Source organism: Nocardioides aquiterrae, assembly GCF_039526625.1.
Classification (GTDB): Bacteria; Actinomycetota; Actinomycetes; order Propionibacteriales; family Nocardioidaceae; genus Nocardioides; species Nocardioides aquiterrae.
In genome coordinates, this window is record NZ_BAAAJE010000007.1 from 54,709 (window position 1) to 166,734 (window position 112,026).

Consider the following 112,026-nt stretch of genomic DNA (forward strand, 5'->3'; position numbering starts at 1 on the left):
GAGATCCGCGACGCGGCACACCACGAGGACGCCCCCTGACGCGTTCGCCGTTATGGTGGCGTCGGCAGACGACCGGGGAGAGCAGACAGGCGAGCAGTGGCCGATGACTCGACGCGCCAGCAGGTGTGGCGCGTGTGGACGGTACCCAACCTGCTCAGCCTGCTCCGGCTGGCGGGGGTGCCGGTCTTCCTGTGGCTGGTGCTCGGCCCGGAGGCGGACGGCTGGGCGCTGGCGCTGCTGGCCGTCATGGGCGTCACCGACTTCCTCGACGGCTATCTCGCGCGGCGGTGGGGCCAGACCTCCGCGCTCGGCCAGATCCTGGACCCGGTGGCCGACCGGCTCTACATCCTCGCGGTCGTCGTCGGGCTCGCGCTGCGGGAGGTGATCCCGTGGTGGGTCGCGCTGTCGCTGCCGCTGCGCGACCTGCTGCTGTGGGGCCTGGTGCCGCTGCTCCGCACCCGCGGCTACAGCGCGCTGCCGGTCCACTTCCTCGGCAAGGCGGCGACCTTCAACCTGCTCTACGCGTTCCCGCTGCTGCTGCTCGGCGACGGCGACGGCACGGTCGCGACGCTGGCCAACGTGTTCGGATGGGCGTTCGCGATCTGGGGCATCGGGCTCTACTGGTGGGCCGGCGTCCTCTACGCCTGGCAGGTCCGCACGCTGCTCAGGACCACCGAACGGCGGACGGCGGGCACCGATGCCTGACGTCGAGGCCCCGCCGAACGACCGGGTGAACACCCCGCTGCTGACGCTGATCACCCAGCAGTCGCTGGACGAGGACTACCTGCACGTCGCGGAGCGGCGGGCGGCCGAGCCCGGCGCGAAGCCGCGCCCGCACCGGCTGGGGGTGGTGGTCGTCGCGGCGTTCGGGGTGCTCGTCACGGTCGCGGCGCTCCAGACCCAGCAGGGCGCGGACGTGCGCAGTGCGAGCCGCACCTCGCTGATCGAGCAGATCAACCAGGGCCGGGACAACCTCGCCGAGCTGCAGCGCCGGATCGTGCGGCAGCGTGAGCTCAACGTCGGACTGCAGTCCCAGCTGGACGCCGTCACCTCGCAGCAGCTGGCAGCGGAGAGCCGGGTGCAACGGCTCGCCACGTCGACCGGGTTCGAGGCGGTCACCGGGCCGGGCGTGAAGATCACCGTCGACGACAACCCGGACGGCACCCTGGTCCGCGACCGCGACCTGCGGCCGGCGGTGAACGGGCTCTGGGAGGCCGGCGCCGAGGCCATCGCGGTCAACGGCAACCGGCTCACCGCGCGCTCGGCGATCCGCAACTCCGGCATCGCGATCCGCGTCAACAACAGGTCCCTGTCCCCGCCGTACGTCATCACGGCCATCGGCAACAAGAACACCCTCCAGGCGGATCTCATGCAGACGACGAGCGGGCTGTGGTTCCGCAGCCTCGTCGAGCAGCTGGGGTTCCCGTGGAGCATGGACAATGTCGACCAGCTCACCCTGCAGGCCGCGCCGGCGCGCGTGGCCCGGCTGCGGTCGGCGGAGCAGGGAACCGCCGCGCAGAACCAGAACGAACACCGTAAGGAGGCGCCGGAGTGATCGCCGCGCTCGGACTGCTGGTCGGGGTCGTGCTGGGCGTCGTGTTCCAGCCGGACGTCCCCCTCGGCCTGGAGCCCTACCTGCCCATCGCCGTCGTCGCCGCCCTCGACGCGGTCTTCGGCGGGCTCCGCGCCTACCTGGACGGCATCTTCGACGACAAGGTCTTCGTGGTGTCGTTCGTGAGCAACGTCGTGATCGCCGCCGCGATCGTCTACCTCGGCGACCAGCTCGGCGTCGGCGGGCAGCTGTCGACCGGCGTCATCGTCGTCCTCGGCATCCGGATCTTCTCCAACGTCGCCGCCATCCGGAGGCACCTGTTCCATGCCTGACCACGTCCCCGAGAACCCGACCGGCCGCGACCGCCTCCGCGGCGCCCTGCTGCGCCCGACCCGCGGCCAGGTCGTCGTCGCGGTGCTGCTGGCGCTGCTCGGGTACGCCGCCGTCACCCAGGTGCGGTTCACCCAGGTCGACAACACCTACGCGGGCCTGCGCGAGCAGGACCTCATCGACGTGCTGACCGGTCTGGCCGGGACCACCCAGCGAGCGGAGTCGGAGATCGCCCGGCTGCAGCGCACCCGCGACGACCTGCAGTCGAGCACCGGCTCGCGCGAGGCGGCGCTGGCCCAGGCGCAGCAGCAGGCCGACAACCTGGCGATCCTGGCCGGGGTGGTCCCGGTCACCGGTCCGGGCATCCGGGTGACGGTCACCGAGGACACCGGGCAGGTGAGCGTCCAGAGCATGGTCGACACCATCCAGGAGCTGCGCACCGCCGGCGCCGAGGCGATCCAGGTCAACGGCCAGGTCCGGGTGGTCGCCGACACCGCGGTCGAGGACGCGGCGGGCGGGCTGCTCGTGGACGGCGAGCTGGTCACCTCGCCGTACGTCATCGACGCGATCGGCGACCCGCACACCCTGGCCGACTCCGGAATCGACTTCCCCGACGGCCCGCGGGACCTGTTCGCGGACGACGGCGCGTCGGTGACGGTCGACGAGCTGCAGTCGCTCGACATCGAGAGCGTCGCCAAGCCGGGGAAGCCGGGGTACGCGAGTCCCGCGCCGGGGCAGTAGCCTCCCGCACGGGGGTTTCGCCCCCATGGACCCCGACCAGCTGTCCCGAGGAGACGCCTTGTACCCCGACGACCTGAAGTACACCAGCGAGCACGAGTGGGTCCGCGAGCCCGGCGAGCAGGAGGGCTCGGTCCGCATCGGGATCACGCACTACGCCCAGGACGCGCTCGGCGACATCGTCTACGTCTCGCTGCCCGAGGTGGGCGAGACCGTCGGCGCCGGCACCACCTGCGGCGAGCTGGAGTCGACCAAGTCGGTCAGCGACGTCTACGCCCCGGTCTCCGGCGAGGTCGTGGCCCGCAACGACGCGCTCGACGCGACCCCCGAGCTGGTCAACAACGACCCGTACGGCGGTGGCTGGCTGTTCGAGGTCGTGCCGTCCGACCGGGCCGAGCTCGACGGCCTGATGGACGCGACGGCGTACGAGTCGTCGCTGGGGTCCTGATCCTGCCTTGATCGGCAGGCCCCGGCTGATAGGTTCGGGGCAACCATCAACCTCAACCCGGCGTTGAGGGTTTCGCCCGGAGGACTGATCCGATGCCGTTCTGCACCGCGTGTGGCAAGCAGAACCCCGACGACGCCCGCTTCTGCTCCCAGTGCGGCACCCGGCTGGTGACGCCGGAGCCGGCCGCTCCGCAGGCGCCGGAGGCGGGGAACGAGTCGACGGCGACGATCTCGATCGGCACCGGCGACAAGGTCGAGACCTCGGACCGGCAGCTCAACGCGGTCGACGCGGCCGCGGTCGACGCGCTCCCGGTCGGCCATGCCCTGCTGGTCGTGCAGCGCGGCCCGGGCTCGGGCAGCCGGTTCCTGCTCGACGCGGACGTTGTGACCGCGGGGCGGCACCCCGACAGCGAGATCTTCCTCGACGACGTGACCGTGTCGCGCCGGCACGCCGAGTTCCACCGCTCGGGCGACACCTTCACGGTGAGCGACGTCGGCAGCCTCAACGGGACCTACGTGAACCGCGACCGGATCGACCGGGTGCAGCTCACCGACGGCGACGAGGTCCAGATCGGCAAGTACCGCCTGGTGTTCTTCTCGGGGCACGCGGGCCGATGAGCGGCGCGGCCTCGGGCGCGGCGTCCTCCCGGGCGAGGATGAACATCGGGGAGGTGCTCGACCAGCTCCGTCCCGACTTCCCGGGCATCACCATCCCCAAGATCCGGTTCCTCGAGGACAAGGGGCTGATCAAGCCCGAGCGCACCCCGGCCGGCTACCGCAAGTTCTCCCACGAGGACGTCGACCGGCTGCGCTACGTGCTGCGGATGCAGCGCGACCACTACCTGCCGCTGCGGGTGATCGGCGAGCACCTCGACGCCATCGACCGCGGCCTCGAGCCGCCGCCGATCGACCCGGTCGTGCCGACCGTGCCGACGGTCGCGCTGGCCGCCGACGGGCTGCCCAGCGCCGAGTCGTTCCGCCGGCGCGACAACCTGCGGCTCTCCCGGCGCGAGCTGGTCAAGATCGCCGACATCTCCGACGAGCTGCTCGGCGAGCTGGAGCAGTTCGGGCTGATCGCCCCGTCCCGCGCCGGCCACTACGACACCGATGCGCTCGTGGTCGCCCAGACCGCCCGTGAGCTCGCCGACTTCGGCCTCGAGCCGCGGCACCTGCGCGCGTTCAAGACCGCCGCCGACCGCGAGGTCGGCCTGGTCGCCCAGGTGGTCGCACCCCAGAAGGCCGGCCGCGACACCGCCGCCAAGGCCCGCGCCGAGGAGACCGTCTCCGAGATCGCGGCCCTCTCCGTCCGGCTGCACGCGACGCTGGTGAAGATCGGGCTCCGGTCCGGCTGAGGGCGTGGCGGAGGTTTCCCCGGTCGACCGGGGAAACCGGAACTTGTCGGCCGAAGTTCCGGCCGACAAGTGCAGGCTTTCGCCGACAAGTCGGGTCCCGGCCGGGTCCCACGGGTCGGGAGTACTGTGGGGACGTGCGCGAAGTCGATGTCATGGGAGTCAGGGTCGAGATGCCCTCGAACCAGCCGATCGTGCTGCTGCGCGAGGTGACGGGGGAGCGCTACCTCCCCATCTGGATCGGGGCCGTCGAGGCGACCGCCATCGCGTTCGCCCAGCAGGGGGTGGTGCCGCCCCGGCCGCTCACGCACGACCTGATGAAGGACGTGCTCGACGCCACCGGCAACGAGCTCACCGAGGTGCGCATCACCGACGTGCGCGACGGGGTCTTCTTCGCGACCCTGGTGTTCGGCTCCGGGGCCGAGGTGAGCGCCCGGCCGTCGGACTCGATCGCGCTGGCGCTGCGCACCGGCTCCCGGATCGTCTGCGCGGAGGAGGTCCTCGACGAGGCCGGCCTCGCCGTTCCCGCCGAGCAGGAGGACGAGGTCGAGAAGTTCCGCGAGTTCCTCGACCAGGTCACGCCGGAGGACTTCGACGCTCCGACCGAGTGAGGTCAACCCTCACTCTCAAGTAGAGGTTGAGGGTTGACGACACGCCGACAGCGTCTTTGACGGTCGCGCGCCGGGGACCTACCTTGAAGTGTCTCCGTTGTAACTACTTCCCCGGTGTTACGCACAACGGATAGCCGTCGGAGGACCGCGTGAACGAGAACGAGCAGCACACCGAGAACGTCGAGGTCGCCGAGGCGACCGCGGCGGCGGAGGAGCAGGGCCTCCTGTTCACCGACGACGTGTCCCCGCTCCCCAGTGACACCGGCTACCGCGGGCCGACCGCGTGCAACGCCGCCGGCATCACCTACCGGCAGCTCGACTACTGGGCCCGCACCGGCCTGATCGAGCCGACCGTCCGCGGCGCCAAGGGCTCGGGCTCGCAGCGGCTGTACTCCTTCCAGGACATCCTGCTGCTCAAGGTCGTCAAGCGGCTGCTCGACGCCGGCATCTCCCTGCAGCAGATCCGCACCGCGGTCCAGCACCTGCGCGAGCGGGGCACCGACGACCTGACCCGCGTCACGCTGATGAGCGACGGCGTCTCGGTGTACGAGTGCACCAGCAACGACGAGATCATCGACCTGCTCCAGGGCGGCCAGGGCGTCTTCGGCATCGCCATCGGGGGCGTCTGGCAGGAGATCGAGGGCACGCTCGCCGAGCTGCCCAGCGAGCGCACCGCCGCCGACGACGAGGCGCCGGTCGCCGGCGACGAGCTCGCCGCGCGCCGCGCCGCGCGCAAGACCGGCTGACCGGTCCCGACACGCTGCGAGACCGAGGCCCGGGTTCTCCCGGGCCTCGGCTACATTTGAGGTGCTGACGATCCCGCGCGGGAGAGTCCCCGTCACGGGGACGCCGAAGGGGCAATTCCTCCCCGGAACCTCTCAGGCACCAGGACCGCACGGAGCAGGCAGCTCTGGAGGCGTGCCCCGTCCGACGAAGGGACGCGCCGACAGAGGGGGAGGCACCCGAACGACGACAGTCGACTCCGAGGAGCCCCCAGCATGGCCGACCATCCCACCCTCACCGAGCTGGACGGCGCGCTGCCGTTCGTCGAACGCCACCTCGGCGTCCGCGACGCCGACGTCGCGACCATGCTCGACCGTCTCGGGTTCGACTCGCTCGACGCGCTCATGGACGCGGCCGTCCCTCCGGGCATCCGCACGTCGACCCCGCTGGACCTGCCGACCGCGCTGAGCGAGGAGGCCGCCGCCCGCGAGCTGCGGCAGCTCGCCGGGCAGAACCGCCCCGGCGAGGCGATGATCGGCCTGGGTTACCACGGCACGATCACCCCGGCGGTCGTCCGCCGCAACGTGCTCGAGGACCCGAGCTGGTACACCGCGTACACGCCGTACCAGCCCGAGATCTCCCAGGGCCGGCTCGAGGCGCTGCTCAACTTCCAGACCGTCGTCGGCGACCTCACCGGCCTGCCCACCGCGAACGCGTCGCTGCTCGACGAGGGCACCGCCGCGGCCGAGGCGATGACGCTGGTGCGCCGGGCCAACAAGAAGGCGTCCGGCCCGTTCGTCGTGGACGCCGACGCGCTCCCGCAGACCATCGACGTGATCCGCACCCGGGCCGCGGCGATGGGGATCGAGGTCGTCGTCGCCGACCTCGCCGACGGGCTCCCGGACACTCTGCTGGACGACGGGGGGCTGTCCGGCGTGCTCGTGCAGTACCCCGGTGCCTCGGGGCGGGTCCTCGACCCGCGCGCGGTGATCGAGCAGGCGCACGAGCGCAACGCGCTCGCCGTGGTCGCCGCCGACCTGCTCGCGCTCACCCTGCTGGAGTCCCCGGGCGAGCTCGGCGCCGACGTTGCGATCGGCTCCAGCCAGCGCTTCGGCGTCCCGCTCTTCTACGGCGGCCCGCACGCGGGCTACATCGCCGTCGGCGCCGGCCTGGAGCGGCACCTGCCCGGTCGCCTGGTCGGCGTCTCCGTCGACGCCGAGGGCCGCCCGGCGTACCGCCTCGCGCTGCAGACCCGCGAGCAGCACATCCGCCGCGACAAGGCGACGTCCAACATCTGCACCGCGCAGGTCCTGCTCGCGGTCGTGGCGTCGATGTACGCCGTCTACCACGGCCCGGACGGGCTGCGCGCGATCGCGACCCGCACGCACCGGTACGCCGCGGTCCTCGCGGCGGCGCTGGCCGAGGCCGGCATCCCGGTCGTGCACGAGGAGTTCTTCGACACGCTGACCGTGCCCGTCCCCGGCCGCGCCGCCGACGTGGTCGCCGCCGCCCGGTCCCTGGGCGTGCAGCTCCGGCTCGTCGACGCCGACCACGTCGGCATCAGCACCTCGGAGACCACGACGCGGTCGACGATCTCCAGCGTGCTCAAGGCCTTCGGCGTCCCGGTGACCGACCTGGACGCGCTCGACGGGGCGACCGGCGACGCGCTGCCGGAGCCGCTGCGGCGCACCACGCCGTACCTCACGCACGAGGTGTTCTCGAGCCACCACAGCGAGACCGCGATGCTGCGCTACCTGCGGCGGCTGTCGGCGCGCGACTACGCGCTGGACCGCGGGATGATCCCGCTCGGCTCGTGCACGATGAAGCTCAACGCCACCACGGAGATGGAGCCGATCTCGCTGCCCGGCTTCGCCGACCTGCACCCGTTCGCGCCGGCCGAGGACGCGGCCGGCTACCGCCAGCTGGTCACCCAGCTCGAGGGCTGGCTGGCCGAGGTCACCGGCTACGACCACGTCTCCATCCAGCCGAACGCCGGGTCGCAGGGCGAGCTCGCGGGCCTGCTGGCGATCCGCGGCTACCACCGCGCGAACGGCCAGGGCGAGCGCGACGTCTGCCTGATCCCGTCGTCCGCGCACGGCACCAACGCCGCGTCCGCGGTGATGGCCGGCATGAAGGTCGTGGTCGTGAAGTCCGACGAGGGCGGCGAGATCGACCTCGACGACCTGCGCGCCCAGTGCGAGGCGCACGCGGACGACCTCGCCGCGATCATGGTGACCTATCCGTCGACGCACGGGGCGTACGAGGACACCATCACCGAGCTGTGCCGGATCGTGCACGAGTACGGCGGTCAGGTGTACGTCGACGGCGCCAACCTCAACGCGCTGCTGGGCTACGCCCGGCCCGGCGAGTTCGGCGGCGACGTCTCGCACCTGAACCTGCACAAGACCTTCTGCATCCCGCACGGCGGCGGCGGCCCGGGCGTCGGCCCGGTCGCGGTGCGCGCGCACCTGGCGCCGTACCTGCCCTCGCACGCGATGCACCCCGAGGCCGAGAAGCGTGCGGGCATCGGCCCGATCAGCGCTGCGCCGTACGGGTCGGCGGGCATCCTGCCGATCTCGTGGGCCTACATCCGGCTGATGGGGGCGGCCGGCCTCACCCGGGCGACCGCGGTCGCGGTGCTGTCGGCGAACTACATCGCCACCCGGCTCGGCGAGCACTACCCGGTGCTCTACCGCGGCCACGGCGGCCTGGTCGCGCACGAGTGCATCCTGGACCTGCGCGGGCTGACCAAGGAGACCGGCGTGACGGTCGACGACGTCGCCAAGCGGCTCATCGACTACGGCTTCCACGCGCCGACGATGTCGTTCCCGGTCGCGGGCACGCTGATGGTCGAGCCGACCGAGTCCGAGGACCTCGCCGAGATCGACCGGTTCGTCGCCGCGATGATCGCGATCAAGGGCGAGATCGACCGCGTGGCCGCGGGGGAGTGGACGCCGGAGGAGTCGCCGCTGCGTGGCGCCCCGCACGCCGCCCGCGCGCTGGCCGGGGAGTGGGACCGCGCGTACCCGCGCGAGCTCGGTGCGTTCCCGGGCGGCATCGACCCGGACAAGTACTGGCCCCCGGTCGCCCGGATCGACCAGGCGTACGGCGACCGGCACCTCGTGTGCGCGTGCCCGCCTCTGGAAGCATTCGCCGAGTGACTGTCTCGGACCACACGTCCCGCCGGCTCCTCGCCCGCCTCGCCCACGCCCAGAGCACCGGGAAGCTGCCGTCGGTGGTCGCCGGGCTGGTGCGCGACGGCGCGCCGGCCTGGTTCGGCTCGTACGGGTCGCCGGCGGTGCCCGGCCACGACCCGCTCGACGTGCAGTACCGGGTCGGGTCGATCACCAAGACCATGACCGCGGTGCTGGTGCTGCAGCTGGTGCGGGACGGGCGGATCGGCCTGGACGACCCGGCGTCGACGGTGCTCGGCGACGTCGGGTACGCCGACCGGACCGTCCGCACCCTGCTCGCGCACTCCTCGGGGATGCAGTCCGAGCCGTCGGGGTCGTGGTGGGAGCGGTCGGCCGGGCTGTCCTTCGGCGAGCTGGTGGCCGCGAACGACGGCAGCGGCGGCGTCTTCGGCGCGGGGGAGCGGTTCCACTACTCCAACCTGGGCTATGCGCTGCTCGGCGAGCTGGCCGCCCGGCTGCTCGGCACCACCTGGTGGGAGGCGGTCCGGCAGCGGGTCCTCGCCCCGCTCGGCATGACGCGCACGTCGTACCTCCCCGAGGGCGCGGCCGCGCAGGGCCGGTCCGTGCACCCGTACGACGGCACGCTGGTCGCGGAGCCCGCGACCGACACCGGGGCGATGGCCCCGGCCGGCCAGGTGTGGGCGACGATCGAGGACCTCGCGAGGTACGCCGTGTTCCTCGGGCAGGGTCACCCCGACGTGCTGTCGGTCGAGGAGCTGGACCGCGCGTACGCACCGCAGGCGGGCAGCCCCGAGGACGGCATGAGGTCGGCGCACGGGCTCGGGTTCCAGCTCTTCGCCGGGGGCTCCGGCTCGCTGGCCGGGCACACCGGCTCGATGCCCGGCTTCCTCGCGACGGTGCTGGTCGACCGCAAGCGGCGCACCGGCGGCGTGGTGCTCACCAACGCGACCACCGGCTACTCGCCGGCGGCGATCGTCATGGAGCTGCTCGCCGAGCTGGAGAGCAGCGAGCCGACGATCGCCGAGCCGTGGCTCCCGTCGTCCGGTGTCCCGGACGCGCTCGCCGGCGTGCCCGGCGTGTGGCACTGGGGCAACACCCCGGTGGTCTTCGCGATGGCGGGCGACGAGCTGGTCGGCTACCGCAACGGTGTCGAGGCCTACCGGTTCCGGGTCGTCGCGGACGGCCGGGTCGTCGGCCGCACCGGCTACCACGCGGGAGAGGAGATGCACGTCGTGCGCCGCGAGGACGGCTCGGTCCGCTACCTCGACGTGGCGACGTTCGTCTACACGCGCACGCCGTACGACCCCGACGCGCCGATCCCGGGCGGCCTGCCGGACTGATCAGACCTCGTCGCCGCCCGGAGGCGCGCCGGTGTCGCGCGCGGCGAGGCGCTCCAGGGCCTGTCGGTAGAAGGCGAGCCGTTGCTCGAGCAGCCGGCCGGTCACGCCGGTCGCGATCGAGTCGTCGCGCGCCCGAGCCAGGGTCGCGTCGATGTCGATGCGACCGTCCTGGCCCCGCACCGGCTCCAGACCGACGACGGTCTCGCCGGGAAGGGCTCCTCCGCCCGCGCGGAGCCTGCGGCCGGACAGCAGGCGAGGAAGGCGAACCAGATGCTTCACCGGGGAACCTCCCGCACGCTCGTCGCGGGTATCGATGATGCCGAATCGGGTGTCACGGATCCAGTGATCCCGGGGTTCCACGGGACTTGTGACCCTGTCCGCCGAGGGCCGCGGAGGGCGATGCTGGGACCGGTGATCCCGATGACGCACGCCGCGCACCACGCCGACTCGCCCGATCCGGTACGCCGGGCCTGGTGGAGCCTGCTGCTGTTCCTGGTGTCCTTCGTGGCGGCGTTCGTGGTCGGCGAGGGGCTCGTGACGCTCTACGGCTACGACTCGACCGACGCCGACGTGCCCGGGTGGGTCCTGCTGGCCGCCGGCCTCCCGGCCTGCCTGGTGTTCGCGGCACCGCTGCTGCTGACCTGGCGGCTCGCGCGCCGCGCCGGGCCGGCGGGACGAGCGCCGCTGCTGGTGGGGGCCGTCGTGGTCGGCGTCTTCCTCGCACAGAACCTGCTGGGTCTCCTCGCGCAGGTGGCGCTGGGATGACGGACGGCTACCTCGCGCGGCAGGTCGCCGCGCTGGACCGGGACGTCGAGGCGGTCCGCCGCCGGGAGCCCGAGGGCGTGCACCGGGCGCGGATCGACTGCCGGCGGCTGCGGGCCGTGGCCCCGCGCGGACCGCTCCGCGACGAGCTGCGCTGGCTCGGCGACCAGCTGAGCGCCGCCCGCGACCGGTACGTCGTCCACCAGCTGCTCGTGCGGATGGTCGTCGAAGAGCCGGCCGGCCTGGTGGACCCGAGCGTCGAGCGCCGGCTCGAGCGGACCTACGGCGGCACGCGGCCGTCGCCCGACGCCCTCGACTCGCCGCGGTTCGCCGCCCTGCGCGCGGAGCTGGCAGCGCTGGACCCGCAGCCACGGGTGACCCGCCGGCGGGTGCGCAATGAGCTGGACCGGGTGGTGCGGCGGCACCGGGCGGTCGCCGAGCGGCCGGGTGACGACCCCGCGATGCACGACCTGCGCAAGGCCGCGAAGCGGCTCCGGTACACCGCCGAGGCGTGGGAGCCGGACGGCGGCAAGGACGCCCGCCGGCTGGCCGCGGCCGCCAAGCGGCTGACCCAGCACCTCGGGGAGCGCCAGGACACCGTGGTCGTCCGGGCGCACCTGCTCCGCCTGGCCGAGGCGGCCGCCGCCGAGGGCGAGCCGGCCTTCACCTACGGGCGGCTGCACGCCCGCGAGCAGGCGCGCGCCGCGGCGCTGGACGAGGCGCTGCCCGCGGTGTGGGAGCGGTTCACTGGGCCTGCGACACGCTCGACATGTTGAAGTCGGGCACCCGCAGCGCGGGCATCGCGGTCCGGCTGAAGTAGTCGTCGCCCCACTCGCGGCTGAACGCCGGCACCGTGGCCGACGCGTGCGTGAACCGGTTCAGGATGTCGATCGGGCTCTCGTTGAACCGGAAGTTGTTCACGGCACCGGTGATCTCGCCGTTCTCGACCAGGTAGACGCCGTCGCGGGTCAGGCCGGTGAGCAGCAGGGTCTGCGGGTCGACCTCGCGGATGTACCAGAGGCAGGTGAGCAGCAGCCCGCGGTCGGTGCCCGCGACCAGGTCCTCGATCGAGCCGGAGCCACCGACGACCTCGAGCACCAGGTTGTCGATGCCGGGGGTCACCGGCTGCGACGTCATCGCGGCCGTGTGCCGGGTCTGGATCAGCGCGGTCAGCTCGCCGTCGCGGATCCAGTCGGTCCGCCCGAGGGGCAGGCCGTTGTCGAACACCGACTCCTCGTTGCTCGAGCTGGACGTGACCACGAACGGCAGGCACTCGAGTCCGGCGTACGCCGGGTCGGAGAGGAGGTCGACCCCCGCCTTCGCGATCGGCTCGCCGAGGCGCGTGCCACCGCCGCGCCGGCTGTAGACCGACTGCCCCTCCCACGCCACCCGGGCGCCCGCGTGCCAGTAGGCGTCGATCATCAGGTCCGCCACCGCCGTCGGCGGCAGGATCGTGTCGTACCGTCCGGCCGGCAGGTCCACGCGCCGTTTTGCCCACGCGAGCCGGCGGGCCAGCTCGTCGTCGATCGCGAGCGGGTCGACATCGGTGAAGTCGCGGGTCGCCGCCCCCACCCAGGCGCTGCGGGTGAGGTCCGCGGTCTTGCCGGTGCAGCCGACGTGGCCGGTCGGCTGCACGTGCCGCAGCCGCAGGCCGGTCGAGGAGCCGAGGTACGTCGTGGCCACCTCGTGGTTGACGAAGCCGTAGAGGACCCGGCCCGCGGCCCGGGCCCGCCCGAACGCCTCGCCCAGCGCGGGGGCGACGGCGTCGTACACGTGGATGTCGGTGGGCACCGCGGGCTCGTCCCAGTCAGGAGAGGTGCGGTCGCGAACCAGCTCGTTGGCGTCCTCGGCCGGATCGGCGGCGCGCGCGGCCGCGTCGGCCGCCTCGACCAGGGCGGCGACGCCGTCCGTCGTGGTCGCGCTGCCGGAGACCGAGGCCGTGGCGGAGCCGACGAACGAGATCACGCTGACGTCGAGGCCGGACATCACGCCGTTCGTGGTGAGCGTGTTGTTCGCCCACCGCAGGTTGGCGCTGGTGCGCTCGCGCACGACCACCATGCAGTCGTCGGCGGTCGAGGTGGCGAGGCCGTGCTCCACGAAGCGCTGGGGCCTCCGGGTCTGGTCGGTCATCAGTGGCCGCCCTCCTCGGTCGTGTTGAGGATGCGGACGTCGCGGAACAGCGAGGTCGGGCAGCCGTGGCTCACCGCGGCGACCTGGCCGGGCTGGGCCTTGCCGCAGTTGAAGGCGCCGCCGAGCAGCCAGGTGTCCGGGCCGCCGACCGCCTCCATCGAGTTCCAGAACTCCGTGGTGGTCGCCTGGTACGCCGCGTCGCGGACCTGGCCGACCAGCTCGCCGTCGCTGATCCGGAAGAACCGCTGCCCGGTGAACTGGAAGTTGAAGCGCTGCATGTCGATCGACCAGGACTTGTCGCCGACCACGTAGAGCCCGCGCTCGACGCGACCGATCAGCTCCGCGGTGGACGGCCCGTCCGGAGCGGGCTGGAGGGAGACGTTCGCCATCCGCTGGATGGGGATGTGGCCGGGGGAGTCGGCGTACGCGCAGCCGTTGGAGCGGCCATCGTTCAGCTCGGGCATCGCGGCGCCCATCACCCGGTCCAGCTGGTAGCCGACGAAGACGCCGTCGCGGACGATGTCCCACTGCTGGGTGGCCACGCCCTCGTCGTCGTACCCGACCGTGGCGAGGCCGTGCTCGACGATGCGGTCGCCGGTGACGTTCATGACCGGTGAGCCGTACTGCAGGGTGCCGAGCAGGTCCGGGGTCGCGAACGAGGTGCCGGCGTAGTTGGCCTCGTAGCCGAGCGCCCGGTCGAGCTCGGTCGCGTGCCCGATCGACTCGTGGATGGTCAGCCAGAGGTTCGACGGGTGGATCACCAGGTCGTACGTGCCGGGTTCCACGCTCGGCGCCTTCAGCTTCTCGGCGAGCAGCTCGGGGACCTGCTCGATCTCGGCGTCCCAGTCCCAGGAGTCCGGGCCGCCGTCGAGGTACTCCCAGCCGCGGCCGGCCGGCGGCGCGATGCTCGCCATCGAGTCGAACGCGTCGGCGCCGGCGCCCATCGCCTCGAACCCGGGGTGCAGCCGGACCCGCTGCTGGGTGGTCCGGGTGCCGGCGAGGTCGGCGTAGTACTTGCACTCGTGGACCTGGAGCAGGTGCGCGGACGCGTGGTCGACCGCCGCGCCGGTGCGCAGCCGCTCGGTCCAGTCGACGAGCAGCGCCGCCTTGTCACGCGTGGGCACCTCGAACGGGTCCTGGCGGTACGACGACACCCAGGTGACGTCGTCGTACACCGGCTCGGGTGCGATCTCGACGGGCGTGGTCGTCATCTCCGCCGCGACGCGGGCCACCGCGACCGCCGTCTCGGCCACCCGGACGGCCTCCTCGGCGGTGAGCACGACCCCGGAGGCGAAGCCCCAGGCGCCGCCGTGGATCACCCGGACCGCGAACCCGAGGTCCTCGCTGTCGCTCGCGCTCTGCAGGACGCCGTCGCGAGCGACGACGTTCTGGTAACGCACCCGCTCGAACCGGAAGTCGGCGTGCGTGGCACCGAGCTCGGCCGCGCGGGACAGGGCGGCGTCGCCGAGGCTGCGGTAGGGGAGCGCGGTGAACGTGGGATCCAGCGCCGGTCCACTCATGCCGCGAACCTACCCGACCGGGCGGGCAGGGCCGGAGGTCCTCGCCGGGCCACCGCCTTGGGCCCTACCCCCCACCGGGGGAACTGCCCAGCGTGGAGGTGCAGGCACGAGATGGGAGGAGCCGTCATGCCCACGATGAAGCAGGCCGCGTCGGAGTTCCTGGCGAACAGGCGGATCGCGGTGACCGGGGTCTCGCGGCACCCGAAGGGCCACGGCAGCAACGTCGTCTACCAGCGGCTGCGGGACCGGGGCTACGAGGTGTTCGCGGTCAACCCCCACGCCGACGAGGTCGAGGGAGACCGGTGCTACCACGACCTCCGGTCGGTGCCGGGCGGCGTCGACGCCGTGGTGATCGGCACCAGCCCGGAGCACGCAGAGGAGACCATGCACGAGTGCGCCGAGGCGGGGATCACGCAGGTCTGGATGCACCGCGGCCCCGGCGCGGGCAGCGTGTCGGCGGCGGCCGCGGCGTACGGGCGCGAGCACGGGATCACCGTGATCGACGGTGGGTGCCCGTGCATGTTCGACCCGACGGCGGACCTCGGGCACAAGGTGATGCGGCCGATGCTCACCCTGGGCCACCACGTTCCCCGGAAGGTGTGACCGGGCTGCCCCTTGACTAGGGTTCCCGGTCATGGGTGCACCCTCCTGGCTCGGCATCGGCGCGCAGCGCAGCGGCACGGCGTGGTTCACCGGCCTGCTCACCCAGCACCCCGAGGTGGACCTGGGCACCAACGGCAAGAAGGAGCAGCAGCTCCTGCACAAGGTGGCCGACGGCCGGGTCCCGGCCTCGACGTACCTCGACCTGTTCCCGGACGACGGAGTACGCCGCGGTGACTTCTCGCCGCAGTACCTGCGCCACCCGTCGGCCGGGGTCGTCGTGCCCCGGCTGGTGCCGGACGCGCCGATCCTGGTGCTGCTGCGCGACCCGGTGGAGCGGTACCGGTCGGCCATGCGGCTCGGCGTGACGCGCGGCCGGTCGCAGCCGTACCCGATCCCGATCAACCTGCAGACCTGGGCCGGCTGCTACGCCGACCAGCTCGACATGTGGGCGTCCTTCGTCGGGCGCGAGCGGCTCGTGGTGATGGTCTACGAGCGGGTGCGCGCGGACCCGCAGGGTGCCGTCGACGCGGTGTGGGCCCGGATGGGGCTGGACCCGGTGCCGCTCGCCGCGGTGGAGGCGCCGTCGCGCTCGAGCTCGGCGGACCAGGCGGAGTGGGACTGGCCCGAGGGCACCCGAGACGGCTTGCGTGTGCTCTACCGGCCGCAGGCCCGTCGGCTCGCACAGGACTGGGGGCTCGACGTCGACGCGTGGGAGTCGCTGCGCTGACATCGGGTACCCCGGCTGCATGGCTGATGACAACGGGGACCGGAAGAAGCTCGTCGACCTGCTGGAGGACGTCCCCATCGGGATGCTGACGACGTTCGGGCCGGACGGACCGCGCAGCGTGCCGATGGCGCGCCAGGAGGTCGAGCCGTCGGCCGAGCTGTGGTTCATCACGGTCAAGGACGCCGCACACACCCGGGCGATCGGCGCCGAGCCGCGGGTGTCGCTCACCTTCACGGCCCGCGACTCCTGGGTCGCGGTCTACGGCACGGCGGCGGTGGTCGACGACCGGGACAAGCTCGCCGAGCTCTGGAACACGTTCGCGGAGGCCTGGCTCCCCGGCGGGCCGGACGACCCGAACGCGACGCTCCTGCGGGTCGACGTCGAGCACGGCGAGTACTGGGACTCCCCGGGCGGCAAGGTCGCGTCGCTGCTCAGCTTCGCCAAGACCAAGCTGACCGGCGACACCTACGACGCCGACCACGGCTCGGTGGACGCCTAGCGCTCGGCTGTCGGCGGACCGACCCGACCGGCGCGCCCCGAGAGCGGGGCGCGCCCGGTCACCGCCTGCGGACCAGGACCTGAGCCGTGGTCCTGCGAGCGTTCCCCGCCTCGTCGGTCGCGGTCGCCTCGTAGGTCCAGGTGACCACGTCGGCCCTCACCCGCTCCCGGGACCGGGTGAGCCGGCAGGTCCGGACGTCGGACACCCGGTCGGTGCAGACGACCGCGAGGAGCGGGTGCCGGTCGACGATCCCGCTCGGCACGCCGTCGATGCGCACCTTGGGGCGGGTGCTGTCGACGTGCAGCCCGTCGACCCGCGCGCTCGCCGTCCCGCCGTCCGCGGCCCGGACGGTGCCCGTGACCACCCGGTCGCCGTCGCTGGCGTCGACCACCACCGGGTCGGGACACGGGTCGAGCAGGGCTCCCGTGGTCGCGGTGCACACGAAGCGCACGGTCACCGGCGTCCGGTACCAACCGGCCGCGTTGGCCGGGAGGGCGCTGGTGACGGTGGCGACGATCGTCGGGTCGTCGCGGACCACGTCCGCCGCGGCACCCCGGTAGTCGGCGCCGCCGTCGTACTCGGCGCTGACCCGGTGCCGGCCGCCGTTCGGGACCTGGTGGTCGAGGTCGGCGCGCGCGATGCCGCCGCCCGCCGAGACGAGCGGGGCGCTGCCGACGTCGACCCCGTCCACGGCGAACCGCACGTCGCCCTGCGGCGCGGGGAGCCCGGACCCGACCGGCAGCTCGGCGACCAGGCGGCCGCCGCGCACCGCGACGGTGAGCCGGCTGTCGAGCCGCTCGACCGTGATCTGCTGCGAGACCGGGTCGGCCGGGGCGTGGTCGTCGTCGCCGGCCTGCTGCGCCGTCACCGTGCACCCGCCGGCATGGGTGAAGGTCACCGACTGACCGACGAGCTCGCAGCTCCCGCCGGCGACCAGGACGATCCGGGCCGCGACGCCGCCCGTGACCTGCGGGGCGTAGATGCCGCCGATCCGCGCGGGGGTCGGCGGCGTGGAGGCGAAGGACAGGACCTGCGGCGTCCGTCGCACCCGGACGACCTGGAGCGCGGGCGGCGCCGGCTCGTGGTTCGCGTCGCCCGCTTGCGCGGCCGTGATGACGCAGGCGCCCGCGTGGAGGAGCGTCACCTGGCGACCGGATACGGTGCACTCCGACGAGGTCGTGAGCGTCACCGGCTGCCCGGACGCGCCCGCGTTCACCCCGACCGTGTAGGTGTCGCCGATCCGTGCCTCGGACGGCGGCATGCTGGTGAAGGTGACCTGCTGCAGACGTCGGCTCACCGGGAAGCTCTGGGTGACCTCCGCTGCCGGGAGCCGGTCACCGTCGCCGGCCTGGATGGCCGTGATCGTGCAGGTGCCGGCGGCCGTGAGCAGCACGGTCCGCCCGGACACCGAGCACACCTCCTGGTTGGCCGAGAACGCGACCGGCAGGTCGGAGGCGGTGCTCGTCGCCGACACGGCGTACCCCTCCCCGACGCGGGCCGAGGTGGGCGGTGCGCTCGTGAACGCGAGCGTCTGCGGGTCGCGCGCCACCTCGATCCGCTGGGCGGCATCCGTCGGGTAGTAGTCGTAGCTGCCCGCCGTCGAGGCGGTGAGCGTGCAGGTGCCGGCATGCTGGAACGTCACCGTGCCCTGGTCGAGCGTGCAGCCCCCGGACACCGCGAACGACGTCGTTTCGCCGCTCGTGGCGGTCGCGGCCGGGGTGTAGGTCCCGCCGATCCGCGGGTCCGAGGGTGGCGTGCTGCCGAACACGATCTGCGGGGTGCCCCGGAGCACGGTGATCACCTGGTCGCTGTCGGCCGGCTCGTACTGGTCGTTGCCCGCCTGCTCCGCGAAGACGAAGCACCGGCCCCGGGCGACGAAGGTGACGGTGGTGCCGTCCCAGCTGCAGCCCTCCCCGACCGCGTTCAGGAACACCGGGAGACCCGACGTGGCGGTGGCCGCGGGGACGTAGCTCGCGCCGACGTAGTCCGCCAGCCGGTACGGGAAGGGCGGGATCATCGTCGCGGGGCTCGTGGTGAACGCGACGCTCTGCGCCGTCCCGGTGACGGTCGCGGTCCAGCTGTCCGACCCGGGGGCGTACCGATCGTCGCCGGCCTGGCTGGCGGTCACGGTGCACTCGCCCCGCCGGGTGAAGGTCACCACGTCGTCGGCGACCGTGCAGGCGCCGGTGCTGGCGAGGGTCACCGGGTTCCCGGAGGCGCCGCCGGCGACCGTGGGCGTGAAGGTCTCCTCGACCAGAGGGAGGCTGGGGACTCCCGTGATGCGCACGTCCTGGCTGATCCTCTCCACGGTGATGACCAGGTCGTGGGTGGCGTCGGGGGAGCGGCCGTTCGACGCGGTCACCGTGAGGGGGTACGAGCCCGCCGTCCCGCTCGCCGGGGTGCCGGCGATGTCGGCGGTTCCGTCGCCCCGGTCCGTGAACGTCACGCCCGCGGGGAGCGAACCCTCGACCGAGAGCGTCGCCGCGGGGCCGGCGAGCGTGCGGAGCGTGACGCTGCCCGCGGTGCCGATGGTGAAGGCGGTGTCTCCGGCGAGGCCCGTGAAGGCCGGCGGCCCGTCGTACCCCGCGCGCAACGCCAGCGTCGAGCGCGGGCTGTCCGCGGTGTGGCCCGCGACCAGGGCGCTCAGCGACGTGCCGTCGCCGACGGAGGTCCCCGCGTCGGTGGCCCACCCGGCGAACGTCACGGGGGCCGGGGTCGGCGGGATCGGCACGGCGAGGTGCGCTGCTTCGACGGTGTCGGCGTAGACGAGGAGGTCGCCGTGCTCCGGGTCCGAGACGCCGAGGCTGTCGAACTCCAGCAGGTAGTGGTGGCCGGTCACGCTCGCCACGGACAGCGGCGTGGTCAGGGCCTCGGTCGCCGACCGCTCCACGCGTCCGGAGTTGCGGAGGGTGCCGGCGCCGTTGACGTCGCCGGCGACCCGGAGGGTGCCGGCGTTGTCGACCGTCACCCCGGCGGGGATGGTCAGCGCAGCGCCCGCGGGCACGACGACGGTGCCGGAGCTGGTGAGGCTGCCGAAGTCTCCCGGACCGTCCTGGCCCTTGCCGCCGCCGATGCTGGTGGCGGCCGAGCCGCGGGCGATGAGCACGCCGTCGCCACTGACGGCGACGGTACCGCCGGAGCCCCCGTCTCCCACGACCGAGTTGAACCAGAGCCCCCCTCGACCGCCGCCGACACCGGCAGCCCCCTGTCCGCCGGTCGCCTCGAGCGTCCCGCCGCTGACCGTGACGGCGCCGCCCGAGCCGCCGTTGATCCCGATGCCGCTGCCGGAGCCACCCCCCACGCCGGCGCCGCCCGAGCCGCCCTGCGCGACCACGCTGCCGCCCGTGATCGTCACCGTCGCCCCGTCGCCGCCGCGGCTCGTGGCGTCCTGGTAGATCGCGTCGCCGCCGCCGATGCCGGCGCCACTGACTCCGCCCTGCGCCACCACGGTGCCGCCGGTGACCGTGACGGTGCCGGCCGACTCGCGCCGATGGTGGGACTGGAAGCCGATCCCGATCCCGGCACCACGGTCGCCCCCGGTGGCCTCGACCCGGCCCCCGGAGACGATCACGGTCGCCCCCGGTTGGTAGATGCCGCCACCGATGCCGGCCGCGTCGTATCCACCGTGCGCCCGCACCGTGCCGCCGGCGATGGTGATCAGTCCGGGGGAGATCGGCGGGTTGCCGTAACCCCCGAGACCGGGGGAGCTGTCCCCGCCCCAGGTGTCGAGCACCCCCGCCGCGCCGGGGGAGCTGTCGGTCACGGTCAGCGGGTTCCCCACCGCCACCCCGATGCCGGCGTTGTAGGAGCCCGCTCCGTGCAGGGTCAGGGCGTGGCCGTTGAGGTCGAGGGTCACCCCGCCTCCGCCGGTCGCGAGGGAGGAGGACGCGGCGATGTCGGCAGCGAGCACCACCGTCCCACCGGCCGCGAACGCGGCGGCGAGCTCGTCGTACGTCGTGACCGTCGTGTCGGCCGCGTCCGCGCGGACGGGCGTCACGACGAGGGACGCGACGGCCAGCGCGAGCACGGTGAGCAGGCGCGGGCAGGACAGAGCTCGGGGCATGGAGCACCTCGTGGAGAGTAGGAGGCGCCCGGCCCACCCGTGAGTGGGCGATGATCCGACCGCCCGGACCGAGGCCGGCCCAGCGTAGGAATTCCGGACCCGGGTCGACGGGGAATCGCGGGAAGCCGTCCGATGGTCTGGACCGACGCCGGCGACGGCCTACCGGCGCACCGCGAGGGTCGAGCCGCGGCGGTCCTTGCGCACCACCAGCTGGGTGGGGATCCGGTCGCGCATCTCCGCGACGTGGCTGACCACGCCGACGACGCGGCCGCCGTCGCGCAGCGAGTCGAGGGTGTCCATCACGTCGTCCAGGGTGTCCGCGTCCAGCGACCCGAAGCCCTCGTCGACGAACAGCGTGTCGAGGTCGGCGCCGCCGGCCTCCTGGGTGACCACGTCGGCGAGGCCGAGCGCCAGCGCCAGCGAGACCACGAACGTCTCACCGCCGGACAGGGTCGCCGGGTCGCGGGACTCGCCGGACCAGTCGTCGCGCACCAGCAGGCTGAGGCCACCGCGGGTCTCGCCGGCGCCGCGGCGTCCGGTGTGCTCGAGGGAGTAGCGCTGGTCGCTCATGCCGGCGAGCCGGGCGTTGGCCGCGTCGACCACCTGCCCGAGCCGGTAGCCGAGGACGTACGCCGACAGCCGCATCTGCAGGCGGTTGTCGGCGGACTTGCCCTCGACGAAGGCGCACAGCCGGGTCGCGACCTCGAGCTCGTCGCGCAGCGGCGCCCAGGTCGCCAGCGCGGCCTCGAGCTCGCCGACGAGGGAGCCCAGGCGCTGGGCGAGCGCGGCCCAGCGGGACTCGCGAGCCCGGGCGTCGCCGAGCGCCCGGAGGGCCTCCTCGTGCCCGCCGGTGAGCGCCGCGAGGTCGGGGAGCACGGCCGCGGCGACCTCGTCGGCGCCGGGCTCGGCGAGCACCGCGGTGACCGCGGCGAGCCGCCGGTCGTGCTCGGCGATGCGGTGGGCGAGGTCGTCGTACTGCCACTGGTCGAGGGCCGCGGCGAGCGCGTCGTCCACCGAGCCGAAGCCCGCCTCCTCGGTCCCGGCGGCCAGCACCTGCTCGGCCGCCTCGAGGTCGTCGAGGGCGGCGATCGCCGCGCGGAGCCGGCGCTCGCGGTCCACGGCGGCTCCCAGCAGGTCGTCGTCGTAGTCCGCGAGGGCCTCGTCGAGCTCGGCCGCCTGGCCGGAGAGGTGGTCGAGGGTGGTGGCCACGGCGGTCATCTCGGTGGCGATCTCGGGCGGGGTCCGGTCGAGCCGCTCGGTCGCTGCGGCGAGGCTCGTGGCCAGGTCGCGGACCTCGTCCTTGCGCAGGAACTCGACCGCCGCGGCGTCGTCCGCGGCCTTCTGAGCGGCCTTCTCCGCCGCCGCGTCGGGCGCGTCGGCCGAGGCGACGGCCTTGTGGGGGTGGTCGCACGACCCGCACACGGGGCAGCTGCCGCCGACGACGAGCCCCGCGGCGATCTCGGCCGCCATGCCGTTCACGCGGAGCTCGCGCAGCTCGATGGCACGCTCGCGCAGGTCCAGGGTCAGTGCCCGGGCCGCCTCGTGGGCCCGCTCGGCCTCCGCGAGGCGGGTGGTGAGGGTCGCCACCTGCCGGCGGGCCACGGCCCGGGCCTCCTCGTCGGCGCGGACCAGCGCCTCCCGGCGCGCCCGCAGGCGGTGCAGCTCGGCGTGCAGCTCGCGGCGTCGGGCGACCTGCGGCTGGAGGGCGCGCAGGCCGGCCACCTCGTCGATCGTCGTCGCGAGGTGCTCGTGGAGCTCGTCGCGGTCGGTGCCGGTGACCGCGGCCCGGGCGGCCACCGCGACGCGGTGGAGCGGGACGACGTGCGCGGCCCGGCGGGCGGCGGCGAGCCGCTCGCGGGCCGCGTCGTGCTCCTCGGCCGCGGCCAGCAGCCGCTGGTGCTCGACGCCGGCGGCGTCGAGCCGGGCGCGCCGCTCGATGAGCGTGCGGGCCTCCGCGAGCAGGCCGCGGGCGGCGGCCTCCGCCGCAGCCGCCTCGGCGGCGTGGGCGGCCGTCTCGGTGGCGCGCTCGGCCGCGTGGTCGAGCAGGCCGCGAGCCCAGGCGCCGGTCCCGGCTTGGGGGGCGTCCGCGCCGGTCGCCTCGCTGACCCTGCTGACCAGGTCGGCCACGGTGGCCTCGGCGGCCTCCGACCGCTTGCGCAGCGCCAGCCGGTGGTCGCGCAGCCACTTCTCCACGCCCTCGAACCGGCCGGTCCGGAACAGCTGCTGCAGCAGGTGGTGGCGCTCCTCGGACCGGGCCCGCAGGAACGCCTGGAACCGGCCCTGCGGCAGCATCGCGACCTGGGTGAACTGGCCGACGTTCATGCCGACCAGCCGGGTGACGAGGTGACCGGTCTCGTCGAGTCGGGTGCTCAGCGTCGACCACTCGCCGTCGACGCGCTCGGCGATGGTGACCGACGCCTGCTCGGTGGTCGTCCCGGACCCGCGCTTCTTGGGCCGCTCCCACGAGGGCGACCGGACGATCCGGAACCGCCGGCCGGACAGCGTCGCCTCGAGCTCCACCCGGGGCCGGAGGCCGGGCGCGGCCTGGTCGGAGCGCAGCCGCTTGGCGGTGCTGCGGTCGCCGGGCACGTCGCCGTACAGGGCGAAGCAGACGGCGTCGAGGACGCTGGTCTTGCCGGCGCCGGTGGGACCGGACAGCAGGAACAGGCCGGCGTCGGAGAGGTGGTCGAAGTCCACCCGGACCGGGTCGGCGAACGGTCCGAAGGCGGTGATCTCGAGGTGGTGGAGTCTCACGTGCTCACCAGCACGTCGAAGTCCGGATCCTCGCAGCAGGCGTCGACGGCCGCCTGGAGCAGCGCGGCCTCGGCCCTGGTGGCGGGGGCGCCGCGCATGGCCTCGACGAAGTCCAGGGCGATCGCGTGGTCGGAGCGGCCGTGGGGAGCCCGGAGCGGGCCCCGGTCCGGGGTGCCGCCGACCGGCTCGAAGCCGATCACCAGCGTGTGGGGGAAGCGGCTGCGCAGCCGATCCATCGCCTGCACCGGGCGGACGGTGTCGGTGAGGATGGCCTGCACCCAGGCGTCCTCGTGCTCGGTCAGCGTCAGGTCGTGGAGCAGGTCGTCGAGGGTGCCCCGCAGCCGCGCGAGCCGCCGGGGGACCGGCGCCTCGACGAACTCCGCGCTCTCGACGCCACCGGCGCCCAGGTCGACCAGCCAGGAGCCCTTGAGGTGGGCCGCCTCGGAGAACGAGTAGGCCAGCGGGGACCCGGAGTAGCGGACCGTCTCGGTCAGGGTGTGCCTGCCGTGCAAGTGCCCGAGCGCGGCGTACTCGACGCCGTCGAAGACGCTGGTCGGCACGAGCGAGACGCCGCCGACGCTGATGTCCCGCTCGGAGTCGCTGGGCTGGGCGCCGGCGACGAAGGCGTGTGCGAGCACGACGCTGCGGGCGCGGCGGGTCGCGCGGTCGGCGTTCACCCTCCGCATCGCCTCGGTCAGGGCGGCCTCGTGCGAGCGCCCCGCGAGACCCCACGGCTCGCGCACCGCGTCCGGGTCGAGGTAGGGGATGCCGTAGACCGCGACCGGGCCGTGCTCGTCGTCGAGCAGCACCGGGGTGCCGACGGTGCCGGCGTCGGTGCGGATGAAGACGCCGGCCGCGTCGATCAGCCGCGAGCTGAACCCCAGCCGCTGGGCCGAGTCGTGGTTGCCGCTGGTGAGCACGACCGTGGCGCGGCTGGCGGCGAGCCGGGCCAGCGCCTCGTCGGCGAGGCGGACCGCGTCGACGTGGGGGAGCGCCCGGTCGTAGATGTCGCCCGCGACCACGACCAGGTCGACCCGCTCTGCGGCCACGACCTCGAGCAGGTGGTCGACGTACGCAGCCTGGTGCCCCAGCATGCCCTCGCGGTGGAACGACCGCCCGAGGTGCCAGTCGGAGGTGTGGAGGATGCGCACACCGCCACGCTAGGAGCAGCCGCCGACAGTCCCGGGCCGCCGCGCCGCGCGGCTGACGTACTGTGGGCCGGACGACACCGACGGGGGATCTCGGATGAAGACTTTCTCAGGCAGCGCACTCGTCGCGCCCCTGGCCCTGGCGGCCGGGCTGCTGTCGCTCGCCGGCCCGGCCGGCGCGGGCGCGCCGACGTGCCAGGGCCGGCCGGCCACGATCGTGGGCCACCCGGGCTCCGGGGACCTCGTCGGTACGCCGGGTGACGACGTCATCGTCACCCGCGGCGCCGGCGGGGTGCGCGCCAAGGCGGGTGACGACCGGGTCTGCGTCACGGGCGCCAGCAGCGACGGGCACGTCTACGTCGACGCCGGCCCGGGTGACGACCGCGTCGTCACGTCGACCCCGCGGTCGCAGCGGGTCAGCGCGAGCCTCGGCGAGGGTGACGACACGTTCCGCGGCGGGCCCGAGCCCGACGGCGTCCAGGGCGAGGGTCCGGTGGTGACCGGGGACGGGATCCCGGCGCCGGTCGAGGGCCTCGACCGGATCAGCACCGGAGGCGGCTCCGACAGCGTGCGCATCGGCCTGGCGGGCTCCACCAGCCACGACGAGGTCGACCTCGGTGCGGGCGACGACCTGCTCCAGGTCGACGGGCTGCTGGCACCCGACGTCCGTCCCCGGGGCCGGGCCGGCACCGACACGCTGTGGCCGATGCCGGACCAGGACGGGCACGCCTGGTCGTTCGACAACGTGACCGAGACCGCCCTGATGGACGGCGCCGTGCAGAGCCGGTGGCAGGCGTTCGAGCACTTCGTCCTGACCTGGCTGAAACCGTCCTCGGTGGACTTCACTGGTGGCCCCGCTGGCGAGGAGGTGACCGCCCCGTCGCAGCTGACCGGCGCGGCGATGGGCGCCGGCGACGACCGGTTGTACGTCGGCCTGCCCGACGACCACGTCGTCGAGGCCAGGGGCGGCTCCGGGCACGACCTGTTCTTCGCGCGCGCCGACGCCGCCGTGACGGTGGACCTACCCGCCGGCGCCGCCTGGGACGAGACCGGAGCGGCGATCGCCCCCGACGCGCTGCTGCGGGCGTTCGAGGACGCCGGCGGGCTGGCCAACCAGGTGCGCCTGGTGGGAGACGACGGCGACAACCTCCTCGACGCGGCCGGCTGCGACGTCGGCGCGACCGGTGGCGCGGGCGACGACCGGCTGCGCTCGTCGTGGGTCTACGACACGTTCGCGTGCAACCGGACCGACGCGACCGCGTCGTTCGCGGGCGGCCACGGTGACGACGTGCTGCTCGGGGGCGGCGGTCCGGACCGGCTGCTGGGCGGCCCGGGCCACGACCGGGCCGTGGGCAAGCACGGACGCGACCTCTGCCGCGCCGAGGTGCGGCGCACCTGCGAGCGGCGCTAGGCGTACCGCACGCAGCGCGAGGCCGAGGTGAAGCCGTAGAGGGCCAACCCGGCGTCGGTGGCGAGCCGCACCGACAGCGAGGTGGGCGCGCCGACGGCGGCGAGTGAGCCGATGCCGGCGGCCACCGCCTTCTGCACCAGCTCGAAGCCCGCCCGGCCGCTCACCACGAGGCAGGCCTCGGCGGAGGAGGCGCCGGCGAGCACCCGCGCGCCGGTGACCTTGTCGACCGCGTTGTGCCGGCCGACGTCCTCGCGGACGACGAGCAGGTCGCCGGCGGCCGTCGCCAGCCCGGCCGCGTGCACGCCGCCCGTGCGGGCGAACACCGCCTGCCCGGCCCGCAGCGCGTCGGGCAGCGACCGGACGACGTCCGGTGCCGGCAGCGGACCGGACCAGCGGGGACCGCGGGGTGTGGCCAGCGCCTCGTCGACGGTGTCCTTGCCGCACACGCCGCACGCCGAGGACCCCGAGCCCGCGTGCCGGTGCCCGGGGTCGCGCAGGGGCGGCGCCGCGAGCGTGACCGTCACGACGTTCAGCTCCTGGTCGGGCGTGAGCGCCTCGTCGGTGCAGTACGCCACTCCGTGCACCGACGCCGGGTCCGCGACGCCCTCGTGCACCAGCCACCCGGCCGCGAGCTCGAAGTCGTGGCCCGGCGTCCGCATCGTCACCCACACCCGCCGCGGGGGCGCACCGGGCCAGGCCAGCCGCACCTCGAGCGGCTCCTCGGTCGCCAGCCGGTCCTCGCGCCGGCGCTCGCCGGCGGCCGCGTGCTCGTGCACCCGCGCCCGGACCGTGGGTCCGGGACGACGCGCGCGGTCCAGAGTCATGAGGTCGGGTACGCCGCCCGGACCGCCAGCAGCCGGGCCAGGTCGTCGGCGCAGTCGGCGAGCCGGCGCCGCACCGACAGGTCCAGCACCGGGTCCGCCGCCAGCGCGCGGGCGCGCTCGAGGGTCGACTCGCTGATCGAGGTCGACGGGAAGAAGAAGTCCGTCGCGTCGGCCAGCACCCACCCGCTGCGCACCTGCACGGTCGCGGGGAGCTCCTCGAAGTAGCGGTCGACGTACGGCGCCGTCAGCTCCTCCTGCCCGCCGCGCCACATGCCCAGGCCCGCGGCCTCGAGCTCGTAGTTGGGCACGTCGAGGCGGCCGGTGAAGACGTCCCACGCGTGCGCCTTCGCCTCCGGCGTCGGGAGCGACACGATCGCGCGCATGTGCTCGACCCGCGAGACCGCGGTCGGCTCCACGGCGAGCGCGGCGTCGAGCTCCGCTCGGTCGGTGGCGCCGAGCGCGGCGAGCCGGACCAGGATCCGCCAGCGCAGGTCGAGGTCCAGCTCGATGCCCTCGGGGGTGGCGTCCAGCCAGCCGCGCAGCACCTCCGACGACGTCGCGGTGGAGATCGCCATCCGAAGGCCCGACAGCTGGTGCTCCGAGCCCGCCGGGAGACTGCCGACCTTGTCGAGCGCCGCGGCGTGCACCCGCTCCAGCGAGCCGGCGGGCGCGAGGGGAAGCACGTCGCTGAGCAGCCAGGAGCCCAGGCGCCGCTTGGTGTCCTCGGTTGACTCGACCGGGGGGCTGGCGACGACGAGGTCGACGACGTCGGCGGGGGAGACCGCGGCGTTGTGGAACCCGCTGCGCACGCCGTTCCAGATGCCGGCGCGCACGCCGTCGTCCTCGACGGCGGGGAGCAGGGTCTTGAGCTCGGCGAGCGTGCGAGCGTCGGGCAGGACCACGGCCCAGCTGTCCTCGTACGGGTCGAGCACGACGGCGTCGGAGGCCGCGTCGAACGGCGTCTCCGCGCCGGTGATCGTCACCGGCTCGGTGCGCCACTTGCCGTCGCTCGCCAGCGCGACGCGGAACGTGTGCTTCCGGTCGGCCGGGTGCTCCGCCGGCGGCGTACGGCGGATCAGGCCGGCCTCCCGGTCGAGCTCGATCGTGTCCGGCCCGGCCGTGCGCAGCCAGTTGGTGGTGAAGTCCGAGAGGTCGCCGGCACCGGCCCGCTCCCACGAGTCGAACAGGTCGTGCATGGACGCGTTGCCGAACCGGTGTCGGGTGAAGTGGTCGATCGCGCCGGCGAAGAACACGTCGTCGCCGAGCGCGGCGTTGAGCTGCTTCAGGACGCTGGACCCCTTGGCGTAGGAGATGCCGTCGAAGTCCTGGAGCGCGGCGCTCGCGTCGACCGCGCCGTTGCCGGCCACGGGGTGCGTCGTCGGCCGCTGGTCGGCGTACAGGCCCCACTGCCGGCGCGCGTAGGCGTTCTCCACCCACATGTCGTCGTACTCGGTGACGTCGGCGGTCACCCGGTTGCCCATGTACTCGGCGAAGGACTCGTTGAGCCAGAGGTCGTCCCACCACTTCGGGGTAACGATGTTGCCGAACCACTGGTGCGCCATCTCGTGCGCGACCGTCGACGCACGCTGGATCCGCATGCCGCGCGTGACCCGGCTGGTGAACACCAGCGGGTCCCGGAAGGTCACGCAGCCCGGGTTCTCCATCGCGCCGGCGTTGAACTCGGGCACGAACGCCTGGTGGTAGGCCCCGAAGGGGTAGCGGATCCCGAACAGCCGGTGGAACTCGTCGAAGCACTGCCGGGTGATCGTGAACAGCTCGTCGGCGTCCGCGTCGAGCGCCGACGCGATGCTGGCGCGGGCGGACAGGCCGAGCGGGATGCCGTCGTGCTCGTCCCGGATCACGTGGTACGGCCCCGCCACCAGCGTCACGAAGTACGTCGACAGCGGCTGCGTCGTCTCGAGCTCCCAGCGGCCCGGCTCGGGGTTGGTCGCGGGCGCGTTGCCGACCACCGTCCAGTCGGCCGGTGCGGTGACGTGGAACGTGTACGGCGCCTTGAGGTCGGGCTGGTCGAAGCAGGCGTACACGGTCGGCGCCGCGTCCATGAAGTTCATCCCGTAGACGTACTGCTTGCCGTCGGCGGGATCCGTGCTGCGGTGCAGCCCCTCGCCGTCGTTGCGGAACGGCATCACGGCGTCGACGACGAGCTCGTTCGCCCCCGCCTCGGTCTCCAGCGGCAGCCGGCCGCGCTCCAGCAGGTCGGGGTCGATCCGCCGGCCGTTGAGGCGGATCTCGTTGACGCGGAGCGGCTTGAGGTCGGCGAACGTCGGGCCGCCCCGGCTCTCGAAACGGACGGTGGTGACGGAGCGGAACGTGGTCTCGTCGCTCGCGAGGTCGAGCGCGACGTCGTACTCGTCCACGGACAAGAGCTCGAACCGGGCGACGGCCTCGGTGTGCTGCAGGCTCTGGTAGGGGCTGGTCACCTCGTCACCCTATGCCGGGCGGTCTCGCCAATACCCCGCGCGGACCCCTCGGAGGACCTAGCATCCTCGACGGGGCGCGACGTCCGCTGCTCCCGTGGATCTCGGGAGGGGACCCCATGTCACGCAGCACCCGGCGCACCCGCGCCCTCGTCTCGCTCACCGCCGTCGCCGGGCTCGGCCTGGCCGGCGCCGCGGTCGGTTCCGCCCCGGCCCAGTCCGCCGCGCCCGCCGGCGACTGCGCCGTCGCGTTCCCGGTCGGCGACCTCGCCGCGGGCGACGCGGTCACCGGCCTCACCGTCACCCGCGGCACCACTCCCGAGGGCTTCACCGGCGAGGTCCTCGGCGTCCTCGACGACGGCATCGGTCCGGACGTCGACATGATCATGGTCCGGCTGACCTCGCCCGAGATCGACCGCGTCGGCATCTGGCAGGGCATGTCCGGCTCGCCGGTGTACGCCGCCGACGGTCGCCTCATCGGCGCGGTGAGCTACGGGCTGGCCATGGGCACGTCTCCGGTCGCCGGCGTGACGCCGTTCGCGGTCATGGACGACCACCTGGCCGACCCGCCCGCGAAGGTCGCCGTCGACCGTGCCGCCGCCCGCCGGATCGCCCGGGGCGGCGACGTCTCCGTTGCGCGCGCCGCCGGCGGGTTCGCCCAGCTGCCGATGCCGCTCGGCGTCGCCGGCGTCGGCGCCGCCCGCATCGCCGCGGCAGCCGACCGGGCCGGGGACCGCACCTGGGTCCCGCGCTCGGCGTACGCCGTGGGCCGCGCGGGCGCGGCGGACGCGACCGCCGACGACATCGTGGCCGGCGGCAACCTGGCCGCCTCCATGTCGTACGGCGACGTGACGATGGCCGGCGTCGGCACCGCCACCTCCGTGTGCGGCGACCGCGTGGTGGGCTTCGGCCACCCGCTCGACTACCAGGGCAGCACCTCGATGGCGCTGCACCCGGCCGACGCGATCTACATCCAGGAGGACCTGGTCGCGGGCTTCAAGGTGGCGAACCTCGGCGCCCCGGTCGGCACGATCACCGACGACCGGCTCGCCGGCATCACCGGCACCGTCGGGGTGCTGCCGGACACCCGGGACATCACCTCGACGCTCACGTACGACGGACGCTCGCGCACCGGCGTCTCGCACGTCTCCCTGGGCACGCCGGACGCGCTGGCCTCGGCCTCGTTCTACGAGCTGATCGCCAACCACCAGGCCGTCGTCGACGGTCCGGTGCGGGGCACCGAGGACCTCGCCTGGACGATCACCGGCACGGCGGACGGCCAGCCGTTCGAGCTGACCTCCGACGACCTCTACACCTCGGCCAGCGACCTGACCTGGCAGCTCGGCTTCGCGCTGGGCGACACGGTCTACGCGATCGCCCGCATCCCCGGCGTGACCATCGACGCGGTCACCACCAACGGCGACCTCGGCGACACCGCGTCGCCGTACCGGGTCGCGAAGGTCGAGACCCGGGTGGCCGGGCAGTGGATGGAGGTCTCCCGGCGCACGGGTGTGCCCGCGCGCTCCGGCGGCGTGCTCCCCGTCCGGGTGACGCTCCAGCACGATGACCAGGCGACGGTGGTCCGGACCACGCTCGACGTGCCGACGCTGAAGAAGCGCGGCCGGCCGATGTTCCTGCAGGTCGCCGGCGGCTCGCGCGTCGGCGGCGGCCGGATGCCCCGCACGATCGACGGCATCGCCACGTGGCTCGAGCAGCGCGTGCGCAACGACGAGCTCCTGGTGTCGCTCACCCGGCGGCCGCAGTTCGGCGGCGCCGGTGCGTACGACACCATCATCGTGGCCGGGCGCCGGGCCGCCGGCGACGGCACGGTCCAGCAGGTGTTCGGGCCGTACGGCGCCGTCGTGCGCGGCAACGTCGTCGCCCCGGTCTTCGGCGGCTGAGCCCGGGTCTACGCTGGCGACGTGGAGGAGGGCAACCAGCAGCTCCTCGCCCTGATCCGCGAGTCCGTGATCGGCGAGGACCACGTGATGGAGACGCCGTACGGCCGTCGCCGCGTGACGTACGCCGACTACACCGCCTCGGGCCGTGCGCTGACGTTCATCGAGGACTTCATCCGCGACCAGGTGCTGCCGAGCTACGCCAACACCCACACCGAGTCCAGCGGGACCGGGCTGCAGACCACGCGGCTGCGTGAGGACGCCCGGGAGATCATCCGGGCCGCGGTGGACGGCGACGACGACACCGTCGTGCTGTTCGCCGGGTCCGGGTGCACCGGCGCGATCGCGAAGCTCATCGGCGTGCTCGGGCTGCGCATCCCCTCGGTGCTCGACGACCGGTACGCGCTGTTGGAGCACATCCCGACGGCCGATCGGCCGGTGGTGTTCCTCGGACCCTACGAGCACCACTCGAACGAGCTCCCGTGGCGGGAGTCGATCGCGGACGTCGTGACGATCCGGCAGGACGCCGACGGCGGGGTCGACCAGGAGGACCTGCGCGAGCAGCTCGAGAAGTACGCCGACCGGGCGGTGAAGATCGGCTCGTTCTCCGCCGCGTCGAACGTGACCGGCATCGTGTCCGACACGGCCGGGATCGCCGAGCTCCTCCACGAGCACGGTGCGCTGAGCTTCTGGGACTTCGCCGCGGCGGCGCCGTACGTCGACATCACGATGCGGGCGGTCCCGGGCCGGCCGCTGTCGTACAAGGACGCGGTGTTCATCTCGCCGCACAAGTTCATCGGCGGGCCCTCGACGCCGGGTGTGCTGGTGGCCCGGCGGGAGCTGTTCGTGAACCGCGTGCCCGACGTGCCCGGCGGCGGGACGGTGGCGTACGTCAACGACGACGACCACCGCTACCTCACCGACCCGACCCACCGCGAGGAGGGCGGGACGCCCGCGATCATCGAGTCGATCCGGGCCGGCCTGGTCTTCCAGCTCAAGGCGGCGGTCGGCACCGACACGATCCGTGAGCAGGAGGAGCGGCACCTGCGCCGGGCCGTCGCGGCCTGGCGTGAGGAGCCCGCGATCGAGCTGCTGGGCAACCTCGACGCCGAGCGGCTCTCGATCGTCTCGTTCGTGCTGCGCTCGCCCTCGGGGCGCTACCTGCACCACAACTACGTCGTGGCGCTGCTCAACGACCTGTTCGGCATCCAGTCGCGGGGCGGGTGCTCGTGCGCGGGGCCCTACGGGCACCGGCTGCTCGGCATCGACATCGAGCGGTCCCACGAGTTCGAGCGGGAGATCACCGGCGGCTGCGAGGGCATCAAGCCCGGGTGGGTGCGGGTGAACTTCAACTACTTCGTCTCCGACGCGGTCGTCGAGTACCTGATCGAGGCGGTCCGGCTGGTCGCCCGCGAGGGCTGGCGGCTGCTCGGCGACTACCGGTTCGATCCGGGCACCGGGCTGTGGCGGCACCGCGACGGCGTGGTGACGCCGCCGCTGAGCCTGCACGACGTGTCGTACGCCGGCGGCCGGGTCTCGATGCCGGCCAACGACGCGACCGGAGGAGAGGAGCTGCTCGCCGAGCACCTCCGCGACGGCGCGGCGATCCTGGCCGGGGCCGCGGGGCCCGACCTCCAGTCACACCCCGGCAACGTCAGCGCCGACTTCGAGCACCTCCGGTGGTTTGACCTCCCCGCATCGTGCTTGCACGGAGATCAGTAGCCAGGTCTCTCTCGCGCCCGCGACCGACGAAGGAGGTCGCGACGGCGCGTATCGAGACAGCAGGTGACGTCGGCGATGGCGCTCGACTTGCTGGGTCGTGTGCCCCACAACGCGCTATAGCGCGTTCTCAGGCACACGACCCGACGACCGAGCGACCGCGAGCCGGGAACCGACCGCAACCACCCATCCTCCGCCCCCGCTCGCTGCCTACCGGTCGCAACCCCAGGCTGCGGTGAGGGGATGCCGGTCAAGAGCACCGCCCCCGCCGTACGAGGTCTCGACAAGCTCGACCAACGGTGACCCGGGCAGCGCCGACGACCACCGAGCCGACGACCGGCTCAGCCCCGCTTGACCCAGCCCGAGCCGTTCTGCTCGTCCGGCGCGAAGTCGGTGTCGCTGGCGCGCTCGGTGAGCACGGCGTACCGCACCGCGCGGTAGTCGCCGTCGTCGAGGCAGGCCGCCGGCATGACCAGCCGCACCGTCGGCTCGTCGGCGCTCCAGCGCACGCGGAACCCGCGGCACGGGACCCGCTCGGCGTGCTCACCGACGCGACGGTCGGTGAACGCGCCGTCGAGGACCAGGTTGCGGGTGTGGCCGGTCGGGTCGTACTCGCTCACCAGTCGCACCCCGCGCGCGTGCCGCGGGTCGACGCTGACGATGAGGTCGCCACGTACGGTCGGACGAACTCGACGTTCACCACCACCTGGTGGCCGAGGTTGCGCAGCGTCGCGCCGGTGATGTCGAGGCCGCGGCCGGAGGCGTCCCCAGCCGGGTCGTCGACCGTCAGGTGCGCGGCCGACGCCGGCGCCGCGGAGAGCACGATCGCGGTGAGCGCCACGGCGCCCGAGAGGAGTCGCTTCACGGGGGGAGTGTCGCACGTCACCCCGCGTAACCGCCCTCGGCGCGCTCTCGTTCTCCCCGCATGAGGTTCCGCGTCCTGATCACGGCCGTCGCCGCCGCCCTTGCGCTGGTCCCGCCGGCGAGCGCCGAGGAGACCCGAGGGGCGCTCGAGCGCCGCTCCGACGACGTCCGCCGGGTGGTGTTCGTCGGCAACAACTGGGCCGGCACCGCCGACGTGCTCGACCCGGAGACCTTCGACCGGCTCGGGCGGATCAACGTGGTGCCCGACTACGACGAGCGGATGCAGGAGATCACGACGAACGCCTACCGGCTCGCGTACTTCCTCGCGATCCGCCAGCTGATCGGCGAAGGCCACGACCAGCTGGTCGACGACATGTACTCCTCCCGGGACGGCCGGCTGCTGGTCGTCTCGCGGCCGTCGTTCGCCGACGTCGTGGCCATCGACCTGGCGACGCAGCGGATCAGGTGGCGCTTCCCGGTCTCCGGGGTGCGGTCCGACCACATGGCGCTGTCGCCGAACGGCCGCCGGGTCGTGGTCAGCGCGTCGACCGGGAACGTCGTGCACGTGCTCCGGGTGAAGGACGGGACCGAGGTCGGGCAGTTCCCGTCGGGCGGGTCGCCGCACGAGAGCGTCTTCATCGACGGCGGCCGCAAGATCCTGCACGCCAGCATCGGCATGGTCTACAGCCCGCTCGACCAGCCCGAGGCCGACGACACCAAGCAGGAGCGCGTCTTCGAGCTGGTCGACGCCCGGACGCTGAAGGTGCTCCGGAGGTACGACCTGCGCAAGGCGCTCGACGACCGCGGCCTGGACCGGATGTCGACGTCGGTGCGCCCGATGACGCTGTCGCCCGACGAACGGACCGTGTACTTCCAGGTGTCGTTCTTCCACGGGTTCCTCGGCATGGACCTGCGGACCGGGAAGATCGTCAAGGTGGTGCGGCTGCCGAACCTGGTGCCGGACATGCCCCGTGAGCAGTACCTGCTCGACTCCGCGCACCACGGCATCGCGATGAACCCCGCCGGGACCAAGATCTGCGTCGCCGGGACCATGGACGACTACGCGACCGTGGTGTCCACGTCGAGCTGGAAGCGCGGGAAGCTGTTGAAGAAGCCCTCGGGCAAGCCGTACTGGGTGACCCAGAGCTACGACGGCCGGTACTGCTACATCTCCTGGAGCGGCACCGACGAGGTCGCGAAGATCTCCTACCGGACCGGCCGGATCGTGCAGACCGCACCGGTCGGCGACCACCCGCAGCGGGTGCGCAACGGCTTCGTCCGCTCCGACCTGGCTGCGGGCCTGCCGAACGCCTGACCTCGCGGCGAGCGCGCGGATTGGTCACCAACCGCGGATCGAGAGTGCTCTCACGTGCGGTTGGTGACCAATCCGCGGGTGGGTCAGGCCTGGACGCCGAGGGCGAACTCGACCTTGCCCGACGGGTCGACGGCCGCGTCGAGCACCTTGTCGTCGAGCAGCTCGGCGGCCGACGCGTCGAGGTAGATCGTCGCCCCGCCCTGCTCGACGACCTGGTCGCCGGGCTCGCCCTGCTCGGCCGCGGAGACCGCGAACGCGGGCTCGGGGGAGTCCTCGGTGGTGATCCGGAGACCCGCCGTCTCGGCGAGTCCGGGCTGGTGGGTGATCTCGTTGACGATGGCGCTGGCGTTCTCGGTGAGGGTGAGCATGGCTCGCCTTCCGGGTAGCGGTTGCTTACCCGTTCCACCGTCCCCGATCCGGTACGCCCACACAAGTCGGGACGGCGGTCCCGGGCGTGTCGCCGGGCGTGTCGCCGGGCGTGTCGCCGGGCGTGTCGCCGGGCGTGTCGCGGGCGCGTCCCGGCGTGTCGCGCGTCTGGCACGCTGTTCGCATGACGCCCGATCTCCCCGTGCCGCCCGTCGCCGCCGACACCCGTCGAGGCATCGCTCTCACCAAGATCGGCGAGGGCCGATACAAGGCCACGAACGGCCGCGGGGGAGTGCTCCCGGTCGGGTCCGGCGGTGACCCGGACTTCACCCCCGTCGAGCTGCTGCTGGCCGCGATCGCGGGGTGCAGCGCGATCGACGTCGACCTGATCACCGGCAAGCGCGCCCGGCCGACGACCTTCGAGGTGGCCGCCGAGGGCGACAAGGTCCGCGACGAGAACGGCAACCACCTGGTGAACCTCCGGGTGACGTTCGAGGTGCGGTTCCCGGAGGGGGAGGGCGGTGACCGGGCTCGCGAGGTGCTCCCCTCGGCGATCGCCAAGTCCCGCGACCGGCTCTGCACCGTCGGCCGCACCGTCCAGCTCGGGGCCCCGATCGAGTACGTCGAGCGCTGAGGTGCTCGCCCGCAGCCGGCCGGCCCGCTGGGACGCGGTGCCCCGCCAGGACGGCCGGCGCTTCGTGGTCACCGGCGCCAGCGGCGGACTCGGCCTCGAGACCGCCCGGGCCCTCGCGGCCGCCGGGGCGGACGTGGTCCTCGCCGTCCGGAACCTCGACAAGGGGCGCGCGGCGGCGCGGACCATGACCGGCGACGTCGAGGTGCAGCGGCTCGACGTCGCCGACCTCGCCAGCGTCCGGGAGTTCGCCGCGGACGTCGGTCCCGTCGACGTGCTCGTCAACAACGCCGGGGTCCTCGCGGTGCCGTGGGCGCTGACCGCCGACGGCTTCGAGACCCACCTCGCGACCAACCACCTCGGGCACTTCGCGCTCGCCAACCTCCTGCTGCCGCGCCTCACCGACCGCGTGGTCGTCGTCTCCTCCGACGCCCACTACCGCGGCGACCTCGACCTGACCGACCTGAACTGGGAGCGCCGGCCGTACCGGCCGTTCGCGGCGTACGGCGCGTCCAAGCTCGCGAACCTGCTCTTCCTGGCCGAGCTCCAGCGCCGGCTCACCGCCGCCGGCTCGACGCTGCGGGCGACCGGCGCGCACCCCGGCTCGACCGCCACCGCGATCACCGCGAACACCGGCGACCGGCTCAAGACCTGGGTCGGCTCCTGGGGCCACCGGCTGGTCGGGATGCCGGCGTGGAAGGGGGCCCTGACCACGCTCTACGCGGCCACCATGGACGTCCCCGGCAACACCTTCATCGGCCCGGGAGGGCTCCTGGAGATGTCCGGCTGGCCCACCGGCGTCGGACGCAGCCAGGCGGCGTCCGACCCCGACCTCGCCAAGCAGCTGTGGCTGCGGTCGGAGGAGCTGACCGGGGTGCGGTTCCCGCTCTAGTCCGTGGTGACCGACTCGATCGTCACGGTCTCCTTCGGCGCGCCGTCCGGGCCGCCGTCCTGGGTGCCCTTCGCGGCGACCTGCTTGACCACATCGATGCCCGCCTGGTCCATCTGCCCGATCACGTCGTAGGCGGCCGGGTTGAGGGTCGTGTCGGCGTACACCAGGAAGAACTGCGACCCGTTGGTGTCCGGGCCCGCGTTCGCCATCGCCACGGTGCCGGCGGGGTACGTCTCGTCGCCCTGCAGCTCGTCGGGGAACGAGTAGCCCGGCCCGCCCATCCCGCTGCCGGTCGGGTCGCCGCACTGGAGCACGAAGATCCCCTGGGTGGTCAGCCGGTGGCAGGGGGTCTTGTCGAAGTAGCCCTGCTTCGCCAGCGAGACGAAGGAGTTCACCGCGCAGGGCGTGGACGCCTGGTCCATCGTGATCGGGATGTCGCCGGCGCTGGTCTTCAGCGTGACGTCGACGGTGCCCTCGGCCGGCGCCTTCGCCGACGGCGGGTCGACGTTCTTCGCGGCTGCCTGGCCGTTCTCCTCGTAGGAGCAGTCGGTGGTCTGCACCGACGGTTCGGTGGCGGTGGTGTCGGGGCCGTCGCTCCCGCAGCCCGCGAGGGCGAGCGCGCTGAGGACGGCCAGGGGCAGGACGACGCGACGGAGCATGGCGCCGATGGTAGGGGAGCGGCTCACGAGTTCCGGCCGCGGGCCACCACCGGCCAGGGCTCGCCGTCCGCCCACAGCACGTCGGCCAGGTTCACGGCGTTGCAGACGTGGTTGGGCACGACGTCCACGAGGCTGCCGAGCGCGGGCAGCGGAGCCCCGGCGAGGTCGACCACGGCGTGGTGCTCCGAGAGCTGCACGACCCGCGCGTCCGGGTACGCCGGGAGCCGGCCCCATCCGGTCGCGTACGCAGCCCGGTCCGCGCCCAGCGCCTTGCTGCCGGCGTCGAGCACCAGCCGGCCGCCGGCGTGGCTGACCGCGGTCGCCACGCAGGTCAGCGCGATCGCGTCCGGCGTCATGGTGCCCAGCTCCCACTGCTGGGCGTCGCCGAAGACGTAGACGCCCGGCCGCAGCTCGGTGAGCGCCTCGGTGTGCGTGTGCTCCAGGGTGGGCGTGGAGCCACCGCTGACCACGTCCGGCTCGAGCCCCGCGGCCTCGAACGACCGCACGGCCGCCCGGAGCGCCCGCGCCTCGTCGTCCGCGGCGGTGGCCGGGGCATCGGGTGCGTAGCCGTGCCCGGGGAAGGTGAACACTCCGCGGACCGGCAGGCCGGCCTCGGCCGCGGCCGCGCCGACCGCGCCGGCGTCGGAGGGCGCGGCGCCGCTGCGGTGCTGCCCGCTGTCGACCTCGACCAGCACGGCGATCCCGGTGCCCTCCAGGAGGGAGCCCGCGCGCCGGGCCGCCTCGGGGGAGTCCACCCCGATCGCCAGGTCCGCCCGCCCGGCCAGGTCCCGCAGCCGGCGCGCGGCGTCCTCGGTCAGCCACAGCGGATAGGCGATGAACAGGTCCTCGACGCCGAGCCCCGCGAAGGCCTCGGCCTCGCCGATGGTCGCCACCGTCAGGCCGACGGCGCCGGCCTCGAGCTGGAGGCGGGCGATCTCCGCGCACTTGTGCGTCTTGGCGTGCGGCCGGAGTGACACGCCCGCCGCGGCGGCGCGCTCGGCCACGCGGGCGACGTTCGCCCGCAGCCGGGCGGTGTCGACGCGCAGGTACGGCGTCGCGGGGCTCACATCTCCTCGTGGGTGTCCGGGTCACCGCCGAACAGCCGCCCGTCGGGGCGGCCCAGGCCGGTGATCGCCGCCATCTCGTCGTCGCTCAGCTCGAACCCGAACACGTCGAGGTTCTGCCGCTGCCGCTCGGGCGTCGCCGACTTCGGGATCGGGATCGAGCCGAGCTGCACGTGCCAGCGCAGGATCACCTGTCCGGGCGTGACGCCGTGCGTCTCGGCCGCGGCCGCCACCGGTGGCTCGCTGAACGGCGCCTGGCGCTTGCCCAGCGGGCTCCAGGCCTCGGTGCGGATCCCGAGCTCCTCGTTGACCTTCCGCATCTCCACCTGCGGGAAGTACGGGTGCATCTCGATCTGGTTGACCGCCGGCGTCACGCCGGTGTCGTCCACGATCCGCCGCAGGTGCGCGTCGGTGAAGTTCGAGACGCCGATGGAGCGGACCAGACCCTGCCGCCGCAGGTCGACGAGCGCGCGCCACGCCTCCTGGAACCGGCCCTGCTGCGGGTTCGGCCAGTGGATGAGGTGCAGGTCGAGGTACTCCAGGCCCAGCCGCTCCAGCGACTCGTGGGTGCTGCGGACCGCGTCGTCGTACCCGTGGTGCCGGCCCGGGATCTTCGAGGTGACCTGGAGCTCCTCGCGCGGCACCCCGCTCTGCCGGATCGCCTCGCCGACCTCCGGCTCGTTGCCGTAGTTCACCGCGGTGTCGAGCAGCCGGTAGCCGACCTCGATCGCGCTGCGGATCGCCGCGACGCCGTCCTCGCCCTTGAGCGGATAGGTGCCGAAGCCGATCGCCGGGATCGTGCGGCCGTCGTTGAGCTGGTACGTCGGGATCGCCATGCGGCCCAACCTACTCACCCGCGGCTCACTCGCCGTCGTCGTCCTGGGTGTGCCGCTCGGCCTTCAGACGGGCCTCGTAGGCGTGCCGCTCACCGTTGGTGAGCGTCTCGCGGGCCTCGGTCACGAGCTTCTGGAACACCGAGTAGTAGGTGTCGTCGTACCCCTCCAGGATCTGGAAGGTCCACATCCCCGGCAGCACGTTGCGGCCCAGCAGCTCGGCGTCGATCCGGTCGGCCAGCTCGGTGTGGCCGGCGTCCCGCAGCATCCCGATCGCGTCCTCGAGGGCGAAGTCGGCGCGCCCGGAGAGGCGGTGGAAACGGTAGAGGCTGCCGCGGGCGTCCTCGATGACCTCGAACGCCTCCGACAGCTTGCCGACCGCCTCGACGGTGGCGTCGTTCATGCGGACAGGACCTCCTGCGCCGACACCGCACCGTGCTCGTCCTGGATCGCGTCGGCCAGCTTCTTGACGTCGTCCGCGGACACGTCGACGCCGGCCTCGGCGAAGCCGTCGCGCAGCTCGTTCTCGACCGTGCCCTCGGGCGCGCCGTCCTGCCACGAGGTGACGCGGTCGACCACGGCCTGGATCGCTTCCATCTTCTCGTCGCTCATGGCGCCGCCGTACCCAGCCGTCCGGTCGGGCACGCTTGCACCGTGCTCGACCGGATCTGGCAGGACGTCACCGGCACCCAGCCGCCGCCGGGGCAGGGGAGCGTCCTCGCGACGGCGCTCCTCGCGCTGGCGCTGGTCGCCGTCCCCCAGGCGTGGCGGCTGACGCGCCACGCGGTGACGATCGCCCACGAGGGAGCCCACGGTGTCGCCGCGCTGCTCAGCGGCCGCCGGCTCGCCGGCATCCGGCTGCACTCGGACACCTCCGGGCTGACCGTGTCGAAGGGCCGGCGCACCGGCCCGGGCATGGCGGCCACGGCGTTCGCCGGGTACGTCGGCCCGGCGCTGCTCGGCCTCGGTGCGGCGTTCCTGCTCCGGGAGCGGCACGCGCTCGCCGTGCTGTGGCTGGCGGTGCTCCTGCTCGGGCTGCTGCTGCTCCAGATCCGCAACTTCTACGGCCTGTACGTCGTGCTGGTCGCCGGCCTGGCCGTGCTTGCCGTGTCGTGGTGGGGGAGCACCATGGTGCAGTCGCTGGCGGCGTACGCGACCGCCTGGTTCCTGCTGCTCGCCGCGCCGCGGCCGGTGCTCGAGCTCCAGGGCGCCCGGCGGCGCGGCCGGGCGCGCGACTCCGACGCCGACCTGCTCGCCCGGCTGACCCGGCTGCCCGGCCTGGTCTGGGTCGGGCTCTTCCTGCTGGTGACCGTCGGCTGCCTGGTCGTCGGCGCCCGGTGGCTGTGGACGGGGGCGTAGGTTCGGGTCGTGCGCATCGGGATCCACTACGCGAACTTCACCCACCCGGACTGGCAGCACACGCTGCGCGACCGGCTGACCGAGACCGCCCGCGTCGCCGACCAGGGCGGCGCGTCGATGTTCACGGTCATGGACCACTACTTCCAGATGGAGATGCTCGGCGGGCCGAGCGAGCCGATGCTCGAGGGCTACACGACCCTGGGCTACCTGGCCGGGCGGACCGAGAACGTGCGGCTGGGCCTGCTGGTCACCGGCACGACGTACCGCCACCCCGGGCTGCTCGCGAAGATCGTCACCACGCTCGACGTGCTGTCCGAGGGCCGGGCCGTGCTCGGCCTCGGCGCCGCCTGGTACGACCGCGAGCACGCCGGCCTGGGGGTGCCGTTCCCCCCGACGGCCGAGCGGTTCGAGCGGCTGGAGGAGACGCTCCAGATCGTGCGCCAGATGTGGAGCGACGACAACGGCCCGTACGACGGCAAGCACTACCACCTCGCCGAGACCTGGTGCGTCCCGCCGCCGGTCCAGCAGCCGCACCCGCCGATCCTGATCGGGGGCAGCGGCGAGCGGAAGACGCTGAGGTTGGTGGCGCAGTACGCCGACGCCTGCAACATCTTCCCGGACAGCCCCGACGGCGTGCGGCACAAGCTCGACGTCCTCCGGCGGCACTGCGACGACGTCGGGCGGGACTACGACGAGATCGACAAGACCATGCTCAACGGCAGCACGGACCCGGTGGCCGACCCGGACGCGTTCGTCAGGGAGATGGCGGACTACGCCGCGCTCGGGATGACGCTGGTCAACCTGATGCCGCCCACCGACGACCCGGTCGGCTGGACCACGCGGGTGTGCGAGGACGTCCTGCCGCGACTCGCGGAGGTCTGAGCTGCGTGCCGGTTTCGGCGGTCAGCAGCCGAAACCCGCACGACACGCCGGTCGGGCTCGGCGTGTCGTGCGGGTTCTGGCTGCCAGCAGCCGGAGCCGCGCGGCAGGTCTGAGCTACAGCACCTCGGTGCCGTACATCGCGCCGAGCGGGTCGGCGATCAGCTCGACGCGGGTGCCGTCGGGGTCGCGGAAGTAGATCGAGGTGCCGCTCTCGAGCAGGTACTCCACGCCGGCCTCGTCGAGCTTGCCGCGCAGGTGCTCCCAGCGCTCCGGCTCGACCGAGATCGCGAGGTGGTGCAGCCCGCCGAGCACCTCGGCGTACGGGCCGACGTCCAGCCCGGGGAAGTCGAAGAACGCGATCAGGTTGCCGTTGCCGATGTCGAAGAAGAAGTGGTTCGAGCCGGGGTAGTCGCGGTTCTCGATGATCTCGGTGAGCGGGAACTCCAGGATCCCCTGGTAGAAGCCGATCGTGCGCTCGACGTCCGCGCACACGATCGCCACGTGGTGGAGACCGCGCGCCGAGGACGCGGGCCGGTCCGCCGGGGGAGCGAGGTACGTCTCGCGGATGCGGTCGCGCTCGGCGTTGATCCGGTCCAGATCGGGGTCGGCCATGCCGACGACGGTACTACCGCTTTCAACTTCCGGGTGGGGGGACGTCGTCGAACGTCGCCGGGCGGTGCAGCCAGTCCCAGTGGTCGTGCGGCCAGATCACGGCGAACACCCGGCCGACGACGAGGTCCGTCGGTACGTAGGCGTCCGCGGCGTCGCAGGTGTCGTCGCCCTCCCGGCACAGGTGGAAGCTGCTGTCCGCCGACTCGTCGCGGTTGTCGCCCATCACGAACAGGTGGCCCGCGGGGACCGGCCCCGCCTTCCATTCGCAGTCGCCGGGACCCATCGGCCCGCGGCAGGTGGTGTTCTTCGGGTCGTTGACGTAGCTGTCCTCGTCGAGCGGCTGCCCGTTCACCGAGATCCGGCCCTGGTCGTCGCAGCAGACGATCGTGTCGCCGGCGACCCCGATGACTCGCTTCACCAGGTGGCCCCCGGCCGGGTAGAGGCCGATGTGGGTCATCAGCTTCGCGACCGGGTTGGCCGGCGGCGCCGACTCCTCGGGGTCGAGCCAGTCGCCGGGGTCCTCGAACACCACGACGTCACCGCGCTGCGGCGTGCCGCCGAACCAGTACGACGGCTTCTCGACCAGGATCCGGTCGTTCTTCACCAGGCCGGGCACCATCGAGGGCGACGGGATGTAGAAGGCCTGCACGAAGAAGGTCTTGATGATCAGCGCGAGGCCAACCGCGATGACCAGCAGCAGGATCGTCTCCTGCCACCAGGGTCGGTGCTTCTTCTTCGTGCCTTCGGCGGTCACCACAGCGCGACTCTAGACGGACGTGCCGCGCGGGACGGGGAGGCGGGCTGCCCTGCGGCGGGGTTCAGCGTCGGGGCTCAACGTCGGGGGCCGACGGTGCGGCGCGACACCAGGTGGAGCACGGTCACCCCGACGAGCACCCCGACGCCGACGAGCAGCAGGAGCGCGGGGAGCTGGTTCCCGCCCGCCTCGGCGGGTGCCGGAGCGGTCGCCGCGAGGTCCGGCGGGTCGCCGGCCGGGTTCTCGGTGGCGGCCGCGTCCGGGTCGACCCGGTAGTCGACCCGCGCCATGACCGGGTGCAGGTCCACGCCGACCGCGTGGAACGCCGCGACGTACGCCCCGGGACGATCGGGCTGCCGGATCGCCTGGCTGACGTACCGGCCCTCGACCACGGGATCGCCGACCGCCAACGGCTCGCCGTCCGGCCCGACGACCGCGACCTGCACCTGGGGCTGCACCTCCGTGCTGAACTCGATGACGACCCGGTCGGGGGAGGCGGTCAGCACCTGGCCGGGTGCCGGCCAGGCGGCCACGGCCGTCGCGTGCGCGCCGACCGGCGCCGCGAGCGCGAGCACCAGCAGCACCGCCGCCAGGGCCGCGCCCGCGAGGCGCCGACCGGTCATCCGCGGCCGAGTCCGGCCGTCGACTGCGGGTCGATCTTCCAGTAGAAGACCTGCCCGGCCTGCACCAGCCGCGGGCTGATCGTGTTCGCCCGGGTCTGCGGCACCCCGCGCGCCGCGAGCGCCGCGTTGCGGGCGGCGTACTCGGCGTGCAGGTAGTCGCCGCGCCGGAACAGCTTCACGGCGATCGCCTTGAACTCCTTGTAGGCCGCGTAGCGGTCCCGGAACTTCGCGTCGGGCGTGGTCCGGCCGTCGGCGCTCTCCGCGGCGAGCAGCCGGTTGAGGGCCTCCTGCCCGGCGAGCAGGTACTCCGCGACGTGCCCGCGCTGCAGCTGGTCCTGGTCCTCGACCTCGTACGGCCGGTAGTCCATCGCGTACGTCGTGGGCGCGGCCGAGATGTCCATGACCCACCCGAGGCCGGCCCAGTAGCACTTCCACTGACCCGCGTTCGGCTGGCCCTCCGGGCAGCGCTCGACGCCGTACGAGCCGTCGTGCGGGTGGGAGAGACCCAGGTTGTGAGCGGCCTCGTGCTCGATGGTGTAGCTGAAGCCGGTGCCGGACTCCTGGGTGGGCGTGCAGGGGAGCAGCGACACCTTGTCGCCGTCCTGGTTGGCCGACGGGTCGTAGACCGGGTAGTTCGCCGAGCACGCCTTGAACCGGTCGTTGACGTTGTTGAACACGCCCCACGCGTTGCCGTCCGCGCCGGCCAGCGCGATGCCGCCGACGATCGCGGGCAGCGCCCAGGTGTAGGCCTTCTCGAAGACCATGTTCAGCGACGGCACGGTGCCCAGGCCGGGCACGATGTCGGCCATGCCCTTGCGGTGGGCGTCGATGTAATCGCGGATGATGTCGGTGTTGACCGAGTCGTCGTAGGTCAGGCCGAGCAGGCCGGAGGCCTTCGCCTTCTCGATCTGGTTCTGGAACTCGGTGAGATCGATCGTCGAGCCGTCGCTGTTGTGCTTGATGACGTGCTTGCCGCCGTAGAGCGGCTCGGGCACCAGGTCGACGTCGGCACCGCTCTGCCGGACGTGGTACTCCGGCGCCGGCAGGTCGGCGTACTTCGGCGAGGTGTCCAGGCTGCCGTCCCGCTTCCCGGTCTTCGGGTCGTACAGCGGCACGACCTCGCCCTTGCGGCCCACCCAGCGCACGTACGGCATCGCCGAGGAGAGCCAGCGCAGGGTGTCGTCGTGGTTCTTCGCGTTGACCGGGTCGATCTTGTAGAGCTTGCTCGGGTCGGTCCACCAGCTGCCGTAGTCGCCGGAGACGGGGACGCCGCCGACCCACTGCGGGCGCGAGTAGAAGTCGGTGAAGTTCGTCGTCGCGAGCCAGTAGACGTCGCCCTGCGGGATCGGGCGGTACAGGTAGCCCGCGGTCGACCGGAAGAACAGCCCGTAGGCCACGTCCCGGGCCAGCCGCGGGAACATCGTGCACGGCGTCGGGTCGCCGACGTACTCGGGCACGCTCGCCGGGCACGGGTCCTGCTGCCAGTGCGGGTCGTTCTCGTACTGCCAGACCGGCGGGTCGCCCATCGGGTAGTCGCTGGACATCGCGTCCACGCCCTTGCTGAGCCAGGCGGCGCTCTCGTAGTTGTTCGGCGCGGCGCCGATGTCGAAGAGGTGCCAGCGGTACCGGCCGCCCCAGGTGCGGGCGAAGTCGACGCCGGCCCAGCCGTCGGTGTCGGGGTCGGTGATCCGCCACGACCCGCCGTCGGCCAGCGGCTTCTGGATGATCTGGCCCTTGACCACCTTGTCGGTCGTCCACGTGTGGTACGCGTCCTGCCGGAAGAACGACCCGGCGTACGACGGGGTGAAGGTGTCCAGGAACAGGTACGTCGAGCCCTTGTTCACGCCTTGCGGCATCCGGTCGAGGTTCAGCCCGTGCTTGTCGTAGAACGGGTCGTGGTAACCGGGCGTGTCCTGCAGGATCCGGGCGCCGGCGCACTTCTTCGACTCGACGTCGACGAACGCGCACCGCCACTTCTTCTGGGTGCGGCTCTTCCACATCCAGTCCTCGACGGCGTACCCGTCGACCATGTCGACCTTGCTGGGGTCGGTGACCTGGTGCTCGACGCCGTCGACGACGCGGTACTTGCCGAAGGACTGGTCGTACTTGACCAGCTGCTCGGTCATCGTCGGGTCCTTGAACGACTGGTCCGCGGCCGTGTGCTGCTTCGCGACGCGGAACAGCGCCTTGCTGTAGGCCTTCGTGGCCGAGTACACGTGCACGTCGTACTTGAAGCGCGTGCCGAGGAAGTACGGGTCCTGGCCGGGCGCGAAGGCGCCGCGGTTCCAGTTCAGCAGCCCGGAGGCGGTGCTGAGCAGGCCGTCGGGGCTGGGGGCGCCGGCGACGTTGGCCACCGTGGGCTGGTACTGGGTCGGGATCCACTTCTTCAGCTCGGCGACCTGCGCCTTGGTGGGCGTGCGGCCGACGAACACGACGCGGAGCGGGTACTTCACCGTGAGGTCGTCCATGAGCGAGTCGCGGTCCTCGGGCAGCGTCATCGACTTCACCAGCTGCTGGCTGGTCATCGAGACGGTGCCGTCGTACGTCGTGCCGGGTGCCGCGGCGAAGCTCACCGCGGTGACCGTGTAGTCGCCGGGGGCGAGCTGGCCGAGCGTCGTCTTCTCCGACGTGCCGCCGCCGCTCGCGGACTGGGCGACGAGCGCGCCGTCGGCGTCGTACACGTAGAGGTCGAGGTCGGCGCTCTCGTCGGACCACGAGATCTTCGCCTCGAGCGAGCCGCTGTGGCTCTTCCAGAAGTTCGCGGGGATCGTCAGGTGCAGGGTCTCGGAGTCGCAGGTGGCGCCCTCCGCGCAGACCGACGGGTCGAGAGCTCCGGTCCCGGCGAAAGTGCCGGTCCACGTCGCCTTCTGGGTGACCGGCTTCTTCGAGTCGCCCGGGGGAGCGCCGAGCGTGGACTCGCTCGGGTCGGCCGCCGTGGCGGCCTGCTGGCTGCCCTGGACGGGGACGAGCAGGAGGGCCGTGCCGAGCGCGAGACTCGCGCCCAGGGCCACCCGGCGTTGGATCTTCGACATGTGCGACCGCCTCGCTGACTGCCTTCAGTACGTCGTGGCAACGAGAGGTTCACCCGGAGGCTATGCGGTAAACCGCGGACGACATCTGGTCTGGACCGTGTCTGCGCCGCGTTTCAGGTCGGTGCGTACCCGGCCTGGCGGCGGACGGCTCCGGGTGGTTGCATGGCCCATGAGCTTCCCTGAGCAAGCGGCTCCACGTGTCGTCAGTGCCAGCCGCGACATCGCGGCGGGGGCAGCCGAGATCTTCGAGCTCATCGCCGAGCCGACCCACCAGCCTCGCTGGGACGGCAACGACAACCTGGCGGAGGCGCGGTCGGGGGAGCGCGTCCGTGCCGTGGGCGACACGTTCACGATGACGACGACCAAGGGGAACGTCCGGGAGAACCATGTCGTCGAGTTCACGGAGGGCCGCCGTGTCGCCTGGAAGCCCGCTGAGCCGGGTCAGGAGCCGCCGGGCCATCTCTGGCGATGGGAGCTCGAGCCGATCGACGAGGCAACCACGCGGGTCGTCCACACCTACGACTGGACGCGGTTGTCGGACGACGACCGGCGGATCTCGCGGGCCAGGGCGACGACGTCCGACAAGCTCCAAGCCTCGCTCGATCGGCTGGCGTCGATCGCGGAGAGGGGCGCCTCTCGCGCTTGACCTGACATAATGTCAGTTATCGGCGATATGAACAGGGTTAGAACCAGAGCGACGTGCGCTGGCTGCCGTCGTCGTAGGTGCGCTGGAACCCGGGCGGCTCCCACGACCATCCGAACGCGACCGAGTTCCACTCGCGGCCGCCCGGCGGGTCAACCGAGCACGCTGTCTCCATCCGCCACCAGCCCACGCGGACGTAGGCCGCGAGTGCCAGCGCGATGAGCACCACGACGAACCCGAGGACTGCGAACCGCTTCACCGGTGTGACGCTACGTCCCGACGCGGCCGTGCGGGATCGTGTGGCTGAGACCGCGCTCTGGGTCGGTCTCAGGCACACGACCCGCCCTCACGGTGAGCGTGGCACCGTGCGCACCCGCTGACGTACGACGAGGCCCCGTCGGGCGGATAGTCCCTGACGAAAATGTCGTCCCCGCACCGTCTGACCGACATTTCCGTCAGGGACTACACCGGTGTCATGCCCCCACGTACGCCGCCAGGTGCTGCCCGGTGAGCGTCGCGGCGGCGGCGACCAGGTCCGCGGGAGTGCCCTCGAAGACGATCCGGCCGCCGTCGTGGCCGGCGCCGGGCCCGAGGTCGATGATCCAGTCCGCGTGCGCCATCACGGCCTGGTGGTGCTCGATGACGATCACCGACTTCCCGGAGTCCACCAGGCGGTCCAGCAGCCCCAGCAGGTGGTCGACGTCGGCGAGGTGGAGGCCGCTGGTGGGCTCGTCGAGGACGTAGACGCCGCCCTTCTCCCCCATGCGCATCGCCAGCTTGAGCCGCTGGCGCTCGCCGCCGGACAGCGTGGTGAGCGGCTGGCCGAGCTTGAGGTAGCCCAGGCCGACGTCCTCCAGGCGCTCCAGGATCGTCGCGGCCGCCGGGGTCCGGGCCTCGCCGGACGCGAAGAACGCGTGCGCCTCGGCGACCGGCAGGTCGAGCACCTCGGCGATGTTCAGCCCGCCGTAGCGCAGCTCCAACACCGCCGCCTGGAACCGCCTGCCGCCGCAGTCCTCGCACGGCGTCGCCACGGTCTCCATGAAGCCGAGCTCGGTGTAGATCATCCCGTTGCCCTTGCACGTCGGGCAGGCGCCCTCGGAGTTCGCCGAGAACAGCGCCGGCTTGACGCCGTTGGCCTTCGCGAACGCCTTGCGGATCGGCTCGAGCAGCCCGGTGTACGTCGCCGGGTTCGACCGTCGCGAGCCCTTGATCGCGGCCTGGTCGACGTACACGACGCCCTCCTCGGCCGGGATGGAGCCGTGGATCAGCGAGGACTTGCCCGATCCGGCGACGCCGGTGACCACGCACAGCACGCCGAGCGGCACGTCGACGTCCACGTCCTGGAGGTTGTGCTCGGTGGCGCCGCGGATCTCCAGCCGGCCGGACGGCGTGCGTACGGCGTCCTTGAGCCGCGCGCGGTGCCCGAGGTGCCGGCCGGTGAGGGTGTCGGAGGCCAGCAGCCCCTCGACGGTGCCCTCGAAGCAGACCGTCCCTCCCCCGGTGCCCGCGCCCGGCCCCAGGTCGACGACGTGGTCGGCGATCGCGATCGTCTCCGGCTTGTGCTCGACGACCAGCACCGTGTTGCCCTTGTCCCGCAGGTCCAGCAGCAGCTTGTTCATCCGCGCGATGTCGTGCGGGTGCAGGCCGACGGTCGGCTCGTCGAAGACGTAGGTGACGTCGGTCAGCGCGGACCCCAGCGCCCGCACCATCTTGGTCCGCTGCGCCTCTCCCCCGGACAGCGTCCCGGACGGCCGGTCGAGCGAGAGGTAGCCGAGACCGATCTCGACGAAGGAGTCGAACAGGTGCAGCAGGCCGGCGACCAGCGGCGCGACGCCCGGGTCGTCGATGCCGCGCACCCACGCGGCCGCGTCGGTGATCTGCATGGCGCAGACGTCGGCGATGCTGGCGCCGCCGATCGTCGACGAGCGCGCCGACTCGTTGAGCCGGGTGCCGTCGCAGGCCGGGCAGGTCTGGAAGACCGCGGCCCGCTCGACGAACGCGCGGATGTGCGGCTGCAGCGACTCGACGTCCTTGCTGAACATCGACTTGCGGATCTTCGGGATCAGCCCGTCGTAGCTGACGTTGATGCCCTTGGCCTTGATCTTCGTCGTCTGCTTGTAGAGCAGGTCGTGGCGCTCCTTCTCGGTGTACTCCGCGATCGGCTTGTCGGGGTCGAAGAACCCGGACTCGATGAAGGTGGCGACCAGCCAGCCGTCCGCCGTGTAGCCGGGCACCAGGATCGCGCCCTCGCGCAGCGACGTCGACTCGTCGAGGATCACCGACAGGTCGAGGTCGGACACCGTGCCCCGGCCCTCGCACTCCGCGCACATGCCGCCGAGGTACACCGCGTCCTGGACGATCTTCTTCTCCCCCTTCGGCCCGGTCAGCACGCCGCTGGCCCGCGTGGTGGGGATGTTGAAGGAGAACGCCGTGGGCCCGCCGATGTACGGCGTCCCGAGCCGGCTGAACAGCGAGCGCAGCATCGCGTTCGCGTCGGTGACCGTGCCCAGCGTCGAGCGCGGGTTCGCCCCCAGCCGCTCCTGGTCGACCAGGATGGCGGTGGTCAGCCCCTCGAGGGCGTCGACCTCGGGCCGCGGCAGGCTGGGCATGAAGCCCTGCACGAACGTCGAGTAGGTCTCGTCGATCAGCCGGCGTGACTCGGCCGCGATGGTGCCGAAGACCAGCGAGCTCTTCCCCGATCCGGAGACCCCGGTGAACGCGGACAACCGGCGCTTGGGGATCTCGACGCTCACGTCCTTGAGGTTGTTGACCCGCGCCCCCTTGACGCGGATCAGGTCGTGGCTGTCGGGCAGCGCCACTCGGTCCGTCATCGCAGCTCTTGGATGCGGACCATGTTGCCGGCGGGGTCGCGGAACGCGCAGTCGCGGATGCCGTACGGCTGCTCGGTCGGCTCCTGCACCACCTCCGCGTTCGTCGCCTGGACGCGGTCGAAGGCGGCGTCCAGGTCGTCGGTCGCGAGCATGATCCAGCCGTAGGTGCCCTTGGCCATCATCTCGGTGATCGTGGTGCGCTCGGCCTCGGTGATGCCCGGGTTGGCGGCCGGCGGCCCCAGCAGGATGCAGGTGCCCGGCTGGTTCGGCGGCCCGACGGTGATCCAGCGCATGGTCCCGGTCCCGACGTCGGTGCGGACCTCGAAGCCGAGGGCGTCGCGGTAGAACGCCAGCGACGCCTCCGGATCGTCGTGCGGCAGGGCCGCCGTGTGGATGGTGATGTCCATGGGACGCACGCTAGTAGTGCGCCGCGGCCGGTGCTTCTCGATTCCTGACCGGTCTCGCGACCTGCTTGAGCACGCAGTGCGGGATCCCGGCCGCGCCGGCACCGGCCAGCCGCTTGTACTCGCTCGGCGGCATCCCGACCAGCTCGGTGAAGCGGGTGCTGAACGTCCCGAGCGACTGGCAGCCGACCGCGAAGCACACGTCGGTGACGCTGAGGTCGCCGCCGCGCAGCAGCGCCATCGCCCGCTCGATCCGCCGCGTCATCAGGTAGCTGTACGGCGACTCGCCGTACGCCGCCTTGAACCGGCGGCTCAGGTGCCCCGCGGACAGGTGCACGTCCAGCGCCAGCGCCTCGACGTCCAGGGGCTGGGCGTACTCCCGGTCGATCCGGTCGCGCACCCGGCGCAGGAGCGCGAGCTCGCGCAGGCGGTCGGCCTCCCCGGATCTGCTGGTCACCCGACGATCATCCCAGCTCGCGCATCACGATCTCGACCGTGAACGGCGCGGCGTGCACGCGCGGCAGCCCGTGCGAGGGCGCGGCGACCACCCGCAAGGTCCGCTCGGTCAGCCGGTTCCCGGACGACACCGCGAAGTGGAACCAGCCGGTACGGCGGGTCCGCTCGGTCGCGACCAGGTACCACTCCCCCGTGTGCGCCCGCTCCTGGAGCCGCACCGTGCGCGGTGCGTCGGCCACCACCGCGTGCCCGCGGACCGGCAGGGTGTCGTCGATCTGCACCTGGGCCGGCGCGTGCGCGGTGATGGCCACGGCCAGCGCGGCCGCGGCGATCACGGCAGCTCGTCCTGGCAGGCCGCGGCGTTGTCGGTGGCCTGCTCGACGACGTACCCGCCCGTGCCGGTCCGGACCGTCGAGACCCACCAGCCGTCGCCGTCCTCGTTGGTGAGCACGACCCGTGCCGGGTCCTTCTCCCCGGTGTCCTGCTGGATCCAGCCCGCGTCGGGGGGCTGCTGGTCGAAGCCCTCGTGGCTGCCCAGCCACACCTCGAGCGCCCGGATCGGGGTCTCGGCTCCCTGCTGGTCCAGCGAGGGGTGGTAGGCGTGGCCCGAGCAGGAGCCGTCGCTGCCGGAGCAGCCGGTGAGGAGGACCGCGGTCAGGACGACCACCGGGACGGAGCGGAGCACGCGCACGGGGACCAGCATGAGCCATGGGCCCGGCGGCGTCCGGCGGGTTGGGCACCCGTGGCCCGGACGGACCATCCCCGGGTGACCCGTGCGGGGCATTGTTTCCGGAACCGCGAGCGCGGCTCCGCCCGGGTCTTTACCGTCGAGAGCGATGTATCCCGCGGCTCCGGGGACGCTCCTCAGGAGTACGGATCATCGCCCAAGGGGGGCATCCACCGATGCTCGAGAGGAGGTAGAACCATGTGGGACACCGTCCAGACGAACGCGCAGCACCTCACGCACGACATGCCGTGCCCACACTGCGGGCACGCCCTCCACACCTACCTCGAGTGCGGGGACGGGTGTGACTGCGTCCCGCTGCGGCCGAGCAAGTACGCGCAGCTCGCCACCGTCTGACTCCACCCGTTCGACCTGCTCCGACCCCCTTCCAGGAACGTCGGCCAGGCGCAGCGTCTCGGCGCCTCAGCCGACCGGGTCGACGGTCGCCACCCGCTTGAGCACGGGCAGTTCCGGGCGGCCGTCGACCTCCTCCCCCGCGACCCACCACATCCGCATCCCGGCGGGGTCGAGCTCCAGCACCGCGAGGTTGTTGTCGTACCAGGGGCCCTGGGTCACCGCCCACCGCAGCGGCTCCAGCGTGACCCGGCCGGCCAGCGACAGCACCCGGCCGAGCTTCCCGGTCCCCCGGCGCGACGCGATGTCGATGAAGCCCCGCATCGGCGCCGGCAGCGGGTTGCGGATCGGCGAGCACACCGCCTGCAGGACCCGGCTCGCGACCACGCCGTGGCGCGGCCACGCCTCGGCGACGTAGCTGTGGTGCACGTCGCCGGACAGGAACGTGATCGTCCGCGGCGGCCGGCCGCGCTTGCCGGAGGCGACCTCCAGGACCATCCCGGCGACGTCGCGGAAGCCCTGCTGGAAGGCCGCCCAGTGCTCGAGGTCCGCCTGCTGGCGGGCGCGCTCCCCCAGCCACCTCCCCGGCGCGCCCCACGCGCCCTCGGCGATGGACTCGCTGAACGACTCGATGTGGTGCAGGCCCGGCGCCAGCAGGAACGGCAGCGACGTGCCGACGATGAGGTGGTCGACGTCGCCCTGCAGGTGCTCGTCGACCCAGGCCAGCTCCGCGTCGTCGAGCATCGAGCGCCGGTCGGGTTCCAGCACGCGGGCCGCCCGGGAGTCGATCACCACCAACCGGGCCTGGGTGTCGAAGTCGCGCGCGAAGCTCCAGCGGTAGCAGTCGGGCTCCCGGTCCGCGCCCTCCGCCAGCGCGTCGAGCGGGGCGGTGATGTCCAGCTCGCCGTCGCCGTCGTACGACGTGATCCGCTGCCACAGCTCGTCGGTCGCGCGGTCCTCGGGCGCCAGGTTGCCCAGGTGCTGGTAGACCCAGTACGAGCCGAGCCCACCCACGATGCGGTCGTGCCACCAGTCGGTGGCGGCCATCCGCTGCTTCCAGGACCAGCTGGTGTTCCAGTCGTCGCGGATGTCGTGGTCGTCGAAGATCATCGCGCTCGGGAGCGTGGAGAGCAGCCAGCGGTTCGCGGGATCGCACCACGCGAGCGCGTAGAGGTGCGCGTACTCCTCGTAGTCCTTCAGCTCCCACCACGGCGCCTGCTCGGGGTCGCGGCGCTGCTCGATGAACTCGCGCATCTTCGGGCTGGTCTCGTCGGCGTACACCTGGTCGCCCAGGAACAGCACCAGGTCCGGCCAGCGCTCGTCGTCGTCGGAGCGACTGGTGGTCCGGCCGGCCATGAACAGCGCGTACGCCCGGAGGGCGTCCACGCCGAACTCGGCGTTGCCCTCGGCGTCGTGGCCGACGCTGACCCGGCAGGAGCCGAACGCCAGGCGCAGCGGCTTGCCGGGCTCCAGCGTCGGGATCACCGACGGCGGGAACTCGGCGAGCTCGGGGTCGTTCGACGGCCACACGCGCACGCCGTCAACCGCGACGGCGTACTCGGTGCGGGTGCCGGGCGGCAGTCCGGTCACCTCCAGCAGCGCGTAGTGGTGGCCATGAGCGGCGAAGGTCCGCGCGGACGCGCTCTGCTCCCCCGCGGTGACGGTGACCGTCGCGGCGCCGGCCGTCTCGACCCAGATCGTGGCGGACGTGTCGTCGACGTACCGAAGGAGTGGCCCGAGGACAAGCATGGTGCTGAACCTAATACCCTTCTTCCCATGTCGACTCCCGTGAAGCGCCCCGACGCCACTCCGGCGGTCCCCGCCGCGCCTGCCACCCCCCTCGAGCCCGTCCCGGTCGTCCGCCCGTTCGGCTGGACCCTGATCGTGGCGGCGGGCATCGGTGTGGTCCTCGCGACCTGGCTGATCTACGGCACCGGGGCCGACGGCATGTGGGCCGGCTACCGCGACGGCTTCGCGGCCACCGTCGTCCTCGTCTGCGCGATGGGCCTGAACACCTCGCTGCCGAAGCGGCCGCTGCTCGGCATCGTCGCGCTCGCCGGGATCCTGCTGATCCTGTTCGCGGTGTTCCTGGACGACCCCACCACGGTGTTCGTGTCCGAGCTGGTCGGCGGCGCGTCGATGCTCGCCGGCGCGATCCTGTACGGCGCCGGCGACCGCTGACCCGCCCGCACCGGGCTGGAATCCCAGGGTTCGAGCTCAGGGCTCGATGAGCACCTTCACCGCGCGCCGCTCGTCCATCGCGCGGTAGCCCTCGGCGACCTCGTCGAGCGGCAGGGTGAGGTCGAAGACCAGCCCGGGCTCGATGCTGCCGTCGAGCACCATCGCGAGCAGCTCGGGCATGTACTTGCGGGTCGGCGCCATGCCGCCGGCGAGCCCGATGTTGCCCTGGAACATCCGGCGGACCGGCAGCTCGACGCCGTGCGGCACGCCGACGAAGCCGACCGTCGAGCCGGGCCGGGCCATCTGGAACGCCGACCTCATCGCCTCGTCGGTGCCCACGCACTCGAGGACGGCGTCGGCGCCCACGCCCCCGGTGATCTCCTTGATCGCCTCCACGCCGGCGTCACCGCGCTCGGCGACCACGTGGGTGGCCCCGAACGCGCGGGCGATCTGCTGGCGCGGCTCGTGCCGCGACATGGCCACGATGGTCTCCGCGCCGAGCACCCTGGCGGCGAGCACGCCGCACAGCCCGACGGCGCCGTCACCGACCACGACCGCCGTACCGCCGCGGCGGACGCCGGCCGAGACCGCGGCGTGCCAGCCGGTCGGCATCACGTCGGAGATCGTCAGGACCGACGGCAGCAGCGACGCGTCCGGGACGCCGTCGGTCGCGACCAGGCTCCCGTCGGCCTGGGTGACCCGGGCGTACTCCGCCTGGCCGCTGACGGTGAAGCCGAGGTTGACGCAGCCGTTCTGGGCGCCGAACCGGCAGTGCGGGCAGGTGTTGTCGCAGTGGTCGAACGGCACGACCACGAAGTCGCCCGGCTTGAACGAGGTGACCGCGGCGCCGACCTCCTCGACGATGCCGACGCACTCGTGCCCGATGGTGTCGCCCGGCGTGATCGGGTTCTCGCCGCGGTACGGCCACAGGTCCGACCCGCAGACGCAGCCGGCCACGACCTTCACGATCGCGTCGGTGGGTGCCTGGATGGTGGGGTCGGGGACCTCGCTGACGCGGATGTCGCGGGGGCCGTGGATCGTCGTCGCTCGCATGGCCACCATCCTCCCAGCCGGGCCTGAGCCGCTCCCCCGGGCCCCGACACCCCGGCACCACGCTGAGTTGCCTTATCTCACATGTGAGTTACCGTGGTGCGCATGAGCGAGGGATACAAGAACCGGATCGGGAACCTCATCCGGGACGCCCGCAAGCACCGCGGCCTGACCCAGCACCAGCTCGCCGACCTGCTCGGGACCAGTCAGAGCGCCATCAACCGGATCGAGAAGGGGCACCAGAACCTGTCCCTGGAGATGCTCGCGCGGATCGGTGCGGCACTCGACTCCGAGATCGTGGCCCTGGGCGCCGGCCCCACCCACCTGCGGATCACCGGCCCGACGACGCTGTCGGGCGAGATCGACGTCAAGACGTCCAAGAACGCCGGGGTCGCGCTGCTGTGCGCCACCCTGCTGAACCGCGGCCGGACCACGCTGCGCAAGGTCGCGCGGATCGAGGAGGTCAACCGGCTGATCGAGGTGCTGACCAGCCTGGGCGTCCAGTGCCGGTGGCTCAACGACGACAACGACCTCGAGATCGTGCCGCCCAAGGAGCTCGACCTCGACCACGTCGACGCGGAGGCGGCGCGCCGTACCCGCTCGATCATCATGTTCCTCGGCCCGCTGCTGCACCGCGCGGACGTCTTCGAGCTCCCGTACGCCGGCGGGTGCGACCTCGGCACCCGCACCGTCGAGCCGCACATGGCCGCGCTGCGGCCCTTCGGCCTGGAGGTCAAGGCGACCGACGGCAGCTACCACGCCTCGGTGAACCGGGCCATCGAGCCGGGCCGTCCGATCGTGCTGACCGAGCGCGGCGACACCGTCACGGAGAACGCGCTGATGGCGGCCGCGCTGCACCCCGGCACCACCGTGATCCGCAACGCCTCGTCCAACTACATGGTCCAGGACCTGTGCTTCTACCTGCAGCGGCTCGGCGTGACGATCGAGGGCGTCGGCACCACGACCCTGAGCGTCACCGGCCGCGCCGAGATCGACGTCGACGTCGACTACGCGCCCAGCGAGGACCCGATCGAGGCGATGTCGCTGCTCGCCGCGGCGATCGTCACCAAGTCCTCGATCACCGTGCGCCGTGTGCCGATCGAGTTCATGGAGATCGAGCTCGCCCTCCTGGAGGAGATGGGCCTGCAGTACGACCGCTCCGAGGAGTACGTCGCGCTCAACGGCCAGACCCGGCTGGTGGACATCACCACGAAGCCGTCCGAGCTGCACGCCCCGCTCGACAAGATCCACCCGATGCCGTTCCCGGGCCTCAACATCGACAACCTGCCGTTCTTCGCGGTGATCGCCGCTGTCGCCGAGGGCCAGACCCTGCTGCACGACTGGGTCTACGAGAACCGGGCGATCTACCTGACCGACCTGAACAAGCTCGGCGCCCGGGTCAAGCTGCTCGACCCGCACCGGGTGATGATCGAGGGCCCCACGTCGTTCACCGGCACCGAGCTGGTCTGCCCGCCCGCCCTCCGCCCGGCCGTGGTGATCCTGCTCGCCATGCTCGCCTCGAAGGGCACCTCGGTGCTGCGCTCGACCTACGTCATCCACCGCGGCTACGAGGACCTCGCCGAGCGGCTCAACCAGCTCGGCGCGTCCATCGAGACGTTCCGGGATATCTGAGCTGCCCCGGCCTGAGCTTGCGAAGGCCGGGAATCTGCAGCCAGGTTGAGGAGCCGTGCGAGCGAGGAACGAGCTCGCAACCGGCGTCTCGAAACCCAGTCGGTCAACGAAGACGAGTCGCGCGCAGGTGGTTTCGAGACGGTTGCTGCGCAACCTCCTCAACCACCGCGCGGTCCGTTACTCGAACAGCGTCTCCACCCACGCCCGCGGCGGCGTCTTGCCCACCGGCGGGGCGGCCATGTCGGCGGTGATCCGCGGCATCGGGGCGGTGTGCTGACCGGCGTGGCGGTGCCAGTCGCTCTCGGACTCGATCAGGGCGCCGAGGTCGGCACGCGCCAGGAAGACTCCGTGGCCGTCCGGGCACAGGCTGACCTCGCCGTCCCCGAGCGAGGCGCTCAGCGCCCGGGAGACCATCTCGGTGCCGCAGCGAGGACAGGTCAAGCTCTCCATGCGACGACGCTACCGCCCCACCGGCCGCGGTCGTCGGAGCCGGGCCGGTGAATACTGCACCCGTGGTCACCCCCCGCACCGGCTACGCCTACCTGGACGACCCCGGCCCCGTGCTCGCCTTCGCCCACCGGGGTGGTGCCTACCACCCCGAGATCGAGGGCCTGGAGAACACCCTGGCGGCGTTCCGCCACGCCGCGGAGCTCGGCTACCGCTACCTGGAGACGGACGTGCACGTCACCCGGGACGGCGTGCTGCTGGCTTTCCACGACACGGTCCTGGACCGGGTCACCGACCGGCGCGGCGAGATCGCGGCGCTCACCCTGGCCGAGGTCCGGGAGGCGCTGGTCGGCGGCCGCGAGTCGGTGCCGACGCTCGCGGAGCTCTTCGACGCGTTCCCCGATGCCCGGTTCAACATCGACCTGAAGGCCGACGGTGCCGTCCCCGCGCTCGCCGACTTCCTCGCCGCCCGCGAGGCCTGGCACCGGGTTCTGGTCGGCTCGTTCTCCCGGCGGCGGACGACGCGGTTCCGCGAGCTCACCGGCGGCCGGGTGCCGACCTGCGCGACGCCGGTGGAGATCGTCGCGTTCCGCCTGCTGCCGAGCCGGGCGGCGGCGCTGCTGACCCGGAAGCGGTTCCAGGCCTTCCAGGTGCCGCACCGTCGCGGCGCGCTCACCGTCCTCACCCCGGGCCTGGTACGCCGGGCGCACGCGGCGGGCCTGCAGGTGCACGCGTGGACCATCGACGGCGCCGCCGAGATGCACGAGCTGCTCGACCGGGGCGTCGACGGCATCTTCACCGACCGGACCGACATACTCAGGGACGTGCTGATCGAGCGCGGCCAGTGGCGGGGCGACCGGTGACGACCGTCGCGCCGGAACGGGAGCGCGAGCAGAAGGCCTGGTACTGGTACGACTGGGCCAACAGCGCCTTCGTCACGACCACGGCCGCGGTGCTGTTCTCGCCGTACCTGACCTCGGTGGCCGAGAAGGCCGCCTGCGGCCGGGCGACCGACGAGGACGCCGGCTACAAGTGCACGACCGACCTGCACGTGCTGGGGATCGGCGTCTCGGCCGGCTCGCTGGTCTTCTACGTCGTCACGATCAGCACCATCCTGTCCGCGTTCGTCCTCCCCGTGGTCGGCGCGGTCGCCGACCGCAGCGGCAACAAGCCGAAGCTGCTCGGCGGGTTCGCGTGGGCGGGCAGCGCGATGGCGATGCTGATGTTCCTGGTCGCCGGGTCGAACTGGCAGCTCGGCGCGGTCCTGCTGCTGCTCGCGACGCTCTTCCTGGGCGCCAGCCTCGTCGTCTACGACTCCCTGCTCGTCGACATCGCCGACCCCGACGACCGCGACCGGGTCTCGTCCCGCGGCTGGGCGCTGGGCTACCTCGGCGGCGGCCTCCTGCTCGCCCTGAACTTCGTCCTCCTCACCGTGCTGAGCGACCACACCGAGCTGGCGGTGCGGATCAGCCTGCTGTCCGCCGGCGTGTGGTGGGCGGTGTTCACGGTCATCCCGGTGCGCGGCATCCGCGCCCGCCCGCCTGTCAACCCGGACGCGGAGCCCGGGGGCCTCGTCCAGGCGAGCTTCGGGCAGCTGTGGCACACGCTCAAGGACCTCCGGAACTACCCGGTCACGCTCACCTTCCTCGTCGCCTACCTCTTCTACAACGACGGCATCCAGACCGTGATCTACGCCGCGAGCGTGTACGGCGAGAAGCAGCTCGGCTTCGAGAAGAGCACGGTGCTGCTCGCCTTCCTCGTCGTCCAGTTCGTCGGCATCGCCGGGGCACTGGGGTTCGGGCGCCTGGCCCGCCGCCGCGGCGCGTACCGGGTGATCCTGACCGGGCTGTTCATCTGGCTGCTCGTGGTCGTCGCCGGCTGGCTGACCCCCGACGAGAACCTGCCGCTGTTCCTGCTGCTGGCGGTCGCCATCGGGGTCGTGCTCGGCGGCACCCAGGCGCTCTCCCGCTCGTTCTACAGCCAGCTGATCCCGCGGGGGCGGGAGGCGGAGTACTTCTCGCTGTACCAGGCCTGCGAGCGCGGCACGAGCTGGGTCGGCACCCTGATCTTCGGCCTCGTCCACCAGTGGACGGACTCCTACCGCCCCGCGCTCCTCGCGCTCGTGGTGCTGTTCGTGCTCGGCATCGGCCTCCTGCTCCGGGTCGACCCCCGCCGCGGCATCCAGGAGGCCGGCAACCCGCTGCCGACGGTGGTGTGAACGCGCCCACTGCCGAGGATTCCCGGAATCTTCCCGGGCCCCGTACCGTTGAAGAGGTTGAGACGTCGACGAACTGGGTACGACACGTATCGGGATTGCGGTGTTGGTGGCGTGCGCGTGACGCCGTCATGAGCGCCGGCTGAGTCCGTCTCGGACAGGCACACGGGGGAACACAGGATCGGGAGGTGGCTCATGGCAGAGCGCACACTGCGTGGAGCGCGACTGGGCGGCCAGAGCTTCGAGGACGAGCGCGGCATCGAGTTCGCGGCTCGCCAGCAGGTCGGCTACCGGTGCCCGCAGGGGCACGAGTTCGAGATCACGATGTCGGTCGAGGCCGACGTCCCGGCGGTCTGGGAGTGTCCGCGCTGCGGCGCCGAGGCGCTGAGCGTCTCGGGCATCCAGCCGGAGGCGAAGGCGGAGAAGCCCGCCCGCACCCACTGGGACATGCTCCTCGAGCGCCGCTCGGAGAAGGAGCTCGAGGACATCCTCAAGGAGCGGCTCCAGCTGCTCCGCGACGGGGAGATCGGTCCCGCGCACCTGCACCGCGCCAACCAGAAGAAGCGTAAGGCGAGCGCCTGAGCGCAGCGAAGGCGGGCGCCTTGATGGTGGTCGAGCGAGCCGCGACCGGCGTGTCGAGACCGGCCGGTCCGCACGAGAGGCTCGGCCGCTAGTCAGTCGTCGTCGACGACCTCGCCCCGGACCACCGGCCCCTGCGGCCCGGGTCCGGGGCGTGTCACGTCCAGGACCAGGCGCCGCGCGACGGCGGTCGCGAGCAGCCGCCGGAACGCCGGCCGGGTGAACGGCAGGATCAGCAGGATCCCGAAGGCGTCGGTGACGAAGCCGGGAGCCAGCATCAGCGTCCCGCCGACCAGGATCAGCGCGCCGTCCGCGATCTCGTTCGACGGGAGCCGGCCGGCCTGCAGGGCGTCCCGCAGCGCCCGCCAGGCGCGGGCGCCCTCGTGCCGCAGCAGCCAGGCACCGAAGATGCTGTCGGCGACCAGCAGCAGGATCGTCCACCACGCGCCGATGACCTGGCCGACCTGGACGATCACGTAGATCTCCAGCAGCGGCATCAGCACGAAGACGGTGACCAGCACGAGCGGGATCGTGCGCCGGCGCGGGCTCATCGGCGCCGCCAGACCCGGCGGACCTGGTCCCGGCGCTCCCGCAGGCCCCAGGCCGTGATCCGCTTCAGCGACTCGGTCGCGACCGCGCCGCTCATCTTGGAGTCCCCACGGACCCGCTCCACGAACTCGATGGGCACCTCCTTGACCACCAGGCCGGCCGCCAGCGTGCGGGCGACCATGTCGGTCTGGAAGACGTACCCGGTCGACTGCACGGCCTCCAGGTCGATCTTCTCCAGCGCGGTGCGGCGGAACAGGCGGAAGCCGGCGGTCGCGTCGCGCACGGAGATCCCGAGCAGCATCCGGACGTAGAGGTTCCCGCCGCGCGAGAGCAGCTCGCGGTTCAGCGGCCAGTTCACGACCGACCCGCCCGGCACCCAGCGCGACCCGATCACCAGGTCGGCGCCCTCGAGGGCCTCGAGCAGCCGGTGCAGCTGCTCGGGCTGATGGGACCCGTCGGCGTCCATCTCGCCGATCACGTCGTAGCCGGCGTCCAGCGCCACCCGGAAGCCGTGCAGGTACGCCGCGCCGAGCCCGGCCTTGGCGGTCCGGTGCACCACCCGCACGCGGCTGTCGGCGGCCGCGAGGTCGTCGGCGATCGCCCCCGTCCCGTCGGGTGAGCCGTCGTCGACGACGAGGACGTCGACCTCCGGCTCCGCGGCCCGCAGCCGCCCGACGATCCACGCGAGGTTCTCCGCCTCGTTGTACGTCGGGATCACCACGACGACCCGTCCCAGGCTCACGCGTTCGTCCCTTCGCTCGCGGTGGCCGCGACCGGGACGTCCGTGGCCGGCGGGCCGTCGTCCTCGGCCTGCTGCCGGTTCCGGCGCCGACCATACGGGAGGCCGGATGAGAGGACGGTGAAGAGCAGGCCGACGGCGGTGAGCGCGATGAGGAACCGGCCGGGCCACGGGCCCATCCGCACCGCGGGCGTGACGCCGGACTCGAGGCCGACCTTCTCGACCAGGACCGCCTGGGTGCGCTGCGCCGCGCTGGCCACGACCGATCCGTCGGGTGCGATCACCCCGGTGACCCCGTTGGTCGACGACACCGCCAGCCACCGGCCGGTCTCGATCGCGCGCAGCCGCGTGATCGCGAACTGCTGCTCGACCTGGTCGGTGTGGATGAACGTCGCGTTGCTGGTCTGCACGGTGAGCAGCTGGGCGCCGCGGGCGACCTGGGCGTAGATGCCGTCGTCGTAGGCGACGTCGAAGCAGATCGAGTCCGCCACCTCGACGCCGGCGACCCGCAGCGGCTCCGTGCGGGTGCCGCTCAGCATGTCGCGGGGCACCTCGGCCAGGCGGCCGAACTGCCGCGTGAAGAACTCGCGGGCGGGGATGTACTCGCCGAACGGGACCGGATGCCGCTTGGTGTAGCGGTCCCCCGCCCCGGTCGCCGGGTCCCACACGATGCCCTGGTTGAGCACGTGACCGGGGCCGCCGTCGACGATCGCGCCCACCAGGATCGGGACGCCGATGGCCGCGCTGGCGGTCCGGATGCCACTGTTGGTCTGGGCGTCGCGGAACGGGTCGATCGCGGTGGAGTTCTCCGGCCAGAGGACGAAGTCCGGGCGCGGCTCCGCGCCGGCCTGGACGTCGCGCGCGAGCTGCACGGTCAGGTCGACCTGGTTCTGCGTCACCTGCCGGAAGTCGTAGAGGATGTCGTCGCCGTTGCCCGGGACGTCGCCCTGGACGACCGCCACCGTGACCTCGGACTCCGGGGTCGACTCCCACGGCACCGCGACCGGCACCAGCGCCAGGACCACCAGCCCACCGAGCGCGACCCCCGCGAGCCGGCGTTCCCGGCCGCGAGCCACGGCCAGCCAGGCCAGCAGGGTGCCGCTCAGCGCGAGCACGAAGCTGACGCCGACCGCGCCGATCCAGGGCAGCGACCTCGCGACCGGGGTGTCGACGACGGCGAACGCCAGCCGGCCCCACGGCATGCCGCTGAACGGCCAGCCGCTGCGCCAGACCTCGACCGCCGTCCACGCGGCGGCCACCCACAGCGGCCACCAGCGGTGCCGGGTGAGGACCGCGGTGAGCGACCCGAGCACGCCGAGGAACGCCGCCTCGGCCGTCGCCAGCGCCACCCAGGCGTCGGGGCCGACGGCGCGCATCCAGAAGATCAGGACGTACTGGAACCCGATCCCGAACGCCAGCCCGGGGATCCAGCCGCTGCGCAGCCGCAGGCCGCGGCAGCAGAGCACGAACGCCGCGACCGCGAACGGGATGACGATCGGCTGGGCGACCGGCTCGAACGCGAGCGACAGCGCCGCCCCGCAGGCGAGTGCGGCCAGCACGCGAAGTCCCATGACCAGAAAATTACCGGGACATCGGAAGGGACCCGCACCCTTCGGACCAGTCCGTCCTCGACCGGCTGCCGAGAACAGGCTGTTGTCTAGGGGACGCGGGTCCCGTCCGTGCTCGCCCCCGGGGGCGGACCGACCTCCGCGAACCAGGTCGAACGGATGGCTGGCACTCCCACCCTCCGACGCGGCCACTCGGACGTCGGTTCGCCGGCCACGATCTGCATGGGCGAACGCCGCACAGATTGAAACCTGGCGGTGGCCGTCGTCAAGAGGCCGCTGACCTGCGAAAACACGCGAAACCGCAGGTCAGCGGTGTGATCCGGGCCACGAAAATCCGGGGGAAATTTCGGATCGTGGTCGGCGTGTCGCGGCGACCCGCCGGTCAGCCGGGTACGACGACCGTACCGGTCGCCGTCGTCGCCACGATCGGCTCGGCCAGCACGGCCGCGGCGCCGGGGCTCTCCTCGGTGGCGGCGCCGCGGGCGACGACCCGGACGACGAATTCCATCACCCGCGACCGGGTGCCGACGCGCACCAGCTCGCAGCTGATCTCGAGGACGTCGCCGGCGCGCACCGGCGCCCGGAACTGGACGTCGGAGTACGACGCGAACAGCCCCTCGTCGCCGTCGGTGCGGATGCACATCTCGGTCGCGATGTCCCCGAACAGCCCGAGGCTGTAGGCGCCGTCGACGAGGTTGCCGGCGTAGTGGGCGTGCGAGTACGGCACGTACCGGCGGTGCACGACGGTCATGCCGACCTCGGCCGACGACCGGGCGCTCATGCTGCTGCTCCCTTCGTCGCGAGCCGGTGGACCAGGTACGACGCGACCTCGCCGGGCGTGGTGCCCCGGGTGAAGACCCGGTCGACGCCGAGCTCCGCGGCCATGGCCTCGTCGAAGCGCGGGCCGCCGACGATGAGCAGCGGCCGCCGGTCCGACGGGTAGGACTCGCGGAACGCCGCGGACATCTCCCGGGTGTTGAGCAGGTGGGCGTCGCGCTGGGTGACCACCTGCGAGACGAGGACGGCGTCGGCCTTCTCGGCGCGGGCGCGCTCGACGAGCTGCGGGACCGACACCTGGGCACCGAGGTTCACCACCTTCAGCTCCCGGTAGTACTCGAGCCCCTTCTCCCCCGCGAACCCCTTGATGTTGAGGATCGCGTCGATGCCGACGGTGTGCGCATCCGTGCCGATGCAGCCGCCGACGACCACCAGCCGGCGGCGCAGCGCCCGCTTGATCGCCGCGTTCGCCTCCTTCGGCGTCAGCAGCGGGTAGTCCCGCTCGACGACCTCGACCTCGTCCAGGTTCACCAGGTGGTGCACCCGCCCGTACACGACGAAGAACGTGAAGTCCGGGCCCATCGGCTTGGCGTGCACCACCAGCGCGGGGTCCAGGCCCATCTTCTTCGCGAGCTGGGCGGCGGCGCCCTCGGCGACCTTGGAGTGCGGGACGGGCAGGGTGAAGCTCACCTGCACCATGCCGTCGCCGGTGGTGTCGCCGTACGGGCGTACGACGTGGCTCATGCTCGCTCCTCCAGGATCTCGGTCGCCGGGTTGTAGTAGGCGCTCGACGTGCGGGCCACGCCGTCGAGACCCTTGCCGCCGGTCGGGGGCCGCTTCATCAGCCCGAACGTGCCGTCGGCGATGGCGGCGAGCAGCGGCGGGTCACCGGCGGCGTCGGTGTCGGTGACGATCCGATCCAGCAGCTCGATCGTCTCGGCGAGCACCTGGTTGGCCCGCTGGACGATGAAGCCGTCCGGAGCGGGCCGGAAGTCCTCGTGCAGGTTGCCCGCGGCGTTCATGACGTACCGGACGTTCTGCAGCGCCAGGTCCCGGTCGGACAACCACGGCGTCACCACCGCCTCGGTCATCATGCCGACCAGCAGGATGCCCTGGCCGGTGAGCGCCCCGACCAGGTTGAAGAAGCCGTCCAGCAGGTAGCCGCGGAACACGTCGCCGGTCATGTGCCGCGTGGGCGGCATCCACTTCAGGGGCGCGTCCGGGAACAGCTCGCGGGCCAGCAGCGCGTGCGCGAGCTCGAGGCGGAACGAGTCGGGGACGTCGGGGTCGATCTCGAACGCGTGTCCCAGGCCGAGCTGCCAGTCCTCGAGGCCCGCCTCCTTGGCGAAGTACTCGTTGAGCAGCTGGCTGGTCGTCACGGTGTGGGCCGCCTCGACGGCGTCCGCGGTCGTGAGGTAGTTGTCCTCGCCGGTGTTGATGATGATGCCGGCCCGGGCGTGGACCTGGCGGCTGAAGCGCTGGTCGACGAAGGTGCGGACCGGGTTGATGTCGCGGAAGAGGATCCCGTACATCGAGTCGTTGAGCATCATGTCGAGCCGCTCGAGGCCGGCGAGCGCGGCGATCTCCGGCATGCAGAGCCCGGAGGCGTAGTTGGTCAGCCGGACGTAGCGGCCCAGCTCCTTGCTGGTCTCGTCCAGCGCCGCCCGCATCAGGCGGAAGTTCTCCTGGGTGGCGTAAGTGCCGGCGAAGCCCTCGCGGGTCGCGCCCTCGGGCACGAAGTCCAGCAGGCTCTGGCCGGTGGAGCGGATCACCGCGATCACGTCGGCGCCCTCGCGGGCCGCGGCCTGCGCCTGCGGGATGTCCTCGTAGATGTCGCCGGTCGCGACGATCAGGTAGATCCACGGCTGCCGCGGCGCGTCGCCGAAGCGCCGGATCAGCCGGTCGCGCTCCGCGCGGCGGGCGTCGATGCGCTTGATGCCCCGCCCGACCTGCCGTCGCGCGGCCCGGCGGGCGCGCTCGGCGTCCTTGCCCTCCGGCAGCCGGAACCGCACCGAGCCGGCCGACGCCTTCTCGGCCAGCGTGGCCAGATCGTCGGCCTCGCCGCGCAGCAGCGCGTCCCACACCGGCAGCGCGACGCCGTGCTCGAGCCCGGTGTCGGCGCGGACGACGTCCATCAGCCGGTTCACCCACGGCGTCCCGTCCGGGTCGGCGCCCTCGAGGCCGGCCAGGCGCAGCGTGGCGCGCTCGACGGCGACGGTGGTGTGCTTCTTCGCCATGGTCACGATCGGCCGCCCGGCCTTGCGCGCCAGGGAGCGGGCGTGGCGGACGGTGGCCGGGTCGAGGTCGAGCTTGCCCCGTGGTGTCGAGGTCATCCCCTCCTCCTCTCGAACAGGCCGCGTACGCCCGGGTTCTCCCGGAGCAGCTCGAGGGCGTACGCCGCGTGGCCCGGCGTGTAGCCGGTGCCGACCAGCATCGTGACATCCGCGGCCAGCCCTTCGGCACCCAGCGCGGCGGCGGAGAAGGAGGTCGCCATGGAGAAGAAGACGACCGTGCCGCGGTCGGCGGTCGCGAGGATCGCGCCGCCCTCGCAGCCGGGGACGTCCACGCAGACCACGGTGACGTCGGCGGGTCCCCCGGCCGCGGTGACCGCGTCGCGCAGCGCGATCGGGTCGCGGGCGTCGCAGACCACGACCTCGTCGGCGAGCCCGGCCTCGCGGAGCAGCGCGGCCTCGGCCTCGCGGGGGACGACGCCGATGGTGCGCTTGGCCCCGGCCCGGCGCGCCGCGGCGAGGCTCAGCGAGCCGGACTTGCCGCCGCCGCCGATCACCGCGACCACGGCCTGGTCGTACTTCTCGACGACGCGGGCGGTGAGCGCCGGGGCTCCGCACACGTCCATGACCGCGAGGCTGAGCTCCGCCGGGAGGTCGTCGGGCAGCACCGCCGCGATCGAGCGGCCGAACAGCACGGCGTACCCGTCGCAGGGCACCTGCTCGCTCCGCCCGTCCCACCGGGACAGGTCGTCCTCGATGACCAGCGGCGTCAGGGTGAGGGAGACCAGCGTGGCGACCCGGTCGCCGACGGCGAGGCCGAGCGGCGACTCCGGGCCGACCTCCTCGACGGTGCCGACCAGCATGCCGCCCGAGCCGGTCTCGGGGTTCTGCATCTTGCCGCGGGTGCGGACGATGTCGAGGACCTCGGCGCGGACGGCGGCCCCGTCTCCCCCGTGCTTGCGCTCGAGCTGGCGGAACGACGCCGCGTCCAGGTTGAGCCGCTCGACGCGGATCCGGACCTCGTCGGGCCACAGCTCGCGGCGGGTGTCCAGCCGCTCGGCCGCCTGGGGCAGCCGCACACCGCCGCCGGCGTCGCGGGCGTCGAGGACACGGTGCAGGCCGGTCGGGTCGCTGGGTCGAGCGCCGGAGCGGGCGGGGTGAACGTCTCGCACAACGGCAGCCTAACGAAAGATTCTCCGGCGCGGCATTCGACAGGCCGGAGAATTGCCGCCTACAGTGGCGGAGTGAGCATCGAGACCTCGATCACGGCATCCGACTTCTGGGAAGAGACCGGCCAGCCGTACCCGTATCGCCGGGTCGAGCTGGTCGAGCCGGACTGGACCCGGTTCCCGGGCTGGCGCGACGTCACCACCGAGGAGTGGGAGTCCGTGCAGTGGCAGCGCGCCCACTGCGTGAAGAACGTCAAGCAGCTGCGCGAGCTGATGGGCGACCTGCTCGACGAGCGGTTCTATGCCGACCTCGAACGCGACCAGGCCGAGCGGGCGACGATGTCGATGCTCGTGCCGCCGCAGATGATGAACACGATGGTGCCGCACGAGGTCCCCTCCGGCCCGGGCTCGCTGACCGAGGCCTTCTACGCCGACCCGGTCCGCCACTACATGGTCCCGGTCTTCTCCGACCGGCGCACCGACTGGTCCTCGCACCCGCACGCCACCCGGGACTCGCTGCACGAGCACGACATGTGGGTGGCCGAGGGGCTCACCCACCGCTATCCCACCAAGGTGCTCGCCGAGCTGCTGCCCACCTGTCCGCAGTACTGCGGCCACTGCACCCGCATGGACCTCGTCGGCAACTCCACGCCCACCGTGGACAAGCTGAAGTTCGTCGGCAAGCCCCACGACCGGCTCGGCGAGATGCTCGACTACCTGCGGCGTACCCCGTCGGTGCGCGACGTCGTGGTCTCCGGTGGCGACGTGGCGAACATGCCGTGGCCGCGCCTGGAGTCGTTCCTGGCGTCGCTGCTGGAGATCGAGAACATCCGCGACATCCGGCTCGCCACCAAGGCCCTGGTCGGACTCCCCCACCACTGGCTCCAGGACGACGTCCGGGCCGGCATGGAACGCGTGGCCGGTACGGCGCGCTCGCGCGGCGTGTCGATCGCCATCCACACCCACGCCAACCACGCGAACTCCATCACGCCGCTGGTCGCCCGCGCGGCACAGGCGATGCTGGACGCCGGCGTCCGCGACGTCCGCAACCAGGGCGTGCTGCTCAACGGCGTCAACGCCGACCCGCACGCGCTGCTCGACCTGTGCTTCCGGCTGCTCGATGGCGCCCAGATCATGCCGTACTACTTCTACATGTGCGACATGATCCCGTTCTCGGAGCACTGGCGGGTCTCGGTCGCCGACGCGCAGCGGCTGCAGCACCACATCATGGGCTACCTGCCCGGCTTCGCGACCCCGCGGATCGTGTGCGACGTCCCGTTCGTGGGCAAGCGCTGGGTGCACCAGCTCGCGTCGTACGACACCGAGCGCGGCATCTCCTACTGGACCAAGAACTACCGCACGTCGATCGAGGCGGCCGACCCCGAGGCGCTGACGAAGACCTACGAGTACTACGACCCGATCCACACGCTCCCGGCCGCGGGCCAGCAGTGGTGGGCCCAGCACGCCGACCTCGACTCCAGCGCCCTCAAGGCCGCCGAGGTCGCCGAGGCGTCCCGCCGGACGGCGGCGCTGCAGGCCTGGTGACCCCGCCCCGGCCGCTGCTTCCGCAACCGGTCGGTTGATGCGGATTGGTCACCAACCGCACGTGAGAGCGCTCCCGACGCGCGGTTGGTGACCAATCCGCGCAGGTGCCCGCCCCGGCGGGTCGGCCCTTCCCCGACGGCTCCGGCCGTCAGGATGAGCCCGTGAGCGTGCTCGGTGCCATCGGCTCGGTGTTCCTCGGCGCGATGCTCGCGTTCGTCGTGGAGAACGTCCGGGAGCGGCGGATGCTGCGCGCCTGGACGGAGCGGTACCTGGCTGCCGTGGCCGGCAGCCTCGTCGGCACCGAGACCGCGGCGCCCCTGGTCCGCGACGCCGTCGAAGGAACCCGCGGCGCGGTCGCCGCGCTCCTGGCCGAGGAGCAGCCGGAGTGGGAGGCGCTCCGGGACCTGCCGATCCTGGTCCCGCCCGACCTGCTCGGCAGCCTGCAGGGCAGCGCCCTGACCGTCGTCGATGCCGAGACCGTCGTCGCCCTGGGCCGGGTGGAGGCCACGGCCGGCGAGCTCGCGCTCCGCGCCGGCCGCCTGCACGACCTGCACGGCCGGCTGGTCCTGCCGCTGTACCTCGCGCGCCCGGAGCGGTTGGACGAGTCGCAGCGCCGCGGGCTCGAGCTGTTCGGCGCCGAGCTCACCGACTTCGAGGCGGGCCTCGGCGACGTCACCACCGTCGTCCGCCACGCCCTCTCCCTGCTGGGCCGGTGACGCCGGAACGCACGCGGATTGGTCACCAACCGCAGGTGGGAGCGCTCCCGACGTGCGGTTGGTGACCAATCCGCACCAACACCGAGGCGGCAGTCAGCCGATCGGGCGCCCCTCGTACGGCGTGGACAGCACGATCGTGGTGCGGGTGGAGACGTTGGCGGCGGCGCGGATGCGGGCCAGGAGGTCCTCGAGGTCGGTGGGGGTGGCGACCCGGACCTTGAGGATGTAGGACTCGTCGCCGGCGACCGACCAGCAGGACTCGATCTCCCTGACCTCGCGCAGCCGCTCGGGCGAGTCGTCGGGCTGGGAGGGGTCGATCGGGCGGATCGAGATGAACGCCGTCAGGGGCAGGCCGAGCTGCTCGTGGTCGACGGTGGCGACGTACCCGGTGATCAGCCCGCGCGACTCCAGCCGCTTCACCCGCTGGTGGACCGCGGACGTCGAGAGCCCGGTCGCCTTCCCGAGGTCGGTGAAGGACATCCGGCCGTCGCGGGCGAGCAGCTCCAGGATCTTGCGATCGGTGCCTTCGAGCTCTGACTGGGTCACGCGAGCAGGGTAGGGCATACACCATGGCAGGATCTGCTCCGTGACCGAGCCCGGACGCCTGATGCTCCTCGACTCCGCCTCCATGTACTTCCGGGCCTTCTTCGGGGTCCCCGAGATCAAGGGCCCCGACGGGACGCCGGTGAACGCGGTGCGCGGCTTCCTCGACTTCATCTCGCGGCTGGTGACCGACTACCGGCCCAGCGACCTGGTGTGCTGCTGGGACAACGACTGGCGTCCGCAGTGGCGGGTCGACCTGCTCCCCTCGTACAAGGCGCACCGGGTCGTCGCGGAGCGGTCCGGCGAGCCGGACGTCGAGGAGGTGCCGGACCCGCTCGAGGTGCAGGTGCCGATCATCCGCGACGTGCTCGAGGCGTTCGGGATCTGCGTGGTCGGCAAGGACGGCTACGAGGCCGACGACGTGATCGGCAGCCTGGCCAGCCAGGCGCGCCAGCCCGTCGACATCGTGACCGGGGACCGCGACCTGTTCCAGCTGGTCGACGACGAGCGCGACGTCCGGGTCCTCTACATCGCGCGCGGCGTGGGCAACCACGAGCGGGTCACGAACGACTGGGTGCGCACGAAGTACGGCATCGACGCCCACCAGTACGCCGACTTCGCGACGCTGCGTGGCGACGCCTCCGACGGGCTGCCCGGGGTCGCCGGGATCGGCGAGAAGACCGCGGCAACGCTGCTGGACCGGTTCGGCGACATGGACGGCATCGTCGCCGCGGCGCTGGACCCGGACTCCGACATGGGCCCGGGTCCGCGCGGCAAGATCAAGGCCGCGGCGGCGTACCTCGAGGTGGCCCCGCAGGTCGTGGCGGTCGCCCGCGACCTCGACCTGGGCTCCCCCGCCACCGCCGTGCCCGCGGAGCCGCGCGACCTGGCCCGCGTCGCCGAGCTCGGCGCCCGGTGGGGCATCGAGAGCCCGGTCCAGCGGCTCACCGAGACGCTCTGCAGCCGGTGACCGGCGGTCAGCGCAGCATCTCGTCGACGACGAGCTTCGCCGCCGACGGGCACCCCTTGGTGAACCCGTAGAACGGGCCGAAGTCGCGGGTGGCCAGGAAGCCGACCGCGTAGAGGCCGGGCAGGCTGGTCTCGAAGCCCTCGGAGAGGTCGGGAAAGCCGTCGGTGACGCTGATCCGGTCGAGCACGCCGGCCAGGTACGGCACCCGCGCGACGTCGGGCTGGTAGCCGGACGCGAACACCACGTGGTCCACCTCGAGCGACGAGCCGTCGGAGAGCGTCAGGGCCACCGGCCCGTCACCCGCGACGTCGACGACCGCGCACTCGGGGTGGCGGTGCACGACGTCCGGGCGGAGCCGCGGCACCAGCCAGTGCTCGAGCGTGAGCCGGCCGACCTCCCAGAACTGCTGGGCGATGCCGGCACGCTCCGCCGGTGTGAGAGCGCGCCACCACCCGCGGTGCGCGAGCGTCTGCTCGACGTACGGGTCGACGAACCGCCAGCTGACCTTCGCGAACGCCGGCGTCGGGTGCCGGTGCACGACGTCCACCCGGGCGGCGCCCTGGTCGCACAGCAGCGCGGCCCACTCGTAGGCGCTCTGCCGGCCGCCGATGACGGCCACGCGCGCGCCGGCCAGGTCGTCGAAGGTCACCCGGTCGAGCGTGTGCGTGCGCAGCCGGTCCGGCACCCGGTCGTGCCAGTCGGGCAGCTGGGCGAAGAACCCCACGCCGGGCGCGACGACGACCTTGTCCGCCTCGATGCTCGTCCCGTCCTCCATGGCCGCGACGAAGGTGCCGTTCGGCTTGGTCAGGTCCGCGACCAGCCGCTGGTCGGCGACCACGCCCTTGCGGGCACCGAACCAGTCGGCGTGGTCGAGGAACACCGAGATCGGGATCGGGTCGTTCTCGGCGGGGTCCAGCCCGCGCTCCTCGAAGAACGCCTCGAAGGTGGCCTCGCGGTTCGCGTCGAGGTACCAGTCGGTGCCGGAGCGCAGGTACATGTCCTGCGGCATCCGGTCCCGCCAGAACGCCATCGGGATCCCGACGACGTGCGTGTCGATGCCGCGGTCGCGGGCGTACGCCGCGGCGGCGTAGGCGTAGGGCCCTGCGCCGAGGACCAGGAGGTCCGTCCGAGTGTCCGACATGCCGGCACGCTACGCCCGTCAGGACGGGTCCGTACGGTGGAACGCATGACTCGGATCGCGATCGTCGGGGGCCACGGCCAGGTGGCCCGCCAGCTCATCCACGTGCTCCGCCGGGCCGAGCACGACCCGGTGGCGCTGGTGCGGAGGGAGGAGTACCGCGCCGAGCTGGAGGACCGCGGGGCGGAGGTCCGGCTGCTCGACATCGAGCGGGACGACGTCGACGCGTTCGCCACGGCCTTCGAGGGCTGTGCGGCGGTGGTGTTCGCGGCCGGCGGCGGCCCGGACGGGAACATCGAGCGGAAGCGCACCGTGGACCTCGAGGGCTCGCTGAAGTCGATCGAAGCCGCCCGGAAGGCGGGCATCGACCGCTTCGTCCAGGTCTCCGCGATCGGCGTCGACGACCCGCTGCCGGAGGACACCGGCGACGTGTGGCGCGCCTACGTGGAGGCCAAGCGGCACGCCGACGCCGCGCTGCGGGCCAGCGACCTCGCGTGGACGATCATCCGGCCGGGCCGGCTCACCGACGACCCGGCCACCGGCCGGGTGTCGCTCGGCCCGGACGTCGCGCGCGGCGACGTGACCCGGGCCGACGTGGCGGCGGTGCTCGCCGCGGTGCTGGACGCGCCCGGGAGCATCCGGCAGCAGTGGAATCTCGTGAACGGCGACGTGCCGGTCGAGGAGGCCATCGCGGAGCTGGCTCAGTCCTCGTCGTCGGTCAGCGAGGAGTAGGCGACCACACCGCGCCGCAGCCGGCGGACGACCTCGCGAGCGGTCTCCCGCAGCGGCGTCGCGCCGGCCGCGTCCGCGACCTGTCCGGCGAGGTCGATGAGCTGCTTCATCCAGCGCACGAAGTCGCCGGCCGCCAGGTCGCTGACCATCAGCACGTCGTCGAGCTCGTCGCCCTCGGCCCAGCGGTAGGCGACCCAGGCGAAGCCGAGGTCCGGCTGCCGCAGGAAGTCCAGCTTGTGGTCGCGCTCGAGGGCGTCGAGGGTCCCCCACAGCTTCACCATCTCGCCGATCACGTCGCGGACGAGGCCGCCGGGGATGCGCGGCGAGCTCGCGTCGTCGGGGCGGCGCGCCTCGAAGACCAGCACCGAGAGGGCGGCCGCCAGCCCGGAGGGATCCAGCTCGTCCCACAGGCCGACGCGGATGCACTCCGCGGCGACCAGGTCGAGCTCGGAGTAGAGCCGCATCAGGTGCCGGCCGCGGTCGGTGACGTGCTCGCCCTCGAGGTAGTCCAGCGCGGTCAGCACGTCGCACACCCGGTCGAACTGCCGTGCAACGGTGTTGGTGCGCTGCTCGACCCGGCGCTTGAGGGTCTGGGCGTCACGCTCGAGCTTGAAGTACCGCTCCGCCCACCGGGCGTGGTCCTCGCGGTCCGGGCAGGCGTGGCACGGGTGCGCCTTGAGCTGGGCGCGGAGGTCGGCGATCTCGTCGTCGGCCGCGGTGCGCGTGCGGTCGGACTGGGCGGCCCGGGACGGCGGCATCGGGTCGAGGTCGTGCGTGCGCGAGCGCAGCGCCGACGCGAGGTCGCGGCGCATCTGGGGGTTGCGCCCGTTGAAGTTCTTCGGGACCCGCAGCCGCGCCAGGGCGGTGACCGGGGTCGGGAAGTCGATCATCGCCAGCCGGCGCGCCTGCCGGTCGGCGGTGACGACGTACGGGCGCGGGCCCTCGGGCGACCAGCCCGGGTCGACGACCACGGCGTACCCGGCGAACTTCCCGGTCGGCACCTGGATCACGTCGCCCGGCTTGAGCGCGCGCAACGACTCGACGGCCTCGTCGCGCCGGTCGGCCTTGCGAGCCCGGCTGGCGCCCTTCTCGACGTCGCTGATCCGCCGGCGCAGGGCGGCGTACTCCATGAAGTCGCCGAGGTGGCAGGACGCCGCCTGGCGATAGCCCTCGAGCGCGTCCTCGGCCTTGCGGAGCTGGCGGGCCAGCCCCACGACGGCCTTGTCGGCCTGGAACTGCGCGAACGACTGCTCCAGCAGCTCCCTCGAGCGCTCGCGGCCGAACTGGTGCACGAGGTTGACGGCCATGTTGTACGAGGGCCGGAACGACGAGCGCAGCGGGTAGGTGCGGGTGGAGGCGAGGCCCGCGACCTGGCGCGGGTCGATCCCCGGCTGCCACAGCACGACGGCGTGGCCCTCGGTGTCCAGGCCGCGGCGGCCGGCGCGGCCGGTGAGCTGGGTGTACTCCCCCGGCGTGATGTCGGCGTGGTTCTCGCCGTTCCACTTCGAGAGCTTCTCGATCACGACCGTGCGGGCCGGCATGTTGATGCCGAGCGCGAGCGTCTCGGTGGCGAACACGACCTTGCACAGGCCGCGCAGGAACAGCTGCTCCACGCACTCCTTGAACGCCGGCAGCATGCCGGCGTGGTGGGCGGCCACGCCGCGGGTCAGGCCGTCGAGGAAGTCGTGGTAGCCGAGCACGTGCAGGTCCTCGGACGGCAGGTGCGAGCACGCGGCCTCGACGTAGGCGTAGATCTCGTCGCGCTCCTCGGGCGTCGTGAGCCGGACGCCGGCACTCAGGCACTGGGTGACCGCGGCGTCGCAGCCGACCCGGCTGAAGATGAAGACGATCGCGGGCAGGAGCGCGAGCCGATCCAGCTGCTCGATGACGTCGGGCCGGCTGGGGATCCAGACCCGGCGGCCGTTGCCGACGTTGTGCTTGCTGGTCGCCCGCCGGTTGCGGTCGCGCGGCGAGCGGCGGTCGCGCATCCGGGTGCTCGCCCAGTCGTCGCGGGCGATCTTGAGCAGCTCGTCGTTGACCGGGGCACCCTCCTTGACGAACCCGGCCGCCGCGTCGACGTCGGACTTCGCGAACAGGTCCAGGACGCGGCGGCCCACCATCACGTGCTGGAACAGCGGCACCGGTCGCCGCTCCTCGACGATCGTGGAGGTGTCGCCACGGACGGTCTCGAGCCACTCGCCGAACTCCTCGGCGTTGGAGACGGTGGCCGACAGCGAGACCAGCGTGACCGACTCCGGGAGGTGGATGATGACCTCCTCCCAGACGGCGCCGCGGGAGCGGTCGGCGAGGTAGTGGACCTCGTCCATGACCACGAACCCGAGGCCGAGCAGGGTCCGGGAGCCGGCGTACAGCATGTTGCGCAGCACCTCGGTCGTCATCACGACGATCGGCGCCTCGCCGTTGACGACGTTGTCGCCGGTGAGCAGGCCGACCTGCTCGGGGCCGTAGCGGGCGACCAGGTCGTTGAACTTCTGGTTCGACAGCGCCTTGACCGGCGTCGTGTAGAAACACTTGCGGCCGGTCTGCATGGCCAGGTGGACCGCGAACTCGCCGACGATCGTCTTGCCCGACCCGGTCGGCGCCGCCACCAGCACGCCCCGGCCGTCCTCGATCGCGCGGCAGCCCTCGAGCTGGAACTCGTCGAGGGGGAAGTCGTACAGGGCCTGGAAGTCGCGGAGGACGGGGTGCTGGCGGTGCCGGCGGTAGTCGGCGTACCGCTCGGACGGGCTCAGGTCGTCCGCGGTGCTCATGCGGACCAACCTACGCGAGCACCCGCAACGCTCCGGGCGCGCACTCCACGGTCAGGGGCAGCGCGCCGAAGCGCTCGCCGTCGGCGTAGGAGACGATGTTGGGCGCGGCGACCGTGACCGAGCGGACCCGGTGGTGCTCGTAGGCCGGGTGGGTCACGTGGGTGCCCTTGAACAGCTTCGGGTAGGTGCGGATCAGGCCGGGCTTGCTCATCGGCTTGATGATCACGACGTCGAGGAAGCCGTCGTCGAGGACGGCGCCCTCGGTGATCCGCAGGCCGCCCCCGAACGACGGGCCGTTGCCGACGGCGACCAGCATCGCCGCCAGCGTGCGGGTCTCGCCGTCGAGGTCGAGCGTGTACGGGATCGGCTCGAAGATGCGCAGCTCCGCCAGCGTCGCGATGTTGTAGCGCATCTGGCCCTTCGGCCAGGTCATCCGGTTCGCGCGCTCGTTGACGATCGCGTCGAAGCCGGCCGCGAGCACGGTCGTGAAGTACTGGGTGCCGCTGCGGGCGAGGTCGATCGTGCGCGGTGTCCCGGCGAGCACCCGCTCGGCCGCGGCAACGGGGTCCTTGCGGGGGATGTCGAAGTAGCGGGCCACGTCGTTGCCGGTGCCGGACGGGATGATGCCGATCGGCGTACCGGTGCCCGCGGCCGCCTGGACGCCGATGTGCACCATGCCGTCGCCGCCGCACAGCACCAGGGCCTCGGTGTCCCCGGCCACCGCCGCGCGGGCCAGGTCGAGGGCCTCGTCGGCGTCGCGGCCCTCGACGGTCGTCACGTCGACGCCGGCGGCCCGGAGCCGGGCAGCCGCGGCGTCGCGGAACCGGGCGCCCCGGCCCTTGCCGGACGTGGGGTTCGTGAGCAGCGTGATCCAGTCCACGCCGCGAAGACTAGGGCCTCCTACGGCTTCGCGGTGCCGATCCGCAGGAGCACGGCGTAGTGCTCGGCCGAGGCCCCGACCGCCTTCGCGAGCCGGCCGAGCGCGTCGAGGACGAGGTCGGCGGTGAACCGGGTGCCCGGGACGGCCAGCGTCAGCCGGTCGTCGACCCCGACCAGCAGCACCTGGCCGTGCCGCCACGCCTGGTGGGCGTCGTGGCGGACCTTCTCGTCGGCGACCGGGACGGGATAGGCCTCGTCGACCGCGAGCAGGTCGCACGGCAGCGGCTGGTGGCCGTCGCTCGTCAGCACGCCGGGCACGGCGTACCCGGTGCGGAGCCCGGACTCGGCCGCCCAGGTGACGTCGTCCTCACCGAGCCACTCGGGGAGGTCGAACGGGTCGACCGGGGTCACAGGGGCGAGGCCTCGTCCGGCGAGAGACCGGCGTTCGGGCGGCTGCGCTCCTTGCGGTTGTCGTGGACGCGCGCCAGGACCTCTGAGATGAAGTAGAGGACGACCATGGGCACCGCCATGAACGTCATCGTGAACGGGTCGGTGGAGGGGGTCGCGACGGCGGCGAACACGAAGATCGCGATGACGATCCAGGGCCGGTAGCGCGCGAGCGTCCGGCCCTTCACCGCGCCGGCGCGGTTGAGCATGATCACGAAGACCGGGATCTCGAAGGCCAGGCCGAAGACGAGCAGCGTGCGGAAGAAGAACTGCAGGTACTCGTTGAAGTCGATGAGGTTGGTGACCCCGTCGGGGTTCAAGCCGATGAGGACCTCGAGGCCCTTGGGGAGGGTCACGAAGCCGAGCACCACGCCGACGGCGAAGAGGGGCGCGGCCACCGCGAGGAAGATGTAGGACCAGCGCTTCTCGTTGGCGTGCAGCCCCGGGAGGATGAACGCCCAGATCTGGTAGAGCCAGATCGGGCTGGTGCTGATCAGCGCGGCGAAGCCGCAGAGCTTCAGGTAGAGCATCAGACCGCCGCCGGCGCCGCTCGTGGTGGCCAGGCTGGAGCCCTGGGGCAGGCTCTCCTGCGCGTCCTTGTACGGCCCGTAGACGAAGTCGTAGAGCTGGTCGAAGAAGAACAGCGCGACGGCCAAGGCAACCATCAGCGCGAGCGCGACCTTCAGGATGCGGGCGCGCAGCTCCCGCAGGTGGTCCGACAGCGCCATCCGGCCGTCGGCGCCGACGGGGTGGACGGGTCTGCCGGAGAAGAGGCGGAGGACCCCGGAGATCGCCAAGTCAGTGCGTGGTCAGTGCGTGGTCAGTGCGTGGTCAGCGCGTGGATCAGCCGTTGTGCTTGTCGGTCTGGTCCTGGGGCCGGACGGGCTCCTGCGCCGTCGTCGGGGGCAGCTCGGTCGGCGCCGGCGCCACGGGCGGCGGCGGGGTCGCCTGGTCCTTCTCGTCGTCGTCGCGCAGGCCCTTGGTCTCGGCCTTGAAGATGCGCAGCGCCTGCCCGGTGCCGCGGGCGAGGTCGGGCAGCTTGGCGGCACCGAACACGAGCACCACGATCGCCAGGATCACGAGCCACTCGGCTCCCTGGGGCATTCCGATCATCGCGTACATGGAGACCTCTTCTGTCCTGGATCTGTCGTGGTGGTAACGCAGTCATCGTACGCCGGTCAGGCGTAGAGACTGAGGGTGGTTCGGGCACTGTCGAGGAATCGTTCCTGCAGCTCCGGCGGGCTGAGGACCCGGGCGTGGGGCGCCAACCGCAGCAGCAGCCGCTGCAACCAGCGCTCGTCGGCGATCAGCAGGTCCACCTCGAGCCGGCCCCCGCGCCGGGTCCGGACCGCCTCCACCGGGTAGTACTCGACGATCCAGCGCGCCTCGCGGCCCAGGCCGAGGGTCACCGGCGTGGTGTCGCTGGACCGGGTGAACAGTCCGTCGCTGAGGTCGCGCGGCGGTTCCGGCGCGGTCTGGATCGCCGTGTCCAGCACGGTCGCGCTGCGGATCCGGTCGAGCCGGAACAGCCGGGGCGCCTCGGCGCTGTGGCACCAGGCGTCGAGGTACCGGAACCCGTGCGCGGTCACGACCCCGCGGGGGTCGACGGTCCGCTCGGACTGCTCGTCGCGGGACGGGACGAAGTAGGTCAGCCGCACCTGCCGCTGCCGGGCCACGGCGTCCTGGAGATCGTCCTCCAGCCGGACCTGGTCGAGCCGCTCGGGAGACTCCTCCCCCGGGTCGATCTGCGGCGCGGCCGAGCCCTCCGCCGCGGCCGCCTCGAGCTTCGCCAGCGCCCGGTCCACGACCTCGCGGGTCTCCTCGGAGGCGGTGCTGCGCAGCGCGCGGAGCGCGACGATGATCGCGGTCGCCTCGGTGGGCGTCAGCTTGAGCGGACGGGCCAGGTAGTCGGCGTTGGACACCCGGATCACGCCGTCGGCCTCCGGACCCTCGAGCGCGTCGAGGTCGACGTCGATGAGGTCGTCGGGGTAGCCGCCCGGCAGGCCGCACATCAGCAGCACCTTGAGGTCGCCGAGCAGCTGGTCGGGCGACACGCCCAGCGCCGTCGCCGCCTCGTCGAGGCGCACCTGGCCGTGGGTGTGGAGGTACGGCACCAGGGTCAGCAGCCGCGCGACCTGGTCCTTCGCGCCGGAGCTCGCGCCGGACGCCGCGCTCATGCGGTGCGCTCCAGAGCCGTCGTGAGGCGCCGTACCACCTCGTCGCGCAGGTGCGCGGGGTCCTCGACGTACACGTCGGCGGCGTACCCGAGGATCTCGTCGGCGACCCCGCTCCCCCGGGTCACGACGATCCGGTCCCAGCCGGTGCGGTCGTCGGGTCCGCGGACGCCGGTCTCGACGGACTCGGCGTCGCGGCGCAGCGCCAGCCCGGCGTCCTCGCGCACCAGCAGCGTCACCGGCACGGTGGTCGGCGCCGGAGCGAGCCGGACGGTGGTGGCCCGCACGTCGGTGCCCGGGGGGACGTCGTACGAGCCGGGGCGGCCCTTCTTGCGGGCCTCGCCCTGGACCCGGGACAGCCGGAAGACCCGCTCCTCGCCGCGGTCGGTGTCGAAGCCGACGACGTACCAGCGGCCGGAGTAGCGGACCACACCCCACGGCTGGAGGTGGCGGGTCATCGCCTCGGTGGCGCCGGAGCGGCGGTACTCGAACTCGACCGGCGTGCGGTCCTGGACCGCCTCCCAGAAGAGGTCGAACGACGGCTCGTCGGCACTCAGGCGGGGCTGGGCGATGTCCAGGGCGGTGACGTCGGTGGGGACGCCCAACGCGGTGAGCTTGCGGACCGCCTCCGTGGTCGCCTCGGCCAGCCGCGCGTGCTCCCACACCCGGGTCGCCAGGCCGATCACGGCCGCCTCGTCGGCGGTGAGCCGGATGTCCGGGAGCGCCAGCCGGTCGGGGCGGATCCGGTAGCCCGGCTCGTCGTCGAAGTAGGCGTCCATGTTGCCCACCTCGATCGGCACGCCGAGGCTGCGCAGCTCCTCCTTGTCCCGCTCGAACATCTTCTCGAAGGCGTCGGTGCTCGAGTCCGGGTAGAGGATCGCCCGGATCCGGTCCTTCGAGACGTAGTGGCGCTGGACGAGCAGCATGATGAGCAGGTTGAGCAGTCGCTCGCTCTTCTGCACCGCCATGCTGCCGCGTCCCCTGCGCTGCTACCGGCTACTTGGCCGAGATGATGTCGACGACGAAGTACAGCGTGCTGTCGGCCGGGATGTTCGGCTGGTCCTGCGAGCCGTAGCCGAGGTCCGGCGGGATCTGCAGCACCACCCGGTCGCCGACGTGGAGGCCGGACAGCCCGTAGGTCCAACCCTTCACGACCTGCTGGAGCGAGAACGGCACCGGCTTCTTGGAGTAGCTCTCGTCGAACGGCTTCTTCGCGTCGTAGGTCTCCCCGAGGTAGTTCGCGGTGACCGTCATGTCCTCGGTGACCGCCTTGCCCTTGCCCTGCTTGATCACGCTGCGCAGCAGGTCGCCGTTCGGGTCGGGCTTGTCGATGCCGGAGAAGTCGAGGCCGGTCACCGTGCCGCCCTTCTCGACGACCTTCGGCAGCTGCGAGGACGGCACGTCCTTCGGCTTCGGCGCCTGGTAGGGCTCCATCAGGTCGACGATGATGAGGACGGTGTCCTTGTTGGCGATCCCGAGGTTCGGGTTGCCGGAGGCGCCGAACGCCTCCTCGGCCGTCGTGGTGACCGCGACCCGCGAGCCGATCTTCTGGCCCAGCACGGCATCCTTGAACACCGGGCTCAGCTGGTCGCTGGCGGTCACGGTCTCCGGCTGGCCGGCGTCGTAGTCGCTGTACGCCTTGTCCTGCGTGTAGCCGTTGCCGATCCACAGGTACGCCTGGACCTTGTCGCCGTCGGCGATCTCCGGCCCGTCGCCCTCCTGGACGACGGTCGTCTCCGTCTTGTCGGTCTCGAGCTTGCCGTTCCAGTCGACCTTCGGCTCGGAGCCGAGGTCACCGGAGATCGAGATCCCGTGCAGGCCGGCGTCGCTGGAACCGCCGGAGTCGCTGCCGCCGTCGCTGTTGGAGCCGCAGGCGACCAGGGTGGTGGCCAGCAACAGCGGCAGCAGGGCGGCCGGAAGGCGTCGGAGACGTCGAGACACGGAGTTCACCTAATTCGGATCGGGTTCGTTTCGGCAGCGGTCACACTATCCGGCATGCCTGAGGGGACGCTGATCGGAGCGGCTGTCGGGACGCGGATTGGTCACCAACCGCACGAATTCGGCCCGTCGGCATGCGGTTGGTGACCAATCCGCGCGCCGCCGGGGCCTCACATGCCGTCGATCAGGCGCTGCACTCGCTCGTCGTACGCCCGGAAGGGGTCCTTACAGAGCACCGTGCGCTGCGCCTGGTCGTTCAGCTTCAGGTGCACCCAGTCCACCGTGAAGTCGCGCCGGCGCTCCTGAGCCCGCCGGATGAACTCACCGCGCAGCCGGGCTCGGGTGGTCTGCGGCGGTACGGATTTCGCTTCGAAGATCTTCAGGTCGCTGGTCACCCGTGCGACCGCGCCGCGCTTCTCCAGGAGGTAGTAGAGCCCGCGACCGCGGTGGATGTCGTGGTAGGCCAGGTCGAGCTGCGCGATGCGGGGGTGTCCGAGCGGCAGTCCGTGCTTGGCGCGGTAGCGGTCGATCAGCTTCCACTTGATGACCCAGTCGATCTCACGGTCGACCAGGCCGAGGTCGTCGGACTCCACGGCCTTGAGCCCGCGCTCCCAGAGGTCCAGGGCCTGCTCGATGACTGGCGTACTGATCTCTCGGCGGTCCACGAAGTCCCGGGCCTTGGCGAGGTACTCCTGCTGGATGTCGAGGGCGCTCGCCTCGCGGCCGTTGGCGAGGCGGATCTTGCGGCGCCCGGTGACGTCGTGGGAGATCTCGCGGATCGCTCGGATCGGGTTCTCCATCGTGAGGTCGCGCATCACCACGCCCTCCTCGATCATCCGCAGCACCAGGTCACAGCTGGCCACCTTCAGCATCGTGGTGGTCTCGCTCATGTTGCTGTCGCCGACGATCACGTGGAGGCGCCGGTACTTCTCGGCGTCCGCGTGCGGCTCGTCCCGGGTGTTGATGATCGGCCGGCTCCGCGTCGTGGCGCTGCTGACGCCCTCCCAGATGTGCTCGGCGCGCTGGGAGACGCTGTAGCTGGCCCCGCGGGGCGTCTGGGTGATCTTGCCGGCGCCGACGATGATCTGCCGGGTCACCAGGAACGGGATGAGCACGTCGGCGAGCCGGGAGAACTCACCGGCCCGACTGACCAGATAGTTCTCGTGGCAGCCGTAGGAGTTGCCGGCCGAGTCGGTATTGTTCTTGAACAGGTAGATCTCGCCCGCGATGCCCTCGTCGTGCAACCGCTGCTCCGCATCGAGCAGCAGCCCCTCCAGCACCCGCTCCCCCGCCTTGTCGTGGGTCACCAGCTCGACGACGTCGTCGCACTCGGGCGTGGCGTACTCCGGGTGGCTGCCCACGTCGAGGTAGAGCCGGGCGCCGTTGCGCAGGAAGACGTTGCTGCTGCGGCCCCAGCTCACCACCTTGCGGAACAGGTAGCGGGCCACCTCGTCCGGGCTCAGGCGGCGCTGTCCCTTGAACGTGCACGTCACGCCGTACTCGTTCTCGATCCCGAAGATCCGCCGGTCCACGGACTCAGCCTAGGCGTACGGCGGTCGCCTGCGTGGCTCCTCGGGTCGCGGTTTGGTCACCAACCGCACGAATCGGGGCCGATCACGCCGTTCTGGTCCAGTCGTGGAGGCCGTGCTGGCGGCGCCAGCGGTTCATGATCCGCTCCCGTCCGGCGTCGGAGTACAGCGAGTTCTCGACCAGCGCGCGCCAACGCCGCAGCCGCCGCGGGTCGTGCCGGCGGCCGAGCGCCCGGTCGATCTCGTGCATCACGACGGCCGGGTGGTTGATCAGGTCGTCGAGCACGAAGCCCTTCCGGACGTAGTCGGTCCCACTCAGTCCACGACCGCGACGCAGGTCGGTCCTCTGTTGGCCGGCGCTGCGGTGGTACTCCCCGTCGTACTCGTGGAGATAGGGGGTGCCCACCACCAGCAGGTCGGCGCGTCCGACGTAGTTGCCGGCCTGGTCGTAGAGCTCGGCCTGCGGCTCGAACGGGACCTCCAGGACGCGGTGGAACTGCTGGAGCACCGTCTCGCCCGCCGACTGGCTCTTGCCGGTCGATCGGCGCCAGGCCTCGCGCAACATCCGTACGCCGGGTCGCCGGGTGGTGAGCAGCTCCTCCATCTTCTGCGGGTCGAGATGGCGGCGCTGGAGGGCCGACTCGACGAGGATCGCCAGGTCGAGCAGCGACAGGTCGCGCGCGCAGCGAAGGAGGATCTCCTCCGGCTCGTCGACGGGCAGACCCAGGTGACATCGCCTCTCGGGCTTCCCGGCCAGTCGCGAGCAGATCAGCCCGTGCCGGCGCGGTCGTGGATCCTCCCGGTCGACCGCCACGAACACGGGCACCTGCTCGGGCAGCTTCGGCAGCTGCCAACCCAGGATCTCCGCGGCCGTCAGGTGGGTGTAGCGGGCGCTCGGCGGGAGCACCGCGAGGTACGCGCGGAGGTCTCGCAGCCACTCCTGGTGCGGGGTGAGTCCCTCACGCTTGACCACGCCGAGCCCGTGGCTGACCCGCCGCAGGCAGGCCAGCCGGATCTCGCCCCGGATCGGCTCATCGTCGTCACGCCTCATGCCCGACAGGCTGCGCCCACGCAGGGCAGCGGAAACCGGGGGCTATCGGCCCTGTGGACGAGCAGTCCGGCACCGATCGAGAAGGTCGCGGATTGGTCACCAACCGCACGATGGGAGCGCTCCCGTTCGCGCTTGGTGACCAAACCGCGGTGATCGGAGCGACAACCGGGTCAGGCGGGCGGAGCGATGGGGGGTTCGTCCTCCGGGTTGCGGCCGTGACCGGAGAGACCGTCGACCGGCGCGCCGGGGTCCGCCGGAGGCGTGTCGGTGGTCTCGTCGGTGGGCGCGTCGGTGGGGGCGTCCGCGGGTGCGGGCGAGGCCGGGCCGCGGTCGCCCAGCACCTGCTCGAGCTGGGCGGGCCGGATCCGCGCGAACTTCCGGGGCTGGCTGCGGGTGCGGTCCAGCACGGCGACCTCGAGGTCGTCGACGGGGATGACGCGGTCCTCCGCCTCGCCGTGGCCGAGTGCGGCGACCGCCAGCGAGATCGCGTCCGCCAGGGAGGCCCCGGCGGCGTACCGCTCGGACAGGTAGGACGCCACGACGTCGGCGGCGCCGCCCATGACGGCGTACCCGTGCTCGTCGGCGACCTGGCCGTCGTAGGTCAGCCGGTAGAGCTGGTCGTCCTCGGGCGCGTCGCCGATCTCGGCGACGAAGAGCTCCACCTCGTAGGGCTTCTCCCCGCCGGAGGAGAAGATCGTGCCCAGCGTCTGGGCGTAGGCGTTGGCGAGGCCGCGGCCGGTGACGTCGCGCCGGTCGTAGGCGTAGCCGCGCATGTCGGCCAGCCGGACGCCGGCGATCCGCAGGTTCTCGAACTCGTTGTACCGGCCGACCGCGGCGAACGCGATCCGGTCGTAGATCTCGGAGACCTTGTGCAGGGCCTGCGACGGGTTCTCGGACACGAACAGCACGCCGTCGGCGTACTGCACCGCGACCACGGACCGGCCGCGGGCGATGCCCTTGCGCGCGAAGTCCGCGCGGTCCTTCATCAGCTGCTCGGGCGAGACGTAGAACGGCATGCTCATCGGGCGTCACCCCCGGTGATCGGCGAGGAGGTCAGCGGCGCGGTCGGCCCGTCGGGCTGCGCCATCCGGCCGGCGATCACCCGGTCGGCGATCGCGGCGACCTCGGCGTCGGGCAGGCGGCGGCCGCCGTCGGCGGTGATGACCTGGACGACCGGGAAGATCCGGCGCGTCAGGTCCGGCCCGCCGGTCGCGGAGTCGTCGTCCGCGGCGTCGTACAGCGCCTGGATGACCGCGGTGACGCAGTCGGTCTGGTCGAGGTCCTCGCGGTAGAGCTTCTTCAGGGCGCCCCGCGCGAACAGCGAGCCGGAGCCGACGGAGTGGAACGCCGTCTCCTCGTACCGGCCGCCGGTCACGTCGTAGCTGAAGATCCGCCCGCGGCCGCCGGTCAGGTCGAAGCCGGCGAAGAGCGGGACGACGGCGAGCCCCTGCATGGCCATCCCGAGGTTGGAGCGGATCAGCGCCGCGAGCCGGTTGGCCTTGCCGTCCATCGAGAGCGTGGTGCCCTCGATCTTCTCGTAGTGCTCGAGCTCGGTCTGGAACAGGCGCACCATCTCGACCGCGATGCCCGCCGAGCCGGCGATGCCGACGGCGGAGAACTCGTCCGCCGGGAACACCTTCTCGATGTCGCGCTGGGCGATGATGTTGCCCATCGTGGCCCGGCGGTCGCCGGCCATCACGACACCACCGGGGTACGTCGCCGCGACGATCGTGGTCCCGTGCGGGGCCAGGTCGCCGGCGTGCCCCTGCGGTACGGTCCGCCGCGCCGGGAGCAGGTCGGGGGCCTGCTCGGCGAGGAAGTCGCTGAACGAGGAAGTGCCCGGCTGCAGGAAGGCAGCCGGCAGGCGCGGGTCGCTCATTCGCCGCCCTTTTGGATGAACGACTTCACGAAGTCCTCGGCGTTGGTCTCGAGCACGTCGTCGATCTCGTCCAGGATGTCGTCGACGTCGCTGTCGAGCGCCTCCTTGCGCTCGGCGACGTCGCTCTCCGGAGCGGTCTCGACGACCTCGTCGGCCTCGGAGGACTTCCGCGGTTGCTTCTGCTCCTGTGCCATGCCTCGACCCTATCCACTCAACGGGTGAGAGCGGTGAACAAAGCCTCCGCCGTCTCACACCGGTCGAGCAGTTCGCCGACGTGCGCCTTGCTGCCGCGCAGCGGATCGATGGTCGGGACCCGCTGCAGCGACTCCCGGCCGGGCAGGTCGAAGATCACCGAGTCCCACGACGCCGCGGCCACATGAGCGGCGTACTTCTCCAGGCACCGGCCCCGGAAGTACGCCCGGGTGTCCTCGGGCGGGTCGTGCATGGCGGCCTCGATCGACACGTCGTCGAGCAGCCGCTCCATGCGGCCGCCCGCGACGAGCCGGTGGTAGAGGCCCTTCTCGGGCCGGATGTCGGAGTACTGGTAGTCGATCAGCTGCAGCTTCGCGTCGTCCCAGTCCAGCCCGTCGCGCTGCCGGTACTGCTCGAGGAGCTTCAGCTTCGCCACCCAGTCCAGCTCCCGCGCGCACAGCATCGGGTCGCGCTCGAGCCGGCCGAGCACCGACTCCCACCGCTGCAGCACGTCGACGGTCTGCGGGTCGGCGTCCGCGCCGTACCGGTCCTCGACGTACTTCTTGGCCAGGTCGAGGTACTCCAGCTGCAGCTGGATACCGGTCAGCTTCCGCCCGTCGGTCAGCGTCACCAGGGTCGTCAGGGTCGGGTCGTGCGAGACGGCGCGCAGGGCCGCGACGGGGCCCTCCACGGTGAGCTCGGTGGTGATGAAACGGTCCTCGATCATCGCCAGCACCAGCGCCGTCGTACCGACCTTGAGGTACGTCGCGACCTCCGACAGGTTCGCGTCCCCGATGATGACGTGCAGGCGCCGGTACTTCTCCGGATCGGCGTGCGGCTCGTCCCGGGTGTTGATGATCGGGCGCTTCAGCGTGGTCTCGAGGCCGACCTCGACCTCGAAGAAGTCGGCCCGCTGGCTGACCTGGAAGCCTTGGTCGCGGCCGTCCTGGCCCTTCCCGACCCGCCCGGCGCCGCAGAACACCTGGCGGCTGACGAAGAACGGCGTGAGGTGCCGGACGATGTCGCCGAACGGCGTCGACCGCCGCATCAGGTAGTTCTCGTGGGCGCCGTACGACGCGCCCTTGTTGTCGGTGTTGTTCTTGTACAGCACGATCGGCGCCCCGCCCGGCAGCTGGCCGGCCCGGCGCGAGGCGTCGAGCATGACCTGCTCCCCCGCCTTGTCCCAGCGGACGATGTCGAGCGGGGTGGTGACCTCCGGCGTCGAGTACTCCGGGTGCGCGTGGTCGACGTACAACCGGGCCCCGTTGGTGAGGATCACGTTGGCCAGGCCCAGGTCCTCGTCGGTCAGCTGGGTGGGGTCGGCGACCTGGCGGGACATGTCGAAGCCGCGGGCGTCGCGCAGCGGCGACTCCTCCTCGAAGTCCCAGCGGGCGCGGCGGGCCTTGACCGTGGCCGAGGCGTAGGCGTTGACGACCTGCGAGGAGGCCACCATCGGGTTCGCGAGGGGCTGCCCCTGCACCGCGATGCCGTACTCCACCTCGGTCCCCATGACGCGGCGCACGCTCATGTGCCGAGAGTACGCGAGGGGGTACGGCGGCCTAGGTTGGTCCCATGAGTGCGGACAACTCGGCCCGGGCGATCGCGGCCGCCGAGGCGCTGGGTCTCGAGTACGAGGCGACGCGACACGGCCCGGTGCGCTCACTGGAGGAGGCCGCGGCGGCCCGCGGCGTCGAGCCGCGACAGGTCGTGAAGACCATGGTGGTGCGGGTGTCCGAGGGCGACCACCGGTTCGTGCTGGTGCCCGGCGACCGCGAGATCGCGTGGCCGAAGCTGCGGGCGCTGCTCGGGGTGAACCGGATCTCCCTGCCGAGCGCGGACGCGGCGTACGCGGTCACCGGCTACGAGCGCGGAACCATCACGCCGCTGGGCAGCGCCACGGCCCTGCCCGTGATCGCGGACGCGTCGATCACCGGGCGGATCAGCATCGGCGGCGGTGCGCACGGCGTCGCGCTCAACGTCGACGCGGCCGCGCTGATGGCCGCGCTCGGTGCGAGTGTCGCGGACGTCACCGAAGTGAGCGGCGAGCCGCGGTCCAGCTGATCGCGGAGCAGACCAGTCCCCCGAGCAGGACGCCCAGCCAGAACATGTCGGCACGTTGCCCCGCCGGCCGGCATGGCACACGCAGGCTCCGAGTCGCGCGGATTGGTCACCAACCGCAGGTGGGATCGCTCCCAGTCTGCGGTTGGTGACCAATCCGCGTTGCGGGCGGACGCCTGGACGCGTCCGACGCGGCGCCCGCTACAGGTACTGGCCGGTGTTGGAGACCGTGTCGATCGAGCGGCCGGGCTCGGTGCCCTGCTTGCCGGTGATGAGCGTGCGGATGAATACGATCCGCTCGCCCTTCTTGCCGGAGATCCGAGCCCAGTCGTCCGGGTTGGTCGTGTTGGGGAGGTCCTCGTTCTCCTTGAACTCGTCCACGCACGCCTGGAGCAGATGCGAGACCCGCAGACCGTGCTGGTCGTGGTCCAGGAAGTCCTTGATCGCCATCTTCTTCGCGCGGTCGACGATGTTCTGGATCATCGCGCCGGAGTTGAAGTCCTTGAAGTACAGGACCTCCTTGTCGCCGTTGGCGTAGGTGACCTCGAGGAAGCGGTTCTCCTCGGTCTCGGTGTACATCCGCTCGACGGTGGCGCGGATCATGCCGTTGACGGTCGCTTCGCGGTCGCCGCCGAACTCGGCGACGTCGTCGGCGTGCAGCGGCAGGCTGGTCGTGAGGTACTTGCTGAAGATGTCGCGGGCGGACTCCGCGTCGGGCCGCTCGATCTTGATCTTCACGTCCAACCGGCCGGGCCGCAGGATCGCGGGGTCGATCATGTCCTCGCGGTTCGAGGCGCCGATGACCAGCACGTTCTCCAGCAGCTCGACGCCGTCGATCTCGCTGAGCAGCTGCGGGACGATGGTGTTCTCGACGTCGGAGGACACCCCGGAGCCGCGGGTGCGGAACAGTGAGTCCATCTCGTCGAAGAACACGATGACCGGCGTGCCGCCGCTCGCCTTCTCACGGGCCCGCTGGAAGACCAGACGGATGTGGCGCTCGGTCTCGCCGACGTACTTGTTGAGCAGCTCGGGGCCCTTGATGTTGAGGAAGTACGACTTCCCCTCCTGGCCGGTGCGCTCGCTGACCTTCTTGGCGAGCGAGTTGGCGACCGCCTTGGCGATCAGCGTCTTGCCGCAGCCGGGCGGTCCGTAGAGCAGCACGCCCTTGGGCGGCTTGAGCTGGTGCTCCTTGAAGAGCTCCGGGTGCAGGTACGGCAGCTCCACCGCGTCGCGGATCGCCTCGATCTGGCTGCCGAGGCCGCCGATCGACTCGTAGGCGATGTCCGGGACCTCCTCGAGGACCAGCTCCTCGACCTCGGACTTCGGCACCTTCTCGTAGACGTACCCGGCCCGGGAGTCGAGCAGCAGCGAGTCGCCGGCGCGGATCGTGTCGCCACGCAGCGGCTCGGCCAGACGGACGACCCGCTCCTCGTCGGCGTTCGCGATGACCAGGGCCCGGTCGCCGTCGGCGAGGAGCTCCTTGAACATCACGACCTCGCCGACCTCCTCGTAGTCGAGGGCGGCGACCACGTTGAGGGCCTCGTTGAGCATGACCTCCTGGCCGCGGCGCAGGGTGTCGAGGTCGACGCTCGGGCTGACGTTCACGCGCAGCTTGCGGCCGCCGGTGAACACGTCGATCGAGTCGTCCTCGTTGCGGTTGAGGAAGGTGCCGAAGCCGGCGGGCGGCTGGGCCAGCCGGTCGACCTCCTCCTTGAGCTTCATGATCTGGTCGCGGGCCTCGCGGAGGGTCTGGGCCAGCCGCTCGTTCTGCGAGGTCAGCCCCGCGAGGCTGCGCTGCGCGTCCGCGAGCCGCAGCTCGAGCGTGCGGTTGCTCGCCGGGCCCTCGGCCAGCCGCCGACGGAGGTCGGCCACCTCGGACTCCAGGAGCCGGACCTGGTCCACGAGCTCGTCGGGGCTCCGGCCACCCGTGCTGGACACGCCTTCTGATGTCGACATCAGCGCCACCTCCTGTGCGATTGACCCTACCCGCGCGGACCGCCGAGGGAAGGGCTGATTTCGGGGTGTTGGTCACGATTTGGCGGCGCGCCTGCCCGCCAGACCGGACGCGGATTGGTCACCAACCGCATGAAATCGGCCCCCACGCGTGCGGTTGGTGACCAATGCGCGAGGTCTTGCGCGTCAGCCGGTCGGCTCCTCGACGGGCACGCCGGGCGGGCGCGGGCCGGCGTAGTCGGGGCCGTACGCGCCGGGGGCCGGACGGCGTTTCTTCAGTGGCGGGCGCTCGCCCGGCGCCATCCGCCGGGCGGTCACGAGGAAGGCGGTGTGGCCGATCATCTTGTGGCCCGGCCGGACCGCGAGGCCCTCGACGTGCCAGTCGCGGACGAGCGACTCCCAGGCCTGCGGCTCGGTGAAGCCGCCGTGCACGCGCACCGTCTCCACGAAGCGCGAGAGCTGGGTGGTGGTGGCGACGTAGGCGCAGACGATGCCCCCGGGGCGGAGTGCGTCGGCGGTGGCGTCGAGGCACTCCCAGGGCGCGAGCATGTCGAGGATGACCCGGTCGGCGCGCTCCCCCGACGCCGGCAGGGCCTCGGCGAGGTCGCCGAGGGTGAGGTGCCAGGCGGGGTGGGTCTCACCCTCGGGGGCGCCGAAGAACTGGTTCACGTTGCGGCGGGCGACCTCGGCGAACTCCTCGCGGCGCTCGTAGGACGAGACCCGGCCGTAGGGGCCGACGGCGCGGAGGAGCGAGCAGGTCAGGGCACCGGAGCCGACCCCGGCCTCGACGACGTGGGCGCCCGGGAAGATGTCGGCGAGCGCGACGATCTGGGCGGCGTCCTTGGGGTAGACGACGGCGGCACCGCGCGGCATCGACACGACGAACTCCGACAGCAGCGGCCGGAAGCACAGGTACTCCCCGCCCGCCGAGGAGGTGACCGTGAAGCCCTCCTCGCGGCCGATCAGCTCGTCGTGGTCGATGTGGCCGCGGTTGGAGAAGAACCGCTTGCCGGGGACGAGCTCGAAGTTGTGCCGGCGCCCCTTCTGGTCGGTGAGCCGGATCCACTCCCCGGGGCGCAGGGGTCCCCGGTGGACACCGGACCAGGCCTCGGCGGGGACGTCCGGACTCGCGGGATCGGGGGCTGACACGGCCGCAGAGCCTAGTGCGCCGACTCCCGGAACGCCCTATCGACGTCGGCGGTGATCAGCACCCCGGCGACGGCGCCGTCCGGCTCGACGAGGAGGTACTCGCCGGCCGGGGTCCGGCTGATCGCCATCACCAGCTCCTCGCCGGCCAGGTCGGCCGGGAGGCGTAGCCCGTCCTCGATCGTGCGCGCCACCGTGGATGTCGTCACCCAGGGGCGGCGCTCGTCGGGGGTGGCTTCGAGCGCCGCCTCGCTGACGATGCCGACGGGGACGCCGTTCCCGGTGACGGTGACGATGCTCCCGACCCGGGCCTCCTCGGCCCGGCGTACCGCCTCGGCCAGGGGCAGGTCGCTCGGGACGGCGACGGTACGGCGGGCCAGCTCGCGGGCGACCAGGCGCGGCAGCCGGCTGCGCAGCCGCGCCGACGACATCGCGGCGGTGGCTCCGGACCAGAGGAAGGCCGCGACGATGAACGCCAGCGCGAAGTCGATGATCTGCGGCCGGGTGCCCGTGACCGGCTCCTGGAGCACCGGCCAGAGCAGCGCGCCCGCGGCGGCGAGGCGGCCCACCCAACCAGCCGCGATGGTGCCCCGGTGGACGTTGCCGCTGATCCGCCACACGAGCGACTTGAGCACCCGTCCGCCGTCCAGCGGCAGCCCGGGCACCAGGTTCAGGAACCCGACGAGGAGGTTGGCGCCCGCCAGCCCACTGACCGCCATCAGGAGCAGGCCGTCCGGGGTGACGGGACGGACCAGCAGCGCGGCGCCGCCGACAGCGAGCGACGTGAGGGGGCCGACGACCGCGATCAGGAACTCCTGCCGCGGCGTCCGCGACTCGCCCTCGATCGCGGTCATGCCGCCGAGGAAGTGCAGGGTGATCGAGCTGACCGGGAACCCGTAGTGCCGCGCGGCGAACGCGTGCGACGCCTCGTGCAGCAGCACGGAGAGGTAGAGGATCACCGCGAACGCGAAGCCCGCGACGTACTTCCACGGCCCCAGGCCCGGCTGCGCCTGCTCGGCGACCGGCGCGACGATCACGGCGATCAGGCCCGCGACCACGAACCAGGACGAGGACACCAGGACGTCGCTGCCGGCGATCGTGCCGACGCGGAAGGTGCCCGGCGGGCGGGGCCGGGATGGGTGGTCGGGCACGTGTCGAGGCTAGCCGACCGTCCCTGCCCGGGGGTGTCGGTGGGCTGACCTAGGGTGACGGTGTGAGCGTGCAGGAGGAGTCGCCGGCGGCCCGGGTGGGGACGGTCGTCGACGGGGTCGAGGTCCTCGGCGCGCTCTCCCCCAGCCGGGCCGGCGACTTCATGAGCTGCCCGCTGCTGTACCGGTTCCGCACCATCGACAAGCTGCCGGAGCCGTACTCGCCGGACGCCGTGCGGGGCACCGTCGTCCACAAGGTCCTGGAGGACCTGTTCGACCTGCCGGCGGAGCGGCGTACGCCGGACGCGGCCGCCGGCATGCTGGAGCCCGCGTGGGCCGCCCTGGTCGAGCAGGAGCCCGAGCTGGCGTCGCTGTTCGAGGCCGAGGGCGGGCCGGAATCGGCCGAGTGGCTCGCGTCGTGCCGGAGCGTGCTGGAGCGGTACTTCACCCTGGAGGACCCGACCCGCCTCGAACCCGCCGAGCGCGAGCTGTACGTCGAGACCCTCCTGGAGTCCAAGCTGCTGCTGCGCGGCTTCGTCGACCGCATCGACGTGGCGCCCGACGGCGCCATCCGCGTGGTCGACTACAAGACCGGCCGGTCGCCCCACGAGATGTTCGAGGCCAAGGCGCTGTTCCAGATGAAGTTCTACGCGCTGGTCATCTGGCGCACCCGCGGCGTGCTGCCCGCGATGCTGCAGCTGGTGTACCTCGGGAACGGCGAGATGCTGCGCTACGTCCCCGACGAGCGTGACCTGCTCGCCACCGAGCGCAAGGTCGAGGCGGTGTGGGAGGCGATCCGGCGCGCCGAGGAGTCCGGCGACTGGCGGCCCAGCCCCGGCCGGCTGTGCGACTGGTGCGCCCACCGGGCGATCTGCCCGGCGTACGGCGGCACTCCCCCGCCGCTGCCGGAGCCGCGGAGCCGCCTGGTCGACGTCGCCGACGACAGCTCGCTCTGACCCAGGTCGGGTTCGCGGCCCCCCCAGCACGCGGATTGGTCACCAACCGCAGAATGGGAGCGCTCCCGCACGCGGTTGGTGACCAATCCGCGACCCGATCCGGCCCGCCGAGGGTGCCTCAGAGGCCGTTGCGCTCGGCCCAGAGGGCGGCCTGGGTGCGGTCGGAGACGCCGATCCGGGCGAAGGCGGAGGTGAGATGTGCCTTGACGGTGCGCTCGCTGATGTCGAGGCGGCGGGCGATCTGCTTGTTGGCCAGCCCCTCGCGCACCAGGCCGAGCACCTCGGTCTCCCGGCTGGTGAGCTGCACCTGGGGCGACCCGGCGCGGGAGCCGAGCAGCGCGCGGGCGGCGCGGGGGTGGATGGGCGACTCGCCGCGGCTGACGGCGCGGATGCCCTGGAGGACGTCCTCGGGGTCGGCGTCCTTGAGCAGGTAGCCGACGGCGCCCGCGTCGAGGGCGGCGATGATCCGCTCGCTGTCGGAGAACGACGTCAGCACCAGCACGTCGACGCCGAGGTTCTCGGCCATGATCGCCCGGGTGGCGGCGACGCCGTCGACCTCGGGCATCTGCAGGTCCATGAGCACCACGTCGGGGCGGATCGAGCGCACCACCTCGAGCGCCTCGGCCCCGTTCGCCGCGGTGCCGACGACCTCGATGTCGTCGGTGCCGGCGAGCAGCTGCTGGAGACCGGCACGGATCACGGCGTGGTCGTCGACGAGGACGACCTTCACGGGAGACGTCACGGGGTCTTCACCTCCATCCGGACGGTCGTCCCCTCACCGGGCGACGACCGCACCTCGAGTACGCCGCCGCTGTCGGCGACCAGGCTGCGCAGCCCGCGCAGGCCGTAGCTGTCCGGGGCGGTGCGCGCGGGGTCGAAGCCGATCCCGTCGTCCACCACCTCGAGGGTCAGGGTCGTGCCGTCACCACGGACCGTCACCGCGAGGGTGGACGCGTCCGAGTGGCGCATCGCGTTCCGGACCGCCTCCTGCGCGACCCGCCACACCAGGGCGACGTTCTCGACCGACGCCGTCTCCGCGCCCTCCACGGTCGCCGAGGCCTGGATGCCCAACGTGCCGGCGGGCGCGATCAGGTCCGCGAGCGCCGCGGGCAGCCCGTCGGCGCTGAGGTCGGGCGGGTGGATCTCGGCGAGCAGCGAGCGAAGCGACTTCAGGCTCGTCCGCAGCGACGAGCCGGCGGTGTCGAGCGTCTCGCGGGACTCGTCCGGCAGGTCGGGGACGCGGGCGAGGGCGCTGACGGAGAACGCCGTGCCGGCGAGGTCCTGCACCACGCTGTCGTGCAGGTCCCGGGCGATCCGGCGGCGTTCGGCGTCCGACGCGTCCATCGCGGAGACGAGGAGACGTTCGCGCTCGGCCGCCGTCTTCCGCAGCTCGCGCGTCAGGCCCGCCAGGATCGCGGTCGCGACGGCGATCAGCAGGACCAGGGCGCCCGCGGTGATCCAGAAGAACGCGTCGAAGATCTGCGCCCGCCGCTTGGTGAGGTCGGCGACCGGGAAGTAGGCCTCGAACAGGACGGGCCGACCCGCAGCGCGCTGGTCCGCGACGCTGGGAGAGCCGCGGTCGGTCGTGACGAAGCGGGTGTAGATGCGGACCATGCCCTCGGTGCCGCCCGCGGCCAGGTCCTCGGGCCGGCTCGGGTCCGCGATCTCCGACCCGACGCCCCCCTTGCGCAGGATGCGGCGCTGCTCGTCGTCGAGGGTCAGCGACGGCTGCCCCGACGAACCGTTCTTGAAGAGGTCCTCGAAGAGCACGTCGAGCTGGCTGGTGTAGATCAACCGCCCGTTGGCGGACCAGATGTTGATCCGGTACGGGCGATCCGTCTTCAGCAGCCGGGCCTGGACTTCGGAGTCGAACTTCTCGAGCTGGATGAGGTACTGGGTCGCGTTCTCGGGCCTGAGGTGGACGGCCCGCGGCGGGAACTCCGGTGCGACCACCGACTGGGCGAGCAGCTGGGTGGTGTCGCGGGCCTCGGAGATCGCCTCGTCAGCGGCCGCCCGGTCGGCGAGGACGTTGGTCCCCACGATGATGCCGGCAGCAGTGAGGATCCCGATGGTGAGGAACAGCGCCACGGGGCTGCGGAGCAGTCTCAACCGTCGGACCTTTCGCTGGGGTCCGGACAGGATAGGCCCCATCTACCTCAGTAGGAGACGGTGGCGCGACAGACCTCGCCGGTGCGCAGGTTCTCGGCGCGGAACACCACGTCGTCAGTGCCCGGGAGGTTGAACATCGTCCGCACCACGCGGAAGCTCAGGTCGGAGTTCTCGCTGCCGCGGGCCCGCCCGTCGTCGGAGACCTCACCCTCGTGCTTGAGCCGCCAGGCCCACACGTCGCTGTCGTCGCTCCACACGGTGCCCGTGACCTGAAGCCGGCTGTTGTTGCCGTCGACCTGCTCGACCTTGAGCTTGGCGCGGGACACCGAGCTCGGGTCGCACTGGTCGCGGTCGACGTCCTTCGCAGCCCCGCCATCCTTTGCCAGGGCGGGAGCCACTGACAGGGCCGCTGCACTCAGCACGAGGCTGAGCACGATGGCGGGGCCGCGTCGGACGATCATCGAACCTGCTTCCTTCGGAACCAGGGTGAGTGACCCCCCGGATGACATGAATCCTCCGGCACCGGGCGGACACTGCACCATTGTCCGGTGGTACTAGGACCTTCTCCGTCCGATGACTAGTCGGGTGACTAGTCATGGACTAGTCACCCGTGGCCCACACCTCGGCGAGGTCGATGCCCGCCAGCGTGTCGGCGAAGACCCGGCGCTCGGTCGGGAGCACCGGCACGTGGTTCTCCACCACGAGCACCAGGCAGCCGGCCGCCTCCGCGGACTTGGCGCCGGTGTTGGAGTCCTCGATGGCCAGGCAGTCCGCGGCGCGCAGGCCGAGGGCGGCGGCCGCGGTCAGGTACGGCTCGGGGTGCGGCTTGCCCTGCTCCACCCGGTCGCCGGTCACCACGACCCGGAACGTCTCCGGCGGCAGCTGCGCCAGGATGGGTGCGACGAAGCGGGCGTACGACATCGTCACCAGCGCGCACGGGATCCCCCCGGCGCGGACCCGCTCGACGAGCTCGACCGCGCCGGGCCGCCACGGCACCTTTTCCTCGACCTTGCGCACCACGCCGTCCAGGAGCTCCTCGACGATCTCGTCGATCCCGAGGTCGATCCCCATGTGCTCCTGGATGTACGCCGCCGAGACGCGCAGGTCGTTGCCGACCAGGTCCATGGCGTTGGCGTCGGTCCACGTCCCGCCGTACCGCTCGGCCATCTCGTACTCGGTCCGGATCCAGTACGGCTCGGTGTCGACCAGCGTGCCGTCCATGTCCCACAGCACGGCGCGGGGCAGCGTGCCCCGCCCACCCGACCGCTCAGTCATCGGGGTCGTAGCCGAGGTTCGCGGACAGCCACCGCTCGGCCTCCGCCAGGGTCCAGCCCTTCCGCTCGGCGTAGTCGGCGACCTGGTCGCGGTCCAGCCGACCGACCACGAAGTACTGCGACTGCGGGTGCGAGAAGTACCAGCCGGACACCGCGGCGCCCGGCCACATCGCCATGCTCTCGGTGAGCTCGATGCCGGTGGCCGCCTCCACGTCCAGCAGCTCCCAGAGCGTGCGCTTCTCGGTGTGCTCCGGGCAGGCCGGGTAGCCCGGAGCGGGCCGGATGCCGGTGTACCGCTCGGCGATCAGGTCGTCGTTCGAGAGCGACTCGTCCGCGGCGTGACCCCAGAACTCCGTGCGGACCCGCTGGTGCAGCCGCTCCGCGAACGCCTCCGCGAGCCGGTCGGCCAGCGCCTCGAGCATGATGGCGGAGTAGTCGTCGTTCTCCTTCTTGAACGCCGCGATCCGCTCCTGGGCGCCCAGGCCGGCGGTGACGGCGAACGCGCCGACGTGGTCGGCGAGGCCGGTCTCCCGGGGTGCGACGAAGTCGCCCAGGGACCGGTTCGGCACGCCCGCGCGGTGCTCCCCCTGCTGGCGCAGGTTGTGCAGCGTGGTCAGCACCTCGGTGCGGGTGTCGTCGGTGTAGAGCTCGATGTCGTCACCGACGGCGCTCGCCGGGAAGAACCCGAGCACGGCGTTGGCGGTCAGCCACCCCTCGTCGACGATGCGGTCGAGCATCGCCAGCGCGTCCTCGTACAGCGGGCGCGCGGCCTCCGCCGTCGTGGGGTTGTTGAGGATGTCGGGGAACCTGCCCTTCATCTCCCACGCGTTGAAGAACGGCTGCCAGTCGATGTACTCGCGCAGCTCCGCGAGGTCGTAGCCGGCGAGCACGTGGGTGCCGGGCCGGCGCGGCGCGGGCGGCTCGTAGCCGCTCCAGTCGATCGGGGTCCGGTTCGCGCGCGCCTGGTCCAAGGAGAGCAGCGGACGGTCGTGCTTGGCGGCGTGCCGCTCCCGGAGCGCGTCGTAGTCGGCGGCGACCTCGGCCAGCAGCTTGGGCCGCTGGGCGTCGCTCAGCAGCGCGGCGAGCGTCGGCACGGACCGGGAGGCGTCCTTGACCCAGACGACCGGCCCGCCGTACCTGCCGTCCACCTTCACGGCGGTGTGGGCCCGCGAGGTCGTGGCGCCGCCGACCAGCAGCGGGATCTCGAAGCCCCGGCGCTCCATCTCGGAGGCGACGTTGACCATCTCGTCCAGCGAGGGCGTGATCAGCCCCGAGAGCCCGATCGCGTCGGCGCCGATCTCGGCCGCGGTGTCGAGGATCTTCTGCGCCGGCACCATCACCCCGAGGTCGATCACCTCGAAGTTGTTGCACTGCAGGACCACGCCGACGATGTTCTTGCCGATGTCGTGGACGTCGCCCTTGACCGTCGCCATCACGATGGTGCCGTTGGTCTCCTTGGCGGTGGCGAACTCCGGGTTGTCGAGCTTCTCCTGCTCGATGAACGGGATCAGGTAGCCGACGGCCTTCTTCATCACCCGCGCGGACTTCACGACCTGCGGGAGGAACATCTTGCCGGCGCCGAACAGGTCGCCGACGACGTTCATGCCGTCCATCAGCGGGCCCTCGATCACCTCGATCGGGCGTCCGCCGCGCGCCGCGATCTCCTGGCGGAGCTCCTCGGTGTCGTCCTCGACGAACCCGTCGATGCCCTTCACCAGCGCATGGGTGATGCGCTGCCCGACCGGGAGCGAGCGCCACTCCTCCGCGGCCGCCTCCGCCTCGTCGCCGGTGCGGTTGTGGCTCTCGGCAATCTCCAGCAGCCGCTCGGCGGCGTCGGCCCGGCGGTTCAGGACCACGTCCTCGATCCGCCCGCGCAGCTCGGGCTCGACCTCGTCGTAGACCGCCAGGGCGCCGGCGTTCACGATGCCCATGTCCAGCCCGGCCGCGATCGCGTGGTAGAGGAACACCGCGTGGATCGCCTCGCGCACGGGGTTGTTGCCGCGGAAGGAGAAGCTGACGTTGGAGATCCCGCCCGAGACCTTGGCCCCCGGCAGGCTCGCCTTGATCCAGCGGGTCGCCTCGATGAAGTCCAGGCCGTACGACGCGTGCTCCTCGATGCCGGTCGCGACCGCGAAGACATTGGGGTCGAAGATGATGTCCTCGGCCGGGAAGCCGACCTCGTCGACCAGGATCCGGTAGGCCCGCTCGCAGATCGCCTTGCGGCGCTCGAGGTTGTCGGCCTGGCCGTCCTCGTCGAAGGCCATCACGACGGCCGCGGCGCCGTACCGGCGGCAGAGCCGGGCCTGCTCGACGAACTTCTCCTCGCCCTCCTTGAGCGAGATCGAGTTCACGATCGGCTTGCCCTGGACGTTGCGCAGGCCGGCCTCGATGACCTCCCACTTCGAGGAGTCGACCATCACCGGGACCCGGCAGATGTCGGGCTCGGAGGCGATGAGCTTCAAGAAGCGGTCCATCGCGGCGACGCCGTCGATCATGCCCTCGTCCATGTTGACGTCGATGACCTGCGCGCCGCTCTCGACCTGCTGGGCGGCGACGGAGAGGGCGGTGTCGTAGTCGCCGGCCTTGATCAGGTTGCGGAACCGGGCCGAGCCGGTGATGTTCGTGCGCTCGCCGACGTTGACGAACAGGCTGGCGCGGTCGAGCGTGAACGGCTCGAGCCCGGCGAGGCGCATCGCGGGCGCGACCTCGGGTACGGCGCGGCGTTCCCTGCCCTCGACCGCCTGCGCGATCGCGGCGATGTGGGCGGGGGTGGTGCCGCAGCAGCCGCCGACCAGGTTCACGAATCCCGCCGCGGCGAACTCGCCGATCACCGCGGCGGTCTCCTCCGCGGCCTCGTCGTACTCGCCGAACGCGTTGGGCAGGCCGGCGTTGGGGTAGCAGGAGACGAACGTGTCGGCGATCCGCGACATCTCCGCGATGTAGGGCCGCATCTCCTTGGCGCCGAGGGCGCAGTTGAGGCCGACCGCCAGCGGGCGGACGTGCCGCACCGAGTTCCAGAACGCCTCGGTCGTCTGTCCGGACAGCGTGCGGCCGGACGCATCGGTGATGGTGCCGGAGACGATCACGGGCCAGCGCCGGCCCGCCGACTCGAACAGCTCCTCGACCGCGAAGATCGCCGCCTTCGCGTTGAGCGTGTCGAAGACCGTCTCGATGACGAGCAGGTCGGCGCCGCCGTCGACGAGTCCCCGGGCGGCGTCGAAGTACGCCGCGACCAGCTGCCGGTAGTCGACGTTGCGCGCGGCCGGGTCGTTGACATCGGGCGAGATCGACGCGGTGCGCGTGGTCGGACCGAGCGCGCCGGCGACGTACCGCGGCCGGTCCGGCGTCGCGACGGCGTCCGCCTCGCGGCGGGCGAGCCGGGCGGCCTCCAGGTTCAGCTCGTAGCCCAGCTCCTCCAGGCCGTAGTCGGCGAGGGAGACCGAGTTCGCGTTGAACGTGTTGGTCTCGATGATGTCGGCGCCGGCCTGGAGGTACTCGCGGTGGATCCCCGCGATGATCTCGGGCTGGGTCAGCGTGAGGAGGTCGTTGTTGCCGACCAGGTCGCGGGGCCAGTCGGCGAACCGCTCGCCGCGGTAGCCCGCCTCGTCCGGGCGGTCGCGCTGGATCGCCGTGCCCATGGCGCCGTCCATCACCATGATCCGCTCACCCAGGGTGCGGGTGAGCTCGTCGGTGACATCGGGCCGCCACTGCGGGTCGGCCGTCGGCGACTGGGACAACGGGTTCTCCTCTCGGCTGGTCCAGCGTAGGAACCCTGTCCACGGGATGGACCGGATTCCCAGATCGTGACATCGGGCGCGTCCGGCCCGGAAATCCACGCGGCGACTACGCTTGGAGAGGTGATCGAACTGGAGGACGTCGCCGACCTGGTGGACCCGATCGTCATCGCCGCCTTCGAGGGCTGGAACGACGCCGCCGACGCCGCCTCCGCGGTCGTCGACCACCTGGGCCGGGTGTGGGGCGCCCGCACCGTCGGCGCGGTCGATCCCGAGGACTTCTACGACTTCCAGGTGAACCGGCCCGTGGTCGGCTCCGACGCGCTGGGCCACCGGCGCATCACCTGGCCGACGACCAGCATCTCGATCGCCTCTCCCCCGGAGCTCGACCGCGACGTGATCCTGGTGCGCGGCATCGAGCCGAGCATGCGGTGGCGGCAGTTCTGCGCGGAGCTGCTCGCCGCGTGCGACGACCTCGGCGGCACGCTGGTGGTGACCCTCGGCGCGCTGCTCGCGGACACCCCGCACACCCGGCCGATCCCGGTGACGGGCACCGCCACCGAGCCCGACCTGGTCGACCGGCTCAAGCTCGAGCAGTCGACGTACGAGGGCCCCACCGGCATCGTCGGCGTCTTCCAGGACGCCTGCGTGCAGCTCGACATCCCGGCGGTCTCGTACTGGGCCGCGGTGCCCCACTACGTCGCCCAGCCGCCGTGCCCGAAGGCCACGCTGGCCCTGCTCGGCCAGCTCGAGGACCTCCTCGAGGCGTCGATCCCGCTCGGCGACCTCCCCGAGGACGCCCGGGCCTGGGAGCGCGGCGTCGATGAGCTCGCCGAGGAGGACGAGGACGTCGCGGACTACGTGCGCGCACTCGAGGAGACCCGGGACACCACCGACCTCCCCGAGGCCACCGGCGAGGCGATCGCCCGGGAGTTCGAGCGGTACCTCAAGCGGCGGCGCGACGAGGACTGACCCGCGCCCGTAGGTCGCGGATTGGTCACCAACCGCACGCCGGGACGGCTCCGACGCGCGGTTGGTGACCAATCCGCATCAACCGCCCGGTTGCGGACGGCGGGGGGCGGAGCGGCTCAGCGCATCCAGATGGCCAGGCCGAGGGCGGCGTCGAGGAGCCGGAGCATCTCCCCTGCGGCGTCGGGGTCGCTGGTGTCGGCGAGGCCGTCGGTGCCGAGGGTGCTGGCGACCCAGCGGTCGACGGCCGCGACGGCGCGCGGCGCGTCGAGGTCGTCGGCGAGGGCGGCCAGGACCTCCTCGACGACCGGGGCCGCCGGGGCGCCCGATCCGAGCGAGAGCGCGCGCCGCCAGCGGTCGACGTCGTCGACGGCGGTCCAGAGCTGGTCGTCGGTCCACTCCCAGTCGGAGCGGTAGTGGTGCCGCAGCAGCGCGAGACGGATCGCCATCGGGTCGATGTCGCTGTTGCGGAGCGCGGAGACGAAGACCAGGTTGCCGCGGGACTTCGACATCTTCTCGCCGTCGTACCCGACCATCCCGCCGTGGCTGTAGACCTGGGCGAACGGGGTGCCCGGCACCGCGACCTGGGCATGGCCGGCGCACATCTCGTGGTGCGGGAAGACGAGGTCGCTGCCGCCGCCCTGGACGTCGAACGCGCCGCCGAGGTGCTCCTGGGCGATCGCCGTGCACTCGACGTGCCAGCCGGGACGGCCGGGGCCCCACGGGCTCTCCCAGGACGGCTCACCCTCGCGGCGGCCGCGCCACACGACGCAGTCGAGCGGGTCCTTCTTCCCGGGGCGGTCGGGGTCGCCGCCGCGCTCGGGGTAGATCTCGAGCATCTGCTCCCGGGTCCACCCCGACTCCGCGCCGAACGCCGGGTCGGCGGTCACCGAGAAGTAGAGGTCGTCCTCGACCCGGTAGATCGCGCCCGCCGCGTCGAGCCGCTCGATCAGCTCGATGACGAGCGGGATCGACTCGACGGCGCCGATGTAGTGGTCCGGCGGGACCACCCGCAGCGCCGCCATGTCCTGGCGGAACAGCTCCGTCTCGCGCTCGGCGAGCTCCACCCAGTCGACCTTGACCTTGGTAGCGCGCTCGAGCAGCGGGTCGTCGACGTCGGTGACGTTCTGGACATAGACGACGTCGTGGCCGGCGTTGCGCCAGGCGCGGTTCAGCAGGTCGAACGCGACGTACGTCGCCGCGTGGCCCAGGTGGGTCGCGTCGTACGGCGTGATCCCGCAGACGTACATCCGCGCCGGCCCGTCCGGCGCCGTGGTCACGCGGCCGCGCGAGGCCGTGTCGTGCAGTACGACCGGCGGACCCGCGACGGGCAGGGTCGGGATGTCCGGGAACGGCCAGGCACGCATGCGGGAAGACTATCCAGACGCCTCAGAACGGCGGCCACGGGATCGCGGGCCACTCACCGCGCGGCGCCGGCATCACGGCCTTCGCGGCCAGTCGCTCGCAGCGACGCGCCAGCGCCTCGATCTCGAGGTCGCTCAGGTGGTCGGCGAGGACATCGCCCAGGCGACCGCGCACCTCGGCGGCGACGCGCCGCACCGCGGCCACCTCGTCGGGCAGCAGCTCCTCCCCCAGCCAGCCCCACAGCACCGTGCGCAGCTTGTGGTCGGTGTGGAAGGTGACGCCGTGGTCGACGCCGTACCGGTGCCCGTCGGACATCTCCAGCACGTGCCCGCCCTTGCGGTCGGCGTTGTTGACGACGACGTCGAAGACCGCCATCCGGCGCAGCGCGTCGGTGTCCTCGTGGATCAGCGAGATCGGCCGGTCCTGGCCGTCGAGGCCGTCGAACACGTGCTTCCACCCCGCCGGCACCTCGCCCTCGGGCACCAGCGTCACGGCGACCTGCTCCTCGTCCGGCTCCTGCCAGCGCTGCACCATGCCGCGCCCGTGCGGGCCGTCGCGCAGCCAGGTCTCGGGGACGACGTTCCACCCGAGCTCCTCGGAGAGCAGGTACGCCGCGCGCTCCCGGTCGGCGAGCGTCCCGTCCGGGAAGTCCCACAGCGGGCGCTCCCCGGCGACCGGCTTGTAGACGACCCGGACGCAGTCGATCTCGCCGACGAAGGTGGCGTTGGAGGCGGGCATGATCCGGCCGTGGAGGACGAGCTCGCCCTCCATCAGGTCCGGTGTCGTGGTCACGGGTCCCGTCGCCGGAAGCCGTTGGCCCGCACGCACAGGTGGCCGTCGGGGTCGATCGGGTTGCCACAGAACGGGCAGCTGGGGCGACCGGCCTCGAGCACCTGCTCGGAGCGCTTGACGAACGCCCGCGCCGTGCCGGCGGGGATGCGGACGAGGAACACCTCGTCGGGCTCCGGCTCCTCGAAGTCCTCGTCGACCTGCTCGGGGGTCACGACGGCCGCCTCGGTGTACGGGAACACCTCGATCACGACGCGCTCGTCGGCGGGGTCCCACGAGAGCGTCATCGTGCCGGCGCGGAACTCCTCCTCGATCGGCTGCTCCAGCGGGTCGGAGTCGTCCAGGCCGAGCGGGGCCACCGCCGGGATCATCGCCTCGTTCTGCTCGCTGGCCATCACCTCGTCGAGCAGCTCGTCGATCCGCTCGGCGAGCGCCTGCACCTGCTGCTTCTCCAGCGCGACGCTGACGATCCGGGTGCCCGTCCGCGCCTGGAGGAAGAACGTGCGCTGGCCCGGGGGCCCGACGGTGCCGGCGACGAACCGCTCGGGCGGGTCGAATCCGTGGACGACTGGCATGCTGCAAACCCTAGGCGGTCGCGGAAGGACCGGCCCCACCGCCGACCACGGCGTCGGTCGCGGCCCTGCCTCGCGACCTCTTCTTCGGGTTCTTCACGGGCGGCGCCAGCCAGGACAGGTCCCCGGAGTGCGTGTTGGAGGCGAGCACGTACGGCCGGCTCGACGTGTAGCGGACGATCGAGATCGACGCCGGGTCGACGTGCAGCCGCTGGAACAGGTCCAGGTGCATCCCGAGCGCGTCGGCGAGCACCGACTTGATGACGTCGCCGTGGCTGACCGCGACCCACACCGCGCCCGCGCCGTGCTCGGCCTCGAACGCCGCGTCGAGGCGCCGTACGGCGGCCACCGCGCGGGCCTGCATGGCGGTCATCGCCTCGCCGTTCGGGAACACCGCCGCGGACGGCTGCGTCTGCACCAGCGACCACAGCTTCTCCTTGGCGAGCTCCCGGAGCGGCCGCCCGGACCAGTCACCGTAGTCGCACTCGGTGATCCCGCGCTCCGTGGCGAGCCGCGGCGACCCCGGGTGGGCCGTCACGATCGCCTTCGCGGTCTGCCGGCACCGCTCGAGCGGGCTGGTGACCACCGCGGCCAGCGGCACCGGGGCCAGCCGCTCGCCGGTCCGCGCGGCCTGCGCCGCCCCGGTGTCGTCGAGACGGACCCCGGGGAGGCGGCCGGCCAGCGTGCCGGAGGCGTTGGCCGTCGTCCGACCGTGGCGGACGAGGATCACGGTTGCCATGGCGGCGACTGTAGATGACCGCGTGTGGGACTACGGTGACCATGTGATCGTCGACTGCGCGCTGTACCGCGACGGGAAGCGGGTCGAGGTCGGCACCGACTGGCGCGAGCTGCGCGCGAAGGCCGACGCCGACGGCGGCTTCGTCTGGATCGGGCTGCACGACCCGAGCCCGGACGAGGTGCACGAGGTGGCCGAGGTCTTCGGGCTCCACCCGCTCGCGGTCGAGGACGCCGTGAAGGCGCACCAGCGGCCCAAGCTGGAGCGCTTCGACGGCACGATCTTCGTGATCCTCAAGACCCTCTGGTACGTCGACGAGAACGACGCTGTCGAGACCGGCGAGATCGCGATGTTCGTCGGAGGCGACTTCGTGGTCACCGTGCGGCACGGGGAGGGCAACGAGCTGCACTCGGCGCGCGAGGCACTGGAGGCGAGCCAGAGCATGCTCGGGCACGGCCCCGGAGGAGTCCTGTACGCCGTGCTGGACCGGGTCGTGGACGAGTACCTCGACGTGGTCGACGAGCTGGTCGTCGACGTGGACGAGATCGAGACCTCGGTCTTCTCCGACGACCGCACCAACGACTCCGCACGCATCTACGTGCTCAAGCGCGAGCTGGCCGAGGTACGCCGGGCGGTGCTGCCGCTGCGGGACCCGCTGCTGCGGTTGACGAGCCGGGACGTGCCCGTCGTACCCGAGGAGGCGACGCCGTTCTTCCGCGACGTCGCCGACCACCTGGCGCGGGCGGCGGAGACCGTCGACTCGCTCGACGGGCTGCTGTCGACGGCCTTCGACGCGTACCTGGCACAGGTCTCGGTCCAGCAGAACGACGACATGCGCAAGATCTCGGCGGGCGCCGCGCTGGTGGTCGTGCCGACGCTGATCGCCGGGGTCTACGGCATGAACTTCCGGCACATGCCGGAGCTCGGCTGGACCTACGGCTACCCGTACGCGCTGACGCTGATGGCGGTCGTGGCCGCCGGGCTGTGGGTGATGTTCAAGAGGTCCGGCTGGCTGTGACCGCCACCGGCTACGCCGCGATCGCTCCGGTGGCGACCAGCAGCAGCGTCGCCGCGCCGAGCGCGATCCGGTAGACCACGAACGGCGTGTACGAGTGCGTCGAGACGTACCGCAGCAGCCACGCGATCGCGGCGTACCCGATCGCGAACGAGACCACCGTGGCGAGGATCGTCGGACCCCAGCCGTACAGGTTGTCGCCGTCCGGGACGTCCTTGAGCTCGAAGACGCCGGCGCCGATGACCGCCGGGATGGCGAGCAGGAACGCGTAGCGGGTCGCGGTCTCGCGCTCGTAGCCGAGGAACCGGCCCATCGACAGCGTCGCGCCGGAGCGGGAGACGCCCGGGATCAGCGCGAACGCCTGGGCGACGCCCATGAGGAGCGCGTCGCGGAGGCTGAGCTGCTTCAGCGTCTTGTCGGTGCTGCCGACGCGGTCCGCGAGCCCGAGCACGAGGCCGCCGACGATCAGCGTCGTACCGATCAGCCACAGGCTGCGGAACTCGCTCTTGATCGTGTCCTGGAACAGGACGCCGAGCACGACGATCGGCACCGAGCCGAAGATGATGAACCAGCCCATCCGGGCGTCGAGGTGGCCGCGGTACTCCGCCTTGAAGAGCGACCTCAGCCACATCGCGGCGATCCGCCAGATGTCGCGCCAGAAGTACAGCAGCACCGCCAGCTCGGTGCCGATCTGGATCACGGCCGTGAACGCGGCGCCCGGATCACCCCAGCCGAAGACCTCGGGCAGGATCCGCAGGTGCGCGCTGCTGGAGATCGGGAGGAACTCGGTGAGACCCTGGATGATGCCGAGGACGATCGCCTGGAGGTAGTCCACCACGGGCTGGAATCCTACGACCCGGCCATGGGCGTGCCGGGGCGCCCCTCCGCAGCGTCGCCGACTACCTTGGCGCCATGCAGCAGCGGCGAGTCGGCGCGACCGGCCTGACGGTGTCCCGGCTGGGCCTCGGCACGATGACGTGGGGACGGGACACCGACGAGCACGAGGCCCGGGACCAGCTGGTCGCGTTCGCCGAGGCGGGAGGCACCCTGGTCGACACCGCGGCCGGGTACGGCAACGGGGCGTCCGAGGAGCTCATCGGCACCCTGATCGGCGACGTCGTCGCGCGCGACGACATCGTGCTGGCGACCAAGGCCGGGATCACTGCCCGCCGTGGCTCGCGGGAGTACAACACGTCCCGCGGTCACCTGCTCACCACCCTCGACGCGTCGCTCCGCCGGCTGGGGACCGACCACGTCGACCTGTGGCAGGTGCACATCTGGTCCGACGAGACGCCGGTCGAGGAGACCCTCGCCGCGCTCGACACCGCCGTGCAGAGCGGACGAGTGGCGTACGTCGGTGTCTCGAACTACTCCGGGTGGCAGACCGCGCAGGCCGCCACCTGGCAGCGGGCGGTGCCCGGCCGCACGCCGCTGGCGTCGACGCAGGTGGAGTACTCGCTGCTCAACCGCGCCGTCGAGCACGAGGTGCTGCCGGCCGCCACCGCACTCGGCCTCGGCGTGCTCGCCTGGTCGCCGCTGGGCCGTGGCGTCCTCACCGGCAAGTACCGGACCGGCACCCCGTCGGACTCGCGCGCCGCGTCCTCACACTTCGCGAACTTCGTGAACGCCTACCTCGACGACCGGTCGGCCGGCATCGTCGAGGCGGTCGCCCGGGCCGCCGACGGCCTCGGCTGGACCGCGCTGGAGGTCGCCGTCACCTGGGTGCGCGACCGGCCGGGCGTGACCGCGCCGATCCTCGGCGCCCGGACCGCCGCCCAGCTCCGCGGCGCACTCGGGGTCGAGGAGCTGACGCTTCCGGATGAGATCATCGCCGCGCTCGACGACGTGTCGGCAGAATGAGGGCGTACTCGACCCGGTCCCAGGGGTCGCGGTAGCGAGGAGGCAGCATGACCCGTGCGTGGCGACGTCCACCCGCTCGAGGGGTGGAGTGGGAGTTCGAGAAGGTCACCTTCTCCCGGGAGTTCCCCCGCACCGTGGTCACCAAGCTGCTCGTCGAGCGCGCCGAGCACGGTGGCTGGGAGCTGGACCGGGTGCGCATCGCCGCCGACGGCACGCGGCGGGTCATCCTGCGTCGCAAGATCATCCGCGCCGTCCGGACCGCCTGACATAACGCCGCGGATGCGTGCGGTTTGGTCACCAACCGCGCGAAATCACGCCGGGGACGTGCGGTTGGTGACCAATCCGCGCCCCTCCGGGCGGCCGGGTCAGACGTCGTCGAGGAAGCGGTCGAACACCCGCGCCCCGAACTCCAGGGCGTCCACGGGGACCCGCTCGTCGACGCCGTGGAAGAGCGCGGTGAAGTCCAGGTCGGCGGGCAGCCGCAACGGCGCGAACCCGTAGGACCGCATGCCGAGCTTGCGGAAGTGCTTGGCGTCCGTGCCGCCGCTCATCAGGTACGGCGCCACGACCGCGTCCGGGTCCTCCGCGAGGAGGGACCGGGTCATCGCATCGACGAGCTCGCCGTCGTACGGCGTCTCCCACGGCGGCTGGTTGCTCACGTAGTCGATCGAGATGCCCTCGCCGACCAGCTCCGCGAGCGTGGCGAAGAACTCGTCCTCGTACCCCGGCAGGAACCGGCCGTCGACGTGCGCGGTGGCCTCGGTCGGGACGACGTTCACCTTGTAGCCGGCGCCGAGCATCGTCGGGTTGACGGTGTTGCGGATCGCCGCGCCGAGCATCCGCGCCGCTCCCCCGAACTCCGCGACCAGCGCCTCGGCGTTGTCGGGCGTCGCCTCCTCGCCGGCGAGCTCGCCGACGGCGGCGAGCAGGGTGCGCATCGCCGGGGTCAGCCGCACCGGCCACTCGTGGGCGCCGATCCGGGCCACGGCCGCTGCCAGCGTCGTGACGGCGTTCTCCGGGTTGATCATCGACCCGTGGCCGGCGCGGCCCCGGGCGGTCAACCGCATCCAGGCCATGCCCTTCTCGGCGGCCTCGATCAGGTAGATCCGCCGGCCGCGGACGGTCGCGCTGAAGCCACCGACCTCGCCGACCGCCTCCGTGCAGTGCTCGAGCTCCTCCGCGTGCTGCTCGACCAGCACCTGGGCGCCCTGGTGTCCACCGGCCTCCTCGTCCGCCGTGAAGCACAACGTGATCGGGCGGGACGGCACCCGACCCGACCGCTGCCGCGCCCGGACCACGGACAGCAGCATCGCGTCGAAGTCCTTCATGTCCACGGCCCCGCGGCCCCAGACGTAGCCGTCCCGGATCTCCCCGGAGAACGGGTCGACCTGCCAGTCCTCGGCGGCCGCCGGTACGACGTCCAGGTGGCCGTGCAGCAGCAGCCCGTCGCCGCCCGACGAGGGGCCGCCCCACTGCGCGATCACCGACGTCCGGCCCGGCGACGACTCGTACAGGTTCGACGAGATTCCCACCTCGTCGAGCAGCGTGGCGACGTACTCGGCGGCCTTCCGCTCCCCCGGACCCTCCTGGTCCCCGTAGTTGGAGGTGTCGATCCGGATCAGCTCGCGGCACAGGTCCACGACCTCGGTGGTCGGGTCGGCGTCCGGGTCCACAGTCGGGTCCTTCGTCGGCTCCGTCATGGCCCCAGCATGTCACCGCCGCAACACCGGTGCCGATGCGGAGGTTAGGCCCTGCTTTTGCTACTGTTCCACCCGCACTCGTCCGGGTGGCGGAATTGGCAGACGCGCTAGCTTGAGGTGCTAGTGCCCGTATTAGGGCGTGGGGGTTCAAGTCCCCCCTCGGACACGTTGAGAAGGGCACTTGCCCCGGAAACCGGGGCAGGTGCCCTTTCGTGTGTGTCGAAGGTGCCGGGTCTTCCAGCGGATCCGACGACCGGGCCCGGCCCAGTAGCCCCGGTAGCCCCGGTAGCGATGCCGAGACCATCCGCCCGACTGTCCACGGGCCAGTCCGCGGAACCGAGGTCATCGGGACCCCGGCTCGGACGCCCGCTCGGATGGCCCCGGACGACCGTCGCCGGCTTCGTGCGCCGGCATCGCCTCCGGCCCGGACCGAGAGCGATCAGGTGCCCCCGGCACCGGCCGGCACCGGATCGGATGGGGTCCGGTGCCGGGCCGGGCGCTGGTGGGCTGGGGCCCTGGGCGTGGCCCTCGCGCCGCGCATCCGCCGAGCACGGCGCGCCTCCGACTACCGCGGCGCCGCTGGGCGCCGCGGCGGGCGTCCGTCGGGACACGCCTCCGCCCGGGGCGATCCGACCCCGGGCACTGCTGATCGGGCAGGGACGCCACTCCCGCCGACACGTTCACCTACCTGCACTTGACATCGGTGACGCCAGCGGACGACTGCGCGTCGGCCCCCTGTCGACCGGTACCTGGCAGGCCGAGTTCGTCGCCCCCGACCAGCTCTGGATCATCCTTGCGGCCCTCCCGGAGGGCCGCAGTCGGGCGCTCCCCCGACGACGGGCCGGCCGCAGCCGCGGATCGCCGGTGGACGGCTCTGGTTGCCGCCAGAGTGCCGACGCTGGCTGCATGTCATCCCGCACGCACCGTCCCGGTGGCTGTTGGTGGTGGCCGACCCGCCGTTCCTCGGCGTGTATCTCCTCGCCGGCCACGCACTCCGCGGCGTAGTTGCACTCCACGCGGCCGAACTCGTCACCCGCATCCGTCCCGCCGTCGTCGTCGCCGCCGAGGTGAGTCGACGGACCCGCCACGCCACGGCGCTCGCCCCTGGATCGAGGCCTTGGAACGACTGGAGGAGGTGGTCGACGGTCTGGCCTTCATCTGTCGCCACCACGGCACCCGAAGAACCCACCTCACCGGGTCGCCGTGTCGCTGGTCGACGAGGCCGCCCGGGCCGGGGACGAGGCCCGGGCCATGCGCCGCCGGACCCGGAAGGCGGTGCGGGCCCGAGTACCACTCCCCGACCTCGGCGGCTGGGTGGAGTACCCCATCGTCGAGTAGCAACAGGTGACACCCTCGAGGCGCTCCCGTCCCGCCCTCGTTGCGGATAGCGTCGGGCCCTCGGTGGTCGCCCGGTATGCCCAGCGTCGCCAGCCGGGTCGTTTGCCTTACGCGTACGGGCCGGGCACGAACACGATCGGGGCCCCGTCCGCAATGCTGCAGTTGATGGTCGTCTGCGGGTCCAGAATCCGCAGCCGGTTGCGTGGACGGCGCGCTTGGAGAGACCGGAATGTCCCTGGTCGCGCGTCGGCACCGGGCTGGCACCATGGCTGTCACGACTGCGCAGGAGGTATCAGGCGAGGGAGGCCACGCCATCGTTGGCTCACGATCTACGCAGCTTTCGGCGTCCGTTCGTCTTCCTCTTGTCGATCGCGCTTGTGGGTTGCGCCGCTCTCGAGGACCGTGACCTGGCAAGGACTCGTCACGACCTGGGGAGCATCAACCTCGGGTGGCCCTTGCCCTGGATTGAACAAGACCAGAGGTCCCAAGATCCCCCGCTGCCTCACCGGATGGGGTTGGTGTCACCGTGGGAGAACCCGACGGGCATGTCCCTGCCTGCGCTCGCCGGCAACGTGCTTCTCGTGTTCGCCGCGCTCGCGTTGGTCGGACTGATGCTCGCCGCCGTTCTCCATGCGCTTGCCCGCCGAGTTCGAGGCCTCGGCCAGCGCGAAGTCTGAACCGCGGCCTACGTTTCTGCTCAGCCGCTCACCGAGCACCGGACCGGACTTCCGTTCGGCGGGCTTCCGGGCCCCACGGCACGGCCGGTCGGGCCGCTCGCCACCAGGACGTGAGCCGCCCGCTGGAGTTCGCGGCGTACTTCCCGGCGCGTTGATCTTGAATGATTCAAGAAAGTGCGCAAGGGTGAGGCCGTGCCCACGATGCCGGACCTCGAGCGGATGCTCCGCGAGGCGGACCTGCGCGTGACCCGTCCCCGGGTCGCGGTGCTCGGCGCGGTCCACCGGCTGCCCCACGCCGACACCGAGTCGATCATCGGCGCCGCCCGCGCCGAGCTCGCGGACGTCTCGCACCAGGCGGTGTACGACGTCCTCCGCGCGCTCAGCGGCGCCGGGCTGGTGCGTCGCATCCAGCCGTCCGGGGCGGTCGCCCGGTACGAGGCGCGCGTGGGCGACAACCACCACCACGTGGTGTGCCGCTCCTGCGGGGCGATCGCCGACGTCGACTGCGCCGTCGGCCACACCCCGTGCCTGACCGCGTCCGAGGACCACGGCTTCACGATCGACGAGGCCGAGGTCGTCTACTGGGGCCGGTGCCCCGACTGCTCACCGCAATGACCCCCTGATCTCCCCCGATGACCCCCTGATGAACCCCGTTGGAAGGAAGCGCGAGAACCCATGACCGAGAGCAACGACCCGCAGGGCGTGGAGCGGAAGGCCGAGGCCGGCTGCCCCGTCATGCACGACTCCGCCGCCGCGCACGGCAGCGAGAGCGAGAACCCCGCCATCGACTCGCCGACCCCGAAGACGGGCGGCCGGCCGCACACCAACAAGGACTGGTGGCCCAACCAGCTCGACCTCTCGGTGCTCCACAAGAACGGCCCGCAGGCCAGCCCGCTGGGGCCCGACTTCAGCTACGCGGAGGAGTTCGAGAAGCTCGACCTCGCCGA

112 protein-coding genes, 1 tRNA gene and 1 riboswitch (2 of these 114 cut by a window edge) are annotated in these 112,026 nt (G+C 72.3%); of the genes, 47 read left to right on the plus strand and 66 right to left on the minus strand.

All coding sequences use genetic code 11. The features are described from left to right. The 12 genes from ABD086_RS10365 to ABD086_RS10420 form a co-directional block, all read left to right on the plus strand. Positions 1-39: the 3' end of a hemolysin family protein gene (locus ABD086_RS10365; RefSeq protein WP_343907444.1), read on the plus strand. It extends 1,008 nt beyond the left edge of the window; the window shows 39 of its 1,047 coding nt (coding positions 1,009-1,047); its start codon lies off the left edge, out of view; the stop codon is at positions 37-39. 57 nt (positions 40-96) lie between these two features. Further along, positions 97-705, plus strand: a complete 609-nt coding sequence (clsA, locus tag ABD086_RS10370) for a cardiolipin synthase ClsA (protein WP_343907445.1) — start codon at positions 97-99, stop codon at positions 703-705. Then, the gene (locus ABD086_RS10375; protein ID WP_343907446.1) at positions 698-1,555 is read left to right on the plus strand and encodes a DUF881 domain-containing protein; all 858 of its coding nucleotides are present in this window, start codon (positions 698-700) and stop codon (positions 1,553-1,555) included. Before clsA ends, ABD086_RS10375 begins: the two co-directional genes overlap by 8 nt. Next, the gene (locus ABD086_RS10380) at positions 1,552-1,884 is read left to right on the plus strand and encodes a small basic family protein (RefSeq protein WP_343907447.1); all 333 of its coding nucleotides are present in this window, start codon (positions 1,552-1,554) and stop codon (positions 1,882-1,884) included. Before ABD086_RS10375 ends, ABD086_RS10380 begins: the two co-directional genes overlap by 4 nt. Continuing rightward, the gene (locus ABD086_RS10385; protein ID WP_343907448.1) at positions 1,877-2,623 is read left to right on the plus strand and encodes a DUF881 domain-containing protein; all 747 of its coding nucleotides are present in this window, start codon (positions 1,877-1,879) and stop codon (positions 2,621-2,623) included. The genes ABD086_RS10380 and ABD086_RS10385 overlap by 8 nt, the downstream gene beginning before the upstream one ends. Positions 2,624-2,681: 58 nt before the next feature. Beyond that, on the plus strand, positions 2,682-3,068 hold the full coding sequence (gcvH, locus tag ABD086_RS10390) for a glycine cleavage system protein GcvH (RefSeq protein WP_343907573.1): 387 nt from the start codon (positions 2,682-2,684) through the stop codon (positions 3,066-3,068). A 92-nt stretch (positions 3,069-3,160) separates the two neighbouring features. Then, positions 3,161-3,685, plus strand: coding sequence for a zinc-ribbon and FHA domain-containing protein (locus ABD086_RS10395; RefSeq protein ID WP_343907449.1), 525 nt, complete (start codon positions 3,161-3,163; stop codon positions 3,683-3,685). Then, complete coding sequence (gene ftsR, locus ABD086_RS10400) at positions 3,682-4,419, plus strand: transcriptional regulator FtsR (RefSeq protein ID WP_343907450.1); 738 nt, start codon at positions 3,682-3,684, stop codon at positions 4,417-4,419. Before ABD086_RS10395 ends, ftsR begins: the two co-directional genes overlap by 4 nt. Before the next feature lie 134 nt (positions 4,420-4,553). Further along, a complete protein-coding gene (locus tag ABD086_RS10405; protein WP_343907451.1) occupies positions 4,554-5,027 on the plus strand; it encodes a bifunctional nuclease family protein in 474 nt (157 codons plus the stop codon). Positions 5,028-5,176: 149 nt separating this feature from the next. Continuing rightward, positions 5,177-5,773 carry a MerR family transcriptional regulator gene (locus tag ABD086_RS10410; RefSeq protein ID WP_343907452.1) on the plus strand — a complete coding sequence of 199 codons (597 nt, stop codon included), beginning with the start codon at positions 5,177-5,179 and terminating at the stop codon, positions 5,771-5,773. A gap of 68 nt (positions 5,774-5,841) precedes the next feature. Next, positions 5,842-5,931: riboswitch (glycine riboswitch) on the plus strand. A gap of 94 nt (positions 5,932-6,025) precedes the next feature. Next, positions 6,026-8,911, plus strand: a complete 2,886-nt coding sequence (gene gcvP / locus ABD086_RS10415; RefSeq protein WP_343907453.1) for an aminomethyl-transferring glycine dehydrogenase — start codon at positions 6,026-6,028, stop codon at positions 8,909-8,911. Then, positions 8,908-10,245, plus strand: a complete 1,338-nt coding sequence (locus tag ABD086_RS10420; RefSeq protein ID WP_343907454.1) for a serine hydrolase domain-containing protein — start codon at positions 8,908-8,910, stop codon at positions 10,243-10,245. The genes gcvP and ABD086_RS10420 overlap by 4 nt, the downstream gene beginning before the upstream one ends. On the opposite strand, the gene ABD086_RS10425 is transcribed toward ABD086_RS10420, so the two are convergent. Beyond that, the gene (locus ABD086_RS10425) at positions 10,246-10,524 is read right to left on the minus strand and encodes a hypothetical protein (protein ID WP_343907455.1); all 279 of its coding nucleotides are present in this window, start codon (positions 10,522-10,524) and stop codon (positions 10,246-10,248) included. 132 nt (positions 10,525-10,656) lie between these two features. On the opposite strand from ABD086_RS10425, the gene ABD086_RS10430 reads away from it, so the two are divergent. Then, positions 10,657-11,010, plus strand: a complete 354-nt coding sequence (locus ABD086_RS10430; RefSeq protein ID WP_343907456.1) for a hypothetical protein — start codon at positions 10,657-10,659, stop codon at positions 11,008-11,010. Next, positions 11,007-11,783, plus strand: a complete 777-nt coding sequence (locus ABD086_RS10435; RefSeq protein WP_343907457.1) for a CHAD domain-containing protein — start codon at positions 11,007-11,009, stop codon at positions 11,781-11,783. The genes ABD086_RS10430 and ABD086_RS10435 overlap by 4 nt, the downstream gene beginning before the upstream one ends. On the opposite strand, the gene ABD086_RS10440 is transcribed toward ABD086_RS10435, so the two are convergent. Further along, positions 11,752-13,137, minus strand: a complete 1,386-nt coding sequence (locus ABD086_RS10440) for a metallopeptidase TldD-related protein (RefSeq protein WP_343907458.1) — start codon at positions 13,135-13,137, stop codon at positions 11,752-11,754. The two genes, ABD086_RS10435 and ABD086_RS10440, sit on opposite strands and share 32 nt — an antisense overlap. Continuing rightward, positions 13,137-14,657 (minus strand): TldD/PmbA family protein, encoded by a 1,521-nt coding sequence (locus ABD086_RS10445; protein ID WP_343907459.1) that lies wholly within the window; start codon positions 14,655-14,657, stop codon positions 13,137-13,139. Before ABD086_RS10445 ends, ABD086_RS10440 begins: the two co-directional genes overlap by 1 nt. 126 nt (positions 14,658-14,783) lie before the next feature. Here ABD086_RS10445 and ABD086_RS10450 point away from each other — a divergent pair, with 126 nt between their 5' ends. From ABD086_RS10450 to ABD086_RS10460, 3 genes are read left to right on the plus strand one after another with little or no spacing between them, the layout of a single operon-like run. After that, on the plus strand, positions 14,784-15,260 hold the full coding sequence (locus ABD086_RS10450; protein ID WP_343907460.1) for a CoA-binding protein: 477 nt from the start codon (positions 14,784-14,786) through the stop codon (positions 15,258-15,260). A 31-nt stretch (positions 15,261-15,291) separates the two neighbouring features. Continuing rightward, positions 15,292-15,987, plus strand: a complete 696-nt coding sequence (locus ABD086_RS10455; RefSeq protein WP_343907461.1) for a sulfotransferase — start codon at positions 15,292-15,294, stop codon at positions 15,985-15,987. Positions 15,988-16,006: 19 nt separating this feature from the next. Next, positions 16,007-16,486, plus strand: coding sequence for a pyridoxamine 5'-phosphate oxidase family protein (locus ABD086_RS10460; protein WP_343907463.1), 480 nt, complete (start codon positions 16,007-16,009; stop codon positions 16,484-16,486). 58 nt (positions 16,487-16,544) lie between these two features. On the opposite strand, the gene ABD086_RS10465 is transcribed toward ABD086_RS10460, so the two are convergent. The 3 genes from ABD086_RS10465 to ABD086_RS10475 form a co-directional block, all read right to left on the minus strand. Further along, the gene (locus ABD086_RS10465) at positions 16,545-20,549 is read right to left on the minus strand and encodes a putative Ig domain-containing protein (protein ID WP_343907464.1); all 4,005 of its coding nucleotides are present in this window, start codon (positions 20,547-20,549) and stop codon (positions 16,545-16,547) included. Positions 20,550-20,708: 159 nt separating this feature from the next. Continuing rightward, positions 20,709-23,303, minus strand: a complete 2,595-nt coding sequence (locus ABD086_RS10470) for an AAA family ATPase (protein ID WP_343907465.1) — start codon at positions 23,301-23,303, stop codon at positions 20,709-20,711. After that, complete coding sequence (locus ABD086_RS10475) at positions 23,300-24,454, minus strand: exonuclease SbcCD subunit D (RefSeq protein WP_343907466.1); 1,155 nt, start codon at positions 24,452-24,454, stop codon at positions 23,300-23,302. Before ABD086_RS10475 ends, ABD086_RS10470 begins: the two co-directional genes overlap by 4 nt. 94 nt (positions 24,455-24,548) lie before the next feature. On the opposite strand from ABD086_RS10475, the gene ABD086_RS10480 reads away from it, so the two are divergent. Continuing rightward, the gene (locus ABD086_RS10480) at positions 24,549-25,862 is read left to right on the plus strand and encodes a hypothetical protein (RefSeq protein ID WP_343907468.1); all 1,314 of its coding nucleotides are present in this window, start codon (positions 24,549-24,551) and stop codon (positions 25,860-25,862) included. Here ABD086_RS10480 and ABD086_RS10485 read toward each other — a convergent pair. Both ABD086_RS10485 and pepN read right to left on the minus strand, forming a co-directional pair. Further along, a complete protein-coding gene (locus ABD086_RS10485) occupies positions 25,859-26,686 on the minus strand; it encodes a formate dehydrogenase accessory sulfurtransferase FdhD (RefSeq protein WP_343907469.1) in 828 nt (275 codons plus the stop codon). The two genes, ABD086_RS10480 and ABD086_RS10485, sit on opposite strands and share 4 nt — an antisense overlap. Beyond that, positions 26,683-29,127 (minus strand): aminopeptidase N, encoded by a 2,445-nt coding sequence (gene pepN, locus ABD086_RS10490; protein WP_343907470.1) that lies wholly within the window; start codon positions 29,125-29,127, stop codon positions 26,683-26,685. The genes ABD086_RS10485 and pepN overlap by 4 nt, the downstream gene beginning before the upstream one ends. Before the next feature lie 116 nt (positions 29,128-29,243). On the opposite strand from pepN, the gene ABD086_RS10495 reads away from it, so the two are divergent. After that, positions 29,244-31,025: a hypothetical protein gene (locus tag ABD086_RS10495; RefSeq protein ID WP_343907471.1), complete on the plus strand. Its 1,782-nt coding sequence runs from the start codon at positions 29,244-29,246 to the stop codon at positions 31,023-31,025. A gap of 21 nt (positions 31,026-31,046) precedes the next feature. Further along, positions 31,047-32,744, plus strand: a complete 1,698-nt coding sequence (locus ABD086_RS10500; RefSeq protein WP_343907472.1) for an aminotransferase class V-fold PLP-dependent enzyme — start codon at positions 31,047-31,049, stop codon at positions 32,742-32,744. 338 nt (positions 32,745-33,082) lie between these two features. Here the strand turns inward: ABD086_RS10500 and ABD086_RS10505 are convergent, their stop codons facing one another. Together ABD086_RS10505 and ABD086_RS10510 are read right to left on the minus strand one after the other, a co-directional pair. Beyond that, on the minus strand, positions 33,083-33,361 hold the full coding sequence (locus ABD086_RS10505; RefSeq protein WP_343907473.1) for a hypothetical protein: 279 nt from the start codon (positions 33,359-33,361) through the stop codon (positions 33,083-33,085). Next, positions 33,358-33,606 carry a hypothetical protein gene (locus tag ABD086_RS10510; protein ID WP_343907474.1) on the minus strand — a complete coding sequence of 83 codons (249 nt, stop codon included), beginning with the start codon at positions 33,604-33,606 and terminating at the stop codon, positions 33,358-33,360. The genes ABD086_RS10505 and ABD086_RS10510 overlap by 4 nt, the downstream gene beginning before the upstream one ends. Positions 33,607-33,666: 60 nt before the next feature. Here ABD086_RS10510 and ABD086_RS10515 point away from each other — a divergent pair, with 60 nt between their 5' ends. Then, positions 33,667-34,920 carry a YncE family protein gene (locus ABD086_RS10515; protein WP_343907475.1) on the plus strand — a complete coding sequence of 418 codons (1,254 nt, stop codon included), beginning with the start codon at positions 33,667-33,669 and terminating at the stop codon, positions 34,918-34,920. Positions 34,921-35,003: 83 nt separating this feature from the next. On the opposite strand, the gene ABD086_RS10520 is transcribed toward ABD086_RS10515, so the two are convergent. Continuing rightward, positions 35,004-35,288, minus strand: a complete 285-nt coding sequence (locus ABD086_RS10520) for a Fe-S cluster assembly protein HesB (protein ID WP_343907476.1) — start codon at positions 35,286-35,288, stop codon at positions 35,004-35,006. Between the two features lie 182 nt (positions 35,289-35,470). Here ABD086_RS10520 and ABD086_RS10525 point away from each other — a divergent pair, with 182 nt between their 5' ends. Both ABD086_RS10525 and ABD086_RS10530 read left to right on the plus strand, forming a co-directional pair. Continuing rightward, positions 35,471-35,920 (plus strand): OsmC family protein, encoded by a 450-nt coding sequence (locus ABD086_RS10525; RefSeq protein ID WP_343907477.1) that lies wholly within the window; start codon positions 35,471-35,473, stop codon positions 35,918-35,920. Between the two features lies 1 nt (position 35,921). Then, the gene (locus tag ABD086_RS10530) at positions 35,922-36,809 is read left to right on the plus strand and encodes an oxidoreductase (protein ID WP_343907478.1); all 888 of its coding nucleotides are present in this window, start codon (positions 35,922-35,924) and stop codon (positions 36,807-36,809) included. On the opposite strand, the gene ABD086_RS10535 is transcribed toward ABD086_RS10530, so the two are convergent. Genes ABD086_RS10535 through ABD086_RS10555 form a run of 5 tightly spaced genes read right to left on the minus strand, consistent with a single transcriptional unit; the run spans position 36,806 to position 40,010 of the window. Further along, on the minus strand, positions 36,806-37,468 hold the full coding sequence (locus ABD086_RS10535; protein WP_343907479.1) for a peptidylprolyl isomerase: 663 nt from the start codon (positions 37,466-37,468) through the stop codon (positions 36,806-36,808). The two genes, ABD086_RS10530 and ABD086_RS10535, sit on opposite strands and share 4 nt — an antisense overlap. Positions 37,469-37,491: 23 nt before the next feature. Beyond that, complete coding sequence (locus ABD086_RS10540) at positions 37,492-38,535, minus strand: alanine racemase (RefSeq protein ID WP_343907480.1); 1,044 nt, start codon at positions 38,533-38,535, stop codon at positions 37,492-37,494. Then, entirely contained in the window at positions 38,532-39,368 is an 837-nt protein-coding gene (locus tag ABD086_RS10545) for an aldo/keto reductase (protein WP_343907481.1), read from the minus strand. The genes ABD086_RS10540 and ABD086_RS10545 overlap by 4 nt, the downstream gene beginning before the upstream one ends. 25 nt (positions 39,369-39,393) lie before the next feature. Then, complete coding sequence (locus ABD086_RS10550; protein ID WP_343907482.1) at positions 39,394-39,768, minus strand: hypothetical protein; 375 nt, start codon at positions 39,766-39,768, stop codon at positions 39,394-39,396. After that, the gene (locus ABD086_RS10555; RefSeq protein ID WP_343907483.1) at positions 39,765-40,010 is read right to left on the minus strand and encodes a hypothetical protein; all 246 of its coding nucleotides are present in this window, start codon (positions 40,008-40,010) and stop codon (positions 39,765-39,767) included. The genes ABD086_RS10550 and ABD086_RS10555 overlap by 4 nt, the downstream gene beginning before the upstream one ends. Before the next feature lie 9 nt (positions 40,011-40,019). Between ABD086_RS10555 and ABD086_RS10560 the strand changes: the two genes are divergently transcribed. Both ABD086_RS10560 and ABD086_RS10565 read left to right on the plus strand, forming a co-directional pair. Further along, entirely contained in the window at positions 40,020-40,724 is a 705-nt protein-coding gene (locus ABD086_RS10560) for a M50 family metallopeptidase (protein WP_343907484.1), read from the plus strand. Positions 40,725-40,733: 9 nt separating this feature from the next. Next, positions 40,734-41,606 carry an LLM class F420-dependent oxidoreductase gene (locus ABD086_RS10565; RefSeq protein ID WP_343907485.1) on the plus strand — a complete coding sequence of 291 codons (873 nt, stop codon included), beginning with the start codon at positions 40,734-40,736 and terminating at the stop codon, positions 41,604-41,606. 114 nt (positions 41,607-41,720) lie between these two features. Here ABD086_RS10565 and ABD086_RS10570 read toward each other — a convergent pair whose 3' ends face one another. From ABD086_RS10570 to ABD086_RS10585, 4 genes are all read right to left on the minus strand, one after another. Then, positions 41,721-42,218, minus strand: a complete 498-nt coding sequence (locus ABD086_RS10570) for a VOC family protein (RefSeq protein WP_343907486.1) — start codon at positions 42,216-42,218, stop codon at positions 41,721-41,723. A gap of 22 nt (positions 42,219-42,240) precedes the next feature. Next, a complete protein-coding gene (gene lepB, locus ABD086_RS10575) occupies positions 42,241-42,975 on the minus strand; it encodes a signal peptidase I (protein ID WP_343907487.1) in 735 nt (244 codons plus the stop codon). A 74-nt stretch (positions 42,976-43,049) separates the two neighbouring features. Further along, the gene (locus ABD086_RS10580; RefSeq protein WP_343907488.1) at positions 43,050-43,595 is read right to left on the minus strand and encodes a copper resistance CopC family protein; all 546 of its coding nucleotides are present in this window, start codon (positions 43,593-43,595) and stop codon (positions 43,050-43,052) included. Beyond that, positions 43,592-46,627, minus strand: coding sequence for a FimB/Mfa2 family fimbrial subunit (locus ABD086_RS10585; RefSeq protein WP_343907489.1), 3,036 nt, complete (start codon positions 46,625-46,627; stop codon positions 43,592-43,594). Before ABD086_RS10585 ends, ABD086_RS10580 begins: the two co-directional genes overlap by 4 nt. Before the next feature lie 169 nt (positions 46,628-46,796). Between ABD086_RS10585 and ABD086_RS10590 the strand changes: the two genes are divergently transcribed. Continuing rightward, positions 46,797-47,273: an SRPBCC family protein gene (locus ABD086_RS10590; protein ID WP_343907490.1), complete on the plus strand. Its 477-nt coding sequence runs from the start codon at positions 46,797-46,799 to the stop codon at positions 47,271-47,273. 37 nt (positions 47,274-47,310) lie between these two features. On the opposite strand, the gene ABD086_RS10595 is transcribed toward ABD086_RS10590, so the two are convergent. From ABD086_RS10595 to ABD086_RS10620, 6 genes are all read right to left on the minus strand, one after another. After that, positions 47,311-47,529, minus strand: a complete 219-nt coding sequence (locus ABD086_RS10595; RefSeq protein WP_343907491.1) for a hypothetical protein — start codon at positions 47,527-47,529, stop codon at positions 47,311-47,313. A 214-nt stretch (positions 47,530-47,743) separates the two neighbouring features. Next, a complete protein-coding gene (locus ABD086_RS10600) occupies positions 47,744-50,101 on the minus strand; it encodes an ATP-binding cassette domain-containing protein (protein ID WP_343907492.1) in 2,358 nt (785 codons plus the stop codon). Further along, on the minus strand, positions 50,098-50,508 hold the full coding sequence (locus tag ABD086_RS10605; protein WP_343907493.1) for a VOC family protein: 411 nt from the start codon (positions 50,506-50,508) through the stop codon (positions 50,098-50,100). The genes ABD086_RS10600 and ABD086_RS10605 overlap by 4 nt, the downstream gene beginning before the upstream one ends. 10 nt (positions 50,509-50,518) lie before the next feature. Next, positions 50,519-50,962 carry a helix-turn-helix transcriptional regulator gene (locus ABD086_RS10610; RefSeq protein WP_343907494.1) on the minus strand — a complete coding sequence of 148 codons (444 nt, stop codon included), beginning with the start codon at positions 50,960-50,962 and terminating at the stop codon, positions 50,519-50,521. A 7-nt stretch (positions 50,963-50,969) separates the two neighbouring features. Beyond that, entirely contained in the window at positions 50,970-51,296 is a 327-nt protein-coding gene (locus ABD086_RS10615; protein WP_343907495.1) for a hypothetical protein, read from the minus strand. After that, a complete protein-coding gene (locus tag ABD086_RS10620) occupies positions 51,293-51,652 on the minus strand; it encodes a hypothetical protein (protein WP_343907496.1) in 360 nt (119 codons plus the stop codon). The genes ABD086_RS10615 and ABD086_RS10620 overlap by 4 nt, the downstream gene beginning before the upstream one ends. A 234-nt stretch (positions 51,653-51,886) precedes the next feature. Here ABD086_RS10620 and ABD086_RS10625 point away from each other — a divergent pair, with 234 nt between their 5' ends. Further along, positions 51,887-52,042, plus strand: coding sequence for a hypothetical protein (locus tag ABD086_RS10625; RefSeq protein WP_343907497.1), 156 nt, complete (start codon positions 51,887-51,889; stop codon positions 52,040-52,042). Positions 52,043-52,108: 66 nt separating this feature from the next. Here ABD086_RS10625 and ABD086_RS10630 read toward each other — a convergent pair whose 3' ends face one another. Then, complete coding sequence (locus ABD086_RS10630; RefSeq protein ID WP_343907498.1) at positions 52,109-53,788, minus strand: alkaline phosphatase D family protein; 1,680 nt, start codon at positions 53,786-53,788, stop codon at positions 52,109-52,111. A gap of 27 nt (positions 53,789-53,815) precedes the next feature. On the opposite strand from ABD086_RS10630, the gene ABD086_RS10635 reads away from it, so the two are divergent. Further along, on the plus strand, positions 53,816-54,220 hold the full coding sequence (locus ABD086_RS10635) for a hypothetical protein (protein WP_343907499.1): 405 nt from the start codon (positions 53,816-53,818) through the stop codon (positions 54,218-54,220). 36 nt (positions 54,221-54,256) lie between these two features. On the opposite strand, the gene ABD086_RS10640 is transcribed toward ABD086_RS10635, so the two are convergent. Then, a complete protein-coding gene (locus tag ABD086_RS10640; protein ID WP_343907500.1) occupies positions 54,257-55,273 on the minus strand; it encodes a zinc-dependent alcohol dehydrogenase family protein in 1,017 nt (338 codons plus the stop codon). A gap of 102 nt (positions 55,274-55,375) precedes the next feature. Here ABD086_RS10640 and ABD086_RS10645 point away from each other — a divergent pair, with 102 nt between their 5' ends. After that, positions 55,376-56,902, plus strand: a complete 1,527-nt coding sequence (locus ABD086_RS10645) for a helix-turn-helix domain-containing protein (RefSeq protein ID WP_343907501.1) — start codon at positions 55,376-55,378, stop codon at positions 56,900-56,902. 177 nt (positions 56,903-57,079) lie between these two features. Here the strand turns inward: ABD086_RS10645 and ABD086_RS10650 are convergent, their stop codons facing one another. Further along, on the minus strand, positions 57,080-57,352 hold the full coding sequence (locus ABD086_RS10650) for a zf-TFIIB domain-containing protein (RefSeq protein ID WP_343907502.1): 273 nt from the start codon (positions 57,350-57,352) through the stop codon (positions 57,080-57,082). A 62-nt stretch (positions 57,353-57,414) separates the two neighbouring features. On the opposite strand from ABD086_RS10650, the gene ABD086_RS10655 reads away from it, so the two are divergent. From ABD086_RS10655 to ABD086_RS10665, 3 genes are all read left to right on the plus strand, one after another. Continuing rightward, the gene (locus tag ABD086_RS10655) at positions 57,415-58,212 is read left to right on the plus strand and encodes a glycerophosphodiester phosphodiesterase family protein (RefSeq protein WP_343907503.1); all 798 of its coding nucleotides are present in this window, start codon (positions 57,415-57,417) and stop codon (positions 58,210-58,212) included. Further along, on the plus strand, positions 58,209-59,567 hold the full coding sequence (locus ABD086_RS10660; protein WP_343907504.1) for an MFS transporter: 1,359 nt from the start codon (positions 58,209-58,211) through the stop codon (positions 59,565-59,567). The genes ABD086_RS10655 and ABD086_RS10660 overlap by 4 nt, the downstream gene beginning before the upstream one ends. Before the next feature lie 192 nt (positions 59,568-59,759). Then, entirely contained in the window at positions 59,760-60,146 is a 387-nt protein-coding gene (locus tag ABD086_RS10665) for an RNA polymerase-binding protein RbpA (RefSeq protein WP_343907505.1), read from the plus strand. 92 nt (positions 60,147-60,238) lie between these two features. On the opposite strand, the gene ABD086_RS10670 is transcribed toward ABD086_RS10665, so the two are convergent. The 7 genes from ABD086_RS10670 to kdd all read right to left on the minus strand — a co-directional run bounded on the left by ABD086_RS10670 (position 60,239) and on the right by kdd (position 67,179). After that, a complete protein-coding gene (locus ABD086_RS10670) occupies positions 60,239-60,694 on the minus strand; it encodes an FxsA family protein (RefSeq protein WP_343907506.1) in 456 nt (151 codons plus the stop codon). Continuing rightward, positions 60,691-61,434: a polyprenol monophosphomannose synthase gene (locus ABD086_RS10675; protein WP_343907507.1), complete on the minus strand. Its 744-nt coding sequence runs from the start codon at positions 61,432-61,434 to the stop codon at positions 60,691-60,693. Before ABD086_RS10675 ends, ABD086_RS10670 begins: the two co-directional genes overlap by 4 nt. Then, positions 61,431-63,002 (minus strand): apolipoprotein N-acyltransferase, encoded by a 1,572-nt coding sequence (gene lnt / locus ABD086_RS10680; protein ID WP_343907508.1) that lies wholly within the window; start codon positions 63,000-63,002, stop codon positions 61,431-61,433. The genes ABD086_RS10675 and lnt overlap by 4 nt, the downstream gene beginning before the upstream one ends. 379 nt (positions 63,003-63,381) lie before the next feature. Then, positions 63,382-63,780, minus strand: a complete 399-nt coding sequence (kal, locus tag ABD086_RS10685; RefSeq protein WP_343907509.1) for a 3-aminobutyryl-CoA ammonia lyase — start codon at positions 63,778-63,780, stop codon at positions 63,382-63,384. Further along, positions 63,777-64,520 (minus strand): lysine 5,6-aminomutase subunit beta, encoded by a 744-nt coding sequence (gene kamE, locus ABD086_RS10690; protein ID WP_343907510.1) that lies wholly within the window; start codon positions 64,518-64,520, stop codon positions 63,777-63,779. Before kamE ends, kal begins: the two co-directional genes overlap by 4 nt. Further along, positions 64,517-66,109, minus strand: a complete 1,593-nt coding sequence (gene kamD, locus ABD086_RS10695; RefSeq protein WP_343907511.1) for a lysine 5,6-aminomutase subunit alpha — start codon at positions 66,107-66,109, stop codon at positions 64,517-64,519. The genes kamE and kamD overlap by 4 nt, the downstream gene beginning before the upstream one ends. Then, positions 66,106-67,179 carry an L-erythro-3,5-diaminohexanoate dehydrogenase gene (gene kdd / locus ABD086_RS10700; RefSeq protein WP_343907512.1) on the minus strand — a complete coding sequence of 358 codons (1,074 nt, stop codon included), beginning with the start codon at positions 67,177-67,179 and terminating at the stop codon, positions 66,106-66,108. Before kdd ends, kamD begins: the two co-directional genes overlap by 4 nt. Before the next feature lie 72 nt (positions 67,180-67,251). On the opposite strand from kdd, the gene ABD086_RS10705 reads away from it, so the two are divergent. Then, positions 67,252-68,721, plus strand: coding sequence for a KamA family radical SAM protein (locus ABD086_RS10705; protein WP_343907513.1), 1,470 nt, complete (start codon positions 67,252-67,254; stop codon positions 68,719-68,721). Between the two features lie 161 nt (positions 68,722-68,882). Continuing rightward, a complete protein-coding gene (locus ABD086_RS10710) occupies positions 68,883-69,437 on the plus strand; it encodes a hypothetical protein (protein ID WP_343907514.1) in 555 nt (184 codons plus the stop codon). A gap of 93 nt (positions 69,438-69,530) precedes the next feature. On the opposite strand, the gene ABD086_RS10715 is transcribed toward ABD086_RS10710, so the two are convergent. Further along, the gene (locus ABD086_RS10715) at positions 69,531-69,983 is read right to left on the minus strand and encodes an Lrp/AsnC family transcriptional regulator (RefSeq protein ID WP_343907515.1); all 453 of its coding nucleotides are present in this window, start codon (positions 69,981-69,983) and stop codon (positions 69,531-69,533) included. A gap of 61 nt (positions 69,984-70,044) precedes the next feature. On the opposite strand from ABD086_RS10715, the gene ABD086_RS10720 reads away from it, so the two are divergent. Further along, a complete protein-coding gene (locus ABD086_RS10720; protein WP_425571594.1) occupies positions 70,045-70,950 on the plus strand; it encodes a 5'-3' exonuclease in 906 nt (301 codons plus the stop codon). Between the two features lie 7 nt (positions 70,951-70,957). Here ABD086_RS10720 and ABD086_RS10725 read toward each other — a convergent pair whose 3' ends face one another. Beyond that, entirely contained in the window at positions 70,958-72,091 is a 1,134-nt protein-coding gene (locus ABD086_RS10725; RefSeq protein WP_343907517.1) for an FAD-dependent oxidoreductase, read from the minus strand. A 45-nt stretch (positions 72,092-72,136) separates the two neighbouring features. Between ABD086_RS10725 and ABD086_RS10730 the strand changes: the two genes are divergently transcribed. Then, positions 72,137-72,820, plus strand: coding sequence for an SDR family oxidoreductase (locus ABD086_RS10730; protein ID WP_343907518.1), 684 nt, complete (start codon positions 72,137-72,139; stop codon positions 72,818-72,820). Here ABD086_RS10730 and ABD086_RS10735 read toward each other — a convergent pair. The 14 genes from ABD086_RS10735 to dop form a co-directional block, all read right to left on the minus strand. After that, positions 72,790-75,591 (minus strand): DEAD/DEAH box helicase, encoded by a 2,802-nt coding sequence (locus ABD086_RS10735; protein ID WP_343907519.1) that lies wholly within the window; start codon positions 75,589-75,591, stop codon positions 72,790-72,792. The genes ABD086_RS10730 and ABD086_RS10735 overlap by 31 nt on opposite strands. A 10-nt stretch (positions 75,592-75,601) precedes the next feature. After that, positions 75,602-76,471, minus strand: a complete 870-nt coding sequence (locus ABD086_RS10740; protein WP_343907520.1) for a diacylglycerol kinase — start codon at positions 76,469-76,471, stop codon at positions 75,602-75,604. A 20-nt stretch (positions 76,472-76,491) separates the two neighbouring features. Continuing rightward, positions 76,492-76,881 (minus strand): hypothetical protein, encoded by a 390-nt coding sequence (locus ABD086_RS10745; RefSeq protein WP_343907521.1) that lies wholly within the window; start codon positions 76,879-76,881, stop codon positions 76,492-76,494. Then, on the minus strand, positions 76,878-77,714 hold the full coding sequence (tatC, locus tag ABD086_RS10750) for a twin-arginine translocase subunit TatC (RefSeq protein WP_343907522.1): 837 nt from the start codon (positions 77,712-77,714) through the stop codon (positions 76,878-76,880). The genes ABD086_RS10745 and tatC overlap by 4 nt, the downstream gene beginning before the upstream one ends. Positions 77,715-77,760: 46 nt before the next feature. Beyond that, complete coding sequence (gene tatA, locus ABD086_RS10755; RefSeq protein ID WP_343907523.1) at positions 77,761-78,039, minus strand: twin-arginine translocase TatA/TatE family subunit; 279 nt, start codon at positions 78,037-78,039, stop codon at positions 77,761-77,763. A gap of 56 nt (positions 78,040-78,095) precedes the next feature. Beyond that, positions 78,096-79,094: a helix-turn-helix transcriptional regulator gene (locus ABD086_RS10760; RefSeq protein ID WP_343907524.1), complete on the minus strand. Its 999-nt coding sequence runs from the start codon at positions 79,092-79,094 to the stop codon at positions 78,096-78,098. After that, positions 79,091-80,059, minus strand: a complete 969-nt coding sequence (locus ABD086_RS10765; RefSeq protein WP_343907525.1) for a helix-turn-helix transcriptional regulator — start codon at positions 80,057-80,059, stop codon at positions 79,091-79,093. The genes ABD086_RS10760 and ABD086_RS10765 overlap by 4 nt, the downstream gene beginning before the upstream one ends. Positions 80,060-80,087: 28 nt before the next feature. After that, positions 80,088-81,032 (minus strand): FKBP-type peptidyl-prolyl cis-trans isomerase, encoded by a 945-nt coding sequence (locus ABD086_RS10770; protein WP_343907526.1) that lies wholly within the window; start codon positions 81,030-81,032, stop codon positions 80,088-80,090. Between the two features lie 167 nt (positions 81,033-81,199). Then, entirely contained in the window at positions 81,200-82,561 is a 1,362-nt protein-coding gene (pafA, locus tag ABD086_RS10775; protein WP_343907527.1) for a Pup--protein ligase, read from the minus strand. Positions 82,562-82,643: 82 nt separating this feature from the next. Continuing rightward, entirely contained in the window at positions 82,644-83,609 is a 966-nt protein-coding gene (locus ABD086_RS10780) for a hypothetical protein (protein ID WP_343907528.1), read from the minus strand. Positions 83,610-83,779: 170 nt separating this feature from the next. After that, positions 83,780-84,631 carry a proteasome subunit alpha gene (prcA, locus tag ABD086_RS10785; RefSeq protein WP_343907529.1) on the minus strand — a complete coding sequence of 284 codons (852 nt, stop codon included), beginning with the start codon at positions 84,629-84,631 and terminating at the stop codon, positions 83,780-83,782. Further along, positions 84,628-85,488 (minus strand): proteasome subunit beta, encoded by an 861-nt coding sequence (gene prcB / locus ABD086_RS10790; protein WP_343907530.1) that lies wholly within the window; start codon positions 85,486-85,488, stop codon positions 84,628-84,630. The genes prcA and prcB overlap by 4 nt, the downstream gene beginning before the upstream one ends. After that, a complete protein-coding gene (locus ABD086_RS10795; protein WP_343907531.1) occupies positions 85,485-85,682 on the minus strand; it encodes a ubiquitin-like protein Pup in 198 nt (65 codons plus the stop codon). The genes prcB and ABD086_RS10795 overlap by 4 nt, the downstream gene beginning before the upstream one ends. A gap of 17 nt (positions 85,683-85,699) precedes the next feature. Beyond that, positions 85,700-87,208 carry a depupylase/deamidase Dop gene (dop, locus tag ABD086_RS10800; protein ID WP_343907532.1) on the minus strand — a complete coding sequence of 503 codons (1,509 nt, stop codon included), beginning with the start codon at positions 87,206-87,208 and terminating at the stop codon, positions 85,700-85,702. Between the two features lie 44 nt (positions 87,209-87,252). Here dop and ABD086_RS10805 point away from each other — a divergent pair, with 44 nt between their 5' ends. After that, the gene (locus ABD086_RS10805; RefSeq protein ID WP_343907533.1) at positions 87,253-87,741 is read left to right on the plus strand and encodes an aminoacyl-tRNA deacylase; all 489 of its coding nucleotides are present in this window, start codon (positions 87,253-87,255) and stop codon (positions 87,739-87,741) included. 198 nt (positions 87,742-87,939) lie between these two features. Here ABD086_RS10805 and arc read toward each other — a convergent pair whose 3' ends face one another. The 3 genes from arc to ABD086_RS10820 all read right to left on the minus strand — a co-directional run bounded on the left by arc (position 87,940) and on the right by ABD086_RS10820 (position 91,988). Beyond that, on the minus strand, positions 87,940-89,694 hold the full coding sequence (arc, locus tag ABD086_RS10810) for a proteasome ATPase (protein ID WP_343907534.1): 1,755 nt from the start codon (positions 89,692-89,694) through the stop codon (positions 87,940-87,942). A gap of 183 nt (positions 89,695-89,877) precedes the next feature. Next, positions 89,878-90,840: a tRNA (adenine-N1)-methyltransferase gene (locus ABD086_RS10815; protein ID WP_343907535.1), complete on the minus strand. Its 963-nt coding sequence runs from the start codon at positions 90,838-90,840 to the stop codon at positions 89,878-89,880. An 11-nt stretch (positions 90,841-90,851) separates the two neighbouring features. After that, positions 90,852-91,988, minus strand: a complete 1,137-nt coding sequence (locus ABD086_RS10820) for a site-2 protease family protein (RefSeq protein WP_343907536.1) — start codon at positions 91,986-91,988, stop codon at positions 90,852-90,854. A gap of 62 nt (positions 91,989-92,050) precedes the next feature. Between ABD086_RS10820 and ABD086_RS10825 the strand changes: the two genes are divergently transcribed. Beyond that, complete coding sequence (locus tag ABD086_RS10825; RefSeq protein WP_343907537.1) at positions 92,051-92,941, plus strand: RecB family exonuclease; 891 nt, start codon at positions 92,051-92,053, stop codon at positions 92,939-92,941. 118 nt (positions 92,942-93,059) lie between these two features. Here the strand turns inward: ABD086_RS10825 and ABD086_RS10830 are convergent, their stop codons facing one another. The 5 genes from ABD086_RS10830 to metH form a co-directional block, all read right to left on the minus strand. Further along, the gene (locus tag ABD086_RS10830) at positions 93,060-93,683 is read right to left on the minus strand and encodes a response regulator (RefSeq protein WP_343907538.1); all 624 of its coding nucleotides are present in this window, start codon (positions 93,681-93,683) and stop codon (positions 93,060-93,062) included. After that, complete coding sequence (locus tag ABD086_RS10835) at positions 93,680-95,050, minus strand: sensor histidine kinase (protein ID WP_343907539.1); 1,371 nt, start codon at positions 95,048-95,050, stop codon at positions 93,680-93,682. Before ABD086_RS10835 ends, ABD086_RS10830 begins: the two co-directional genes overlap by 4 nt. A gap of 47 nt (positions 95,051-95,097) precedes the next feature. Further along, positions 95,098-95,511, minus strand: coding sequence for a hypothetical protein (locus ABD086_RS10840; protein WP_343907540.1), 414 nt, complete (start codon positions 95,509-95,511; stop codon positions 95,098-95,100). A gap of 139 nt (positions 95,512-95,650) precedes the next feature. After that, entirely contained in the window at positions 95,651-96,325 is a 675-nt protein-coding gene (locus ABD086_RS10845) for an HAD family hydrolase (protein WP_343907541.1), read from the minus strand. Further along, the gene (gene metH / locus ABD086_RS10850) at positions 96,318-100,061 is read right to left on the minus strand and encodes a methionine synthase (RefSeq protein ID WP_343907543.1); all 3,744 of its coding nucleotides are present in this window, start codon (positions 100,059-100,061) and stop codon (positions 96,318-96,320) included. The genes ABD086_RS10845 and metH overlap by 8 nt, the downstream gene beginning before the upstream one ends. Before the next feature lie 120 nt (positions 100,062-100,181). Between metH and ABD086_RS10855 the strand changes: the two genes are divergently transcribed. Then, positions 100,182-101,030: a PAC2 family protein gene (locus ABD086_RS10855; RefSeq protein ID WP_343907544.1), complete on the plus strand. Its 849-nt coding sequence runs from the start codon at positions 100,182-100,184 to the stop codon at positions 101,028-101,030. Positions 101,031-101,146: 116 nt separating this feature from the next. Here ABD086_RS10855 and mshC read toward each other — a convergent pair whose 3' ends face one another. The 4 genes from mshC to ABD086_RS10875 are packed head-to-tail and all read right to left on the minus strand — an operon-like array spanning position 101,147 to position 104,492. Continuing rightward, the gene (gene mshC, locus ABD086_RS10860) at positions 101,147-102,394 is read right to left on the minus strand and encodes a cysteine--1-D-myo-inosityl 2-amino-2-deoxy-alpha-D-glucopyranoside ligase (protein WP_343907545.1); all 1,248 of its coding nucleotides are present in this window, start codon (positions 102,392-102,394) and stop codon (positions 101,147-101,149) included. A 22-nt stretch (positions 102,395-102,416) separates the two neighbouring features. Further along, positions 102,417-103,184 (minus strand): SCO1664 family protein, encoded by a 768-nt coding sequence (locus tag ABD086_RS10865; protein WP_343907546.1) that lies wholly within the window; start codon positions 103,182-103,184, stop codon positions 102,417-102,419. Beyond that, complete coding sequence (locus ABD086_RS10870; RefSeq protein ID WP_343907547.1) at positions 103,181-103,756, minus strand: DUF3090 domain-containing protein; 576 nt, start codon at positions 103,754-103,756, stop codon at positions 103,181-103,183. The genes ABD086_RS10865 and ABD086_RS10870 overlap by 4 nt, the downstream gene beginning before the upstream one ends. Positions 103,757-103,766: 10 nt before the next feature. Next, complete coding sequence (locus tag ABD086_RS10875; RefSeq protein ID WP_343907548.1) at positions 103,767-104,492, minus strand: histidine phosphatase family protein; 726 nt, start codon at positions 104,490-104,492, stop codon at positions 103,767-103,769. A 43-nt stretch (positions 104,493-104,535) separates the two neighbouring features. Between ABD086_RS10875 and corA the strand changes: the two genes are divergently transcribed. Next, entirely contained in the window at positions 104,536-105,507 is a 972-nt protein-coding gene (gene corA, locus ABD086_RS10880; protein WP_343907549.1) for a magnesium/cobalt transporter CorA, read from the plus strand. A 10-nt stretch (positions 105,508-105,517) separates the two neighbouring features. Here the strand turns inward: corA and ABD086_RS10885 are convergent, their stop codons facing one another. Continuing rightward, positions 105,518-106,342, minus strand: coding sequence for an undecaprenyl-diphosphate phosphatase (locus ABD086_RS10885; RefSeq protein ID WP_343907550.1), 825 nt, complete (start codon positions 106,340-106,342; stop codon positions 105,518-105,520). 74 nt (positions 106,343-106,416) lie between these two features. Here ABD086_RS10885 and ABD086_RS10890 point away from each other — a divergent pair, with 74 nt between their 5' ends. After that, on the plus strand, positions 106,417-107,364 hold the full coding sequence (locus tag ABD086_RS10890) for an aldo/keto reductase (protein WP_343907551.1): 948 nt from the start codon (positions 106,417-106,419) through the stop codon (positions 107,362-107,364). Between the two features lie 47 nt (positions 107,365-107,411). After that, a complete protein-coding gene (locus ABD086_RS10895) occupies positions 107,412-107,630 on the plus strand; it encodes a DUF5703 family protein (RefSeq protein WP_343907552.1) in 219 nt (72 codons plus the stop codon). A gap of 99 nt (positions 107,631-107,729) precedes the next feature. On the opposite strand, the gene ABD086_RS10900 is transcribed toward ABD086_RS10895, so the two are convergent. Continuing rightward, positions 107,730-109,064, minus strand: a complete 1,335-nt coding sequence (locus ABD086_RS10900; protein ID WP_343907553.1) for a M20/M25/M40 family metallo-hydrolase — start codon at positions 109,062-109,064, stop codon at positions 107,730-107,732. Positions 109,065-109,144: 80 nt separating this feature from the next. Here ABD086_RS10900 and ABD086_RS10905 point away from each other — a divergent pair. The 5 genes from ABD086_RS10905 to katG form a co-directional block, all read left to right on the plus strand. Beyond that, positions 109,145-109,230: transfer RNA gene (locus ABD086_RS10905), tRNA-Leu, on the plus strand. 1,037 nt (positions 109,231-110,267) lie between these two features. After that, positions 110,268-110,402 (plus strand): hypothetical protein, encoded by a 135-nt coding sequence (locus ABD086_RS10910; protein ID WP_343907554.1) that lies wholly within the window; start codon positions 110,268-110,270, stop codon positions 110,400-110,402. Positions 110,403-110,947: 545 nt separating this feature from the next. After that, complete coding sequence (locus ABD086_RS10915) at positions 110,948-111,079, plus strand: hypothetical protein (RefSeq protein ID WP_343907555.1); 132 nt, start codon at positions 110,948-110,950, stop codon at positions 111,077-111,079. Positions 111,080-111,280: 201 nt separating this feature from the next. Further along, complete coding sequence (locus ABD086_RS10920) at positions 111,281-111,694, plus strand: Fur family transcriptional regulator (protein WP_343907574.1); 414 nt, start codon at positions 111,281-111,283, stop codon at positions 111,692-111,694. Positions 111,695-111,754: 60 nt separating this feature from the next. After that, positions 111,755-112,026 carry the 5' end (the start) of a catalase/peroxidase HPI gene (gene katG, locus ABD086_RS10925; protein ID WP_343907556.1) on the plus strand. Its footprint extends 1,987 nt past the window's final position, so 272 of the gene's 2,259 nt are visible here — the first part of the coding sequence; it begins with the start codon at positions 111,755-111,757; the stop codon falls past the right edge of the window.

Coding starts and splice junctions, on each gene's coding strand:
- kamE (WP_343907510.1), bottom strand. CDS start 64,520: ATGAGCCACGTCGTACGCCCGTACGGCGACACCACCGGCGACGGCATG.
- ABD086_RS10665 (WP_343907505.1), top strand. CDS start 59,760: ATGGCAGAGCGCACACTGCGTGGAGCGCGACTGGGCGGCCAGAGCTTC.
- ABD086_RS10495 (WP_343907471.1), top strand. CDS start 29,244: ATGTCACGCAGCACCCGGCGCACCCGCGCCCTCGTCTCGCTCACCGCC.
- ABD086_RS10600 (WP_343907492.1), bottom strand. CDS start 50,101: ATGACGGACCGAGTGGCGCTGCCCGACAGCCACGACCTGATCCGCGTC.
- ABD086_RS10635 (WP_343907499.1), top strand. CDS start 53,816: ATGTCGACTCCCGTGAAGCGCCCCGACGCCACTCCGGCGGTCCCCGCC.
- ABD086_RS10840 (WP_343907540.1), bottom strand. CDS start 95,511: ATGATCGTCCGACGCGGCCCCGCCATCGTGCTCAGCCTCGTGCTGAGT.
- ABD086_RS10725 (WP_343907517.1), bottom strand. CDS start 72,091: ATGTCGGACACTCGGACGGACCTCCTGGTCCTCGGCGCAGGGCCCTAC.
- ABD086_RS10535 (WP_343907479.1), bottom strand. CDS start 37,468: ATGCTCCGTCGCGTCGTCCTGCCCCTGGCCGTCCTCAGCGCGCTCGCC.
- ABD086_RS10375 (WP_343907446.1), top strand. CDS start 698: ATGCCTGACGTCGAGGCCCCGCCGAACGACCGGGTGAACACCCCGCTG.
- ABD086_RS10795 (WP_343907531.1), bottom strand. CDS start 85,682: ATGGCACAGGAGCAGAAGCAACCGCGGAAGTCCTCCGAGGCCGACGAG.
- ABD086_RS10445 (WP_343907459.1), bottom strand. CDS start 14,657: ATGAGTGGACCGGCGCTGGATCCCACGTTCACCGCGCTCCCCTACCGC.
- prcB (WP_343907530.1), bottom strand. CDS start 85,488: ATGAGCGACCCGCGCCTGCCGGCTGCCTTCCTGCAGCCGGGCACTTCC.
- ABD086_RS10875 (WP_343907548.1), bottom strand. CDS start 104,492: ATGGCAACCGTGATCCTCGTCCGCCACGGTCGGACGACGGCCAACGCC.
- ABD086_RS10890 (WP_343907551.1), top strand. CDS start 106,417: ATGCAGCAGCGGCGAGTCGGCGCGACCGGCCTGACGGTGTCCCGGCTG.
- ABD086_RS10765 (WP_343907525.1), bottom strand. CDS start 80,059: ATGGCGGTGCAGAAGAGCGAGCGACTGCTCAACCTGCTCATCATGCTG.
- kal (WP_343907509.1), bottom strand. CDS start 63,780: ATGAGCGCCCGGTCGTCGGCCGAGGTCGGCATGACCGTCGTGCACCGC.
- ABD086_RS10780 (WP_343907528.1), bottom strand. CDS start 83,609: ATGAGGCGTGACGACGATGAGCCGATCCGGGGCGAGATCCGGCTGGCC.
- ABD086_RS10650 (WP_343907502.1), bottom strand. CDS start 57,352: ATGGAGAGCTTGACCTGTCCTCGCTGCGGCACCGAGATGGTCTCCCGG.
- prcA (WP_343907529.1), bottom strand. CDS start 84,631: ATGAGCATGCCGTTCTACGTCTCGCCCGAGCAGCTGATGAAGGACCGC.
- ABD086_RS10915 (WP_343907555.1), top strand. CDS start 110,948: ATGTCCCTGCCTGCGCTCGCCGGCAACGTGCTTCTCGTGTTCGCCGCG.
- ABD086_RS10395 (WP_343907449.1), top strand. CDS start 3,161: ATGCCGTTCTGCACCGCGTGTGGCAAGCAGAACCCCGACGACGCCCGC.
- ABD086_RS10460 (WP_343907463.1), top strand. CDS start 16,007: ATGGCTGATGACAACGGGGACCGGAAGAAGCTCGTCGACCTGCTGGAG.
- arc (WP_343907534.1), bottom strand. CDS start 89,694: ATGTCGACATCAGAAGGCGTGTCCAGCACGGGTGGCCGGAGCCCCGAC.
- ABD086_RS10920 (WP_343907574.1), top strand. CDS start 111,281: ATGCCGGACCTCGAGCGGATGCTCCGCGAGGCGGACCTGCGCGTGACC.
- ABD086_RS10670 (WP_343907506.1), bottom strand. CDS start 60,694: ATGAGCCCGCGCCGGCGCACGATCCCGCTCGTGCTGGTCACCGTCTTC.
- ABD086_RS10590 (WP_343907490.1), top strand. CDS start 46,797: ATGAGCTTCCCTGAGCAAGCGGCTCCACGTGTCGTCAGTGCCAGCCGC.
- tatA (WP_343907523.1), bottom strand. CDS start 78,039: ATGTACGCGATGATCGGAATGCCCCAGGGAGCCGAGTGGCTCGTGATC.
- ABD086_RS10645 (WP_343907501.1), top strand. CDS start 55,376: ATGAGCGAGGGATACAAGAACCGGATCGGGAACCTCATCCGGGACGCC.
- ftsR (WP_343907450.1), top strand. CDS start 3,682: ATGAGCGGCGCGGCCTCGGGCGCGGCGTCCTCCCGGGCGAGGATGAAC.
- ABD086_RS10385 (WP_343907448.1), top strand. CDS start 1,877: ATGCCTGACCACGTCCCCGAGAACCCGACCGGCCGCGACCGCCTCCGC.
- mshC (WP_343907545.1), bottom strand. CDS start 102,394: ATGCGTGCCTGGCCGTTCCCGGACATCCCGACCCTGCCCGTCGCGGGT.
- ABD086_RS10870 (WP_343907547.1), bottom strand. CDS start 103,756: ATGCCAGTCGTCCACGGATTCGACCCGCCCGAGCGGTTCGTCGCCGGC.
- ABD086_RS10805 (WP_343907533.1), top strand. CDS start 87,253: ATGAGTGCGGACAACTCGGCCCGGGCGATCGCGGCCGCCGAGGCGCTG.
- ABD086_RS10585 (WP_343907489.1), bottom strand. CDS start 46,627: ATGTCGAAGATCCAACGCCGGGTGGCCCTGGGCGCGAGTCTCGCGCTC.
- ABD086_RS10720 (WP_425571594.1), top strand. CDS start 70,045: ATGCTCCTCGACTCCGCCTCCATGTACTTCCGGGCCTTCTTCGGGGTC.
- ABD086_RS10485 (WP_343907469.1), bottom strand. CDS start 26,686: ATGACTCTGGACCGCGCGCGTCGTCCCGGACCCACGGTCCGGGCGCGG.
- gcvP (WP_343907453.1), top strand. CDS start 6,026: ATGGCCGACCATCCCACCCTCACCGAGCTGGACGGCGCGCTGCCGTTC.
- ABD086_RS10845 (WP_343907541.1), bottom strand. CDS start 96,325: ATGACTGAGCGGTCGGGTGGGCGGGGCACGCTGCCCCGCGCCGTGCTG.
- ABD086_RS10465 (WP_343907464.1), bottom strand. CDS start 20,549: ATGCCCCGAGCTCTGTCCTGCCCGCGCCTGCTCACCGTGCTCGCGCTG.
- ABD086_RS10455 (WP_343907461.1), top strand. CDS start 15,292: ATGGGTGCACCCTCCTGGCTCGGCATCGGCGCGCAGCGCAGCGGCACG.
- ABD086_RS10570 (WP_343907486.1), bottom strand. CDS start 42,218: ATGGCCGACCCCGATCTGGACCGGATCAACGCCGAGCGCGACCGCATC.
- dop (WP_343907532.1), bottom strand. CDS start 87,208: ATGAGCGTGCGCCGCGTCATGGGGACCGAGGTGGAGTACGGCATCGCG.
- ABD086_RS10520 (WP_343907476.1), bottom strand. CDS start 35,288: ATGCTCACCCTCACCGAGAACGCCAGCGCCATCGTCAACGAGATCACC.
- ABD086_RS10545 (WP_343907481.1), bottom strand. CDS start 39,368: ATGGCGATCCCGACGTACCAGCTCAACGACGGCCGCACGATCCCGGCG.
- ABD086_RS10640 (WP_343907500.1), bottom strand. CDS start 55,273: ATGCGAGCGACGACGATCCACGGCCCCCGCGACATCCGCGTCAGCGAG.
- ABD086_RS10580 (WP_343907488.1), bottom strand. CDS start 43,595: ATGACCGGTCGGCGCCTCGCGGGCGCGGCCCTGGCGGCGGTGCTGCTG.
- ABD086_RS10730 (WP_343907518.1), top strand. CDS start 72,137: ATGACTCGGATCGCGATCGTCGGGGGCCACGGCCAGGTGGCCCGCCAG.
- ABD086_RS10625 (WP_343907497.1), top strand. CDS start 51,887: ATGTGGGACACCGTCCAGACGAACGCGCAGCACCTCACGCACGACATG.
- ABD086_RS10900 (WP_343907553.1), bottom strand. CDS start 109,064: ATGACGGAGCCGACGAAGGACCCGACTGTGGACCCGGACGCCGACCCG.
- ABD086_RS10450 (WP_343907460.1), top strand. CDS start 14,784: ATGCCCACGATGAAGCAGGCCGCGTCGGAGTTCCTGGCGAACAGGCGG.
- kamD (WP_343907511.1), bottom strand. CDS start 66,109: ATGACCTCGACACCACGGGGCAAGCTCGACCTCGACCCGGCCACCGTC.
- ABD086_RS10760 (WP_343907524.1), bottom strand. CDS start 79,094: ATGAGCGCGGCGTCCGGCGCGAGCTCCGGCGCGAAGGACCAGGTCGCG.
- ABD086_RS10630 (WP_343907498.1), bottom strand. CDS start 53,788: ATGCTTGTCCTCGGGCCACTCCTTCGGTACGTCGACGACACGTCCGCC.
- ABD086_RS10895 (WP_343907552.1), top strand. CDS start 107,412: ATGACCCGTGCGTGGCGACGTCCACCCGCTCGAGGGGTGGAGTGGGAG.
- ABD086_RS10735 (WP_343907519.1), bottom strand. CDS start 75,591: ATGAGCACCGCGGACGACCTGAGCCCGTCCGAGCGGTACGCCGACTAC.
- ABD086_RS10515 (WP_343907475.1), top strand. CDS start 33,667: ATGAGGTTCCGCGTCCTGATCACGGCCGTCGCCGCCGCCCTTGCGCTG.
- ABD086_RS10605 (WP_343907493.1), bottom strand. CDS start 50,508: ATGGACATCACCATCCACACGGCGGCCCTGCCGCACGACGATCCGGAG.
- ABD086_RS10480 (WP_343907468.1), top strand. CDS start 24,549: ATGAAGACTTTCTCAGGCAGCGCACTCGTCGCGCCCCTGGCCCTGGCG.
- ABD086_RS10435 (WP_343907457.1), top strand. CDS start 11,007: ATGACGGACGGCTACCTCGCGCGGCAGGTCGCCGCGCTGGACCGGGAC.
- lnt (WP_343907508.1), bottom strand. CDS start 63,002: ATGGGACTTCGCGTGCTGGCCGCACTCGCCTGCGGGGCGGCGCTGTCG.
- ABD086_RS10525 (WP_343907477.1), top strand. CDS start 35,471: ATGACGCCCGATCTCCCCGTGCCGCCCGTCGCCGCCGACACCCGTCGA.
- ABD086_RS10550 (WP_343907482.1), bottom strand. CDS start 39,768: ATGAACGACGCCACCGTCGAGGCGGTCGGCAAGCTGTCGGAGGCGTTC.
- ABD086_RS10440 (WP_343907458.1), bottom strand. CDS start 13,137: ATGACCGACCAGACCCGGAGGCCCCAGCGCTTCGTGGAGCACGGCCTC.